Source organism: Deltaproteobacteria bacterium, from assembly GCA_029210625.1.
Lineage (GTDB): Bacteria > Myxococcota > Myxococcia > SLRQ01 > SLRQ01 > JARGFU01.
In genome coordinates, this window is the sequence record JARGFU010000021.1 from 1 (window position 1) to 99,349 (window position 99,349).

At 71.8% G+C, this 99,349-nt stretch carries 82 protein-coding genes and 1 pseudogene; 29 read left to right on the forward strand and 54 right to left on the reverse strand.

Annotated features, from left to right (window positions below):
- From P1V51_18605 to P1V51_18640, 8 genes are all read right to left on the reverse strand, one after another.
- The coding region (locus P1V51_18605) for a hypothetical protein (GenBank protein ID MDF1565055.1) at nucleotides 1–901 on the reverse strand (901 nt) is incomplete at its 3' end.
- A gap of 50 nt (nucleotides 902–951) precedes the next feature.
- Nucleotides 952–1,890: a sensor domain-containing diguanylate cyclase gene (locus tag P1V51_18610; GenBank protein MDF1565056.1), complete on the reverse strand. Its 939-nt coding sequence runs from the start codon at nucleotides 1,888–1,890 to the stop codon at nucleotides 952–954.
- 52 nt (nucleotides 1,891–1,942) lie between these two features.
- The gene (hpt, locus tag P1V51_18615) at nucleotides 1,943–2,494 is read right to left on the reverse strand and encodes a hypoxanthine phosphoribosyltransferase (GenBank protein ID MDF1565057.1); all 552 of its coding nucleotides are present in this window, start codon (nucleotides 2,492–2,494) and stop codon (nucleotides 1,943–1,945) included.
- 17 nt (nucleotides 2,495–2,511) lie between these two features.
- Complete coding sequence (locus P1V51_18620) at nucleotides 2,512–3,309, reverse strand: uracil phosphoribosyltransferase (protein ID MDF1565058.1); 798 nt, start codon at nucleotides 3,307–3,309, stop codon at nucleotides 2,512–2,514.
- A complete protein-coding gene (locus tag P1V51_18625; GenBank protein ID MDF1565059.1) occupies nucleotides 3,306–3,926 on the reverse strand; it encodes a thymidine kinase in 621 nt (206 codons plus the stop codon). Before P1V51_18625 ends, P1V51_18620 begins: the two co-directional genes overlap by 4 nt.
- Nucleotides 3,927–4,015: 89 nt before the next feature.
- Nucleotides 4,016–5,221 (reverse strand): serine/threonine-protein kinase, encoded by a 1,206-nt coding sequence (locus tag P1V51_18630; GenBank protein MDF1565060.1) that lies wholly within the window; start codon nucleotides 5,219–5,221, stop codon nucleotides 4,016–4,018.
- 91 nt (nucleotides 5,222–5,312) lie between these two features.
- Nucleotides 5,313–5,660 carry a hypothetical protein gene (locus tag P1V51_18635; GenBank protein ID MDF1565061.1) on the reverse strand — a complete coding sequence of 116 codons (348 nt, stop codon included), beginning with the start codon at nucleotides 5,658–5,660 and terminating at the stop codon, nucleotides 5,313–5,315.
- A 224-nt stretch (nucleotides 5,661–5,884) separates the two neighbouring features.
- Nucleotides 5,885–6,793 carry a PEGA domain-containing protein gene (locus tag P1V51_18640; GenBank protein ID MDF1565062.1) on the reverse strand — a complete coding sequence of 303 codons (909 nt, stop codon included), beginning with the start codon at nucleotides 6,791–6,793 and terminating at the stop codon, nucleotides 5,885–5,887.
- A gap of 98 nt (nucleotides 6,794–6,891) precedes the next feature.
- Between P1V51_18640 and P1V51_18645 the strand changes: the two genes are divergently transcribed.
- Entirely contained in the window at nucleotides 6,892–7,761 is an 870-nt protein-coding gene (locus P1V51_18645) for a decaprenyl-phosphate phosphoribosyltransferase (GenBank protein ID MDF1565063.1), read from the forward strand.
- Nucleotides 7,762–7,778: 17 nt separating this feature from the next.
- Nucleotides 7,779–7,988, forward strand: a complete 210-nt coding sequence (locus P1V51_18650) for a hypothetical protein (protein MDF1565064.1) — start codon at nucleotides 7,779–7,781, stop codon at nucleotides 7,986–7,988.
- Here P1V51_18650 and P1V51_18655 read toward each other — a convergent pair.
- Both P1V51_18655 and P1V51_18660 read right to left on the reverse strand, forming a co-directional pair.
- Nucleotides 7,985–8,899 (reverse strand): MoxR family ATPase, encoded by a 915-nt coding sequence (locus P1V51_18655; GenBank protein ID MDF1565065.1) that lies wholly within the window; start codon nucleotides 8,897–8,899, stop codon nucleotides 7,985–7,987. The genes P1V51_18650 and P1V51_18655 overlap by 4 nt on opposite strands.
- A 229-nt stretch (nucleotides 8,900–9,128) precedes the next feature.
- Nucleotides 9,129–10,778, reverse strand: a complete 1,650-nt coding sequence (locus P1V51_18660) for a tetratricopeptide repeat protein (protein ID MDF1565066.1) — start codon at nucleotides 10,776–10,778, stop codon at nucleotides 9,129–9,131.
- Nucleotides 10,779–10,907: 129 nt separating this feature from the next.
- Here P1V51_18660 and P1V51_18665 point away from each other — a divergent pair, with 129 nt between their 5' ends.
- Complete coding sequence (locus P1V51_18665) at nucleotides 10,908–11,873, forward strand: CPBP family intramembrane metalloprotease (GenBank protein ID MDF1565067.1); 966 nt, start codon at nucleotides 10,908–10,910, stop codon at nucleotides 11,871–11,873.
- A gap of 114 nt (nucleotides 11,874–11,987) precedes the next feature.
- On the opposite strand, the gene P1V51_18670 is transcribed toward P1V51_18665, so the two are convergent.
- The 6 genes from P1V51_18670 to P1V51_18695 form a co-directional block, all read right to left on the reverse strand.
- Nucleotides 11,988–12,206 (reverse strand): hypothetical protein, encoded by a 219-nt coding sequence (locus tag P1V51_18670; GenBank protein MDF1565068.1) that lies wholly within the window; start codon nucleotides 12,204–12,206, stop codon nucleotides 11,988–11,990.
- Complete coding sequence (locus P1V51_18675) at nucleotides 12,206–13,960, reverse strand: S8 family peptidase (GenBank protein ID MDF1565069.1); 1,755 nt, start codon at nucleotides 13,958–13,960, stop codon at nucleotides 12,206–12,208. The genes P1V51_18670 and P1V51_18675 overlap by 1 nt, the downstream gene beginning before the upstream one ends.
- Nucleotides 13,961–14,148: 188 nt before the next feature.
- Nucleotides 14,149–14,685, reverse strand: a complete 537-nt coding sequence (locus tag P1V51_18680) for a hypothetical protein (GenBank protein MDF1565070.1) — start codon at nucleotides 14,683–14,685, stop codon at nucleotides 14,149–14,151.
- A gap of 13 nt (nucleotides 14,686–14,698) precedes the next feature.
- The gene (gene yihA / locus P1V51_18685; GenBank protein MDF1565071.1) at nucleotides 14,699–15,280 is read right to left on the reverse strand and encodes a ribosome biogenesis GTP-binding protein YihA/YsxC; all 582 of its coding nucleotides are present in this window, start codon (nucleotides 15,278–15,280) and stop codon (nucleotides 14,699–14,701) included.
- The gene (locus tag P1V51_18690) at nucleotides 15,277–16,578 is read right to left on the reverse strand and encodes a hypothetical protein (GenBank protein MDF1565072.1); all 1,302 of its coding nucleotides are present in this window, start codon (nucleotides 16,576–16,578) and stop codon (nucleotides 15,277–15,279) included. The genes yihA and P1V51_18690 overlap by 4 nt, the downstream gene beginning before the upstream one ends.
- On the reverse strand, nucleotides 16,575–17,051 hold the full coding sequence (locus tag P1V51_18695) for a multiheme c-type cytochrome (GenBank protein MDF1565073.1): 477 nt from the start codon (nucleotides 17,049–17,051) through the stop codon (nucleotides 16,575–16,577). Before P1V51_18695 ends, P1V51_18690 begins: the two co-directional genes overlap by 4 nt.
- Nucleotides 17,052–17,142: 91 nt before the next feature.
- On the opposite strand from P1V51_18695, the gene coaE reads away from it, so the two are divergent.
- Complete coding sequence (gene coaE / locus P1V51_18700; protein MDF1565074.1) at nucleotides 17,143–17,763, forward strand: dephospho-CoA kinase; 621 nt, start codon at nucleotides 17,143–17,145, stop codon at nucleotides 17,761–17,763.
- The gene (locus P1V51_18705) at nucleotides 17,760–18,953 is read left to right on the forward strand and encodes an SDR family oxidoreductase (protein MDF1565075.1); all 1,194 of its coding nucleotides are present in this window, start codon (nucleotides 17,760–17,762) and stop codon (nucleotides 18,951–18,953) included. The genes coaE and P1V51_18705 overlap by 4 nt, the downstream gene beginning before the upstream one ends.
- On the opposite strand, the gene P1V51_18710 is transcribed toward P1V51_18705, so the two are convergent.
- The 9 genes from P1V51_18710 to xerC all read right to left on the reverse strand — a co-directional run bounded on the left by P1V51_18710 (nucleotide 18,950) and on the right by xerC (nucleotide 29,839).
- A complete protein-coding gene (locus P1V51_18710) occupies nucleotides 18,950–20,170 on the reverse strand; it encodes a hypothetical protein (GenBank protein ID MDF1565076.1) in 1,221 nt (406 codons plus the stop codon). The two genes, P1V51_18705 and P1V51_18710, sit on opposite strands and share 4 nt — an antisense overlap.
- Before the next feature lie 15 nt (nucleotides 20,171–20,185).
- Nucleotides 20,186–22,021: a molecular chaperone DnaK gene (gene dnaK / locus P1V51_18715; protein ID MDF1565077.1), complete on the reverse strand. Its 1,836-nt coding sequence runs from the start codon at nucleotides 22,019–22,021 to the stop codon at nucleotides 20,186–20,188.
- A gap of 10 nt (nucleotides 22,022–22,031) precedes the next feature.
- A complete protein-coding gene (locus P1V51_18720) occupies nucleotides 22,032–23,249 on the reverse strand; it encodes a DnaJ domain-containing protein (GenBank protein ID MDF1565078.1) in 1,218 nt (405 codons plus the stop codon).
- A gap of 62 nt (nucleotides 23,250–23,311) precedes the next feature.
- Nucleotides 23,312–24,499: an aspartate aminotransferase family protein gene (locus P1V51_18725; GenBank protein ID MDF1565079.1), complete on the reverse strand. Its 1,188-nt coding sequence runs from the start codon at nucleotides 24,497–24,499 to the stop codon at nucleotides 23,312–23,314.
- 10 nt (nucleotides 24,500–24,509) lie between these two features.
- The gene (gene argB / locus P1V51_18730) at nucleotides 24,510–25,388 is read right to left on the reverse strand and encodes an acetylglutamate kinase (GenBank protein ID MDF1565080.1); all 879 of its coding nucleotides are present in this window, start codon (nucleotides 25,386–25,388) and stop codon (nucleotides 24,510–24,512) included.
- A 12-nt stretch (nucleotides 25,389–25,400) separates the two neighbouring features.
- Nucleotides 25,401–26,861, reverse strand: coding sequence for an alkaline phosphatase family protein (locus P1V51_18735; protein MDF1565081.1), 1,461 nt, complete (start codon nucleotides 26,859–26,861; stop codon nucleotides 25,401–25,403).
- A 53-nt stretch (nucleotides 26,862–26,914) separates the two neighbouring features.
- Entirely contained in the window at nucleotides 26,915–28,333 is a 1,419-nt protein-coding gene (gene hslU / locus P1V51_18740) for an ATP-dependent protease ATPase subunit HslU (GenBank protein ID MDF1565082.1), read from the reverse strand.
- Nucleotides 28,330–28,869 (reverse strand): ATP-dependent protease subunit HslV, encoded by a 540-nt coding sequence (gene hslV, locus P1V51_18745; protein MDF1565083.1) that lies wholly within the window; start codon nucleotides 28,867–28,869, stop codon nucleotides 28,330–28,332. The genes hslU and hslV overlap by 4 nt, the downstream gene beginning before the upstream one ends.
- Nucleotides 28,870–28,939: 70 nt before the next feature.
- Entirely contained in the window at nucleotides 28,940–29,839 is a 900-nt protein-coding gene (gene xerC / locus P1V51_18750; protein MDF1565084.1) for a tyrosine recombinase XerC, read from the reverse strand.
- Nucleotides 29,840–29,942: 103 nt separating this feature from the next.
- Here xerC and P1V51_18755 point away from each other — a divergent pair, with 103 nt between their 5' ends.
- Together P1V51_18755 and P1V51_18760 are read left to right on the forward strand one after the other, a co-directional pair.
- Entirely contained in the window at nucleotides 29,943–30,989 is a 1,047-nt protein-coding gene (locus tag P1V51_18755; GenBank protein MDF1565085.1) for a potassium channel protein, read from the forward strand.
- An 84-nt stretch (nucleotides 30,990–31,073) separates the two neighbouring features.
- Nucleotides 31,074–32,690, forward strand: coding sequence for a sulfatase (locus P1V51_18760; GenBank protein ID MDF1565086.1), 1,617 nt, complete (start codon nucleotides 31,074–31,076; stop codon nucleotides 32,688–32,690).
- A 39-nt stretch (nucleotides 32,691–32,729) separates the two neighbouring features.
- Here the strand turns inward: P1V51_18760 and P1V51_18765 are convergent, their stop codons facing one another.
- Genes P1V51_18765 through P1V51_18780 form a run of 4 tightly spaced genes read right to left on the reverse strand, consistent with a single transcriptional unit; the run spans nucleotide 32,730 to nucleotide 38,500 of the window.
- Nucleotides 32,730–33,896 carry a glycosyltransferase family 4 protein gene (locus P1V51_18765; GenBank protein ID MDF1565087.1) on the reverse strand — a complete coding sequence of 389 codons (1,167 nt, stop codon included), beginning with the start codon at nucleotides 33,894–33,896 and terminating at the stop codon, nucleotides 32,730–32,732.
- Nucleotides 33,893–35,518 (reverse strand): alkaline phosphatase family protein, encoded by a 1,626-nt coding sequence (locus P1V51_18770; GenBank protein ID MDF1565088.1) that lies wholly within the window; start codon nucleotides 35,516–35,518, stop codon nucleotides 33,893–33,895. The genes P1V51_18765 and P1V51_18770 overlap by 4 nt, the downstream gene beginning before the upstream one ends.
- Nucleotides 35,519–35,549: 31 nt before the next feature.
- Nucleotides 35,550–37,427, reverse strand: a complete 1,878-nt coding sequence (locus tag P1V51_18775; GenBank protein MDF1565089.1) for a sulfatase — start codon at nucleotides 37,425–37,427, stop codon at nucleotides 35,550–35,552.
- Between the two features lie 11 nt (nucleotides 37,428–37,438).
- Complete coding sequence (locus P1V51_18780) at nucleotides 37,439–38,500, reverse strand: lysylphosphatidylglycerol synthase transmembrane domain-containing protein (protein MDF1565090.1); 1,062 nt, start codon at nucleotides 38,498–38,500, stop codon at nucleotides 37,439–37,441.
- A gap of 124 nt (nucleotides 38,501–38,624) precedes the next feature.
- Here P1V51_18780 and P1V51_18785 point away from each other — a divergent pair, with 124 nt between their 5' ends.
- Complete coding sequence (locus tag P1V51_18785; GenBank protein ID MDF1565091.1) at nucleotides 38,625–40,640, forward strand: alkaline phosphatase family protein; 2,016 nt, start codon at nucleotides 38,625–38,627, stop codon at nucleotides 40,638–40,640.
- Between the two features lie 102 nt (nucleotides 40,641–40,742).
- Here the strand turns inward: P1V51_18785 and P1V51_18790 are convergent, their stop codons facing one another.
- From P1V51_18790 to P1V51_18815, 6 genes and pseudogenes are all read right to left on the reverse strand, one after another.
- On the reverse strand, nucleotides 40,743–41,045 hold the full coding sequence (locus P1V51_18790) for a type I DNA topoisomerase (protein ID MDF1565092.1): 303 nt from the start codon (nucleotides 41,043–41,045) through the stop codon (nucleotides 40,743–40,745).
- Between the two features lie 174 nt (nucleotides 41,046–41,219).
- A pseudogene (gene topA / locus P1V51_18795) lies at nucleotides 41,220–43,139 on the reverse strand (type I DNA topoisomerase).
- Between the two features lie 43 nt (nucleotides 43,140–43,182).
- Entirely contained in the window at nucleotides 43,183–44,391 is a 1,209-nt protein-coding gene (dprA, locus tag P1V51_18800) for a DNA-processing protein DprA (protein MDF1565093.1), read from the reverse strand.
- Nucleotides 44,392–44,705: 314 nt separating this feature from the next.
- Entirely contained in the window at nucleotides 44,706–45,896 is a 1,191-nt protein-coding gene (locus P1V51_18805) for a LysM peptidoglycan-binding domain-containing protein (protein MDF1565094.1), read from the reverse strand.
- A 233-nt stretch (nucleotides 45,897–46,129) separates the two neighbouring features.
- A complete protein-coding gene (locus P1V51_18810; GenBank protein ID MDF1565095.1) occupies nucleotides 46,130–46,903 on the reverse strand; it encodes a polyphenol oxidase family protein in 774 nt (257 codons plus the stop codon).
- Complete coding sequence (locus P1V51_18815) at nucleotides 46,900–47,841, reverse strand: serine/threonine-protein kinase (protein MDF1565096.1); 942 nt, start codon at nucleotides 47,839–47,841, stop codon at nucleotides 46,900–46,902. Before P1V51_18815 ends, P1V51_18810 begins: the two co-directional genes overlap by 4 nt.
- Nucleotides 47,842–47,919: 78 nt before the next feature.
- Between P1V51_18815 and P1V51_18820 the strand changes: the two genes are divergently transcribed.
- The gene (locus P1V51_18820; protein ID MDF1565097.1) at nucleotides 47,920–48,846 is read left to right on the forward strand and encodes a hypothetical protein; all 927 of its coding nucleotides are present in this window, start codon (nucleotides 47,920–47,922) and stop codon (nucleotides 48,844–48,846) included.
- A gap of 2 nt (nucleotides 48,847–48,848) precedes the next feature.
- Nucleotides 48,849–49,217, forward strand: a complete 369-nt coding sequence (locus P1V51_18825) for a hypothetical protein (GenBank protein MDF1565098.1) — start codon at nucleotides 48,849–48,851, stop codon at nucleotides 49,215–49,217.
- Nucleotides 49,218–49,308: 91 nt separating this feature from the next.
- On the opposite strand, the gene P1V51_18830 is transcribed toward P1V51_18825, so the two are convergent.
- From P1V51_18830 to P1V51_18845, 4 genes are read right to left on the reverse strand one after another with little or no spacing between them, the layout of a single operon-like run.
- Complete coding sequence (locus tag P1V51_18830; GenBank protein MDF1565099.1) at nucleotides 49,309–50,436, reverse strand: KamA family radical SAM protein; 1,128 nt, start codon at nucleotides 50,434–50,436, stop codon at nucleotides 49,309–49,311.
- Entirely contained in the window at nucleotides 50,436–50,828 is a 393-nt protein-coding gene (locus tag P1V51_18835) for a RidA family protein (GenBank protein MDF1565100.1), read from the reverse strand. Before P1V51_18835 ends, P1V51_18830 begins: the two co-directional genes overlap by 1 nt.
- Nucleotides 50,829–50,855: 27 nt before the next feature.
- A complete protein-coding gene (locus P1V51_18840) occupies nucleotides 50,856–51,464 on the reverse strand; it encodes a hypothetical protein (GenBank protein MDF1565101.1) in 609 nt (202 codons plus the stop codon).
- On the reverse strand, nucleotides 51,465–53,624 hold the full coding sequence (locus P1V51_18845) for a bifunctional (p)ppGpp synthetase/guanosine-3',5'-bis(diphosphate) 3'-pyrophosphohydrolase (protein ID MDF1565102.1): 2,160 nt from the start codon (nucleotides 53,622–53,624) through the stop codon (nucleotides 51,465–51,467).
- A gap of 152 nt (nucleotides 53,625–53,776) precedes the next feature.
- Here P1V51_18845 and P1V51_18850 point away from each other — a divergent pair, with 152 nt between their 5' ends.
- From P1V51_18850 to P1V51_18865, 4 genes are read left to right on the forward strand one after another with little or no spacing between them, the layout of a single operon-like run.
- The gene (locus P1V51_18850) at nucleotides 53,777–54,316 is read left to right on the forward strand and encodes a PilZ domain-containing protein (protein MDF1565103.1); all 540 of its coding nucleotides are present in this window, start codon (nucleotides 53,777–53,779) and stop codon (nucleotides 54,314–54,316) included.
- On the forward strand, nucleotides 54,313–55,626 hold the full coding sequence (locus tag P1V51_18855) for a serine/threonine-protein kinase (GenBank protein ID MDF1565104.1): 1,314 nt from the start codon (nucleotides 54,313–54,315) through the stop codon (nucleotides 55,624–55,626). The genes P1V51_18850 and P1V51_18855 overlap by 4 nt, the downstream gene beginning before the upstream one ends.
- Nucleotides 55,623–56,699, forward strand: coding sequence for a LysM domain-containing protein (locus tag P1V51_18860; protein ID MDF1565105.1), 1,077 nt, complete (start codon nucleotides 55,623–55,625; stop codon nucleotides 56,697–56,699). Before P1V51_18855 ends, P1V51_18860 begins: the two co-directional genes overlap by 4 nt.
- 47 nt (nucleotides 56,700–56,746) lie before the next feature.
- Complete coding sequence (locus tag P1V51_18865; protein MDF1565106.1) at nucleotides 56,747–57,922, forward strand: FHA domain-containing protein; 1,176 nt, start codon at nucleotides 56,747–56,749, stop codon at nucleotides 57,920–57,922.
- A 177-nt stretch (nucleotides 57,923–58,099) separates the two neighbouring features.
- On the opposite strand, the gene P1V51_18870 is transcribed toward P1V51_18865, so the two are convergent.
- On the reverse strand, nucleotides 58,100–59,944 hold the full coding sequence (locus P1V51_18870; protein MDF1565107.1) for a protein kinase: 1,845 nt from the start codon (nucleotides 59,942–59,944) through the stop codon (nucleotides 58,100–58,102).
- A gap of 61 nt (nucleotides 59,945–60,005) precedes the next feature.
- Between P1V51_18870 and P1V51_18875 the strand changes: the two genes are divergently transcribed.
- Nucleotides 60,006–61,298: a hypothetical protein gene (locus tag P1V51_18875; GenBank protein ID MDF1565108.1), complete on the forward strand. Its 1,293-nt coding sequence runs from the start codon at nucleotides 60,006–60,008 to the stop codon at nucleotides 61,296–61,298.
- A 25-nt stretch (nucleotides 61,299–61,323) separates the two neighbouring features.
- On the opposite strand, the gene dksA is transcribed toward P1V51_18875, so the two are convergent.
- On the reverse strand, nucleotides 61,324–61,686 hold the full coding sequence (dksA, locus tag P1V51_18880) for an RNA polymerase-binding protein DksA (GenBank protein MDF1565109.1): 363 nt from the start codon (nucleotides 61,684–61,686) through the stop codon (nucleotides 61,324–61,326).
- A 181-nt stretch (nucleotides 61,687–61,867) separates the two neighbouring features.
- Between dksA and P1V51_18885 the strand changes: the two genes are divergently transcribed.
- The gene (locus P1V51_18885; GenBank protein MDF1565110.1) at nucleotides 61,868–62,752 is read left to right on the forward strand and encodes a diadenylate cyclase; all 885 of its coding nucleotides are present in this window, start codon (nucleotides 61,868–61,870) and stop codon (nucleotides 62,750–62,752) included.
- A gap of 47 nt (nucleotides 62,753–62,799) precedes the next feature.
- Here the strand turns inward: P1V51_18885 and P1V51_18890 are convergent, their stop codons facing one another.
- From P1V51_18890 to P1V51_18900, 3 genes are read right to left on the reverse strand one after another with little or no spacing between them, the layout of a single operon-like run.
- The gene (locus P1V51_18890; GenBank protein ID MDF1565111.1) at nucleotides 62,800–63,744 is read right to left on the reverse strand and encodes a TIGR02757 family protein; all 945 of its coding nucleotides are present in this window, start codon (nucleotides 63,742–63,744) and stop codon (nucleotides 62,800–62,802) included.
- The gene (locus P1V51_18895; protein ID MDF1565112.1) at nucleotides 63,741–64,364 is read right to left on the reverse strand and encodes an isochorismatase family protein; all 624 of its coding nucleotides are present in this window, start codon (nucleotides 64,362–64,364) and stop codon (nucleotides 63,741–63,743) included. Before P1V51_18895 ends, P1V51_18890 begins: the two co-directional genes overlap by 4 nt.
- Nucleotides 64,361–64,690: a Rieske 2Fe-2S domain-containing protein gene (locus tag P1V51_18900; GenBank protein ID MDF1565113.1), complete on the reverse strand. Its 330-nt coding sequence runs from the start codon at nucleotides 64,688–64,690 to the stop codon at nucleotides 64,361–64,363. Before P1V51_18900 ends, P1V51_18895 begins: the two co-directional genes overlap by 4 nt.
- Before the next feature lie 46 nt (nucleotides 64,691–64,736).
- On the opposite strand from P1V51_18900, the gene P1V51_18905 reads away from it, so the two are divergent.
- Together P1V51_18905 and P1V51_18910 are read left to right on the forward strand one after the other, a co-directional pair.
- Nucleotides 64,737–66,185, forward strand: coding sequence for a hypothetical protein (locus tag P1V51_18905; GenBank protein MDF1565114.1), 1,449 nt, complete (start codon nucleotides 64,737–64,739; stop codon nucleotides 66,183–66,185).
- Between the two features lie 5 nt (nucleotides 66,186–66,190).
- Nucleotides 66,191–67,708, forward strand: a complete 1,518-nt coding sequence (locus tag P1V51_18910) for a trypsin-like peptidase domain-containing protein (protein MDF1565115.1) — start codon at nucleotides 66,191–66,193, stop codon at nucleotides 67,706–67,708.
- Here the strand turns inward: P1V51_18910 and P1V51_18915 are convergent, their stop codons facing one another.
- A complete protein-coding gene (locus P1V51_18915) occupies nucleotides 67,709–69,856 on the reverse strand; it encodes an acetate--CoA ligase family protein (GenBank protein MDF1565116.1) in 2,148 nt (715 codons plus the stop codon).
- 77 nt (nucleotides 69,857–69,933) lie between these two features.
- Here P1V51_18915 and P1V51_18920 point away from each other — a divergent pair, with 77 nt between their 5' ends.
- Both P1V51_18920 and P1V51_18925 read left to right on the forward strand, forming a co-directional pair.
- Complete coding sequence (locus P1V51_18920; protein ID MDF1565117.1) at nucleotides 69,934–70,611, forward strand: DUF3365 domain-containing protein; 678 nt, start codon at nucleotides 69,934–69,936, stop codon at nucleotides 70,609–70,611.
- A 62-nt stretch (nucleotides 70,612–70,673) separates the two neighbouring features.
- Nucleotides 70,674–71,348 (forward strand): lysophospholipid acyltransferase family protein, encoded by a 675-nt coding sequence (locus P1V51_18925; protein ID MDF1565118.1) that lies wholly within the window; start codon nucleotides 70,674–70,676, stop codon nucleotides 71,346–71,348.
- A gap of 15 nt (nucleotides 71,349–71,363) precedes the next feature.
- On the opposite strand, the gene P1V51_18930 is transcribed toward P1V51_18925, so the two are convergent.
- The gene (locus P1V51_18930; protein ID MDF1565119.1) at nucleotides 71,364–72,392 is read right to left on the reverse strand and encodes a prolipoprotein diacylglyceryl transferase; all 1,029 of its coding nucleotides are present in this window, start codon (nucleotides 72,390–72,392) and stop codon (nucleotides 71,364–71,366) included.
- Between the two features lie 61 nt (nucleotides 72,393–72,453).
- Nucleotides 72,454–73,218 (reverse strand): VOC family protein, encoded by a 765-nt coding sequence (locus P1V51_18935; GenBank protein ID MDF1565120.1) that lies wholly within the window; start codon nucleotides 73,216–73,218, stop codon nucleotides 72,454–72,456.
- A 92-nt stretch (nucleotides 73,219–73,310) separates the two neighbouring features.
- On the opposite strand from P1V51_18935, the gene P1V51_18940 reads away from it, so the two are divergent.
- Entirely contained in the window at nucleotides 73,311–74,288 is a 978-nt protein-coding gene (locus P1V51_18940) for a hypothetical protein (protein MDF1565121.1), read from the forward strand.
- A gap of 4 nt (nucleotides 74,289–74,292) precedes the next feature.
- Here the strand turns inward: P1V51_18940 and P1V51_18945 are convergent, their stop codons facing one another.
- The 5 genes from P1V51_18945 to P1V51_18965 form a co-directional block, all read right to left on the reverse strand.
- A complete protein-coding gene (locus P1V51_18945; GenBank protein MDF1565122.1) occupies nucleotides 74,293–78,492 on the reverse strand; it encodes a DUF2339 domain-containing protein in 4,200 nt (1,399 codons plus the stop codon).
- 498 nt (nucleotides 78,493–78,990) lie between these two features.
- A complete protein-coding gene (locus P1V51_18950; protein MDF1565123.1) occupies nucleotides 78,991–81,993 on the reverse strand; it encodes a PKD domain-containing protein in 3,003 nt (1,000 codons plus the stop codon).
- Between the two features lie 69 nt (nucleotides 81,994–82,062).
- Nucleotides 82,063–82,908: a glycosyltransferase family 2 protein gene (locus tag P1V51_18955; protein ID MDF1565124.1), complete on the reverse strand. Its 846-nt coding sequence runs from the start codon at nucleotides 82,906–82,908 to the stop codon at nucleotides 82,063–82,065.
- Nucleotides 82,905–83,855, reverse strand: a complete 951-nt coding sequence (locus P1V51_18960; GenBank protein ID MDF1565125.1) for a glycosyltransferase — start codon at nucleotides 83,853–83,855, stop codon at nucleotides 82,905–82,907. The genes P1V51_18955 and P1V51_18960 overlap by 4 nt, the downstream gene beginning before the upstream one ends.
- Before the next feature lie 10 nt (nucleotides 83,856–83,865).
- On the reverse strand, nucleotides 83,866–84,870 hold the full coding sequence (locus tag P1V51_18965) for a PEGA domain-containing protein (protein ID MDF1565126.1): 1,005 nt from the start codon (nucleotides 84,868–84,870) through the stop codon (nucleotides 83,866–83,868).
- A 61-nt stretch (nucleotides 84,871–84,931) separates the two neighbouring features.
- Between P1V51_18965 and P1V51_18970 the strand changes: the two genes are divergently transcribed.
- Nucleotides 84,932–85,780, forward strand: a complete 849-nt coding sequence (locus P1V51_18970; GenBank protein ID MDF1565127.1) for a prolipoprotein diacylglyceryl transferase — start codon at nucleotides 84,932–84,934, stop codon at nucleotides 85,778–85,780.
- Here the strand turns inward: P1V51_18970 and P1V51_18975 are convergent.
- Nucleotides 85,777–86,130 (reverse strand): hypothetical protein, encoded by a 354-nt coding sequence (locus P1V51_18975; GenBank protein MDF1565128.1) that lies wholly within the window; start codon nucleotides 86,128–86,130, stop codon nucleotides 85,777–85,779. The genes P1V51_18970 and P1V51_18975 overlap by 4 nt on opposite strands.
- 105 nt (nucleotides 86,131–86,235) lie before the next feature.
- On the opposite strand from P1V51_18975, the gene P1V51_18980 reads away from it, so the two are divergent.
- The 3 genes from P1V51_18980 to P1V51_18990 are packed head-to-tail and all read left to right on the forward strand — an operon-like array spanning nucleotide 86,236 to nucleotide 88,751.
- On the forward strand, nucleotides 86,236–87,114 hold the full coding sequence (locus P1V51_18980; GenBank protein ID MDF1565129.1) for a hypothetical protein: 879 nt from the start codon (nucleotides 86,236–86,238) through the stop codon (nucleotides 87,112–87,114).
- 15 nt (nucleotides 87,115–87,129) lie between these two features.
- Nucleotides 87,130–87,609 (forward strand): hypothetical protein, encoded by a 480-nt coding sequence (locus P1V51_18985; protein MDF1565130.1) that lies wholly within the window; start codon nucleotides 87,130–87,132, stop codon nucleotides 87,607–87,609.
- Nucleotides 87,606–88,751: a hypothetical protein gene (locus P1V51_18990; GenBank protein MDF1565131.1), complete on the forward strand. Its 1,146-nt coding sequence runs from the start codon at nucleotides 87,606–87,608 to the stop codon at nucleotides 88,749–88,751. Before P1V51_18985 ends, P1V51_18990 begins: the two co-directional genes overlap by 4 nt.
- Nucleotides 88,752–88,761: 10 nt before the next feature.
- Here the strand turns inward: P1V51_18990 and P1V51_18995 are convergent, their stop codons facing one another.
- Entirely contained in the window at nucleotides 88,762–90,939 is a 2,178-nt protein-coding gene (locus P1V51_18995; GenBank protein ID MDF1565132.1) for a neutral/alkaline non-lysosomal ceramidase N-terminal domain-containing protein, read from the reverse strand.
- Nucleotides 90,940–91,003: 64 nt separating this feature from the next.
- Between P1V51_18995 and P1V51_19000 the strand changes: the two genes are divergently transcribed.
- From P1V51_19000 to P1V51_19015, 4 genes are all read left to right on the forward strand, one after another.
- Nucleotides 91,004–91,873, forward strand: coding sequence for a hypothetical protein (locus P1V51_19000; protein ID MDF1565133.1), 870 nt, complete (start codon nucleotides 91,004–91,006; stop codon nucleotides 91,871–91,873).
- Entirely contained in the window at nucleotides 91,870–93,147 is a 1,278-nt protein-coding gene (locus P1V51_19005; GenBank protein MDF1565134.1) for a DUF1566 domain-containing protein, read from the forward strand. Before P1V51_19000 ends, P1V51_19005 begins: the two co-directional genes overlap by 4 nt.
- A 267-nt stretch (nucleotides 93,148–93,414) precedes the next feature.
- Nucleotides 93,415–98,235 (forward strand): hypothetical protein, encoded by a 4,821-nt coding sequence (locus P1V51_19010; protein MDF1565135.1) that lies wholly within the window; start codon nucleotides 93,415–93,417, stop codon nucleotides 98,233–98,235.
- A complete protein-coding gene (locus tag P1V51_19015; protein ID MDF1565136.1) occupies nucleotides 98,232–99,050 on the forward strand; it encodes a hypothetical protein in 819 nt (272 codons plus the stop codon). The genes P1V51_19010 and P1V51_19015 overlap by 4 nt, the downstream gene beginning before the upstream one ends.
- Nucleotides 99,051–99,349 lie beyond the last annotated feature (299 nt).

Sequence of the window (99,349 nt, forward strand, 5' to 3'; positions counted from 1 at the left end):
TCGCCGGCGCGGCGGCGGGCGCGGCCCGGGGGGCCGGGGGCCGGGCCGCCTCGGGGGCGGCGGGGAGCTCCTCGGCCGCGGGAGCCTCGGGCTCGGCGTCGGCCTCGGGGGCCTCCACCTCGGCCCCTGCCCCGGACGCCTCCGGGCGGACGGCCGGCGGGGCGTTGCCCTCGAGCTCGACCGCCTCGGGCTCGTCGTTGCGGGCCGGCGGCGGCGCGGTCATGCCGGCCGACGCCCGGACCTTCGCGATGAAGGTGTCCAGGGACTTCACCTGCTCCCGGGCCTGGTTCACCAGGCGCTCGCCGGTCTGGTCGTCGATGACGCCGGCGGCCCGGGCGCGGTCGAGGCGGCGGACCGCCTCGGCGATCCGGCCGGAGCCCTCCCGCAGGAGGTGCTCGGCCTCGTAGAAGGCCACCTGGCCCTCGAGGGTCGCCAGGGCCTGCTCCTGGGCGATCGTGTAGGCCGGCAGGGTCTCCGCCCGGCGCAGGTAGGCGATGCCGCGCTCGAGGCGGGAGGGGTCACCGCTCTGGATGCGGTCCCGGGCCCACTCGATGAGCAGGTCGAAGAGCGCCTGGTCGAGATCCGCCCGCTCGTTGAACGAGGCCTTGCCCGCCTCGAAGCCCTCGGGGGGCAGCGGGATCGAGGCGTAGGCCTGGGCCAGCCGCGGCTCGTCCGGGGTGTAGGGCTTCTCCCCGACCGGGAAGAAGATGCCCCGCTTCACCACCAGGTTGCCCTCCTCGGCCACCAGGAAGTAGCGGCGCGAGTTCTGCTGCGCCACGAAGTAGAGCAGCGCGAAGGTGAGAGCGAGGAAGGCCAGGAGGATCGCCAGGCTCTTGAGGCGCTGCCCCCAGCCGCTGCTCCCACCCCCGGACTCCGAAACGCCAGTCTCCTCGTCGTACATACCTCTGGATTACTCCCGGCCCTTTCCCAAGTAAAGGACCGGGCCTCTTCCTAGCGAGCCACGACGACCTGGTTGCGCCCTCCCTCCTTGGCCTCGTAGAGCGCCTTATCGGCGCGGCGGATGAGGGCCGCGGCGTCGTCGCCCGCCCCCGAGGCCTGGGCCACGCCCGCGCTCACCGTCAGGCGCAGCGCCCCCCGCTCCGTCTCGATGGGGGTCTCCGCGACCCGCTGCCGGATCCGATCCGCGACCCGCCAGCCGCCCTCCCGGTCGGTGTTGGGGAGGAGGAGGATGAACTCCTCTCCGCCGTAGCGCACGACCACGTCGATCTCCCGGACGAGGTCGCTGGTGATCCGCACGACGGCGCGCAGCACCTCGTCCCCCACGGGGTGCCCGTGGGTGTCGTTGACCTGCTTGAAGTGGTCGATGTCGAGCATGATCAGCGAGAGGGGCTGATCGTAGCGCAGCGCCCGATCCATCTCGGCGGGGAAGCGCTCGGAGAGGTACTGGCGATTGTAGGCGAGGGTCAGGGCGTCGGTGACGGCGAGCCGGTAGAGGCGCGCATTCTCCAGGTCGCGCACCACCGAGGAGGCGAGGAACTCCATCATCGACTCGTGCTCGGCCGTGAAGGCCTCCGCGTCCTGGCTGGAGGCGGTGATGACACCGATGACCCTCCCCGCCGCCTCGAGGGGCACGCAGACCATGCCCCGCTGGGCCCGGCCGAGGCCGAGATCCTTGAAGCGCGGATCGACCGGGGCGTCCCCCACCCGCGCCGACTCCCCCTTCTCGGCCACCCAGCCGGCGATGCCCTCGCCGCGCCGGAAGCCGATCTTCTGGACCTCGTCGTCGGTGAAGCCGTGGGCGGCCCGACAGAGGAGCGCCTCGCCGGACTGATCGAAGAGCAGCACCGAGGCGGTCTCGACCTGCGCGACCTTCGCGGCAGCCTCCGCGATGTCCTCGAGCGCGGACTCGAGGGACTCACCCTGGTTCAGCCGCCGGGAGACCTCGTAGAGGATCCGGAAGACCTCGCGCCGTGAGGAGCGATCAGTCGTGGCGAGCCTCCTTCTTCAGGACCCCGATGAAGGGGAGGTTGCGATAGCGCTCGGCGAAGTCCAGCCCGTACCCGACCACGAAGGCGTCGGGGATGGTGAAGCCGAGGAAGTCGATCTCGATCTTGTGGATCGCGCGGGAGGGCTTCTCGAGGAGGCTGCAGACCTTCAGGCTGGTGGGGTGCCGCGACTTCAGGTTGTCCAGCAGGTACTCCATCGTCAGCCCGGTATCGACGATGTCCTCGACCACCAGCACGTGGCGACCCTCGATGGGCTTGGAGAGGTCCTGGGTGATCCGCACCACGCCGGAGGACTTCGTCGAGTCGCCGTAGGAGGAGACGCCGATGAAGTCGATCGCCAGCGGGAGATCGATGTGGCGGGCGATGTCCGCCGCGAAGACGAACGAGCCCTTCAAGATCACGATCAGGGTGAGGGGTTGGCCCTGGTAGGTCTCGGTGATCTCCTTGCCCAGCTCCGCGAGGCGCTCCCGGATCTGCTCCTCGGTGATCATGGACTCGACGTCCTGGCTCAGTCGCTCGAGGGTCATGGCTGCTCCTTCTCTCTTCAGAACTCTGCGTTGTTCATCAGCTCGCCGAAGCCACCGCCGCCCGGCACGATGTACTGGCGATCGTCGAGGCCCCGCTCCTCGTCCCAGCGCTCGCCGGGCCGGCAGGCCAGCACGTCCTCCGGCGAGAGCCCGCGGTCGAGGCGCAGGGCGTAGATCGGCACCTCCGGGTGGAGGCCGGTGATCTTCTTCAGGTACTCCGGCGTGACGATGAGGTGCAGGGCGACCAGCCCTCTGGGCGTGCCCTCGACCTCGTTCTGGTAGATGTCGATCGCCCGCGCCATCGAGCCGCCGGTGGCGGCCATGGGATCCGGGAAAAGCACCATCGCCCCCTCGACCCCGCCGCCGATCTTCGAGCCGTGGACGCTGGTGCCGGTCACCTGCCCCTTCTCGTCGGTGACGCGGTTCATCACCACGTGGTCCTGCCGGATCAGCTCCGGGTCGATCACGGTGTGCAGCACGTCGAAGGCGACCTGCGAGGGAAGGGTCCCGGCTCGGGCGACGTTCACGGTGATCGTGCGGGTGCGCCGGTCGATGATCTCGTGGCGCAGCACCGCCCGCGGCTCCGAGGCCGCCATCCGGGTGGGCCAGTCGATCCGGGTGCGGGGGAACTCCTTCACCAGCGCCGCGCGCACCAGGCCCTCGTAGCAGGCGGAGATCAGCCGGTTCATCTCGGGCTGCACCGTCTCGGGCACGCAGGCCCGGGCCAGGAGGGAGCGCAGGTAGGGGTCGGCCAGGATGTGCACCTGGCTTCCGTAGGCGTGATCTTCCTCGGCGAGGATGCAGGGCGGGTTCAAGAGTCCTCCTTCAGGCCCAGGGTACCCTGGGCGTCGTCGTGGCGTGGGGTCGCGGTGGCCCCGGCGGGGTCGAAGCAGGCCCGGCAGCGGGCCTCGTAGGCATCGGAGGCGCCGACCACCACCCGGTGCTTGTCGGCCACCAGGCGCTGGGAGCGGCCGGCCGGCTTGCCGCAGACCACGCAGATGGCGAGCTGCTTGGTGACGTACTCGGCCACCGCCAGGATGGCGGGCATCGGGTCGAAGGGCACGCCCCGGTAGTCCTGGTCGAGGCCGGCGACGATCACCCGGATGCCCCGGCCGGCGATCTGCTCGCAGACCTCGAGGAGCTCGGGCCCGAAGAACTGGGCCTCGTCGATGGCCACCACCTGCACGCCCTCCTCGAGCTTGCTCAGGATGGCCTCGGCGTCCTCGACGGGGGTCGACTCGATGGAGAGCTGGTTGTGGGAGACCACCTTCCGCTCGTGGTAGCGGACGTCGATGGCCGGCTTGAAGATCTGGAGCTTCAGTCGAGCGATCTGCGCGCGGGTGACCCGCCGGATGAGCTCCTCGGTCTTCCCCGAGAACATCGGTCCACAGATCACCTCGATCCAGCCCGTGTCGCCTCGCTCGGGGTGCATGGCGCCGCTTGATTCCAGGGCTCCGGACCGGTGTCAACCCGGCCGTTCGGACGCGGGGGCCGCGGGGAGCGGCCTTGGGCCTCCCGAAGTCAGCGGAAACGCAGGTAGGAGGCCAATAGCTCCCGAACGAGGGCGGTCAGGGAGAGGCCGTGCTTCTCTGCCATCTCCTTGAGGATCTCGTAGTCCGAGGTCTTCAGGCGCAGCGGCACGACCATGGTCGATCCGCTGGTGGCCTCCCGCTCGCCGTCCGGATCCACCTCCAGTCCGTCGGCGTCGGGGACCTCGCTGGCGTCCTCGTCCTCGTCCGCCTCCTCCACCGGCAGGGGCGCCCCCTCGGTGAGCAGCCGGCGCCGCTCGGCCTCCAGCTCGTCGGAGAAGAGCTGCTTGAGGAAGTTCGCCAGGTGGATGTTCGAGGGGGTGAACTCGTACTCGGCGAGGAACTGGTCGATGTCGTACTGCATCTCCCAGGCGGTCTGGTAGCGCTTCTCCCGGTCCTTCTCGAGGGCCTTCATCAGGATGCGCTCGACCCCCTCGGGGACGTCGGCCTTGAAGTAGCTCGGCGCGTAGATCTTCCCCTCGGAGATCGACTTGAGGATCGCCACCTCGTTGTCGCCGGTGAAGAGCTTCAGATCGGTGATCCACTCGTAGAGGACCACGCCGAGGGAGAAGATGTCCGAGCGGGCGTCGAGGGACTTCCCCACCACCTGCTCGGGCGACATGTAGGAGAGCTTGCCCTTGATCTCGCCGGCCCGGGTCTGCTCGACCTGGGTGGCCGCCTTGGCGATGCCGAAGTCGAGGATCTTCACCGTGCCATCGAAGGAGACGAAGATGTTCTCGGGCGTCACGTCGCGGTGGACGATGTTCAGGGGGTTCCCGTAGACGTCGGTCTTCTGGTGCGCGTAGTAGAGCCCCTCGCAGACGCTCGAGGCGATCTTCAGCGCGTAGACCATCGGGAAGGGGATCCCCATGGAGTCGGCCTTCGGGATCACGCGCCGCATGTCGCGCCCGAAGATGTACTCCATGGCGATGAAGAAGGTGTCGCCGATCTTGCCGAGGTCGTAGATCTGCGCGATCGACGGATGCGAGAGCTGCGCGGCCAGCTTCGCCTCGTGCAGGAACATGTTCACGAAGCTCTGCTGCTTCGAGAGGTGCGGCCGGATCCTCTTGATGACGATCGTCTTCTCGAAGCCCTCGAGGCCGGCCTGCCGGGCGAGAAAGATCTCGGCCATGCCGCCGACCGCGATCCGGTCGATCAGCGTGTACTTTCCGTACCTTACGCCCTTCTTACGCGCCACGGAGGCAGCATACCGGCCACCTTCGGCCCCGGGCAACAAAGCGGCCCGGCGCCGCCGGGTGAGACGGCCTCTCTCGACCCCGGCTGCCCGATCAGAAGTGCATGCGGTGTTCGACCAGCGGACCGCGCGCCAGGGCGGCCTCCCGCAGGAGGGCGCCGAGGTCGCCGGCCTTGAGCGGATGCTCGAGCGCGGTGACGGGATGCATGGCCAGGGTCGCCCGCAGCAGGGGCGTCAGCTCGTCACAGACCACTGCGACGGTCGGCGCGTGCTTCCAGCTGCGGATCATCCTCGAGAGGTCCTCGTGGATCGCCCGGCCATCTGCCCCGCTCGAGAGCAGGACGAGATCGATCTCCGGCTCGTTGTCGAGGGCCTCCCGGGCCTCTTCTGCATCCCGCACCCAGCGCGTCTCCACCCACTCGTCGAGGCGGCGCAGTGCCATCTTTATCAGTACCAGGTACACCTTCCGGTGTTCCACGACCATCACGCGACGTCGAACGATCAACTTCGTATCCCCCGAAAGCGATCGGTTCATTCGATTCAACAGACGCCCCGAGGGTAGCAAGGCGGTCGGGGCCCCGAACAGCGGGGCCGGATCCCCAGGGGAGGATCCCCGCGTGCAAAGATCCGCCGTTCGCGGCGGATCCGAACACGATCGTCAGCCGTTCAGAAGCGCAGGGCCGAGAGCGCATCGTAGGTCTCCCGGTCGCGGGTCTGGTTGTAGAGGTCGCGCTGCTCCTTGAAGTCGGCCGCGGTCGCGTCCGCCTTGAGGTGGAAGTACCCGCCGGCCCCGAGGGCGACCACCGTCGCGCCCGCCGAGATCCAGGCGCCGAGCCGCATCCGCTTCGCCGACTTGGCGTAGGACTCGAGGAAGTCGGGCGAGGGCACCATCTGCACGCCACGGGCGACGGTCTCGTCCACCTTCACGACCACCTGCTCCTTGGCGGTGATGAAGCCGGTCTTCTCCACCTCGACGAGGTGCACGCCGGCCGGGACCTTCTGCTCGCCCAGGGGGCTGACCCCGACGATCCGGCCGTCGATCTTCACCGACGAGCCGGGCTCGCTCACCGAGATGATCAGGGAGCCCAGGCGCCCCTCGAGGGCCTTGGAGAGGAGCTGCACCGTGGCGTTCGGGACCTCGTCGATGAGGCCGCCCGCGTCGCCCTTGACCGTGCGGCTGACGCGGTTGAGCACCTTGGCCTTGGCGACCTCCATCAGGACGAGATCGAGGATGGTCTGCTCGCCGACCTTCTTGAGGCCGCCCTGGATCATGTAGTCGGCGCCCAGCGCGCCGCCGATCTCGGCCAGGCAGCTCTCCGAGTCGACGCCGCAGAGCTGCTTCTGGGCCTCGAGGGAGAGGAGCGCCCGGATGTCGGCGCCGCTGATGACCGAGAAGGCCTCGGTGTCCCTCGCGGCGCGCGCGACCGAGGCGCTGACCACGCTCACGAGATCCTCGGAGACGCCGCCGCCCTTGAGATCCATCACCGCGAGCTGCGGCAGCTCCTCGGCGGAGGCCGGCCGCACCGGCGTCACCAGACCGACCAGCGCGAGGCCGGCCACGACGAGACGTCCCATCCTGATCTGCATGATCTTCCTCCCCCGAAAGAGGCGAATTCGAACGCGAATCCTAGCATGACTCTTCCAAGCGGGGGCCCAGCGAATAGGATGCCGACGTGCTGATCGCGCTGCTGCGGGCCCTCCGGCCGACCCACTGGTCCAAGAACGCCTTCGTGCTGGCGCCCCTGCTCTTCGCGCGGCGCTGGGAGGACGGCCCCTCGGTCCAGCTGGCGCTGCTCGCCCTGGGGCTCTGGTGTGCCGCGGCCAGCGCCGTCTACCTCTTCAACGACGTCCGGGACCGCGAGGAGGATCGGCTCCACCCGCTGAAGAAGCTGCGCCCGGTGGCCGCTGGCGCCCTGCCGGTCCCCGTGGCCCTCGGCGCGGCCGCCCTGCTGGCCGCGGGCGCCCTGCTCCTGGGCTGGCTCTTCCTGGCGCCCACGGTGGGGGTCGGGCTCGGGGCCTACCTCCTCTTGAACCTGGCCTACAGCCTCCACCTCAAGAAGATCCCCTACCTCGACGTCTCGATGGTGGCCGCCGGCTTCGTCCTGCGGGTCTTCACCGGCGCCGTCGCCATCGCGGTGCCGGCCTCGCCCTGGCTCCTCACCTGCGCCGCGGGCCTGGCGCTCTTCCTCGCCCTGGCCAAGCGCCGGGCCGAGCTGGCCCGGACCCGGGAGACCGACGCCTCGGCCCGCAAGGCCGTGCAGTCCTACGATCTGGGCCGCCTCGACCTGCTCTGCCGGGTGATGGCCCTGGTGAACACCGTGGCCTATGGGGCCTACGGCATCTCCCCCACCACCGTCTCCCACATCGGTGACGCGCGGATGGCCCTCACCCTCCCCTTCGTGGCCCTGGGGCACTGGCGCTACCTCCACCTCCTGAAGAAGGGCGAGGGCGAGGATCCCACCCGCCTGGCCCGCAAGGATCCCTTCCTCCTCTGCATCACCCTGGGCTGGGTGATCGCCTGCGCTCTTCTCCTCGCGCTCTGAACGAGGCAGACTTCCGCGTGACCATGAAGAACTACCAGGATCTGCACGAGGGCAACCGCTTCCCCATCCACCACCCGGACGGTCGGGTGGAGTACCTGACCGCCAAGGAGTACCTGGCGGTGCGGGGACGCTTCAACGCCGAGCACGAGCTGGCCACGGTCCCCTCCCCCGGCGCCGGCTCCCGGCGGGTCAGCAATCCCGCCGGCGCCCCGCGCCCTCGCGACTAGCCGATCTTCAGGCTGACGACCTGGTCGCGATCCTCCTCGTGCTTCAGCAGCACGTCGAGGGTGTCACGAACCAGCTGAGGCTCGAGGGCGTCGCCGCCGAGGAGGAGCAGCGCGCGGGCCCACTCGATGGTCTCGGCCACCGAGGGGAGCTTGCGCAGATCGAGGGTCCGGATGCGGGCGACGTGGGCCGCGATGCTCGCCGCGAGGCCCGCCTCGAGCCCGGGGATCCGCGAGCGAAGGATCTCCTCCTCGCGCTCGGGCGTGGGGAAGTCGAGGAAGAGGTGCAGGCAGCGCCGGCGTAGGGCGTCGGAGAGCTCCCGGCTGTCGTTGGAGGTGAGCACGACCCTGGGCCGCCGGGTCGCCTTCACCGTCCCCACCTCCGGGATCGAGAGGGCGAAGTCGGCCAGGACCTCGAGGAGCAGCGCCTCGAACTCGGGCTCGGCCTTGTCCACCTCGTCGATGAGGAGCAGCGCCGGACCCTCGCAGCGGATCGCCCGGAGCAGGGGCCGCGGCAACAGGAAGCGCTCGGAGAAGAAGACGTCGTCGAGCTCACCCACGCGGCGGGCGGCCTCCGCGAGGCTGGTGGCCCCCTCGGTGACCTCCTCGAGCCGGTCCTTGAGGAGCTCGACGTAGAGGAGCTGCTTCCCGTAGGCCCACTCGTAGACGGCCTTGGACTCGTCGAGGCCCTCGTAGCACTGCAGGCGGATCAGCTCGCGCCCCTCGGCGGCGGCCAGGGCCACCCCCAGCTCGGTCTTCCCGACCCCCGCCGGTCCCTCGATCAGGAGCGGCCGGTCCAGGGCCCCGGCGAGGTAGGCCACGGTCGCGGTCCGGGTGTCGGCGACGTAGCCCTGCCCCTCCAGGATCCGGCGCACCGCCTCTGGGGCGTGCTTCGCCTCGGTCTCGGTGCTCACGGCTGCTCGCTCCCTACCTGTTCAATTCCGGGCTGCCCCCTGACAGAGCTGTCGTGGATCCTCCCCGGGGGTAGACCCCCTAGTGGCCCCTGGCCCAGTGATCCCGGCAGCTTGGAGCGATGGCGCGCCCCTTGCTCTCCTGCAGCTCCGTCCCACGGGCAACACCGTGGGGCAGGGAGAGGGCGAAGGCCGAGACCGCGAGGTTTCGGCCTTCGATTTTCCGTCCCCCTCAACGGAGCTTGGAGGCCCAGTCCCGGGCTTCCTGCTGGAGCCGGGGGTCGGCGTCACGCGCGCCGCTGTCGGCGTAGCGCTGGTAGTAGGTCGCGGCGCGGCGGTTCTTGCCGAGGGCGCGGTGCGCCTCGCCCAGCCCGAAGAGGGGGGAGGCCATCTGCTGGTCCAGGGCCAGGGCCCGCTCGTACTCCGCGACGGCCCGGTCGTAGCGACGCAGCCCCACCAGGGCCGAGCCGAGGGCCACGTGGGCCACGGCGAGGGAGGGATCCGCCGAGATGCTCTGCTCCAGGGCCTGCACGGCTCCCTCGTACTGCCGCTGCCCGATGAGGGCCACGCCCCGCTCGTACTCCTGGCGCGAGCGGCGGACGTCCACCGCCGTGGGCTGCCGGGCGGGCGCGGGCGCGGGCTGCGTCGCCGGCTGGGGCTGCGGCTGGGGCGTCGGCGTCCCGGCGTAGGGCTGATGGGTGGGGGCCGGCGCCGGTGCCGGTGCCGGTGCCGGCGCGGGAGCCGGCGCGGGCTGCGAAGCGGCGAGCTTCTTGCGGGCGACCTCGATGTTCTTCCGGGCCCCCTCGTTGGTCGGATCGAGCTCGATCACGTGCTCCCAGGCGGGGATGGCGCGGTCGAGGCGCCCCTGCAGCGCGAAGGCGTACCCGAGCTTGTAGTGCGCCTCGCTGGCGCGAGGGTTCTGCTGCACCCCGTTCTGGTAGGCCTTCACGGCGCCCTCGTAGTCCTTGGCCTTCATCCGGGCGTCGCCCAGCTCGACCTGCTTGCGCGCGGCCCGCGCCTCGGCGTTCCCGGCGGGTTGGGCCGGCTGCACCGCGGGCTGCACCGGCGGCGGCTGCGGCTGCGCCACGGGCGGCGGCTGCGGCTGAGGATAAGGCTGCGGCGTGGGCTGCGGCTGAGGATAAGGCTGCGGCGTGGGCTGCGGCTGAGGATAAGGCTGCGGCGCGGGCTGCGGCTGAGGATGAGGCTGGGGCGCGGGCTGCGGCTGCGCGACCGGCTGCGCGACCGGCTGCGGCTGGGGCTGGGGCTGGGGCGTGGGCTGCGCCACGGGCGCCGGCGGCGGCGGCGGCGGACGCGCGGCCTCCTCGAGCTCTTTCTTCAGGGTCGCGGCCTTCTCCTGGGCCTTGATGACCCACTTGCGCTCGCTGGCCCGGGTCTCCTTCTTCACGTACTGCTCGTAGGCGGCGATGGCCTCCTTCTTGCGGTCGGCCTGGCGGAAGGACTCGGCCAGGCCGTAGTAGGCGTCCGGCTCGTCGGGCTTGAGCTGGGTGTGCTTGGTGTAGCCCTCGATGGCCTGGTCCCACTTCTCCGCCTTGCGGGAGGCGTAGGCCCAGTTGAACCAGGCGGTCGCGTACTCCTCGTCCGCCATCGCGGCGGCGTGGAAGGCCTCGATGGCCTCGTCCTTCTTGCCCTGCTTGTAGAGCAGGGTCCCCATCTCGTTGTGGGCCAGGGCGTAGTCCGGCGCGATCTCGACCGCCTTCTGGTAGGCCGCCAGGGCGGCGTCGGCGTTGCCGGCCTTGGCCAGCTGATCCGCCTCGCGCTTCTTCTCCTTGGCCTCGTCCGGGATACCGGCAAAGGCGGGGAACGTGAGGCCCAGCCCGAGGACGAGGGCGACGGCAGTGATCAGTCGGCGATTTTCGTACATGGGACGGCTTCCTTCTCGATCCGGATGAGGCGCCACTTCAACCCTTCATGCTAGCTCGCCTCCGGCCACGCGAAAAGGATCCGGCTTGTCCTTCCCTGCCGCGTGGCCGATGCTCGCGCGACGCCCTTGATGGACTCCCCCACCCCCTCGCCCATTCAATCCGGCCCGGTCCCCGCCGGCGCGGGAGATCTCTCTCTGCCGGCCGGCCTGCTCCTCCTGGCGGCGGCGCTGGTCTTCTTCACCCTGGGCACCGTGGCTCAGCTCTCCGACCTCGCCTCCGGGCTCTTCGTGACCCAGCTGGTCTGCTTCCTCCTGCCGGCCGTGCTCTTCGCCCGCGCGAGCAACACCCGGGCCCGCAGCTACCTGCGCTGGGATCGGGGCCTCGGCTGGGGGGAGCTCGCGCTCGTCCTCCTGGTCTCCCTGGCCAACTACTTCGTGGCCGCCGCCTTGATGGGCGTGTGCACCCAGCTGCTCCCCGAGTCCTGGCGCTTCGCCGACGCCGCCCGGGTGCTGGCCGCGACCGAGGGGCCGCAGCTCTCGGCCATCGTCATCGCGGTGGTGGTGCTGGCCCCCTTCTGCGAGGAGGCCCTCTTCCGGGGCGCGCTCCAGCGCGGCTTCACCGCCCGCCTCGGCCCCCGGCGGGCCATCCTCCTCACCGCCCTGGCGTTCAGCGCCCTCCACGCCGACCCCATCGGCTTCCTGCCCCGGGTGGAGCTGGGTCTCCTCTTCGGCTGGCTGGCCTGGCGGACGCGCTCGCTGGCGGCCCCGATCCTCGCGCACGCGGTGAACAACGGCGCGGCCACCCTCCTCTTCTTCGCCGCCGGCGTCGAGACCGAGCCCGAGCGCGAGGCCCCCCTCGGTCTGCTCCTCGGGGTGATGGCGGTGGGCCTGGTGGTGCTGCTACCGGCCCTCAAGGGGCTCCACCACGTGGCCCCTCCCCTGCCCGAGCAGGCGGAGCCCCCGGCCCGCCTCGACGAGGGGCGGCCCATCGCCCTTCGGCCGGACAGCCTCGAGCTCTCGATCCTGGGCGTCCTGGTCTTCCTCGCCCTGGGGATCTTCGTCCTCTTCGTGGCCGCCCGGGCCGGCGCCCTCTAGCCGCTCTCGCGCCACCGCGCGCAGGCCGCGCCGGGAGGTGAGCGTCCCCCGGCCGGGCAGCTCCCCCTCGACCCGCGAAGGCCGCGACGTACGCACCGCGCTGAAGGTCGAGCGCTACTTCGACTTCCAGGACTCGACCTCGAGGATCGGGCCGGTCATGCCGATGGACATCATGTCCTCGGCCAGCCGGCCTTTCACGGTCACGTGCAGACCGTCCTTCCGCAGGCCGGCGTCGCCGCCCGAGAGCTGGAGACGCTGGCCATCGGAGGTGAGGAGCAGCCAGAGCCCCCCCTCGAGATCCTCGAACTTCACCTTGCCGTCGAAGGACGCCATCACTCGGCCGCCTTTCTCATCATCGACCACCCGAGGAGGAAGGCCACCGCGGCGTTGGCGGCGAGCCACCCGATGTCCAGCAGGCGCCCGGGGAGGAAGACCACGTCCGCCTGACCGGCGAAGAGGCCGTGCAGGAGGAAGCCCGCCGTGCCGGCCGCCACGCCCGCCAGCAGGGGGCGCAGCGCGCGGCGCTGATAGAGCAGGAGGGTCAGCACCACCGGGAAGGCCGCCGACCAGGTCAGGGGGTTGGCGTGGGCCGAGGCGCCGAAGGCGTGAACCCCCCAGTCCATCAGGGGCGAGGCCACCGCCGCGGCGGCGCCGAGCCCGAAGATGTCGGGGAGGAAGAAGAGGCCCGCCCCGGTGACGAGGGCCGCCCCGAAGAAGGCCCCGCTCCCGCCCGGCGCGGGCAGGCGCCGGCGGCGCAGGAAGATCAGGATGGCGACCACGATGGTCCAGATCATCCGCCAGAAGCCCTTGTCCTGCCGGTCGTCGTCGAGGGCGGCGGCGGCGTCGAGGACCCCGTGGCCGTACTTCGAGTCCTTCGCGGTGCGGCCGTGGACCTTGCGCGCCGACTCGAAGAGGGCCTCCTCGACCGCGGACGGCGTGGTCGTGCCCTGCGCCATCACCAGGGCGGCCGCCGCGGCGACGTGGGGCGTCGCCATGGAGGTGCCCTGGAAGAACTCGTAGCGCCCGCGGCTCGGATCGTTCTGCTCGATGGTGTTCTGCAGGACTCCGTCGGGCTTGCCGTCCTTGTTCTGGTCGACGTTCTTGTCCCCGCCCGGCGCCGCGAGGTCGACCTCCTTGCCCCAGGAGGAGTAGGGCGCGAGCTGGTCGTCGAAGCGGGTCGCGCTCACGCCGATGACCCCGGGATAGGCGGCCGGGTAGGAGACCCGCCCGGTGCCGGCGTTCCCGGCGGCGGCCACCACCACCACGCCCTTCTTGCGGGCGTAGGCGACGGCGTTGGCCATCATCTGGGAGTAGCCCCCGCCGCCCAGGCTCATGTTGATGACCTGCGCGCCGTTGTCGGCCGACCAGCGGATGGCGTCCGCGATGTCGGCGGTGGTGCCTCCGCCGCTGGCCGAGAGCACCTTCACCGGCATCAGGGTGGCCTCGAAGGCCAGGCCGGTGACGCCGGTGGCGTTCCCGGTCACCTGGGCGATCGTGCCGGCGACGTGGGTGCCGTGACCGTGATCGTCCAGGGCCTCCTCGCGATCGTTCACGAAGTCGTAGCCCTTCACGAACTTCGCGCCCTTCAGGTCCTCGACCTGCTTGAAGCGATCCCCGAAGTCCCGGTAGGCGATGCCGGTGTCGATCACCGCGACGGTGACGCCCTTGCCCCGGCTCTGGTCCCAGGCCTCCCTGGCCCGGACCTTGTCCATGTGCCACTGGTACTTGAAGTCCGGGTCGTCCGGCTCGTAGAGCGCCCGGTAGACGTAGAGGGGCTCGGCGGTCTCGACCTCGGGGTGCTGGCGGATCTGCGCCAGCGCCGCGCCGAGATCGCCGGCCACGGCGCCGATGGTGATCGCGCTGTCCTCACCCTCGACCGAGTTGAGGGAGAGATCGACGCCCCAGGCCTTCTCCCAGGTTTCCACCTCCTCGGCGGTGGTGCCGTCCACGAAGTCGACGGCGATCCAGCCCTCCTGCGTCAGGGCCCCCGGCAGGCTCTCGCTCTGGCGCACCTCGTCCTCGGCGCCGGCGCAGCCCCCCAGGGCGAGGGCGCAGGCGGCGACTCCGGCCAAGATCTTCGAGTTCATGCGGACCTCCTCGGCAGGGCACACCGGGATTGTGTTCGGCCACTGGCACTGGATACGTCGGGATCCCCCGCAGGATCTGACGTCCCGCGGGTCCCCTGGAGGCTCGGACACCGGCGCCACGGCTCTCGTTTCACAACCATCGTGGCATACCGGCGATTCCCTCGCCAAGCGGCGGCTTCCCCGGGGGCCTAGAAGAGGTCGATATCCACCCTCAGGACCGCATCCAGGGTCATCTCCACGGTCTGGAGGGGAGTGGTCGCCGGCACGAGGGTGGCCGTGAAGGCCAGGTCACCGCCCCCGAGGTAGGCCTTCAGCTCCACCTCGGCCGGCTGGAGATCGGCCCGCTTCACCGCCCCGGGCCGGGTGAGGCGGCCGAGCTCGACCGTGGGCTGCCCGCTGGCCGAGGCCGAGAGGACCAGGCTCTCGATGAAGGAGAGATCGCAGCCGGCCAGCAGCTCGCAGCTCGGCGAGTCGTGGGTCAGGGTGAGCTCGCTGACCGTCACGGAGTCGACGTCGCTCTCGTCCACCCCCTGGTCGCCGATCTCCCGGGAGAGCTCGCTGCCGGCGCCCGGAAGGCTGCCGCCCCCTCCCCCGCTCAGGCCCCCGGCGACCTGCACCGGGATGCTGAAGGGCACGTGGATGACGTCGGGCGGGTTGGCGCAGGCCACCCCGAGGAGTGCGGGTGCGGCGAGCAGCAGGCAGAGGGCGAGGTGGGTGCGGGCCATGCCCGGAAGGGTATCAGGCCGTGGCCTCGGCCAGCACCCTCCAGAGCTCGTCCTTGCCGGTGCCCTTCTCGCTCGAGACGCCCACCACCGGCAGCCCCAGCTCCTGCTTGAGCTTCTTCACTGCCGTCGCCTGCTTGTTCCGCGGCAGCTTGTCGAGCTTCGTCGCCACGACCTGCATCGGCCGCCCGAGGGCCGTCAGCCACTCGATCATCTGGCGGTCGAGGGCGCTGGGGGGGTGGCGCGCGTCCACGAGGCAGACCACGAGCCGCAGGTCGTCGCGCTCGGTGACGTAGCGCTCGATCATCTTCCCCCAGGCCGCCCGCTCGGACTTCGAGACCTTGGCGAAGCCGTAGCCGGGGAGATCACAGAAGCGCAGCCGGCTGCTGCCCGCCTGGATCTCGATGAAGCCCAGCGCCCGGGTCTTGCCCGGCTTGCTGCTCGTCTTGGCCAGCGCCTTGCGCCCGAGGAGGGCGTTGATCAGGGACGACTTGCCGACGTTCGAGCGCCCGGCGAAGGCGATCTCCGGCAGGGGCTCCTTCGGCCACGACTTGGAGTCGGTGGCCGCGAGGAGGAAGCGGGCGTCGTGGACCTTCATCGGCCCTTGCCGGCCCCGGCCAGGGCTTCGAGCGCCTGGCCGATCTCGGCATCCTTCGCCGGGTGACCCCAGGCCTCCTCGCCCTCGAGGCCGATCACCTTCGAGCCGCGGACCGCCACCTGCAGGAGCAGGACGCCGAGCACGAAGAGGGCGAGGCCGAGGGTCAGCGGCACGAGGCCCGCGAGGTGGACCACGCCCACCACGAGCTCGTGCTGACGCTCGATGCCGAGGAGCTCGATCGCGATGGGATCGTCCCGGTTCGGCCCGTCGAACTCGGGGTTCTGCTCGAAGACCCAGAAGGCCTCGACGGGCTTCTCGTCCACCAGGCGCTCGATCCACACCGCGGGGCCGGCGCCCTCGAAGTCCTCGGTGTGGGTGCGGACCCGGTAGATCGACCCGGTCTCCGGGTGGCTCAGCGACTCGCGAGGGACCAGCGAGGCCTCCTCGACCTTGCCCGCCGGGCCGGTCAGCCGCAGGCGGTAGCGGTCGCCGCCGTCGGCCTGCCGGGTGGTGCGCGGCTCGAACCAGGTGGTGCCGACGCGCAGGGGCTGGGTCGGGCTGAGCTCCACCGTCTGGCCGGTGCCGGCGACGGTGACCTCGGCCCGATCACCCGCCGCGGCGACCGAGTTCACCTCGAGGTGGACCGGCGAGGCCCGGCGCGTGGGCTGGCCCTCCTTCCCCGGGACCAGCACCTGCAGGGCGGCCTGCTCGGGGACGAGGATCATCTCGCCGAGGATCGTGCCGCCCACCGCCTGGACGACGCCGACGGAGAAGACGACGCCGCCGAGGAGCAGCACCAGCACCGCCGCCCGGTAGAGCGCCGAGGGCACCAGGAGGGCGAGCCGCCCTCCCCCCTCGGCGAGGCGGGCGTCGCCACCGAGGCGCGCGACGGCCGCCATCACCCGCTCCCGGTCGAGGGCGCCGAGCTTCTTGCGGGCGAGCTCACTGCGGCCCCCCGGCCGCAGGCCCCACCAGGGGCTGCGCTCGATGAGGAGGGCGGCGGCGGAGGCCACGGTGGCCACCGGCAGGAAGACCATCCACCAGGCCGTCCAGGGAGCGTGCAGCCCGAGGAGGGCGTCGATCCGGGCCATGAGCGGATCGCTCTCTCCGGAGACCATCCGCCACACCTCGCCCCCGCCTCCGGAGACCCAGAGGGAGAGGCCGAGGCCAGCGAGGGTGGCCGCCGCCAGCCCCAGGAGGGTCGCGGGCGTGGTGAGGAGCGCCCAGCCCTCGCTGGCGAGACCGAGGACCTGCTCGGTGGGGGTCGCGGTTGCAGCTTCGGGTGCAGGCTTCTTCATTGCTCTTCGGGCCAGTGGCGGATGCGCTGGCGGGCCTCCTCGAAGTCGAAGGCGCGCAGGGAGGGACCGTCGACGTGGCAGCGCTGGCAGTCCTCGGCCTTGGGCTGGCGCAGGCCGGTCAGCCGGGCCAGCTCCGGATCGCGCATCACGTAGCTCCGGGCGTAGTAGGTCCCCTCCCCGTGGCAGCTCTCGCACTGCACGCCCGTGAGCCCCTCGACGTCGTGGGGGGTGTGGCAGGTCTGGCAGCGGGGGTCGGCCTTCTGCGCCAGCGTGAGCCGGTCGGCGGCCCGCGCGTGCGGCCCCTTCTTCCAGGTGGAGAAGGCCGTGTCATGACAGGTCGCGCAGCCCTCCGCCCCCATGGGCTCGTCGGCCCGGGCGCCGCTCTGGCCCAGGAGCGCCACGATCAGCGCGAGGAGGGCCAGCCCGGTCAGCGGGAGGGTGGTGCCAGGGGTTCTGGGGCGATTCGAGGCCACGCGCCGCATAAAGCATGGCGCCATTTGGCCGGTCAAGGCGCGGCCCTTTGACAGGGCGGGGCCTTTTGACGCCTACTCGCTCCTCAGGAGGATGGGAGCGGCCCAAAAGAGCGGGAGCGTCCGGATCGGGCTCACCGGTGGCATCGGCTCGGGCAAGAGCACGGTGGCCCGCCTCCTCGCGGAGCGCGGAGCGGCACACATCGACGCCGATCAGCTCGCCCGGGAGGTCGTCGAGCCGGGGCAGCCGGCCCTGGCCGAGATCGTCGAGGCCTTCGGCCCGGTGGTGGTGGACGCCGGCGGCCGGCTGCGCCGGGACGTCCTCGGGGCCCGGGTCTTCGCCGATCCGCAGGCCCGCGCCCGCCTCGAGGCCATCACCCACCCGCGGATCCGCGAGCTGGCGGCGGCGCGCATGCGCGAGGCGGAGGCCGCCGGCCACCGCCACATCGTCTACGAGGCGGCGCTCCTGGTGGAGGTCGGGCTGGCGGCGACCTTCGACCACCTGGTGGTGGTGAGCGCCGACGAGGCCACCCAGATCGAGAGGGTCATGGCCCGGGACGGCTGCAGCGAGGCCGAGGCTCGCGCCCGAATCGCGGCGCAGCTGCCCCTGGCCCAAAAGGTCGCGGTGGCCGATACCGTGGTGGACAACACCGGAACCCCCGAGGAGACTGCGCGCCAGGTCGACGCCCTCCTCGCCCGTCTGGAGACCCCATGAGCCCGACGACCAAGCCGAGCGCCAAGAAGACCACGAAAAGGACCACCAAGAGGGCGCCGAAGAAGCACGGCTCGACCCGCAAGCCGCGACGCGTCTACTTCGTCACCGGCTACCCCGGCTTCATCGGCAAGCGGCTGGTGACCGCGCTGGCCGAGCGGGAGGCCTCCGCCAAGATCTACGTCCTGGTCCAGGAGAAGTTCGAGAAGGACGCCAAGGCCTACGTCGCCCCCCTGGCACGCAAGCCGGGCGCCGCGGAGGTGGAGATCCTCGTCGGAGACATCGTCGACATGGATCTGGGGCTCTCGGGGGAGGAGTACAAGCGCCTGGTCGAGGAGGTCACCGACATCTTCCACCTGGCGGCGATCTACTACCTGGGCGTCCACAAGGAGCAGGCCCGCCGGGTGAACGTCGGCGGCACCCGGCGGATGCTCGAGGTCGCCCGCGAGATGAAGCGCCTTCGTCGCTTCAACCACATGTCGACGGCCTGGGTCTGCGGTGACCGCGAGGGCGTGATCCTCGAGGACGAGCTGCAGATGGGTCAGCGCCACCGCAACGCCTACGAGGAGACGAAGTACGAGGCCGAGGTGATCGTGCGGGACGCGATGAGCGAGCTGCCGATCACGATCTACCGGCCCAGCATCGTGGTGGGCGACTCGAAGACCGGCGAGATCGATCGCTTCGACGGCCCCTACTACCTGGGCATCCTCCTGGTGACCTCGCCGCTGGCGGTCCCCCTCCCCCTGCCCGGGAACGGCAACGCGCCGCTGAACCTGGTGCCGGTGGACTACGTCGTCGGCGCCATGCTCGTGGTCGGCGACGACCCCCGGGGGGAGGGCCAGACGCTGCACCTGGTCGACCCCAACCCCCTCTCCGGCCGCCGGATCTACGAGATGATCGCCGAGCTGGCGGGCAAGCGGCTGCCGAGGGTCACCCTCTCCTTCCGCCTCACCGACACCCTGATGCGCATCCCGGGCCTCGAGCGGCTGATCCGCCAGCAGCGGCAGGCCGTGCAGTACGTGAACCACCTGGTGATCTTCAACAACCACCAGGCCCTCGAGCTCCTGGACGGCACCGGCGTGCGCTGCCCGCCGATCTCCGCCTACCTGCCCCGCCTCGTGGACTACGTCCGCCAGTACTACCGGAGCCGCCCCTCCGGCGAGGCCGACGAGGTGGAGGATCCCCTCGACTAGGCGGAGGCGATGACCCGCTGCTCGAGGAGCTGGACCAGGATCCGGCAGGTGTCCATCCGGCTCATCCCCGAGAGGGCGAAGAGCTCCTCGTAGGTCACCTGCCCGTCGATCTGGGCGAGGACGAAGCCCGCCCGGTGGTCGAGGTTGAGCCACACCACCTCGTCGGGATCGATGAGCACCCGGGGGCAGCGCTCGATCGGGCCGAGCTTCGATTCCCACATCTGCAGGAGGGTCGACTCGCAGCGTTCCCGCAGCTCGATCGCCGTGACGTTCTCCGGGTTGATCAGGAGGACGCGCCCCACGATCTCGAGCGCTCCCGAGAAGTCGGCCAGGGCGATGAGCTCCTGGGCTCCCTCCATCAGGTGGGCCAGATCCTCCTCGGAGATCCCGCCCTCGTCGTCATCGTCGTCGTCCTCGACCGACGGATCCGGCGCCGCGGCGGCAGCCTCGTCGCTCTGGATCATCTTCAGGCCCGGGGCCGAGGGGTCCCCGGACTCGTTGATCAGCACCTCCCCCTCCCCCGCCGGGGAGTCCCACGAGCTGCCGTGCCAGGAGGCCGGCTCCTGCAGCCTCCACTCCGGCTCCTCGCCCTCCACCGGCGGCGCCGCCGGTGGGGGTGGGCCGGCCTGGAGTGACGGGTCCTCCCAGGGATCCCAGTCCTCCCCCCCGGAGGCCTGCCGGAGCGCGTCGTCGGAGAGCGGCTCCGAGGAGAAGACGTGGTCCCGCGGAGGCGCCGCCTCGACGGGAGGCGGCAGCGGTGCGGGCGGCGGGGGCGCGATCTCGACGGGGGGCGGCACCGGCTCGGGGACGGACTCGGGGACGCACTGGGCCCAGGCAGAGGCCAGCGCCGCCGGCGGATCGAGGGGTGCCGACGGCCCGGGGCCCGCGGGGGGGGACCCGGGCGCCGCGCCGACGGGTTGTCCCCAGGCATCGTCGATCGCCGCGGACCAGTCCCCCTCCAGCGCCGGACCGGAGTCCGGCGGCGGCACCGGGGTCGCCGGCTCTCCGAAGCCCCAGGGGCGGGCGCCGGCCGCCGCCAGCGGCGGCAGCTCGTCGGCCTCTCCCGGGAAGAGGCGGGTCAGGAGGGCCCGGGCCGGGATCGAGCCCGGATCGGCGTCGAGGATCGCTCGCAGCGCCTCCCGGGCGGAGGAGGCATCGCCGGCTGCGTGAGCGTCGTTGGCCTGGGAGAGGAGGCGCTGAAGCTCGGTGGGGTCCACGATCGTAGTTGCGAGCTAGCCGCCTCTCATCCGGCTCAGGACACCCTTGAAGAGGGTGACCGTGCGCTCCAGCGACTCCTTCGACTTCTCGATGGCAGGAAGGTCCCGCGCCTCCACCGCAGCCCGGGCCCGCTCGAGGGCGGCCCGCGCCTTCTTCACCGCGTCGGTACCGAAGTCGGTACCCCTCACCGCGTCCTCGACCTGCGGGAAGAGCCGCTCGATCTCACGAGCCAGGCGCTCCATGTCGGTCTTGCTCGCCTCGAAGCGCTCGTCCTCGCGCGCCTCGAGCATGAAGTCCGCGTTGCGATCGACGATGTCCCGCAGCTCGTCCTCACTGAGGCCGTGGGTCGCGGTCACGGTGATGGCCTGCTGCAGCCCCGTCTCCGAGTCCCGGGCCTTCACACTGACGATGCCGTCGGCCGAGATCTCGAAGGTGACGTCGATCTCCACCTCGCCGCGCGGCGCCGCGCGCAGGCCGGTGAGCATGAACTCGCCGAGGAGCTCGTTCTCCGCGGCCAGCTCGCTCTCGCCCTGCAGGACGAGGATCTTCACGTTGGTCTGTCCGTCGCTGACGGTGGTGAAGGTGTGGGTGGCGCTGGTGGGGACCGTGGTGTTCTTCGAGATGAGCACCTGGAAGTAGCCGCCGACGATCATGATGCCGAGGCTCATCGGCGTGACGTCGAGGAGGAGCATCTCGCTGGCGCCGGTGTCCTCGACCAGCAGGCTGCCCTGGATGGCCGCGCCGAGGGCCACCACCTCGTCGGGGTGGACGCCCTTGGAGGGATCCTTGCCGAAGATCTCCTTCACCCGCTTCTGGATGCGCGGCATCCGGGTCTGACCCCCGACGAGCAGCACCTCGTCGAGGTCCTCCTTGGAGAGGCCGGCCTCCTTGAGGGTGCGCTCACAGAGGACGAGGCTGCGCTCGATCAGGTCGTCGACCAGATCCTCGAGCTTCTCCCGGCTCAGCGAGCGCTGGAGGTGGAGGGCGTCGTCCTGGCCAGTGGAGTAGATGAAGGGGAGGTTGATCTCGGCGCTCGTGGCCGACGAGAGCTCGCACTTGGCCTTCTCGGCCACGTCCTTGAGCCGCTGCAGGGCCATCTTGTCCTTGCGCAGGTCGACCCGGTGCTCCTTGGCGAAGTTGAAGACCAGCCACTCGATGATCCGCTCGTCGAAGTCCTCGCCGCCCAGGAAGGAGTCTCCCGCGGTCGCCACGACGTCGAAGACCCCACCGGAGATCTGCAGGATCGAGATGTCGAAGGTGCCGCCCCCCATGTCGAAGACGGCGATCTTCCGCTCGAGCTCCTTGCCGAAGCCGTAGGCGAGCGCCGCGGCGGTGGGCTCGTTGATGATCCGGATGACCTCCAGGCCGGCGATCTTCCCCGCGTCCTTCGTCGCCTGACGCTGGGCGTCGTTGAAGTAGGCGGGGACCGTGACCACCGCCTTGTGCACCGAGTCCTCCATGGCGGCCTCGGCCACCCGGCGCATCTCGGTGAGGATCTGGGAGGAGATCTCGGGGATGGCGAGGATCTCGTCGCCGATCCGCACCCGGATGTCTCCGGTGGGCCCCTCCACCAGCACGTAGGGGACGGACTCGGCCGCCCGCACCCGCGCCTCGCTGTCCCACTTGCGGCCGATGAGGCGCTTGATGGCGTGGACCGTCCCCTCGGCGTTGGTCACGGCCTGCCGCTTGGCGATGTGCCCCACCACCCGCTTGCCGTTCTTGGCGACCGCGAACATCGAGGGGGTGGTCTTGTAGCCTCCCCGGTTGGCGAAGACCGTCGGCACACCGTCGACCACGGCTGCCACGCAGCTGTTGGTCGTCCCCAGATCGATGCCGATGATTCTCTCCATGCCTTCGGTCCTAGAAGAGGGTCCAGCGTAGCTTCTTCAGCGCTTCCTTGGCTTCGTCGGCGGTCTCGTCCAGATCCACCGCCTGCTCGAAGGCCTTCTTGGCCTTCGACTTCTCCCCGAGCTGGACCAGGACCCTCCCGTAGAGGGTCCAGCCCTCCACGGAGTGGCGGTCCAGATACGTCACCTTCTGGGCCATCCCCAGCACAGTATCCGGTTTGGCTCCTCTCGCCAGAAGAAAGCGGACGAGGGTGAGGAGGGTGTTCGAGCCTGCGGGGTCGGCCTTCACCGCCTCCCGCAGCAGCTCCTCGGCCTCCTGCAGGTTGCCCAGCGCCTCGGCCGAGCGCGCCCGGTCGAGGAGATCCTCCGCGCGGGTGGAGGCGGAGAGGGCGTCGGCCTCCTCCAGGAGAGCCTCCATGGCCTCGTTGCCGGGATCGTAGGTCAGGGCCAGGCGGTAGAGGTTGGCCGCCTGGCGCCAGTCCTCCTTGCTCGCGGCCTTCCGGGCCTCGTTGGCGAACTGCGTCGCCTTGCGCTTGCGCTCACCGAGCGGCGCCCGCTTGCGCAGGCGCTCGCGGCGCTCGACCTTGCGGCGCTCGTCGCGCAGCTTCTTCTCCTGCGCCTCCTCGAGCGCCTCGAGCTCCTCGAACGTGAGGGGGAACTCGGTCTTGCGGTCGTACTCGGCGCGGCGCTGAGCGTTCGAGAGGGTCTCGTAGGCGTCCCGGATGCGCTGCACCACCCGGTCGAGGCGCTCGGCGAAGGAGCCCATCTCCTTGCCGTAGAAGCGGTCGGGGTGGAGGCGCCGGACGAGGGCGAAGTAGGCCTTCTGGATCTCGTCCTTGGTCGCCGTGGGCCGGAGGCCCAGCACCTCGTAGTGGTGCCACTTCCCGGCCATGTCCTCCCGGTAGAGCAGCTCCTTCTTGATCTCCTCCGGGAGGTCGGTCGCCTCGGCCAGGGCGGCCCGGTCGAAGTCGTGGGCCTCCATCCCGCCGGCGCCGGCGACCTCGGAGGGACCGACGACGACGCCCCGCTCGATCAACCCTCGCAGGAGGACGACGGCCTTGGGCTCGGGGATCCCGCACACCGCGAGGAGGCTCTCCAGGGTGTCCCCCGGGCTGATCCGGGAGACGAGGAAGCCCTCCTCGGGAGAGAGCTTGAGCGTGGTGATGTCCACGCCCGGCTTGAGCTTCACCGGGTCCTTCTTGCGGCCCAGGCCCTCGATGGTTTCGCTCATGCGCTTGGACGACTCCCCCCACGAAACGACGTGTCGGGGAGACGATAGCAAAAGACCGGGGCTCAGAGTCGATCTGCGACGCGGGTCAGCCCCTCGAGGGCGGCTGCCTCTCCTTCGGCGCCGAGGGTCAGGGCGGGGGCCAGGCGGACGACGTCGGCCCCCAACGCGTTCACCAGGATCCCCTCCTCCAGGGCGGCGTCCCGGAAGGCCGTCGCCTTGCCCGGCACCTCCAGGCCCAGCCAGAGGCCAACGCCCCGGACGCCCTCGATCTTGCCGGTCGCGACCAGCCGGTCCTCGAGGCCGGCCCGCAGGCGCCGGGCCGTCTCCCGGCTCGCCTCCAGGACGCCCTCGTCCAGCAGGACCTCCAGGACCGTGAGGGCCGCCCGGGTGGCCAGGGCGTTGCCGCCGAAGGTGGAGGCGTGGGTGCCCGGCACGAAGGAGGCGGCCACCTCGGCCCGGGCCAGGAGCGCGCCGATGGGGAAGCCGCCGCCGAGGCTCTTGGCCGAGGTCAGGATGTCGGGGGTGATGCCCTCGTGCTCGTGAGCCCAGAGGGTGCCCGTCCGCCCGATCCCCGACTGCACCTCGTCCAGGATGAGCAGGGCGCCGACCGCCTCGGTGCGCTCCCGCAGGCGGCGCAGCCAGCCCGGGGGAGGGACGATCAACCCGCCCTCGCCCTGGATCGGCTCGACGATCACCGCCGCCGTCTGCTCGCCGATGCGCTCGAAGATCGCCTCCTCCCCGAAGGGGAGGTGCTCGAAGCCGCCCGGCAGGGGCTCGAAGCCCTCGTGGTACTTCGGCTGCCCGGTGGCCTTGAGCGCCCCCATGGTCCGGCCGTGGAAGCTCTTCTCGAAGGCGAGGATCTCCTGGCGCGGCGCGCCGCGATCGTGGTGGAAGCGGCGCGCGAGCTTCAGCGCCCCCTCGTTGGCCTCCGCCCCCGAGTTGCAGAAGAAGACCCGCTCGGCGAAGGAGGTCTCGCAGAGGCGCTTCGCCAGGAGGATGGCCGGCTCGTTCCAGTAGAGGTTCGACACGTGCCAGAGGGCCTCGGCCTGCGTCTTCAGGGCCGCGACCAGGCGCGGGTGGGCGTGCCCGATCACGTTGGTGGCGATGCCCTGGATCAGATCCAGGTAGCGTCGCCCCTCGTGATCGACGACCCAGTCGCCCTCCCCCTTCACCAGGACCAGGTCCGGCTGGCGGTAGTTGGGGAAGAAGGACGCCTGGCCGGCCTCGAGGAGCTCTCGCTGGGTGGTCATGCGGCAGGTTCTAGCCGCTTCGCACCACCGTGCCCACTCCCTGATCGGTGAGCAGCTCCAGGAGGACCGCGTGGGGTACCCGGCCGTCGATCATCGTGGCGGCGCCCACCCCGCTCTCCACCGCGTCCACGCAGCAGCGCAGCTTGGGGATCATGCCCCCGCTGACGAACTCGCTCTCCAGCAGCGCCCGGGCCCCGGCCAGGTCGAGGCGCCCCACCAGCAGCCCATCGCCGTCGAGGAGCCCGGCGACGTCGGTCAGCAAGAGGAGGCGCTCGGCCTTCAGCGCGACCGCCAGCGCCCCCGCGACCAGGTCGGCGTTGATGTTCAGCGCCCGGCCGTCCTCGCCCAGACCCACCGGCGCCACCACCGGGACGAAGCCCGACTGGTCGAGGGTCTCGAGGATCTCGCAGTCCACCGACTCGATCTCCCCCACCCGGCCCGGGTCGATGATCTCGGGCGGGCCCTCCTTCATCGGCACCTCGAGGGTGATCCGGGCTGCCTTGAGCAGGCCGCCGTCCTTCCCCGAGAGCCCCACCGCCCGCGCCCCCTGCTGCTGCAGGAGCGCGACGATCTCCTTGTTCACCAGCCCCGCGAGGACCATCTCGACCACGTCCATCGTCTCGTCGTCGGTGACCCGCATCCCCCCCACGAAGTGGGAGGCGATCCCCAGGCGATCGAGGAGGCTGCCGATCTGCGGTCCACCGCCGTGCACCACCACCACCTTCAGCCCGACGAGCTGCAGCAGGGTGAGGTCCTTGGCGAAGGAGGCCTTCAGCTCGTCGTCGATCATGGCGTTGCCGCCGTACTTCACGACGATGGTCTTGCCCCGATAGCGCTGCAGGTAGGGCAGCGCCTCGATGAGGACGGTGGCCTTCTCGTTACGCTCCATGGTCCCGCTACCTCACTGTACGTAGCCCAGCGAGCGGAGGCGCTCGACCTCCTCCGCGTCGAAGGAGGAGTCGAGGGGCTCGAGCTCGGCGGGTCCGGCGGCGGCGCGCGGCTCGCTCTCCTCGGCAACCTCGAGGGAGGGCAGGACGCTGACCCCCTCCCCGTCCTCGAGATCCTCCATGCCGAGGGCGTCGATGATGGTGGGCACGATGTCGTAGAGCGTGGCGCCGTGGATCTTGGCCCCCGCCTTCACGCCCGGCCCCCGCAGGGCGATGAAGCCCTCGATCCGGTGCTCCCCCTCGAAGGGGACCTGCGTGTTGAGCTCCCACTGGCCGGTGCGGGAGCCGAAGCCATGATCGCTGATCACCATGATCAGGGTGTCGTCGTCGACCTGATCGAGGAGCTCGCGGAGCATGTCGTCGACGATGGTGTAGTAGCGATCGATGACCTCGCCGTAGAGCTCCGAGAGGCGCCCCGCGTGGCCGGTGGGCAGGCCGGCGTCGGCGAGCTGCGCCTCGATCTGTTCGTTCGGCTGGGAGAAGAGCCAGAAGCGGTGCCCGAGGGAGTCGGCGCCCTCGACGAAGACCATCGTCAGGTCCGGCTGCTCGGTCTCCAGGAGCCCGAGCACCGTGTTGCGCATGGTGCGGGTGTGGGCGATGGACCAGCGAGCGGCCTCCCGGTAGCGGCGCAGCCGGGGATAGAGGGCCGCGAGGTCGTCGGGGGCGCGGGGCACCACCTTCTCGACCTCCGAGTCCTTCAGCGAGAAGGGCGAGACGATGTACTGCTTGATCTCGTCCCAGCGGGCCTCGGGGTAGACCTGCCGGTCCTCATCGGCGTAGAGGCCGCCCTTGATGGTGTGCTGCTTCTTCTGACCGAGGGCGACGTAGGGCGAGACCATCACCCCGTGCACCTCCTCGGCCGGCCAGGTCGAGAGCCACCCCACGACGCCGACCGTGAGCCCCGCGTCGGAGGCCAGGTTCCAGATCGCCGGCACCGCCCGCATGTTGCTGGTCACCAGGCGCCGCGGCTCGTCGCACCGGTCGGCGGGCCAGAGGCGGGAGCCGGTGACGAAGTCGTAGATGCCGTGCACCTCCCGGGGCCGCCCGGTGGCCAGGGTGGTCCAGAGGGCCGGTGAGCGGATCTCCCGCTCCGAGAAGAGGGTGCCGCTGGACCCCTCCTGCATGAGCTTCTGGAGGTTGGGCATCGCGCCGCGGGCGACGAGGCGCCTCACCTGCACGGGATCGAAGCCGTCGGTGCCCACGACGAGCACCTTGGTGGGGGGCGAGGCCGCCTTCGCGGGCCGCTCGGCGGGCGCCTCCGCCCTCGAGGCCGGGGCGGGAGCGGCGCCGGGGGTGGGCGCCGGGGCCGCCGCCGGGGCGGGCCGGTCGGCCTCGCAGCCCGCCGCGAGGAGGAGGAGAGCCAGGGCGAAGAGGGGCCCCCGGCGTGGTCCGGTCGTGCGCGCAACAACATCCATCGGCGGACCTTGATGGCACATCTGGACTGGCCTGTGAAGGCAAGTCCGCGAATTCATAGGATGTACTGGGAGAGATCCTGCTTCTCGACCACCGACTCCAGCTGCCGCTGGACGTAGGCGCGGTCGATGACGATCTTCTCTCCCGAGCGCTCGCTGGCCGAGAAGCTGGCCTCGTCCAGCAGGCGCTCCATGACCGTGTGCAGGCGCCGGGCGCCGATGTTCTCGCTCTGCGCGTTCACCTCGTCGGCCATCCGGGCGATCTCCCGGATCCCGTCCTCGGTGTACTCGACCTCGAGCCCCTCCGTCTCCAGGAGGGCCGAGTACTGCTTCACCAGGCTGCTCCGGGGCTCGGTGAGGATGCGGACGAAGTCCTCCTCGGTCAGGGAGTCGAGCTTCACCCGGATGGGGAAGCGGCCCTGCAGCTCGGGGATCAGGTCGCTGACCTTCGAGACGTGGAAGGCGCCGGCGGCGATGAAGAGGACGTGGTCGGTCTGCACCGGCCCGTACTTGGTGGTCACCGTGGAGCCCTCGATCACCGGCAGCAGATCGCGCTGCACGCCCTCGCGGCTCACGTCGGGACCGTGGCTGCCCTCGCGGCCGGCGACCTTGTCGATCTCGTCGAGGAAGATGATCCCGTCGTTCTCGGCCCGGCGCAGGGCCTCGCGCTTGACCTTCTCCTGGTCGACCATCCGGGAGGCGGCCTGCTTCTTCAGGAGCCCGCGGGCCTCGGCCACCGTGACCTTCCGCTTCTCCTTCCTGGCGCCGCCCCGGGCGCCCGGGAGGTTCGAGAAGAGGTCCTGGAGGTTCATCATCATCTCCTCCATGCCCTGCGCGCCGAAGACCTGCATGGTGGGCAGGGTGCCGCCGCCGTCGACCTCGATCTCGATCTCGCGATCGTCGAAGGCGCCGGCCCGCAGCTGCATGCGGAGCTTCTCCCGGGTCGTGTCCTCGGCCGGCGGCGCCTGCAGGTGGCTGATGTCCTGGCCGGAGGCGCCCAGGGGGATGGGCGCGTGGGCGTCCGGCCGCTCCTCGAAGCCGTGAGCTGGTTCCTCGCGCGGGCGATAGAGGGCGTCGAGGAGCAGCTCCTCGGCCTCCTCCTCGGCGCGCTGCCGGACCCGCTCCTCCTCCTCCTGGCGGACGAGGTTCACCGCCGCCTCGACCAGGTCGCGGACCATCGACTCGACGTCCCGCCCCACGTAGCCGACCTCGGTGAACTTGGAGGCCTCGATCTTGATGAAGGGCGCCCCCGCCAGCCGGGCCAGCCGCCGGGCGATCTCGGTCTTGCCGACCCCGGTGGGCCCCATGAGGATGATGTTCTTGGGCGTGACCTCCTCCCGCAGCTCCTCGCGGATGCGGGCCCGGCGCCAGCGGTTGCGCAGGGCGATGGCGACCGCGCGCTTGGCGGCCTTCTGGCCGACGACGTGCCGATCGAGCTCGGAGACGATCTCCCGGGGGGTGAAGGAGAGGCTCATGGCAGGATCTCCAGGGAGAGGGAGGTGTTGGTGTAGATGCAGATCTCGGCGGCGATCTCCATGGCCCGGCGGGCGATGGTCTCGGCGTCCCGATCGGTGTCGAGCAGGGCGCGGGCCGCCGCCAGGGCGTAGGGACCACCGGAGCCCACCGCGGTGACGTCGCCGTCGGGCTCGATCACGTCGCCGTTGCCCGAGATGAGCAGGATCCGCTCCTCGTCGGCGACCAGGAGCATGGCCTCGAGGCGCCGCAGCATCCGGTCGGTACGCCAGTCCTTGGCCAGCTCGACCGCCGCCCGGGTGAGGTTGCCCGAGTAGGCCTCCAGCTTCCCCTCGAACTTCTCGAAGAGGGTGAAGGCGTCCGCGGTGGCCCCGGCGAAGCCGGCCAGCACCCGCTCCCCGTGGAGCCGCCGCACCTTGCGGGCGCTCGCCTTCACCACCGTGTTGCCCAGGGTGACCTGGCCGTCCCCGGCCAGCACCGTCTTTCCGTCCTTGCGCAGGGCGAGGATGGTCGTGCCGTGCATCGTCTGCTCGCTCATGCGCCCCAAGGTGCACACGAAGCCGGCAGACGCAAGCGCGTGCCCCGGATCCCGCCCGGGGGCGGCCGGATCAGGCCTTGGGGTGGGCCTTGTCGTAGACCGCCGCGAGCTGCTCCACCGAGACGTGGGTGTAGCGCTGGGTGGTCGAGAGCGAGCTGTGGCCCAGGAGCTCCTGGATGGCCCGCAGGTCCGCCCCGCCGCCCAGCAGGTGGGTGGCGAAGCTGTGGCGCAGGGCGTGGGGGGAGAGGTTGTGGCGCAGCGCCACGATCCGCACCTGCCGGTCCAGCCGGCGGGCCACCGAGCGGGGCGTGAGGCGCTCCCCGTAGCGGTTGAGGAAGACGGCCCGCTGGGTCCGCGGGGGCTTCAGCTCGCGGCGCCGGTCCAGCCAGCGATCGAGGGCGAGGACGGCCTTGCTGCCCAGGGGCACCATCCGCTCCTTGCCGCCCTTCCCCAGCACCCGGACGGTGCGGCTGTCGAGGTCGAGGTCCAGCAGGTCGAGGGAGGTCAGCTCCGAGACCCGCAGCCCGGCCCCGTAGAGGGTCTCCAGGATCGCCTTGTCCCGCACCCCCAGGAGGGCGTCGTCGTCCGGGCTCTCCACCAGGGCGATGACGTCGTCCACCGGGAGGGCGCGGGGCAGGCGGCGGCGCTGCTTGGGGGTGGCCAGGAGCACCGCCGGGTTCTGTTCGACCACGCCGACCTCGGCGAGCCAGCGGAAGAAGGAGCGCATGGACGCCAGCTTGCGCATCAGGGTCGCCGCCGAGGCCCGGGCGTGGCGCTGGGCGAGGAAGCCGCGCAGCACCTCGAGATCGATCGCGCGCCAGGTCTCGCCGTCGTCGCCCGGGAGGGCCTTGCCCCGGGACTCCAGCCACTCGTGGAGCTGGACCAGATCGGAGCGGTAGGCCCGGGCGGTCTGGACGGACTGCCCGCGGATGGCGATCAGCTCGTCGATGAAGGCTTCCACCCAGCGCACGGGACCCATGATAGCGGCCCCCGATCCTGGCGCCAGAAAATGTCCTACCCCGTCGCCTGCTGGCGACCTGGACCTACATCCTGGCCTATGCTCGGGCGCGGCCATGCCCCGCCGACCGACGACCTCTCCCTTCGCCCTGCACCAGACCTTCGTGGATCTGCTGCGGGCGGCCTCCCACATCGCGGTACCGGTGGTGGCCCTGGTGGTCCTCACCGTCGGCGGCGCCCTGGGCTACCACCTCCTGCTGGACCTGGGCCCCCTCGACGCCCTCTACCAGTCGGTGACCACCCTCTCGACCGTCGGCTTCAGCGAGCTGGTCCCCTTCACCGACGACGCCAAGATCTTCACCATCGCGCTGGTGATCCTGGGGGTGGGCACCGTCTTCTATACCCTCACCCTGGTGGTCGCGACGGTGATCGAGGGTGAGCTTCGAACCCGCTTCCGGAGTCGGATCATGCAGCGAAAGATCGAGAGCCTCGACCGGCACTACGTCCTCTGCGGCTACGGCCGGGTGGGGGTCGAGGTCGCCCGCGGCCTCGCCGAGCGCGGAGAGGCCTTCGTGGTCGTCGATCAGGATCCCGGTGCCGTGCAGCGCTCCCGGGAGCAGGGCTACCTCACGGTCGAGGGCTCGATCACCGAGGAGGAGATCCTGCGGGAGGCCGGCACCCACCGGGCCAAGAGCCTGATCGCCACCGCCAACTCCGATGCGGTGAACACCTACGTGGCGCTGACGGCCAAGCACCTGCAGCCCGAGATCTTCGTGGTCGCCCGCTCGGAGATCCCCGGCAGCGACCAGAAGCTGCGGCTGGCCGGCGCCGATCAGGTGATCTCGCCCCACGCCCTCTCCGGGCGCCGGATGATGCTCTCGGCGGTCCAGCCCCTGATGACCGACTTCATGGACACCCTCTCCGCCGGCCGCTTCGGCGAGCTGGTCCTGGCCGAGTTCAACGTGACGGCCGGGTCGCCCCTCAACGGCAGCGCCCTCTCGCAGGCCTTCACCCACGCCCCCTCCGTGCGGGTGCTGGGCATCCGGCGCACCGACGGGGAGATCATCGTGGGCCCCAAGGGCAGCCACGTCCTGGGTGAGGGGGACATGGTCATCCTCCTGGCCGACGAGGACCAGATCGCCCGCCTCCACGCGATCGACTGACGCCGGCCTCTCGAGGCGCGCCAAGTCCGCGAAAAATTTGAATCCGGGGTGTGATCCGGGCGTCCCCGGGTTAGGTTCCCCGCCATGCGCACGACCGATCGACTCGCCTCCTACACCCTCACCTCCTCCCTCGTCCTCCTCGGCCTGCTGGTGCTCCTGGCCCCGCCGGCCCGGGCCGCCGACGCGAAGGAGACCGAGGCGGTCGCCGGGGCTGCCGCCGAGGCCGCGCCGGAGAAGCCGGCCATCGTGCTCAACCCGACCCCCCCGCCCCCGGATCTCGACTGGAAGAAGGGCAAGGGCACGTACCTGGCCGACAGCCTCCCCCTCCTCGAGGCCTTCGAGCCGGCGGAGATCGGCCCCCACCCGGTCATCCTCATCCTGGTCGACGCGCTTCGCCCCGACCACCTGAGCTTCCACGGCTACCCGCGGGAGACCAGCCCCAACCTCGACGCCTTCGCGCGGGACGGCCTCTCCTTCGACCGCTTCTACGTGGCGGCCCCCTGGACCCGGCCCTCGACCACCTCGATCCTCACCGGGCTGACCCCGACCCGCCACCGCACCCAGTGCGAGGGGATCCGGCTCTCGCCGGCCTTCGAGACCCTCCCCGAGGCGCTGAACAAGCTGGGCTACAAGACCGCCGGCGTGGTGGGCAACGGCAACGGCGCGGGCATCGCCGGCCTCGACCAGGGCTTCAAGCACTACCAGGACACCAAGTTCTTCAAGGGCCTGCCCACCGCCGATATGGTCTTCGACGAGGTCGGCGCCTGGCTCGACGCGAACAAGAAGCTGAAGAAGAGCTTCATGTTCACCTTCGTGGTCGATCCCCACGACCCCTACCACGGCCCCTCCCCCGAGGCGGAGGCGCGCTGGCTCTGGGAGGGTCACCCCGAGATCCTCCGCGTGCCGCGCTGGGAGTACCCGAAGGGCAAGGACCCCACCCCCGACCAGCGGCGGGCGATGATCGCCGTCTACGACTCGGCGGTGCGCTACACCGACGAGGCCCTCGGCCGCCTCTTCGCCCGCCTGAAGAAGAACGGGCTCTGGGACCGGGCCACGATCATCGTCACCGCCGACCACGGCGACGGCTTCGGCGAGCACCGCTTCTACAAGCACGCCCACCACTTCTGGGAGGAGGTCGTCCGGGTGCCGATGATCATCCGCTCCCCCAAGATCCCCGCCGCCTCCCGGGGCCGGCGGGTGGACACCCTCGCCTCCTCGGTCGACATCTGGCCGACCATCGTCCAGATCGCCGGCGGCAAGCCCGACGCCTACGCCCGGCCCGGGGCGAGCCTCTTCGACGTCGCCGCCGGCAAGATCGATCCGGCGAGCCGCCGCATCTTCAGCGAGTACAACTGCTTCGGCATCTCGCGGCAGATGATGGTGGCCGGCAAGTACAAGGTGGTGCTCCAGCAGCCCGCCGACGAGGAGGAGTTCATGCGGACCGTGACCCGCAAGGACCTCCTGCCCTCCGTCATCTTCGATCGCGAGGAGCTGCAGGCCTGGGACCTCGAGGCCGATCCCCTCGAGGAGAAGAACCTGGTGCCCGGCACCGATCCCGCGAAGGCCCCGCCCGAGATCAAGGCCCTGCTCCAGGAGATGCGGAAGTACATCGAGACCCAGCCGGGAGGCCCGGCGATGCAGGCCGGGGAGATGGACGAGGCGACCGAGGCGAACCTCCGGGCGCTGGGCTACATCCAGTAGGGGTCGCGTTTCGTGCTCGCGGCTGCGAGCTGCGAGCTATCATCTATCAGCTGTCAGCTTCTGGTAGACGGTCTCGCAGGCCCGAGCCACGTTCTCCCAGGTGTTCGCCCGGGTGAAGCGTTCGGCGGCTTCCTGGAGCGCCTGGCGCCGCCCGGGGTCCTCGATCACTCCGAGCACCGCCTCTGCGAGCGCCTCCGGCGACGCACCACCGGCGACGACCCCCGCCTCCTCTCCGAGGCCCGCGGCGGCCGCGAGGGTCGTGACGACGGGGACGCCGAGGCCGATGGCGTTGAGGATCTTCAGGGGCAGCCCGCCGGGCTCCGTACGGGGGACGAGGAGCAGGCCCGCGGCGACGATCCAGCGGGCGGCGGCGGCGGCGTCGGGGGCCTCGACCACCCGCACCGCTCCCTCCTTCAGCCCACCCTCCTGCACGACCCGCTCCCGCGCCTCCGGGGGATCGTGGGAGACGATGAGCAGCCGCAACCCCGGGCGCTCCTCTCCGAGCCAGCGGACCGTCGCGAAGAGGCGGGGGAGGTCCTGGTAGGGATCGAGGTTGCCGGCGTAGGCCACCCAGGGTCCCGCCCCCAAGCTTCGGGCCAGCGCTGCCCGGTCCAGCCCCGGCGCCTGCTCGGCGGCCGGGCTGATCCCCGGAGGCAGCACCTCCCCCACGAAGTCCGCGCGATCCTCGGGTGCCCGCAGGCGCAGGCAGGCGTCGGAGGCGGCCGGCAGGCGCCGGTCGAAGAGCAGACCGGCCAGGGGCGCGAGCGGCCCGAGCAGGCGGGCGCGGCCGGCGCCGGCCCAGCTCTCCAGCTCGGCCTCGAGGTTCCCGTGCACCTGGTGCACCACCGGGATGCCGAGGGCCCGCCCCGCGAGCAGCGCCGCCAGCCCGCCCTCGTGGTTGTGGCCGTGGAGCACCTCCATCCGGCGGGTCGCGGGGTCCGAGAGCAGCCTGCCGAGCAGGGCGAGGTCGTTCACCGGCCGGGCCAGGCCCGGGCTGGAGCGCAGCGCGGAGGGCACCCCCGGCAGGGGCGGGCTCCGGTGGAGGGTGACCCGCGGGGGGACCTCACCGTCGAGGCGGCCGGCATAGCAGAAGAGGTGCACCTCGTGGCCGAGGGCGGCCTGCGCCCGCATCAGCTCGAAGAGGTAGCCCTGGGTGCCCCGCAGCGCCGGGAAGGGCGAGGCCAGGACGTGGCCGACGCGCGTCACTCGAAGTACCCCATCGCCGCGAGCCGCTCGCGGACCCGCGCCGCCTGCTCCGGCGTGTAGGGGGTCTCGCTCACCGGCCGGGGCGGGGCGGCCACGAGGCCGAGGGCCTCGCGCAGCAGTCCGGCGCCGTCGGCGATGGGCAGGGCGGCGGGGAGGGAGGCGAGGCGGGCCTCGAAGGCCGGGCCGGCGAGGGCGAGGATCCCCTCCCGGCGGTGGACCCCCAGGGGCGCCCTCCCCTTCCCGCCCAGGCGCGCCGCCCCGGAGAGGCGGCTGACCACGGGCCCGGGGCCGGCGGCGCCCAGCGCGGTGAGGCGGTAGCCCCGGTGCCGGCCCAGCTCCAGGGTCAGATCCGGCGCCTCCTCGGCGGCCCGCCCCCGGTGCAGCTCCCGGCGCGGCAGCACCGCCTCCACCAGGGGCTCCCCGGTCTCGGGGTGCCGCAGCCCGAGCAGGTGCGCGCTGATGGCCCGCTCGAGCACCTCGGCGTCCTCGGGCCGGACGGTGCCCAGGGGCTCGCGGCCCCGGAGGTTGAAGCGCACCGAGGGGGCGTAGGTGAGGGACTCGGAGAAGGCCGCCGAGCGGGAGATCTCCACCGCTCCCAGGCGCCGCCCGGTCTCCAGGCGCGAGGGCCAGTCCGTGTGCCGGCCCAGGCTCCGGAAGAGCTGCTCCTTGAGGCGGCCCGGCAGGTGGCGCAGGGCCGCGGCCTGCAGCGCCTCCCGGCCCCGTCGCCCGAGGCCGGCGGCGCCGCGAGGGGGCGAGCGCAGCGCGGTGAAGCCACCGGCGGCCAGCGCCCGGTTGGGGTGGAAGACCTCGTCGGAGGAGGACTCCATGCCGTGATCGCTGACCAGGATCACCGAGGTCCCCTCCCCCGAGAGCGCCAGCATCCGGGCCAGCCCCGCGTCCGCCTGCCGGTGGATCCGCTCCACCGCCTCGGCCTCTCGCGGCGTGACCCGCGCGGGCCGGCGCGGGGCGTGGGGATCGGCGAAGGCCAGGAAGTGGTGGCCCACCGTGTCGGTCTCGCCGAGGTGGATGGCGAAGAGGTCCCAGGGCTCCTCGGCGAGGAGGACCTCGGCGTAGCGCAGCTTGGTCCGGAGGCCCCGCTCCAGGGCGAGGAGCGCCCGCTCGTGCCAGCCCGGCCCGACGGAGAGCTCGTCGATCTCGGCGAAGGGCCAGGGCCCGAGCGCGCGGCGCAGGGCGGCGTGCCGTGCGGCGGGCCAGGCGGCGTCGGCCGGCGCCCGCAGCGCGACCGGCGCGTCGAAGCCCGCCAGGAGGAAGCCGCCCGGCAGGCGGGGCGGAGGGTAGGTGCCGGGGAAGCCCAGCGCGCAGACCCGCGCGCCGGCCTCGGCGGCCTCCTCCAGGACCGTCCGCACCCGCGGGCGGCCGCTGTGGAAGCGCGGCGCGTAGCCGCCCGGCTGCCAGCGCATGAAGTCGAGGACGCCGTGCTCCGAAGGGGGCAGCCCGGTGAAGAAGGAGGCCCAGGCGGGGAAGGTCACCGGCGGCCGGGTGCTCTCGAGCACGGCGCGCCCGCCCCGCGCGAGGAGCCCGGCCAGCGCCGGCAGCTTCCCGGCCTCGAGGAGGGGATCGATGATCGCCCAGTCGGCGCCATCGAGCCCCACGAGGAGCACGCGCGCCCCCATCTCCGATGCCCGCGCGGCCCTACTGCACGTAGCCGAGGGCCCGCAGGTCCTCCTCGAGGGCGGCGTCGACCTCCACGGCCTCGCCGCTCTTCTTCTTCGGCGGCGGGCGGCCGGCGAGGTGCCCCTCGAGCACCGACTGCAGCTCGGCGACGCGGGGATCGTCTGCGGCCAGCGGGCGCGCCTCGCCCGGATCGGCGGCGAGATCGTAGACGGCCAGCGCGGGGAGCCCGTTGGGGTTGCCCTCGTTCGCCTTCACCAGCTTCAGGCCGTCCCAGTAGAGGCCGGTGAGGACCGCGCCGTCGTGATCCTCCTCCATGAGCACCGGCCGCGGCTCCGGCGGGGTCTCGGCCAGGAGCGGCACGCCGTCCATCTCGGGCGGCAGCGCCACGCCGGCCAGCGCGAGCAGGGTCGGCGTCACGTCGATCTGCGCGGCGGGATCGCGGCGGGTCGTGCCCCCCTGCTCTCCCCCGGCCAGGCGCACGAGGAGGGGCACCCGCACCTGCTCCTCGAAGAGGGTGCGCCCGTGCCAGAAGCCTCCGTGGTCGGCGAACTCCTCCCCGTGATCGGCGGTCATCGCCACGACGGTGGTCTCGAGGAGGCCGCGCTCCTCCAGGCCCTTCATCAGGTCCCCGAAGGCGGCGTCCCAGTAGGTGACCTCGCCCTGGTAGAGCCCCCGCAGGTAGGGCGCCTGGGAGATCTCGGGCTCCGGAGTCCGCACCCGGGCCACGCCCTTCCCGTTCCAGGGCCGCTCCACGTAGGGGTCGTGGGGATCCATGTAGTGGACCCAGAGGAAGAAGGGGCCGTCGCCCAGCTCGTCGACCAGCGCCAGCGCGTCCCGGGTGATCGTCGGGCCCTCACCGTAGAAGCGCTCGACGACCAGCGCGTCGGAGAGCCTCTCCTGGATCAGGCGGGCGACGTTGATGACCGAGAGGCGCTGGGCGGCGCCCTCTGCGCCCAGGGGTCGCGAGGGGGCGTGGTAACGGTAGGCCGAGAAGCCCCGCTCGAAGCCGAAGTCCGGGGCGAGGTTCACGTTGGTGACCGAGGCCGCGGTGGCGTAGCCAGCCTTCCGGAAGGCCTCGGCCAGGTTGGGCCCCTCGCTCGGCAGCGGATCGACCTTGTGCTGGACGCCGTGGCGCCCGGGCTGCTGGCCGGTGAGCAGGGTCGAGACGGCGGGCCGGGTCCAGGCGGCGTTGGCGTAGAAGTTCTCGAAGCGGACGGCCTCGGCGGCGAAGGCATCGAGGTGGGGCGTCGCCCCCTCGGGGCCGCCCCAGGGGCCGGTGCTGTCCGCCCGCAGGGTGTCGGTCACGACCAGCACGACGTTCGGCCGCACCTTGCTCGCCTGGCCCTCGGCGTCGCTGGCCGCGGCGGGGCTGCCGGCGAGGAGGGCACGCCCGAGGAGGAAGAGGCCCACGAAGAAGACCAGGGAGGCCAGGCCCAGGGGCAGCCGGCGGGTCAGGGAGCGCACGGCGAGGGCCACCCCGAGGGCCAGGAGGGTGCCGCCGAGCAGGGCGAGCAGGGCCGCCACCGGCAGGGAGAGCCCGCCATCCCGGCTGATCCGGAAGGTGCCCAGGACCGTGAAGCCCAGGTCCGCGGCCAGGAAGGCAGAGAGGGCCCCCACCCCGCCGCGCGCGGCGAGGAAGGCGAGCAGGCGCCGCTGGGTGAGGACGCCCAGGAGGGGCAGGAGCACCATCCCCAGGCCCACGCCGGCGACCGCACCGAGGATGCCGTGCAGCCCCGCCGCGAAGACCGAGAGGCCCGCGCCCTCGGCGGCGGAGAGCCCGCCGCTCGCGATCATGGCCAGGGCCTCACCGGTGCCCGCCAGGGCGAGCCCGATGGCGCCGCCCGCGAGGGCCTCTCCGAGCGGCCGCAGCCGCTCCCGAACGCTCTTCTTCTCCACGGCTCCCTCGCTCAACTCTCGCCCCCGGCCGCCAGCGCCGGCTCGGGTTCGGAGAGGACCTCGTCGGTGGTCGTCGCGCCCTCGGCCTCCTCGGGGAAGATGTCGATGGCCCGCACGCCGGCCGAGAGCTCCTCGATCTGCGGGGCGTAGTCCCGGCCCCGGGTGACGAAGACCAGCCCGCCCAGCAGCGAGAAGGCCTCTCCCCCGATGAAGCCGAGGGTGCCCAGGAGGGCGGCCTGCTCCACCGGCACGCCGATCCGGGAGAGGAGGAAGACGAAGGCGCCCTCCCGCACCCCGAAGCCCGAGAAGGAGACCGGCACCAGGGTGGCGACGATCATCAGGGGCGCCACGAAGAGGATCTCCGAGGCCTTGATGTCGGCCCCCACCGCCTCGGCGGTGAAGAGGTACATGCTGGCGGTGCAGAGGTGCACCAGCACCCCGTAGAAGGTGGCGATGCCCAGCACCTTGCGCTGGTGCGCGAAGCGGCCGGCCGCCTCGGCGGCCTTGCCGATCTTGTCGCGCAGCCCGAAGAACCTCGGGACGAACCAGCGGTTGAGGGCCTCCACCGCGCCCGGCTTCACCAGGAGGAAGAAGGCCAGCCCCACCGGCACGAAGAAGACGCCGAAGAGGGAGACGAGGCCCTCGGTGGGCACGAAGCGCTGGCCGCCCGGGAGGGTGACGAGCACCAGCAGGCCCAGGGCGAAGAGGCCGATGACCTTCTCGACCAGGATGACCGCGATGCTGCGGGCGGGGGCCTTGGCGTGGCGGGCGATGTCGTAGGCGCGGTAGCCGTCGAGGCCGATGGTGCTGGGCACGACGATGCCGATGAAGCGCCCGACCAGGAAGGAGCCGATGAGGTGCCGCAGGGGCACCTCGAGATCCTGCCCCCGCAGGAGCCAGCGCCAACGAAGGATGGCCGAGAAGATCCCGGTCCCCTTCACCAGCATGACCGGAACGAGCCAGAGCAGGTTGGCCGCCGCCCAGGTGGCCTCGAGCTTGTCGAGGTCCAGCTTGCGGGCGAGCAGCACCAGGATGCCGATGGAGAGCGCGAGCTTGAGCCCGCTGAACGCCACCTTACGCAGCCTGCTTCCCTTTGTTGCTTTCATGGCAGCCATGCTAAGAGCGTATCGCTAAATGTTCGGTGATCCCCTGTCAAGCAATCACCGGATCCGACCCACCATTCCCGGAGTGCTGAAAATGCGCCTTTGCGGGCTTCTCTGCGCCCTGATCCTCACCGCGACCCTCTCCGGTTGCCCGGACGATGCACCTGCGCCCTCCCCTGCGCCAGCGCCCACCCCGGCGAAGGAGGCCCCCGAGGCCGCCCCGGCCGCCGGCGGCCCCTCACGAGTGATCGTGCTGGGCTTCGACGGCGTGGATCCCGATCTGGTCCAGAAGTGGATGGACGCCGGCCGCCTGCCGCACCTGAAGGCCCTCTCCGAGCGCGGCACCTTCGCCCGGCTGCAGTCCACCACCCCGCCCCAGTCCCCGGTGGCCTGGGCGACCTTCGCGTCGGGCCTCGAGCCGGGCGGGCACGGCATCTTCGACTTCATCGCCCGGAACCCCAAGACCTATCTGCCCTCGGTGGCCACGGTGAAGGTGAGCCGCCCCGAGGTGAAGAAGGGTCACCTCGAGCACGCCCTCGAGGGCGAGAACCTGCGCAGCGGCCCCTCCTTCTGGCAGACCGCCGGCAAGGCGGGGGTCCCCGGCTCGATCCTCTTCGTGCCCTACAGCTTCCCCCCCGACGGCGTCGAGGAGATGCGGGTCATCTCCGGCCTGGGCACCCCGGATCTGCGGGGCACCAACTCCTCCTTCCAGTACCTGGCCTCCGAGACCTTCCCGGGGGGCAAGAAGGCCGGCCTGACCAGCGGCGGCGTCTTCGAGAAGGTCCTCAGCGAGGGCAAGGGCACCTTCCGCGGCAACCTGCGGGGCGCCTCCCTCACGGTCGACGGCCGCAGCCAGAGCCTGGACTTCCCCCTCACCGTCGCGCAGGGCGCGGACGGGCTGGAGCTCGCCTTCCCCGAGGGCCACGCCGAGGCGGTCAAGGTGAAGCGGGGGGAGTGGAGCGAGACCATCACCCTGAAGCTCTCCCCGGTGCCCGGGACCACCTGGTCGGCCACCACCCGCGCCTACCCCGTGCCCGACGCCAGCGATCCCCTGGCCCTCTACTTCCTGCCCGTCTCGGCCGATCCCCGGACGCCCCCCTTCGCCGTCTCGACGCCCATGGGCTTCGCCGGCGAGCTGGCCGCGGCCGCGGGCGCCCCCTTCAAGACCGTGGGCTGGGTCCACGAGACCTCGGGCCTCTCCACCGAGGCCCTCGACGGCCAGGGCTTCCTCCTCGACCTCCACGCCACCATGGAGGCCCGCCGGAAGATCCTCCACGCGGTCCTCGACCAGCCCCACGATCGGCTCACCGTCGCCGCCTTCACCGCCACCGACCGCGTGGCGCACATGTTCTACCGGCTCTTCGACGAGAAGCACCCGCGCTTCGAGAAGGCGCTGGCGGACCGCCACGGCAAGGCCATCCAGGAGACCTACGAGAAGATGGACGCCATCGTGGGTGAGGTCGTCGCCCGCCTGCCGGCGGACGCGACCCTGCTCATCGTCAGCGACCACGGCTTCCACTCCTTCCGCCGGGGCGTGAACCTCAACCGCTGGCTGGTGGAGAAGGGCTACCAGACCCTGAAGAAGGGCGCCCCGGAGGGCCGCGACTTCTTCCGGGACGTCGACTGGTCGAAGACGCGGGCCTACGCCGTGGGCACCGGCCAGATCTGGCTGAACCTCGCGGGCCGGGAGAAGAAGGGCATCGTAGCCGCCGACGAGGCCGCCGCGCTGGCCCGGGAGATCGCCGAGGCCCTCGCCACCCTGCGCGACGGGGACGATCCCCTCCATGTCGTCCAGGCCGTGCACCTGGCCGAGAACACCTACAGCGGCGAGCACCGCGCCGACGCCCCGGACCTCACCGTCTCCTTCGCGGAGGGGTATCGCACCGGCTGGGGCTCGATCCTCGGCGGCGCCCCGAAGGCGCTCATCGAGGACAACCTGCGCAAGTGGTCGGGCGACCACGCCGCCTCCGACCCGAAGGACACCGAGGGCTTCCTCGTCTCGAACCGGAAGATCACCGCCGAGAAGCCGGCGATCCTCGACGTGGCCCCGACCGTCCTGCACCTGCTGGGCGTGGACAATCAGCTCCCCGGGAAGGTCTGGCTGCCCTAGAGGCGCGACAGGAACACCCGCTGAGGCTGACGCGGATGCCGACGGCGGACAACTGAGGCCATCTCAGCCTCAGCATCCGCCTCAGCGGCTTTTCCTTTCGGCCTACGACTCCTCGTCGTCGAGGGTGCGCTTGTACCCGCACTCCTTGTCGGAGCAGGCCACGTAGCGCCCGTCCTTCTTGCTGTACTTCTGCAGGAGGAAGGGCTTCTGGCACTGGGGGCAGGCCTCGGGCAGGGGCCGATCCCAGAGGGCGTTGGTGCAGTCGGGGTAGGCGCTGCAGCCGAAGAAGGTCCGCCCGCGCTTGCTGCGCCGCTCGGTGAAGTAGCCCTTGCCGCACTCGGGGCAGTCCACGCCCACCGAGAGGGGCTTGCTCGACTTGCACTCGGGGTAGCCGGTGCAGGCCATGAAGCGGCCGAAGCGGCCCCGCTTGATGACCATCGGCCGCCCGCACTTGTCGCAGCTCTCTTCGGTCTCCTCATCGCCGAGGAGCTCGATCTTGCCGTCCACCTCGCGGAAGTCGCCGGTGTTGCGGCAGTCGGGGTAGCCGCTGCAGGCGAGGAAGCGGCCGTTGCGCCCCCACTTGATGACCATCGCGGACTGGCACTTCTCGCAGACGAGGTCGGTCGGCGTCTCCTCCGCCTTGACGTCCCGCATCTCCTTCTCGGCCTTCTCGAGGGTGACCTTGAAGTTGCCGTAGAAGTCACCGAGGACCTTCTGCCAGTCGGCCTTCCCCTCCTCGACGCCGTCGAGGTCGTCCTCGAGCTTGGCGGTGAAGGTCGCGTCCATCACCCGCGGGAAGCTCTCGACGAGCAGCTCGGTGACGAGGTTCCCCAGCTCGGTGGGGTGGAAGCGGCTCTCGACCTTCTTGACGTACTCCTTGCTCTGGATCGTCGAGAGGATCGCGGCGTAGGTCGAGGGGCGGCCGATGCCCTTCTCCTCCAGCTCCTTGACCAGGGAGGCCTCGGAGAAGCGCGGCGGCGGCTGGGTGAAGTGCTGGTCCGGGGTCACGCCCTGGGCGGCCACGCTGCTCCCCACCTGCAGGGCGGGGATCTCGCCGGTGACCTCGGAGGCGTCGGCCTCCTCCCGCTCCTCGCGGGCGGTGTCCTCCTCGGTGCGCTCGCCGTAGGCGGCCAGCCAGCCCGGGAAGCGCAGCTGCGAGCCGGCCGCGGTGAGCAGCAGGCGGCCGGCGGCGATCTCGAGGCGGCGCTGGTCGTAGACCGCCGGGTTCATCTGGCAGGCGACGAAGCGCTTCCAGATGAGCTCGTAGAGGCGGAAGAGGTCGCGATCGAGGAAGCGCTTCACCTTCTCCGGCGGGTACTCGAGGGAGGTCGGGCGGATCGCCTCGTGCGCGTCCTGGGCCTTCTTGCCCCGCTTGTAGACGTTCGGCTTCTCGGGCACCGAGTCGTCCCCGTAGGTCTTCTCGATGTAGGTGCGCACGTCGCCCACCGCGTCATCGGAGAGGCGGGTGGAGTCGGTACGCATGTAGGTGATGAGGCCGACCGCGCCCTCTTCGCCCAGCTCGATGCCCTCGTAGAGGCGCTGGGCCAGGGTCATGGTCTTCTTCGCGGTGAAGCGCAGGCGGTTGCTCGCCTCCTGCTGGAGGGTCGAGGTGATGAAGGGGGCCGGCGCCTTGCGGCGGCGCTCGGTCTCCTTGAGGCCCTCGACCTTCAGCTTGGCCTTCTCGATCTCCGCGACCAGGGCCCGGGCGGTCTGCTCGTCGTGGATCTCGGCCTTGTTGCCGTCGATCTTGGCCAGCCGGGCGGTGAAGGCCGGCGGCACCTCGCCCATGAGGCGAGCGTCGATGGTCCAGTACTCCTGCGACTTGAAGGCCTGGATCTCCTGCTCGCGCTCGACCACCAGCCGCACGGCCACGGACTGCACCCGGCCGGCGGAGAGGCCCCGGCGCACCTTGCGCCAGAGCAGCGGAGAGATCTGGTAGCCCACCAGCCGGTCGAGGATGCGGCGGGCCTGCTGGGAGTTGTACTTGTCGGCGTCGAGCTCGAGGGGCTCGTCGATGGCGGCCTGCACGGCCCGCTTGGTGATCTCGTTGAAGAGCACCCGCACCACCCGCGGCCCATCGACGGCCGGCGCCTCGTCCTTCACCGTCTTGGCGGGGTCCGACTTCTTGGCCGTCTTCTTCTTGGCCGCATTCTTGGTGGTCTTCTTGGTGGCCTTCTTCTTGACCTTCTTCTTGCCGAGCGACTTGCCGACGATGCCCTCGAGCTCCTCGGCGATGTGCCAGGCGATGGCCTCTCCCTCCCGATCGGGGTCGGGGGCCAGGAAGACGCGCTCGGCCTCGCGGGCGGCCTTCTTGATCTCCTGCAGCACCTTCCCCTTGCCGCGGATGACCGTATAAGCGGGGACGAAGGCCCCCTCTTCGATCTCGACCCCGAAGCTGGACTTGGGCAGGTCCTTCACGTGGCCCACCGAGGCCTTCACGGTGAAGTCCTTGCCCAGATACTTCTTGATGGTTCGAGCCTTGGCGGGTGACTCGACCACGACGAGATAGCGACTCACTTGAACGATACTCCCCTGGTGCTTGCTAGATCGATGGATGGGAGGTGGGACGGAGGACGTAGGCCCCGCTCACCCGCTGCGCCAGTCCTCCCACCTCCAGCTCGGTGAGGGCGCCGGCCACCACCGAGGGAGAGAGGGAGAGGGCCGCGGCGAGCTCGTCGAGGCTGCGGCCCTCCGGGCCGAGCACGGCGAGGACCCGGCTCGCGAGGGGCGAGATGGGAAGCTGCGCCCCCATGGCGAGGGCCCCCTGGGCGCCCTGACTGGCGCGGGCCTGGAGGTACTCGGCGAGGTGCCCGCCGTCGACGATGTCGCCGCCCCAGGCGACGAGGTTCTCGAGGAGGTGCCAGGGCTCGAGCACCGCCAGGGCGCCCTCCACCAGCAGCTGGTTCGGGCCGGAGGAGAGCCGCCGCCGGGGATCGCCGGGGACGGCGCAGACGCCCCGCTCCTGAGCCTCGGCCAGGCGCGCGGTGATCAGGGCGCCCGAGCCGGGCGCCGCGGCCACCACCGTCACCAGGTCGGAGAGGCCCGAGATGATGCGGTTGCGCCGGGGGAAGTGCCCCCGCTTCGGGCCCGTGCCGGGGGCGTGCTCGCTCACCAGCGCGCCCCGCGCCTCGAGGATCTCCTCGAAGAGCGCGCGGTGCTGGCGCGGGTAGGCCTGGTCCACGCCGGTGCCGAGGACCGCCACCGTGTGGCCGCCGGCCTCGAGGGCGCCGCGGTGGGCCTGGCCGTCGACGCCGGCGGCGCCGCCCGAGATCACCGAGACCCCGGCCTCGGCCAGCCCGGCGGCGAGCTGGTGGGCCTGCTCGCGGGCCAGTCCGTCGGCGCGCCGAGCGCCCACGAGCGACGCGGAGAAGGAGAGCTCGAGGGTCGTCAGCTCGCCCCGCACCCAGAGGAGGGAGGGCGGCCGGGCAGTCTGGCCCACCGAGGCGGCGTCGCGGAGCGAGGAGAGCCGGGTGGGCCAGCCGGGATCGGTCGCGCAGAGCAGCCGCGCCCCGCAGGCCTCGGCGGCCCGGCGCACGGCCTGGAGGTGGTCCCCCAGGTCGCTCACCTGCCGCAGGGGCGAGCCCGCCCCGGCCGAGAGCCCGTCCAGGGCGTCGGCGACCTCGACGAGCCGCAGGTCCGCCGCCAGGGCGTAGCTGCGGAAGACGGCCTTGAGGCCATCGAGGGTGCGATCGCCGACCCCGGGGAGGGAGGCGAAGGCGATGTGGGCATCGATCTCGGTCCAGCGGCTCATGTTCGATTTCTCTCGCCTCGCGGCGCTCACGCCTCGGGCGAAGGCGCGAGTCTATAGCGACCGACTCCGACGGCCGTCAAGCGGCCTCTGGTGGTCGGCGTCGGCCTGGCACCCTAGCAAGGGCCCCTGACATGCCGGATTCCGGGGCCTTGCGGGCTACGAGCTGCGAGCTACGAGCTACGAGCTACGAGCTACGAGCTACGAGCGATCGACGGGATGCGACGGAAGCAGAACGGCCGCCGCGGTTCGAACCTGCGGCGGCCGAGCTCGCAGCTCGGAGCTCGAAGCCCGGAGCTGCGGACGCGAAGCGAGCGTCAGCGCATCGCGGTGGCGCCCACCCGCATGATGGCCCGGTCGCCCACGCCGATCTCCTTGAGCGAGCGCACGACCACGCAGGTCGAGACCTCGTCCCGGGCCTCGATGACCATCACCCGGCCGATGGCCTCCCAGGGCAGGCGCTCCTGCTCCTTCATCCGCAGGTCGAGGTCGAGGGGATCGCCCCGCTGATAGAGGGTGAAGGAGTTGCCCACCTCGACGCCGTGGCGGCGGCCCTTGTCGACGAAGATGAAGTGCGACTCGCCGATGGTGACCTGCGCGGGCATGAAGGTGGCGAGCACGATGCCCTCGAGCTCGACCTGGTTGGGCCGCTCGAGCACGGTGCGGCCGAGCGCCTCGTTCCAGGGCATCAGGCGATCACCCCGGCTGATGGTGTCCTGCACGCCCTCGATGGCGATGGTCGGGAAGGTGCCCTGGTCGGCCGCGACGATCCGGGCCACGCCCAGGATGCGGGTCAGGTAGCCGGCCGAGTTGCCGGTCTTGGGGTGGATGATCTCGCGGTCGGTGCGGAAGACGACGTAGCGCGACCCGATGGTGACCTCGGTCGGGAACTTCACGTAGGCCTGGTCGTAGGTCGTCAGCAGGGTCTTCTCCTCGAAGGAGGAGATCAGCGTCCCGGCGGACTCGAGCTCGGCCCGGGTCACGAAGCCCTCGTCGAGGAGGCGCATGCTCGCCGGGGCCTGGTAGCGCTTGCCGACCACGGCGACCTCGGTCTCGTCGCCGATGTCCTCCGCCTCGGGCTCGGTCTCCTCGGGCTCGACCTCGGTGGGCAGCTGCTCACCGCCGAAGAAGGAGATGGTGGTGCCCGGCTCGATCCAGTTGGGGTTCTCGATCTGACCGTTCAGCGACCACACCTTCGGCCAGTACCAGGGGTTGCCCAGGAAGGTGGAGGTGATGTCCCAGAGGGTGTCGCCCTGGCGCACGGTGTAGGTCTGCGGCGCGCGGGAGAAGTCGGGCTCGGGGCCGGGGAAGACGGGCTCACCGGAGCTGGAGGCGCCGGGCTCGTCCATGGGTGCAGGGACCCCCTCGTCACCCTCGCCCTCCCCCTCGTCGGCGGCGTAGTCGTCGCCGCCGTCGTCGTACTGCCCGTAGGCCACGGGGGTGAGGGCCACGAGGGCCGTCAGGGCGATGGCCGAGACCAGCAGTCTCGGTTGGGTGGACCAGCGCATGGGCTTTCCTCCGAAAATGGGGGCCGGGCGGACCCGGCCATAGCTCGACTTCTCGTCGATTCTGCCCCAAGCCCATCCCAAGTCAAACAAACGACATGGGCCGGCCCCCGAGTTTGTGCATGGGAACCCGGGGCAGTAGCGCGCGCAGGCGGCGCCCAGCCGGCGCAGCGCGGCGGACCACTGGCGCCGCGAGCGCAAGATGGGGGGTACGGGGGGAGTAGAGCTCCCCCCGGTCAGACCGGTGCCTCTATGAAGGATAGGTGCCGGCCGGTGAGGCCCCGGTCCCGGCGGTGGGAGAAGAAGCGCTCGGCGTCGCAGGCGGTACAGGCGTTCAGCACCTCCACCCGCTCCCGGGGCACCCCCGCCCCTGCCAGGACCCGGAGGTTGGCCTCCACCAGGTCCAGGTGCGGCTTCGGCCCCCGCGTCCGGTCGACGACCTCCTCCCCGAGGGCGTCCACGAAGCGCCGGGCGAGGGCCTCGTCCACCTCGTAGCAGCAGCGCCGGATCGAGGGGCCGATGGCCACCTCCACGCTCTCGAGCGGACCGAGGACGAGGGCCCCGGCGGCGGCGATTCCCTCCAGGGTCCCCCGCCAGCCGGCGTGGATGGCGGCCACCGCGGTCCGGCCGCCCTCGCCCGCCCCGCAGGCCAGGAGGGGGACGCAGTCGGCGGTCCGGACCCCGACCGAGACCCCCGGCGCCGCGGTGTAGAGGCCGTCGGCCTCCACCCGCGAGAGCTCGGCCCACCCGGCGGCGTCGAGGCGGGCCGGCACCTCGACCATCCGGCGGCCGTGCACCTGGGAGACCTGGGCCACCGGCTCGACGCCGGCGGCGGCCTCCAGGCGGCGGCAGTTCAGGGCGACCGTCTCCGGGTCGTCGCCGACCGCCCGCCCCAGGTTCAGGCCGGCGTAGGCGCCCTCGCTCGCCCCCCCGCCCCGCAGGGAGAAGCCGTGGCGCAGGCCCCGGGCCGAGAGCCGCGTGGCGGTGAGGAAGAGTCGCGCCTCGCTCATCCCATCCACTCCTCGAAGAGCTCCCCGGCCTCGTCCTGCATCAGATCCCAGTCCTCGGCGTAGCAGACCGCGGCCAGGGCGTCGCGGAAGGCCGCCGCGGTGGCGTAGCGCTTGCGGGCGTTGCGGTGGAGGGCGCGGTGCACGACCTCGGCGATGCTCCCCGGGAGGTCCGGGGCGACCCGCGTCAGCTTGGGCACCTTGCCGTCGCGGATGGCGAGCATGACCTCCTGATCGCCCACCTGATCGAAGGCGTGCCGCCCGGCGAGCAGCTCGTAGAGCACCGCGCCGGCGGCGAAGACGTCGGTGGTGGGCCCGAGCTCGCCGGCCACCACCTGCTCGGGGGAGAGGTAGCGCAGCTTCCCCTTCACCCGCCCGTCGGGGACGCCCTCGCCGAGGCCCGAGACCAGCGCGATGCCGAGATCGGCGAGCTTCACCCTCCCCTCGCGATCGACGAAGACGTTCGAGGGGGTGACGTCCCGGTGGATCAGCCCCAGGGGGGTGCCGCTGTGGCCGGTGGCGCCGTGGAGGTACTCGAGGCCCTCGAGCACCTGCAGCAGGACGTAGGTCGCCAGCCGCGGGGGCCAGGGGTAGCCGGGCCGCTCCTCGAGGAGGGCCTCGAGATCCCAGCCCTCCACCAGCTCCATGAGCAGCCAGCCGCAGCGCTCGTGCACCCCCGAGGCGTAGACCCGCACCAGGTTCGGGTGCCGGAGCATGGGGGCCACGTCGGCCTCGGTGAGGAAGGCGGCCCGGGCCTCGGGATCCCCCTGGAGCTCGGGGAGCATCCGCTTGAGGGCGAAGCGCTCCGGCACGCCCGGGAGCGAGGGGCCGGCGTCGGGAGCGCGGACGGCCTCGAAGACCTCGGCCATCCCGCCCCGGCCGAGGCCCCGCAGGAGGAGGAAGTCTGCGAATCGCTCGCCTTCGGCTCGTCGCGCGCTCACCGCCGGGCATGATCGCACAGCTCCGTGATCGCTGCCGGTGCTTTGCACAACTCGCTCCCGTCCCTCTATGCTCTGTCGGTGCAGACCCGCTCCAGAGATCTCCTCCTCGCACCGCTCCTCCTGATCCTCCTCCTCGGCCCCGGCTGCCCGGGACCCGACGAGCCGGGCGGCGACGGCGGCGGCGGCAGCGACGCGGGCCTCGACGGCGGCGGCCCCGACGGGGGGGAACCGGACGGTGGCGCCGACGCCGGCTGCGAGGATCCCGCCTGCGTCCCCTGCGCGCAGGGCGGCGCCTACTGTCCGGCCGGAGAGATCTGCCTCGACGAGCGCTGCCAGGAGAGCTGCGAGGCGGGCACCCAGCGCTGCCAGGGGCCTCGCCTCGAGGTCTGCAACGCCAGCGGCACCTACGATCCCATCGCGAGCTGCGGGCTCGGCGGCCTCTGTCAGGGGGACGCCTGCGTGGCCGTGACCGACTGCGCCGGCGACTCCCCCCCCTGCTGCTCCCAGCCCTCGGAGTGCGAGGGCCTCGCCGAGCTCTACACCTGCTCCGAGTGCCGGCCCACGGTGCGGACGATCGCCTGCGCGAGCGGGGCCTGCCTCCAGCTGCCGACGGGCCTGGACTTCACCCTCCTCGGGGACGCCAGCGGCCTGCCGGATCCGACCCGCGTCGCCTCGGGGGTCATCACGATCTACCGCGGCGAGACCGCCGACGGGCGCGTCGCCGACTGCGCGACCCTCCTCGATCAGAGCCTGGGCAGCTCGCCCCACGACGCCGAGGACCCCCAGCTCAACCCCACCATCTCCCGGCCCTACGAGTTCACCGGCGGCACGGGCTCGGATCTCTTCACGGCGCTCGTCCTCGGCTCCCCGGGGGGCGGCGACCAGACCATCGTCTTCTCGGTCTACGACGACACCCGGGGCCGCGGCCTGCGCCTGGGCCGCGGCTGCGTCGACCACGCCGAGCCCCTGATGGGCGAGACCCTCACCCTCTCCCTGCTCCCCTGAAGATGACCGCCTCGCTCCTCCTCGTCCTGCAGAGCGACGATCCGCGCCGGCTGCGCTCGGGCCTCGCGCTGGCGGCCGCCGCCGCCGCCCGGGACGAGACGGTGACGATCCTCTGGGAGGGGCCGGCGCTGCAGGCCCTCTGCGCCGGAGAGCTGGCCCGCTCGGCCGGTGACTGGCCCGCCGGGGTGGATCAACCCTCCGAGCTGCACGACGCCCTCTGCTCCCTCTCGACGGTTCAGCAGGTGGCCTGCCCCACCTCGGTGCGGGAGGCTCGCCTCGAGGTCGAGGTGGTCGAGCGCTTCGTGGATGGGATCCGCGGGCTGCCCACGATCCTCGGGGAGTGCGCCGGGGCGCGGATCGTCTACGTCTGACCGAGGAGACGACAGGAAGAGCCGCCGAGGCTGATGCTGAGGCGGATGCCGAGGGTCTCACCAGGCATCAGCTTCAGCCTCAGCATCAGCCTCAGCGGGTTCTCCCTTCGGCATCGGGCCCCGGGTCCGGATACACGAAGGCCCCCCCCCGGAAGTCGCGCAGGGTGATCGTCCCCTCGCCGCGCTCGACGATCGGATCCGGCGCCAGCACGACCTTCCCCCCGCCCCCGGGCAGGTCGATCGCGTAGTGCGGGATCGCCAGGCCGCTCACCCTCCCCCGCAGCTCCCGCAGGATCGCGAGGCCCTCCTGGAGGGTGGTGCGCAGGTGGGCCGTGCCCGCGGCGAGATCGCCCTGGTGCAGGTAGTAGGGCCGGACCCGGTGGCGCAGGAGGGTGAGGTTCAGCTCCCGCAGGATCTCGGCCGAGTCGTTCACGCCGCGCAGGAGCACCGTCTGGTTCTCGACGGGCACGCCGGCATCCACCAGCCGCTCGGCCGCCGCCATGGCCTCGGGGGTGCACTCCCGGGGGTGGTTGAAGTGGGTCATCAGGTAGAGGGGCGCATGGCGGCGCAGCAGGGCCGCCAGCGCCTCGGTGATCCGCATCGGCAGCGCCGCCGGCAGGCGGCTGGCGACCCGCAGGACCTCGAGCGAGGGCAGGGAGCGCAGCTGACCGAGGAGCGCGTCGAGGCGCTCGTCGGAGAGCAGGAGCGGATCCCCGCCGCTGACGATCACCTCCCGGATCCCGGGGTGCTCCCGGAGGTAGGCGAGCGCCTCGTCCATCGCCGCCGCGTCGAAGCTGGCCTCCCCCCCGGCGGTGATCCGCCGCCGGGTGCAGTGGCGGCAGTAGATGGCGCAGTGATCCACCGCGATCAGCAGGGCGCGGTCCGGGTACTTGTGCACCAGGGCCCGGGTGGGCCGGTACAGATCCTCGCCCAGGGGATCCCGGTGCTCGGTCGGCAGCACCACCGCCTCCTGCGCCAGCGGCACCACCTGCCGCCGGATGGGGCAGTCGGGATCGGCGCGGTCGATGAGCGAGGCGTAGTAGGGCGTGATGCCGATCCGGAAGACCCCGGCGCCCAGCTCGAGGCCCCGCCGCTCCGCCTCGGTGAGGGGGAGGAAGGCGGCGAGGTCCCCGGCGTCGCGCAGGGCGTTCTGCAGCTGCCAGCGCCAGTCTCCCCAGCGCTCGTCCTCGGGGCCGAGGGAGGCGACGCGGAGGGCCACTAGCGCGGACCGGCGGCGATGCAGGAGATCTCGACCCGAGCCCCCTTGGGCAGCGCGGCCACCTGCACGGTCGCCCGGGCCGGCGGCTCACTCTCGAAGCGCGCGCCGTAGATCTCGTTGACCACCGTGAAGTCGCCGAGGTCGGCCAGGAAGATCGTCGACTGCACGACGTCGGCGAAGCCGAGGCCCGCGGCCGCCAGGACCGCCTCGAGGTTCTTCATCACCTGCTCGGTCTCGGCGGCGATCTCGCCGCCCCCCACCATCTCGCCGGTGGCGGGATCGAGGGGGATCTGGCCGGAGGTGAAGAGCAGTCCGCCCGGGGCGAGCACGGCCTGCGAGTAGGGGCCGATGGCGGCCGGGGCGGCTTCCGTGGAGATGATCTTCTTCTGCATGGCGCCCTCTTTAGCGCCTTCGGGTCGCTAGACCCAGAGCAGTGCGAGGACCAGGGCCGCGCCCACGAGCTCTCGCTGGGCGGGCTCGAGATCCCGCTTCACCCAGATCGTCCGCCAGCGCTCTCCCGGCGTGCTGCCCCGGGTCAGATCGAGCAGCGCCTCGCCCTCCGGCCGCTCGAAGGTCAGGCGGGAGCGCAGGGAGGAGGGCCGCACGTGCACCCGCGCCACGCCGGCGGCGTCCCTCACCACCAGGACCGTGCGCAGGAAGCGTCCGATCTGGTCGGTGTGGGCGAAGACCAGCCCCGCGTCGTCCCGGAGCTCGAAGCCGCGCCCCGAGGGCGCCCCCTCGGCGAAGGGGGTGTTGTAGGGGAAGCGGTGCACCGCCTCGCCGTGGCTGTGCCCGCCGCCGTCCTCCACCCTCCAGACGGTGTCCAGCTCGCGGGTGTCGACGTCCAGGCGCAGGGCCCGCCGCGCGAAGCGCTTGTCCAGCAGCTGCCCGAGGGCGGACTGCTTCACCTTCAGCCGCACCATCCCTCCGCTGGAGCGCAGGTCGAGGGTGCGGATCATCCCGAAGACGGTCAGGTCTCCCCGGACCAGCTCGGCCAGGGGCGCCAGGGAGCTCGGGGTCGGGGCCATCTAGAAGCGGTCCACGCTGTAGACGCCCTTGATCCGCTCGAGGCGGGTGATGACGTTCTGCAGCTGTTTCAGGTCGGTGATCAGCACCTCGAAGGTGTTCACCGCGCGATCGTCGCCGGTGGAGCGGCAGTTGGCCTGGGCGATGTTCACCCCGGCCTCGGAGAAGCACTGGGAGAGCTCGGCCAGCAGCCCGCGCCGGTCGGAGGTCACGACCCGCAGGGAGACCGGCCGGCTGGTGCCCTTGGCCATGTCCCAGCTGACGTCGACCCGCCGATCGGGATCGGTGGCCAGGACCTTGTCGCAGTAGGCGGTGTGGACGGTCACGCCCCTGCCGCGGGTGATGAAGCCCACGATCTCGTCCCCCGGCACCGGGTTGCAGCAGCGGCCGAAGCGCACCAGCACGTCGTCGATGCCCTGGATCGAGATGCCGGCCTTCCCGCCGCCCCCGACATTGGAGAGGATCTTCGAGATCCGCCCCTCCTCCTTGGGCTTGCGGTCCCGGCCGGTGAGCTCCTCGGCCGGCAGCGCCCTGGAGATGGCCTGCGCGGCGGTGAGCTTGCCGTAGCCGATGGCCGAGAGGAGATCGTCGATGGTCTTGTAGTTGAAGCCCTCGGCGGCCTTCTGGAGCTGGCCGCCCTTGGTCAGGGACTTCAACGAGCGGCCGTGCTTGCGGGCCTCCTTCTCGAAGAGCTCGCGGCCGATCGAGAGGGAGCGGTCGCGCTGCTGCTTGCGGATGTAGGCGCGGATCCGGTTCTGCGCCCGGCCGGTCTTCACGAAGGTGAGCCAGTCCTTCGAGGGGTGGGCGTGCGGCGAGGTGAGGATCTCGACGGTGTCGCCGTTCTTCAGCCGCTGACGCAGCGGCACGATGCGGCCGCCCACCTTGGCGCCCACGCAGTGGTTGCCGACCTCGGAGTGCACGGAGAAGGCGAAGTCCACCGGGGTGGCGCCCCGGGGGAAGCTCTTCACCTCCCCCGCGGGGGTGAAGACGAAGACCTCGTCCGAGAAGAGGTCGACCTTGACCGTCTCGAGGAACTCCTTGGGATCCGAGACGTCCTGCTGCCACTCGAGGAGCTGCCGCAGCCAGGCGAAGCGATCCGCGTCGTCCTTGCCGGGCTTCTTGCCCTCCTTGTAGGACCAGTGGGCCGCGATGCCCTCCTCGGCGACGCGGTGCATCTCCTGGGTGCGGATCTGGATCTCCACCCGCTCGCCGTAGGGCCCGATCACCGTCGTGTGCAGCGACTGGTACATGTTGGGCTTGGGCATCGCGATGTAGTCCTTGAAGCGCCCCGGCACGGGCTTCCACTGGGCGTGGACCAGGCCGAGGGCCTCGTAGCATCGCGAGATGCTGTCGGTGATGATCCGGAAGGCGATGAGGTCGTGGACCTGATCCAACTCCAGGCTGTTGGCCCGCATCTTCCGGTAGATCGAGTAGAGGTGCTTGCGCCGCCCGGTGACCTCGGCGGGGATCTCCTGCTCGGCGAGCTTCTCCTTCAGGATGGCGCCCACCTCTTCGATGTACTTCTGGTGCTCGCGCTGCTTCTTGGCGAGCTGCGAGGTGATCTCGTTGTAGTCGTGGGGCCGCAGGTAGCGGAAGGAGAGGTCCTCGAGCTCGATCTTCACCCACTGGATGCCGAGGCGGTTGGCGAGCGGCGCGTAGATCTCCAGGGTCTCCCGGGCGATCCGCTCCTGCTTCTCGGGCTTCATGTGAGTGAGCGTCCGCATGTTGTGGGTGCGGTCCGCCAGCTTCACCAGGATGACCCGCAGATCCTTGGCCATCGCCACGATCATCTTGCGGAAGTTCTCGGCCTGCTTCTCCTCGGCCGTGGGCTGCCGGGTCTCCGAGAACTGCGAGAGCTTGGTCACCCCGTCGACCAGATCGGCCACCTCGGTGCCGAAGAGATCCACGAGCTCCTCGTAGGTCGCGAGGGTGTCCTCGATGGTGTCGTGCAGCAGGCCGGTCACCACCGACTGCTCGTCCAGGCGCAGCTCGGTGAGCAGGCCGGCCACCTCGAGGGGGTGGATCAGGTAGGGGTCGCCCGACTTGCGGACCTGCCCCTGGTGAACCTTCGCAGCGTAGACGTAGGCCTTCTTGACCAGGTCCAGATCGGCGCCCGGCCGGTACTCGGAGAGGTTCTTGAGGATGTCGCCCAGTCGGAGCATGCGCGCTGTGTCGAAAAAAATCCCCGCGGCCGAAAAAGGGGCAGGTTCGAGTCCCCTACCTCCCAGCCGGGGGTGTTCTGCCGGGAGATTGTAGCACCGGCCGGTATCGGCGCAATTGCGCCCACCCCCGCAAAATGCGAATTTCGAGGTCAATGAGCGCCGACCGGCGATCCGACAGAATCCGGGTCTCGATTCCCGCCACGGTCCGAGCCGGGTCCCGCGCCTACCGGGACGTGGTCACGGATCTCTCCCTGACCGGCCTCTTCCTCCAGGCCGCCACCGAGCGTCCGCGCATCGGCGAGCGGATCCGCGTGTCCTTCAGCCTCCCGGTCGGCGACGAGCGGGCCATCCCCCTCGATGTCGACGGGGAAATCGCCCGGGTGGTGAAGAACATGGCCAACCGGACCAAGGGCCTGGGGGTGCGCTTCATCCGCCCCAAGCCCGCGGTCACCGAGGCCATCCAGGCCTACCTCGGCAGCGACGACGGCACCCTCGCCCGCCCCTCGGGCCTCGGCCGGTGGACCGGCAGCGGCCCCGCCGCCGACGAGCGCGAGGTGACCGATCCCGCCGAGCCCCGCTCGGCCCCGCCCGCCCGCACCTACGACTTCTCGGCCGAGGCGCCCGACCTGGACGACGACGCCGAGATGGACACCGACCCGCGCTACCCGCTGCCCTCGGACGGGGACGCGTGAAGGTCGGCCAGACCATCGGCGGCTGCGAGATCGTCGAGGAGATCGGGGCCGGCGGCATGGCCGTCGTCTTCCGGGCCGTGCAGACCGGCCTGGGCCGCTCGGTCGCCATCAAGTTCCTCAAGCGCGAGCACCTCGAGTCCCGCGAGATGGTGCAGCGCTTCCGGCGCGAGGCGAAGAGCGTCGCCAGCCTCCAGCACGAGAACATCGTCAGCATCTACGACTTCCAGGAGGCCCCCGAGGGCCTCGGGATGATCCTGGAGTACGTCTCGGGCACCGACCTCCACGACCTGCTGGCCCGCTGCTATCGCCTGCCCCCGGACGTCGCCGCCATCATCGGCCTGAAGGTCTGCTGCGCCCTGGAGTACGCCCACTACCGCAAGGTGGTGCACCGGGACATCAAGCCCTCGAACATCATGATCTCCTGGTCCGGCGAGGTGAAGCTCACCGACTTCGGCATCGCCAAGGACATGCTCTTCGACGACCTCACCCGGACGGGGATGGCCATCGGGACGCCCTCCTACATGTCGCCGGAGCAGGTGGTCGGCGCGAAGCTCGACTCGAAGAGCGACCTCTTCTCCTTCGGCATCCTCCTCTACCAGATGCTCACCGGCGAGCGCCCCTTCACCGACGACGACGAGGGCACGGTGCTCGCCAAGATCCGGGACGAGGACTACCTGAGCCCGCGGCGGATCAACGCCGACATCCCGCTCTCCCTCGAGCGCATCGTCAAGCGCTGCCTGCAGAAGAAGCCCGAGGAGCGCTACGCCTCGACTGCCCTCCTGCGCCAGGACCTCGAGCGGGAGGTCGCCGACCGGGTGACCACCAACTACTCGGCCCGGCTGGTGACCTACCTCGCCAACCGCGGCTTCATCGAGCTGGGCGAAGCCCGGGCCCTGGTCGATCCGGAGGTTCTGGCGAGCCGCGAGATCCGACGCGTCGATCTGGGGGGACCTCCGAGCCCCTCGGTCTGGGAGGTGCCCCTCCTCTCCGCCGGAGCCCTCCTCCTCCTCTCCCTCTGGGTCGCCCTCCTCCACGGGGGCGTCGTCGGTCCGGGCGGCGCCGCTGCCCTCCCCTCCGCCCCCCCCGGTGAGGGCCGGGCCTACCTCAAGGTGGTCGCCGACCCCTGGGCCCACGTCTACGTCGATGGCGCCTTCTTCGACACGACCCCCTTCGCCCGGGAGATCGCCCTGCCCTCCGGACCGCACGAGGTGACCCTGAAGAACGACTTCCTGGGGGAGAAGTCGGTGACGGTGGACCTGAAGGCGGGAGCGCACCAGGTCCTGCGGGAGAAGCTGGAGGCCGAGAAGTGAGGCCAGCCCGGCGCCTGCTCCTCCTGGCCTCCCTGGCCCTGCTGCTCTCGCTGGGCCTGGCCGGCGAGGCCGCCGCGCAGATCACCCACGTGGTCGAGCGGGGGGACACCCTCTCGAGGGTCGCCCAGCGCTACTACGGCTCCGCCCGGAAGGCCTCCTACGTGGCCGGAGTGAACCGGATCCCCATGGACGGAGAGCTCAAGGTCGGTCAGCGCCTGAAGATCGCCGTGGTCTGGACCTACCGGGTGCGCCGGGGCGATCGGCTCTCGGCCATCGCCCGCAAGGTCCTGGGCGACGAGCGGCGCTACACCTACCTCGCCCGCATCAACGACATCGAGGAGGTCGGCCGCCTCTCGCCGGGCACCCGGCTCCTCATCCCGATCGAGGTCCGCCACAAGGCGGTGAGGGGCGAGAACCTCGGCATCATCGCGAAGCACTATTACAACAACACCCGCCAGGCGAAGCTGCTGCGCGACTACAACTTCATCGGTAAGAAGGGCTTCTCCACCGGTGACGTGATCGTCGTCCCGATCTTCGATCGGAGCGCCGAGCTCTCCGAGGTGCAGCGCCGCATCAAGGACCACCGGGAGGCCGCCGCCCGGGCCACGGCTGCCCGCGAGGCGGCGAAGCCGGCCTCGAAGGCGGGCAAGCGAGCGGCCACCGCCGAGCCCGACCCCGCGCCCGAGCCCGAGGCGGAGGAGGCGCCGGCCCCCGTCGTCGACCTCGAGAAGCTCGACGCCGGCCTCCGCCGGAGCCTCGAGTCCCTGGATCAGGGGGCCTACGAGGAGGTGGTCGAGCTCCTCGAGCCCCTCCTCGACGAGGTCCCCGAGAGCGATCTCACCCGCCAGCGCGACCTGCGCCTGGCGCTGGCCACGGCCCTGGTGGCCCTCGGCCGCCGGGGCGAGGCGAGCAGCCACCTCCAGCGCCTGATCGAGCTCGACCCGGACACCTCCCTCGACCCCGTGGCCACCTCCCCCAAGATCCTCCAGGCCTTCGGGCGCGCCCAGGAGGCCTGGGCCGAGAGCTCCATGGAGAGCGCCGCCGAGGAGGAGCTGGGCGAGGGCGAGGAGTAGCGCGAGCGGCGTTTCCAAGCCTCCCCCGGGCGTGCTAGGCCTTCCCCATGCCGGTATGCAACGCCTGCCAGGGACAGATTCAGGAGGGGATCGCGGCCTGCCCGGCCTGCGGTCAGGCGGTCGAGGCCGAGCCCATCCAGTTCGGCATCGTCTGTCCCGCCTGTGACACCTACAACGGCCCGGGCCTGAACGCCTGCCAGAGCTGCCAGGCGCCCCTGGTGCCGGCCGGCTTCACCGGCTTCTTCGAGGCCGCGAACCTCGAGCTGCCCTCGGCCCCCGCGCCCGCGCCGGCCGAGGCCCCGCCCTCGGTGGAGGTGGCCGCCGGCGCGGACGAGTTCGAGGTCCCCGCCCCCGCTCCGGCCGGCCCCACCGTCGCCGGGCGGGCGCGCAGCGACACCGGCGCCCTGCTCTGCTCTCTCTGCAAGACCCCCAACACCCCGGGCTCGAAGTTCTGCGGCGGCTGCGGCACGCCCCTGGGCGGCGGCGCCGGGGGTGGCGGCGGCACGATGATGATGCCCTCCTTCGCCAACGCGCCGAAGACCGGCGAAGCCCCCCAGGGCGGCACCCAGTTCTTCGGAGCGATGGAGCCTGGCAAGGCCAAGCTGATCCTCATCCGGGGCGAGGGCTTCGAGGGCGCCGAGTTCCGCCTGGGCTCGGAGCAGGTGATGGCCGGCCGGAGCAAGGGCCTGATCCTCTTCCCCTCCGACCCCTACCTCGGCGCGCACCACGCCACCTTCGTCTACCGCGACGGCCGCCTGCACGTCCGCGACGAGGGCACCCCCTCGGGCACCTACGTGCGGCTCAAGGGCGAGCAGGAGATGACCGTCGGCACCGAGCTGGTCATCGGCGAGCACCGCCTCCGCTACACCGGCGCCCTGCCGAAGGCGAGCAGCGAGGCCCAGGGGGCCACCCGCCCGGAGGGCGCGGTGCGCTTCGAGGAGGTGCTGGCCGGCGGGCGTCCGGGCCGCGCGTGGCTGCTGCCTGGCAACTCCGGGCGACCCGCGGTGATCGGCCGCGAGGGCTGCGAGATCGACCTGGTCAACGACCGCTTCGTCTCCACCCGCCACTGCGAGCTTCGCATCGAGGGGGGGCGCTGCTGGCTGAAGGACTACGGCTCGGTCAACGGCACCTTCATCCGGCTCCCCGCCTCGTCCGAGCGGGGCCTGGTGCACGGCGACTACCTCATGCTCGGCCAGCAGGTGCTGCGGGTCGAAGTGGCCTGAGAGCGGGGGGGAGCCTCCGCTCCCCCCCGATCCCCCCCAGCTCGAGCCAGAGGTGCACGGCTCCGCTGGCCTGCGCCGGCGCCCGGCCGGCAGGCCGGGTTCGCGCCGCCTCCGGCCGCTCCGAAGACCGGTCAGCAATGGTCTCGGTCCATAGGGGAGCCTCCGCTCCCCGATCCATCAGCCGCTGCGGATCATCTCCTCGACCATCGCGCGATCCTTGGCGCGAGGCTCGAGCTGCAGGTAGCGGCGCAGCGCCTGCTTGGCCCGCCGCGAGTCGCCCTTGGCGAGGTAGGCGTTGCCGAGGCGGCGGTAGACCATGGCGTCGTTGGGGTTGGCCTTGGCGGCCTTCTCCCAGAGGTTGATCGCCCGCTCGAAGTCTCCCTTGGCCCAGAAGCGCTGGGCGTCCGCGGAGAACTTCCGCGCCATCTTGGGGTCGGTCTTCTGCCCCCCGGTCTCCTTCGGGTTCCGGGGGTTCCGGGGGTTCTTCGGCTCCTTGGGATCGCCCGGCGGATCGTTCACCGCGACCTCCGTGCCGGTGCCGGTGTCTGTGCCGGTCTCGGTGCCACCGGTGTTCCCGGCCTCGGTGCCCGTACCACCGGCCTCGGTGCCACCTGCCGTCCCCGTCCCCGTCTGCTCCCCGGTCCCCGCCGTGTTCCCCGTGTTCGCCGCGACCTCGGTACCCCCGGCGGCGGCCGTCCCGGTGCCGGTGGCCGCGCTGCCACCGGTCGCGGCCCCGCCGGTCTCGTCCTTCACGATGATCGTGTTCGGCTTCTTCTCGCCGCCCTTGCCCCGGCTCGCGACGGCGAAGTAGCCGCCCACGGCGGCCAGCAGCACCGCGCCGATCCCGACGAAGATGAAGACCTTCGAGCCCTTCTGACCCGGCACCATCGTGTTGCCGGCCGTCTGGACCGCGGGGTTGCTCGGCGCCATGCCCGGCAGCCCGCTCAAGGATCCCGCGGGCCCCTCGGGCTGCGGCGCCACCGGCGCGTGGGCCGAGGGCTCGGGCTGGGTCCCGCCCGCGATCGGCGCCGGCGCGGTGCCCGGCGAGGTGGCGGCGGTGTACTGCGCGCCCTGCCCCAGGGCGTTGAGCAGATCCCGCAGCTCGACCGCGGTCCGCGGGCGCACCTCGGGGTCCTTGGCCATGCAGCGCAGGATCAGGGCCTCGAGCTCGGTGGTGACCGTCGGGTTGATCGTGCGGGCCGGAGGCGGCTCCTCGATCAGGTGCTTGGTGACCATGCCCACCGAGGTGTCCGACTGGAAGGGCAACCGGCCGGTGGAGAGCTGGAAGAGGATCACGCCGATGGCGTAGAGGTCCGAGCGCGCGTCGAGGGGCTCGCCCTTGGCCTGCTCGGGGGACATGTACTCGGGGGTCCCGCAGACCAGGCCCTGCTGGGTGAGGGCCACGGCGTCGGGGGAGTCGGAGGGGTCCTGGATCTTGGCGATGCCGAAGTCGAGGACCTTCACGGTGTCGGGATCGTCCCGGCGGGCGACCACCATCACGTTCTCGGGCTTCAGGTCCCGGTGGATGATGTTCGCGGCGTGCGCGTCGGCCAGGGCCGAGAGGACCTGATCCATGATGTGGACCAGCCGCCCCTGCGGCAGCGGGCCGTCGCGCTGGAGCAGCTGCCCCAGGTCGAGGCCCTCGAGGTACTCCATGGCGATGTAGAGGGCGCCGTCCTCCATCTGCCCGAAGTCCGTGACCTGGATGCTGTTGGGGTGGGTCAGGCGGCTGGCCGCCCGCGCCTCGCGCTGGAAGCGGGCCACCAGGGAGGCGTCGCCGTGGAGGGCCTGCCGCAGGACCTTCAGCACCACCTTCTTGTCGAGGGGCTGCTGCACGGCGAGGTACACCTTGCCCATGCCGCCCTCGCCGAGGACCTTCTCCACCAGATACTTCCCGGCGACGAGCTTGCCGATGTAGGGGTCGTCCCCCGCCCTGGCCACGACGGCCAGGTTGGAACCGCAAGCCGGACAGAACTTCGGAGAACCCTCTACCTGGGCTTCACAGGCTGGACAGGTGAGCATCGAGAGGGTTGTACCTCAGATCCGGCCTGGCTTGTGCTAGGACGGGAGCCAGGAGGCGCGAATGATCCGTTGCACGATCTGCGGACGAGAGAACGAGGACACCTTCCGCTACTGCCTCGACTGTGGCTCGGAGATCGGCGGCGCCGCGGCCCCCACCCAGGCGCAGCCCCAGAAGCCGCCCGAGCCCGCGGAGGACGACCTGGGTGAGGTGATCGCCCTGACCGAGGAGGCGCCCCCCACCGGCATGATCGAGGTCCAGTCCGCGGTGGTCGCCCCGCTGCCGACCCCGCCGAGCGTCTCCCTGGCCACCCCCGCGGGGGGCACCCCCCGCCACACGCCGATCCCCCCCGGGCCCCTCGAGGCCACCGCCCCCTCGGTCCGCTCCGATCCGGCGGTCCGGGCCGCCGAGGCCGCCACCTCCGTCTCCTCCCCCCTGGAGGAGGACCGGCCCGAACTCGGGCCCAAGCCGGTGGTCCCTCCGATCTCGGCGCCGGCGCCGGCGCCCGCCAGCCGGGCGATCCCCGACTACCTCCGCCCTTGCCCCACCTGCGGCAAGGAGGTCGCGGCCGGCCACGCCTTCTGCGGCTCCTGCGGCGCCCGGGCCGACACCTCCGCCGCCCCCCCGCCGGCCACCGCGGCCTCCACCGCCGCCGCGGCCTCCGTCGGCGGCACCATGGTGATGGGCGCCGTGGACGCCCCCGAGCTCGCCGCCCCCCGCTTCAAGGTCACCCTGATCAAGCCCGACGGCTCCGAGGCCGGGGCCACCTCGCTGAAGACCCCCGAGACCGTCGCGGGCAGCGCCGGCGCGGCCATCTCCATCCCGGAGGATCCCTTCGTCACCAGCGCGCACCTCACCCTGGCCGAGCGGGCGGGGGTGCTGCGGGTGCGCGACGGGGGCTCCGCCACCGGCACCTTCCTCAAGCTCACCGCTCGCCAGCCGGTGCCCCTGCCCTCGGGCTCGGCGCTGCGCTTCGGCCGGCAGCGGCTGCGCCTGGAGAAGATCGGGCCGATCCCCGAGCCGGCCCCGGGCGAGGCCGCCGAGTGGGGCTCACCGGACCACGGCGCCCGCTTCCGCCTCGTGCAGGAGCTCGAGGGCGGCGGCGACGGCACCGCCTGGATGCTCTCCGAGGGGGAGTACCGGGTCGGGCGCGAGGTCGGCGAGCTCACCTTCCCCAAGGACGGCTACGTCTCGGGCACCCACGGGCGCCTGCAGATCGGCGCCGACGGGAAGGCCAGCTTCGAGGATCTGGGATCCTCGAACGGCAGCTTCCTGCGGCTCACCCAGGAGACGGTCGTCACCGAGGGCGACTTCCTCCTGGTGGGGATGCACCTGCTGCGGATCGACCTGCAGTAGGCGCGATCCGCGAGCGTTCGGGCGCCTACCCGAAGGAGCGCTCGACGATCTCCTGCTCCTCCTTGCACCGGATGCACATCGTGGTCACCGGGCGGGCCTCGAGGCGGCGCAGGCTGATCTCCTCGTCGCAGGACTCGCAGATCCCGAAGGTGCCGTCGTCGATCCGCGAGAGCGCGGACTCGATCTTGCGCAGGAGGAACTTCTCCCGGTCACGGAGCCGGAACACCATGGACTGAGCGTACTCGGAGGAAGCCAGGTCGAGCTCGTCGGGGAGATCGTCGGTGTCGACCACCGTCTCCTCTCGCAGCGTCCGCTTCGCCGAGGCGAGGAGCTGCGAGCGCGAGCTGTCGAGGATCTTGCGAAACTTCTCCAGGTCCTTCTTCTTCACGCTTCCCCCAGGAAACTAGCGGGTTTGGGTCTTCTCACGCCCTGCAAGAAGGTGGGCGAGATAACAGGCGCTCACGCGGCCTGTCAAAGCAAAAACCGACCACCCATGGCGCGCTGCGTCACCCGCGCCCCCTCGATGCACCGAAGTGGAGCCCGGCCCGAGGCGCGGTTAGGATGCCTGCATGTCTGCCGACCCCGCAAGCACCATCGAGAAGGAGTTCATCCGCAGCGCCCTGGCCCTGGCGTCCAAGAAGGAGGTCGATCGCCTCCTCTGGGTCCACGACGACGAGCTCACCAAGGAGGAGCTCAAGGGCCGCCCGGTGAAGAAGAAGATCGTCTACGCCGTGAGCGAGGAGACGATCGCCGAGGACCTCCGCGAGAGCGGCCAGGCGGTGGTGACGATCCCCCCCTACGACTACGCCCGCGTCGAGCGGATCAAGGTCGCGATCGTCAGCGCGCTGGCCGCCGGGCTGGTGAAGGAGGGCGAGGTCGTCCTAGCGGTCACCGGCGCCGGCAAGCACCCCGACATGCTGCTCAACCTGCGCATCGGGCTGGGCCTCGAGGACAAGCCCGCCCTCGAGGGCCTCGAGCTCTCGGAGGAGTTCTCCAGCCAGGTGGTCGAGGCCTTCATCGACATCGCCCTGCGCGTCGGCCACGACGGCTTCGAGGGCCACCCCATCGGCTCGCTGATCACCATCGGCGACGCCACCACCGTGATGGAGAAGTCCCAGCAGCTCACCCTCAACCCCTTCCAGGGGGTCTCGGAGTCGGAGCGCTCGGTCCTCGATCCCCGGATCCGCGAGGCCATCCGGAACTTCTCGGTCCTCGACGGCGCCTTCGTCGCCCGGGAGGACGGCGTCATCCTCGCCGCCGGCCGCTACCTCCAGGCCGACATCGGCGACGTGAAGGTGCCCCTGGGCCTGGGCGCCCGCCACATGGCGGCCGCGGCCATCACCCGCGAGACCCACGCGATCGCGGTGACGGTCTCCCAGACCAGCGGCGCGGTGCGCGTCTTCCGCAACGGCGAGATCGTGCTCGAGCTGAACCAGCCGGCGCGGCGCGCGTAGCGCACGGCTGCGAGCTACGAGCTACGAGCTCGAAGCTCGAAGCCATCTCAACGAGAGGCGGCGCGGAGCGCTGGACGACATACCGTGGCCAGCGGACACTCCCGGCAGATCGACGCCACGTGCCGGTGCCGGCACCCCCCGCTGATCCCCAGGTGCGCCAGCGGGAAGTCGAAGCGCAGGGGATCCTCCGGATCGATCCCCCGGAGCATCCAGGTGATCTCCTCGGCGCTCTTCCAGCCGGCGTCCCTTCGCTCCAGGAGCCCGATCGCGCGGGCGAGCCAGTGGACGTGGGTGTCGAGGGGGACGATCAGCTCCGAGGGGCGCGGCGCGCCCTCCCCTCTCCAGAGGCCGAGATCCACGCCGTCGGGCCCCCGGACCATCCAGCGCAGGAAGAGGTGGAGGCGCTTGCTCGCCCCGGCGCCGCGGGGATCCGAGAGGAGGTAGCGCAGGCCCCGGTCCTCCTCCTCGCCCCGGGGCCGCGCGGCGAGGAGCAGCCCCGCCCGCCAGGTGGCGAGGGCCTCGCGCAGATCGCGGCCGTCCCGCCGGGCGCGGCCGAGCGCCGCCCCGAGGGAGCCCGCCTCCTCCTGCACCCGCAGCACGCCCCGGTGCAGCGCCCGCAGCGCCTTCCCGCTCACCCAGCGATGACGCAGCCCCTCGAGGCGCGAGAGGCGCCCGGCCTCCACCTCCCGGGGGCGCGGCCCCAGGATCGCCACCACCCGCTCCAGGGTGCCCGCGATGGCCACCGCGTTCCCGAAGGCCAGGGTCGCGGCGACGAGGGCGACGAGCTCACGATCCAGCGGCGCCTGGTAGCGGTGGGCGAAGGCGATCGGATCCCGCTCGCGGAGGCCGCGGCCCGCCGCCTCCGCCCGCCGGGCGGTCTCGAGCAGCGCCGGGGCCAGCCGCTCCAGCCTCCGCTGGCGCGCCGCCCGGGCCCGGGCCTCGCTGCTGTAGCGTCGCAGCAGCAGGTGGGCGGGCGTCGGATCGCCGCTCAACGCACCAGCTTGGACAGGGCCTTGAAGTGGGGATCCTCGGCGGTCTGCAGGAGGTCGAAGAGCACCGTCTCGGTGCCGGAGATCGTCGCCCCCAGCCCGTGCATCAGCTCCAGGCCGACCTTCCAGTTCTCCTTCGTGCGGGAGGTGCATCCGTCCCGCGCCACGTGGACGAACCAGCCCAGCTCCACCAGATCGCGCACGGTCTGGAAGACGCAGACGTGGGTCTCCTGCCCGACCACGATCACCTGGCGGCGGTGGCGGGCCTCCAGGGCGCCCTGGATGTCCTCGACCTCGGCGCAGGAGAAGCCCATCTTCTCGACCACCGGGGTCCCCTCGGGCAGCGCCTCCAGGATGGCCGGCACGGTCGGCCCCAGCCCCTTGGCGTACTGCTCGGTCACGAGGATCGGCAGCTCGAAGGCCCGGGCGGTCTCGATCAGCCGCACGGTGTTCTTCACCGCCCGCGCGAAGGGCTCCTCGGGCATCGCCGCCCCGAGCTTCTCCTGCATGTCGACGATCAGCAGGGCCGTCGACTCGCGGTAGAGGCTGTAGGCGGGATGGGGCTCGACGTCCTCCCGGGCGAGCTCGGCGTGCCACTTCAGGATGTCACGGGCGCGGGTCATTCGATCTCCTCCTCGATCAGGAACACCTCCCCGTCGCGCTCTTCCACGACGAGGGTCGGCTGGTCCTCGCAGATCCTCGGCTCGGTGAGAACCCTCCCGTCGCGCAGCCGGAAGGCCACGGCGTGGCAGGGGCACATCACGGCGTCCTCGGTGAGGAGGCCCTCGGAGAGGAGGCAGCCGGCGTGGTTGCACCAGGCATCGAGGGCGAGGACCTCGCCCTGCAGGCGGGCGAGGGCGACGTGCTTCTCCCCGATCGTCGCCCCGATCAGCTCGCCCTCCTGCGGCGCCGCGCCGAGGCTACGCCCCCTGGATCCCTTCTCACTCATGCCTGGGCTATCTTGGTCCCCGACTCGGTGGGAGGAAAAGATCCTGATGATTTGCCCGCGCCTGCGCTCCCTCGTGGCTCTGCTGGCCACCCTCGCTCTCTCGATGGCCCTGCCCTCCCGGGCTGGCGCCCAGGCCGAGGAGGCCCCGGCGGCGAAGCCCCGGGTCGCGGTCATGGGGGTCCAGCTGGTCGGCTTCCCGGAGGGGGTGCGGGAGCTCTTCACCGAGGCCCTCGCCCAGGGGGCCGCGCGCCAGGAGGACTACGATGTCCTCTCCCAGGCCGAGATCACCTCCATCCTCGGCCTCGAGGCCCAGAAGCAGCTGCTGGGCTGCAACGACGACTCCTGCCTGGTCGAGCTGGCCGGCGCCCTCGACGCCGCCTTCCTGGTGACCGGCAAGGTGGTGAAGCTCGGCTCGGTGACGAACCTCTCGGTCAGCATGATCGACCTGGCCCAGACCAGCGTCGTGAGCCGCGAGCACATGGAGGTCGATGACGACGGACAGGTGGTGCGCTGGCTGCGCTACCTCGGCGCCAAGATCGTCGGGGTCGATCCGGGCGAGGACCTGGCCAAGGACGTGGGCATCGTCACCGGACCCCGCTGGCGGGCGTCGGCCGGGCTGGGGCTGGCAGGCCTGGGGACCCACGGAATGGTCGTCCTCCCCTCGATCCCCTTCGTCACCAACGATCCCAACCGGGACCCCCGCAGCGAGCCGGTGGTCCCCACCCTCCACGAGGGTCAGTGGAACTCGAACCTCGGCTTCACGATCGACTTCGGCTTCCAGGTGAAGCGCTGGCTGCGGATCGAGCTGGGCTACGAGCACCGCAACATGGAGTCCCAGCTCGAGGTCGACCCCACCCGGCTCCACGGTGCCTACTGGGACGGCTCGGACGACGTGGGAGCGTCGAACGGGATCAGCGCCGGCTGCATCGCCGTCTTCGCCGAGCAGACCACCGCCGAGGCCTACAACGCCGCCCTGGGGGATCTGGCGGGCACCGGCGGCGACACGATCAACACCGCCCTGCAGGAGGGCGGCGCAGGCCTCCTGCGCGAGCGCTCGGCCGCCACCTGGGGGAAGTGCTACTCGAACACCAAGGTGCAGACCCTGATGGTGGGCTTGCCCTTCGTGCTCTTCCCCACCCGCTTCGTCGCCTTCGAGATCGGCCCCCGGGTCGGCTTCGGCGCGCTGACCCTCGTCGGCTGGCAGGCCGGCGAGAGCGGCGGCTCGCCGGGCAGCGCGGCCCTCTTCCTGGGCGGCCGGCTCGGCCTCGCCTTCCTCTTCAAGGAGGCCTTCGCCGCCTTCCCCCTCGATCTGACCCTCGATCTGAAGGGGGACGTCTACTACCTGCGCGGGATAACGACCGACGAGCAGGTCCACGCCCGGACCGTGACCGAGGACGCCTCCGGCGAGATCCAGGCGTCGGACCTCGAGGCGAAGCGGGTCAGGGTGGAGATGCCTTACCCCACCATCACCCTCGCGCTCGGGATGCGCTTCTAGCGGCCATGAACCCCCGGAGGACGAGAGGGGCGGCGACCCTCATCACCCTCCTGGTGGCCGGCTGCGCCACCACGGGCGGGGGCGTGGGCACCCGCAGCGGAGACTCCGAGACCCTGCCCGAGGTCGTCCGCCGCGCGCTCCCGGCGGTGGTACTGATCGTCACCGAGCGCCCGGACGGCCAGCGAGGCTACGGCGCGGGGGTCTGGGTCGACACCGGGAGCAACCGGATCCTCACCGCGCGCCACGTGGTCCACGACGTCCTGCGGGTGCTGGTGATGCCTCACGGCGAGGGCCGGCAGAGCTACACCCCCATGGACGGCGGCCTGGATCGCTTCCTCTTCGAGAACGAGGGCGCGCTGCGCCCCGCCACGGTCCTGACCAGCGACGCCGTCACCGATCTCGCCCTGATCGAGGTCCGCGGGCCGGTCCTCTCCCACTGCACCCTGCAGCGGGCGGCGGCCTCCCCCCACGCCGGCGAGAAGGTGCTGGCCCTCGGCCACGCCCAGGAGACGGTCTGGTCCTTCACCTCCGGCGTGATCTCGGCCCTCCACGCCGAGGCCATCCAGCACGACGCGGCCCTCAACCCCGGCAGCTCCGGGGGGCCGCTGGTGAACGAGCGCGGCGAGTTCCTCGGGATCAACACCCTGCGGGTCGTGGGGAGCGCCGACGGGGTTGGCTTCGCCCGCCCCCTCGCCCTGGCCGAGGCCCTGCGCGACCACCCGGAGGACCCCGAGGACGCAGCGTCGGCGATCCCCTTCGTCGTCGACCTCGGCTCGGTCGAGTCGGCGGCCCGCACCTGCTTCCGCGCCCAGGAGCTGGGCTCGCCCGAGGTGAGCCACTGCTTCGACTGGGACCGCAAGCTGGAGGTCCTCCAGCGGGCGGTGGAGGGCATCGTGGTGCGCCTCGATCTCTCCCTGACCGCCGAGGCGGCGTTCCGGGCCGAGCTGGCCCGCATGGGCGACGCGGGCTGGTGGAAGACCCAGATCCAGGAGAACACCGTGCGCTGGATGCGGGGCGAGGCGGCCCCCAAGCCCCTCCACCACGCCGAACCTCCCGGGGTGCCCGAGGCCCGGAGGGCCGCCGAGGCGAGCTGGGCGTCGCTGGTGCGGGAGTACCGCATGGCGACCGAGCGGGAGACCGAGCGGCGCACCCGGGAGGCGGGGCTGAAGCTCTCCCTGCGCGAGAACGCCCAGATGCAGGAGATCCTCAAGAAGGGCCTGCGGGTCGAGGCGGTCGAGCACGACGGCGAGGACCACGCCTGGGTGCTCCTGCAGGGCCGCAACCTCGACGGCTCGTCCTACCGGCTGACCGAGTACTGGGGCCGGGAGCAGGGCCTCTGGAAGCAGCACCACCCCATCGCGAGCGAGCTGGTCCCGCGGCGGCCGGCGGGCTGGCCGCCGCCCTCCGACAGCGAGGAGGTCGCGATCCTCCAGCAGCAGATCCGCCTGCTGGTGATCATCGCGCCGGGCCTGATCAAGCCCATCAACCAGGCCCTGAAGGAGGCCACCCGGAGCGAGGGCTGATCAGCTCGGCGGGCAGAGCAGGACCCGGGCGTCCACCGCCACGGTGGGCGAGCCCTGCGGCGCGGTGAAGATCGGGTTGAGATCGACCTCCTGCACCTGACCGGCGAAGTCGGCGGCGAAGCGCCCGAAGCGCTCGATGATCTCGAGCAGCCGGGCCTCGTCCACCGGGGTCCGCCCGCGCGCGCCCCGCAGGATCTCGACGCCGGGGAGGTTGTCGACCAGCTCCCGCGCGTCCTGGTCGGTGAGCGGCGGCAGCTTGAAGCCCACCTGCCGCAGGATCTCGACGTAGATCCCGCCGAGCCCGAAGAGGATGACCGGGCCGAGGTTCGCGTCCTGCGCCATGCCCAGGATCACCTCGGTGCCGGTGCGCGCCATCGCCTGCACCCTCACGCTGCCCTCGGGGGCGCCCGCCTTCTCCAGCGCCCGGCGGATGCGGCGGAAGGCCTCCACCAGCTCGCCGGGGTCCCGCAGGTCCACCTCGACCCCGCCGATGTCGCTCTTGTGCACGACCCGGGGATCGTCGGCCTTGAGCACGACCGGGTAGGCGAGGCGGTCCGCCGCGGCCAGCGCCGCGTCCAGATCGGTGACGACCTCCGAGGCCGCGAAGGGGATGCCGTAGGCCTCGAGCAGCGCCTGCGACTCACCGAAGGTGAGCATGGTCCGGCCGTCGGCCCGGACCTTCGCGATCACCGCCTCCGCCGCGTCCTTCTTCACGCGGTAGCGCGGCAGCTTGCCCTCGGGGCGATCGAGCCAGCGGCGGTAGCGCACCATGGCGTCGAGGGCGCCGACGCAGGACTCGGGGAAGCGGTAGACGGGGATGCCGCCCTCCCGCAGGCGCTCCACCGCCGCCGCGGGATCGACGTCCTCCGACATGAAGCAGGCGAGGACCGGCTTCTCGGGGTGCTTCGCCCGCGCCGTGAGGATGCCCTCGGCCACGGCCATCGGCGCGGTGATCACCGGGGGCACGAAGAGCACGATGGCCGCGTCGACCTCGTCGTCGGCCAGGCAGGCGTCCACCGCCCGGCGGTAGTCCTCGGGAGTGGCGCTGGCGATCAGGTCCACCGGGTTCTGGAGGGCGGCGTAGGGGTTCACCTTTCCCGCGAGCTTCGCCTGGGTCTTCTCCGAGAGGGGGATCACCGTGAGGCCGGTGGTGTCGCAGGCGTCCGCCGCCATGATCCCGGGGCCGCCGGCGTTGGTGATGATCGCCACCCGCCCGCCGCGGGGCAGGGGCTGGCGGGAGAGGGCCTGGGCGACCTGGAAGAGGGACTCGACGCTGTGGCAGCGGATCACGCCGCACTCCGCGAAGAGCGCGTCCACCGCGCCGCCGCCCCCGGTGAGGCTGCCGGTGTGGCTGGCCGCGGCGCGCGCGCCGGCCACCGTGCTGCCCCCCTTCACCGCCAGGATCGGCTTCTTGCGCGCGACCCGCCGGGCGATCTGGGTGAAGCGCTCGGGGTTCCCGAAGCTCTCCAGGTACATGAGGATCACGTCGGTGTGCGGGTCCTCCGCCCAGTACTCGAGCAGGTCGTTGCCCGAGACGTCCATCTTGTTGCCCATCGAGGCGAACATCGAGATGCCGACGCCCATCTCGGGGGCGTAGGAGAGGATGGCGTCACCCAGGGCGCCGGACTGGCTCATGAAGGCGACGTTGCCAGAGCTCGGTCGGGCCCGGGCGAAGGAGGCGTTGAGGCGCACCTCGGGGTCGGTGTTGAGGATGCCCATGCAGTTGGGGCCGATGGCTCGCATCCCGTGCTTGCGCACGACCTCGCGGATCTGTGCCTCGAGGGCCAGGCCCTTCCCGCCGACCTCCTTGAAGCCGGCGGTGATGATCACGATGCCCTTCACGCCCTTCTTGCCGCACTCCTTCACGACCTCCAGGACCTGGGCGGCGGGCACGGCGATGATCACCAGGTCGACCGCCTCGGGCAGCTGCTTCACGCTGCGGAAGGCCGGCTGGCAGAGGACCACCCCGCCGCGGGGGTTCACCGCGTAGACCGGGCCGGCGAACTCCTCGCCCAGGAGGTTCTCCATCACCTTGCGGCCGATGGCGCCCTGCCGGGCGGTCGCGCCGACGAGAGCGACCGAGCGGGGGGCGAAGAGGGGCTGGAGGGTGCTGGCGGTCTTCGAGGTGCGGGATCGTGGGGTGGCCATGGTGCCCACAGCCTATTCAGAATCCCGCGGGAAGCCACTGGCCGGGGGCCCTCCACCTGCCCTAAGTTCACCTCACCATGAAGACGATCCTGCCCGCGCTCCTCCTTTCCTGCGTTTTCCTCACCGCCGGCTGCCCGGAGAAGGCCGCGCCGAAGGAGGCCTCGACCCCGCCCCCGGCCCCGATGGGCGAGGCGAAGCCCGCCGCCGAGCCCGCCGCCCCCGCCCCGGCGGCCGCGCGGGCAGCCCCGACCACGCCCGAGGAGGCCCTCCTCGCCGCCCGCGAGGCGACCAAGACCTTCGGCGGCGAGCTGAAGAAGGCCCTCTTCAAGGCGCTCGGGGAGGGGGGCCCCACCGCGGCCATCCCCGTCTGCAACGAGCAGGCGCCGGCCCTCGCCGAGAAGCTCTCCGCGGAGCAGAAGGTCCTCATCCGGCGGGTCACCGAGCGGCGCCGGAACGCGGCCAACGCCCCGGACGCCTGGGAGCAGAAGGTGCTCGAGGCCTTCGCCCGTCCCATCCCCCAGAGCGGGAAGGTCGAGGTGCAGGAGCACTGGGAGGTCGTCGAGGAGGGCGGGAAGAAGCAGCTGCGCTACGCCCGCTCGATCCTCGTGGGTGAGGGCTGCCTGAAGTGCCACGGCAAGGAGATCGCGCCGGAGGTGAAGACCGAGCTGGCGAAGCTCTACCCGGCCGACGCCGCCATCGGCTACGCCGCGGGCGAGCTGCGCGGGATCTTCAGCGCGACCGTCGACCTGCCCTGACGGTGGGGGCCGCGCTCTACTCGCTGGCCTTCTGGTCGGCCCTGGCCACCATCTGCCTCGTGATGTTCCCCGGGGCGGTGATCGTCTTCCTGCTGACCTACCCCTTCGACCGGCGGCGGAAGCTCCTCCACCTCTACTCCAGCTTCTGGGCGCAGCTCTTCTTCTACCTGCAGCCCCTCTGGAGGCTGCGGATCGCGGGCCGGGAGCACCTCCCCTGGGAGGGGCCGGCGGTGCTGGTGGCCAACCACCAGAGCCTGGGCGACATCGTGGTGCTCTTCGGCCTCTACCGGCCCTTCAAGTGGGTCTCGAAGGCGAGCGTCTTCAAGGTGCCGCTCATCGGCTGGAACATGGTCCTCAACGGCTACGTCCCCCTCGAGCGAGGCCGGGGCGAGAGCGTCCGCAAGATGATGGACGCCTGCCGGGCCTGGCTGGCCCGGGGCTTCCCGGTCTTCTTCTTCCCGGAGGGCACCCGCAGCCGCGACGGCCAGGTGCAGGAGTTCAAGGATGGGGCCTTCGCCCTCGCGGTGGAGACCGGCTGCCCGGTGATCCCCATCGCGGTCTCGGGCACCGCCGACATCCTCCCCAAGCACGGCTTCAAGCTGCAGATGCGCGCCGACTGCCGGGTGCGGGTGCTGCCGCCCCTCTCCCCCGCCGATCACGGGGGAGACCTCGAGGCCCTGAAGGCCGCCGCCCGCGAGGCCATCGTGGCGGCCAAGGCGGAGCTCGATCGGCGCTGAAGGAAGCGCGCGCGGCTACTTCTTGCGCTTCTTGTTCTTCCCCTTCTTGCCCCCGGCCCGCTGGCCGGACCCCTTCGTCCCGCCGGCCTCGGCCTTCTGCGCGCCGCCGCCCCTGGGCGGGGGCTCGACCGGCTCGGGGATGGGCTTCGGGGTCCCGCGCTGGGTGACCACCAGGATCGCCAGGCAGGCGAGGAAGAGGAGGATCGAGGAGTACTGACCGGCGGTGAGGCTGAAGTAGCGGGGATCGCCGCCCTCGGTCGCCGGGATCCGGTAGTAGTCCATCATGAAGCGGGCCGGCGCGTAGGCCATGGTGACCACCGAGGTCACCAGGCCCGGCTTCTTCTCCAGGGCCCGGAGCAGATAGACCAGCGGCAGCAGCACCAGGGCGGTGAGCATCAGCTCGTAGAGCCCGAGGTTGTGGCGGGCGATCCCGGAGTGGTCGACCATGGCCAGGGCCCAGTCGGAGACATGGCCGGGGTGGTCGTAGACCAGGGTGCAGCCGGCGCGGCCGAAGACCCAGCCCGGGATCAGGCCCTCGACCAGGGCGTCGGCGAAGACGATCCGCCGGCCGTCCGAGCGGCGCAGGAGGAAGATCCCCGCGAGGACCGCGACCGGGAAGAGCAGCTGGGCCAGGGTCAGGCTCAGGTAGGCCGTGAGGGCCGCCACCGTGGGCAGGGCCAGGGAGAGGTTGCGCTCCTGCTTGCTGGCCTCGGACCAGCCGGTGAAGAGCATCAGCCCGTAGAGCGCGCCGATGAAGCCGCCGAAGGAGCTCATCCCGGCCCAGAAGGCCAGCAGCTCGAGGGGTCCCCAGCTCTCGAAGAGGGGGCCGGGCACGTAGTATAGGCGCTCGACCCAGTGCGAGAAGAGGAAGGCCCCCACCAGCACGGCGAGCACGCCGCGCCGCGGCCAGTCCTCGCCCAGGCCCTTCTTCGCGCTACGCCAGAAGACGATCCGGGAACCCAGCAGCACCCCCGTGGCCACGAGCAGGCCGAAGGGCTGGATGGGCCCCAGGTCGGGGACAGGAATCGGTCCGATGACACCCATGGCGGCGCAAACTAGCCGATAGCGGAGTCCACTGCATCCCCGCGATCGGCCGAGGCTGCTCCTACTTCCCGGTGAGCGCGAAGGCGGCGCCCTGCGGATCCCGGCAGAGGCCGATCCGGCTCCCGCCCGGCACCGGCATCGGGCCGGCGACCTTCGTGCCGCCGTGCTTCTCCACCCGGGCGAGGGCCGCGTCGAGATCCCCGACCTTGATGTAGTAGAGGAAGCCGTGGCCCATGTCGGGCATCCCGGGGCCCCGCTGGTAGAAGCCGCCGAGCTGGTGCTCGCCGACCTGGTAGAGCCGGTAGATGCCCCCCGGGCCCATGTCCATGTCCTCGGCGACGGACCAGCCGAAGAGGCCCGCGTAGAAGTCGAAGGCGGAGGCGAGCTCGTCGGTGCCGTGCTCGTGCCAGCTGAAGTCCCCGTCGCGCGCCGGATCGGGGACGCTCATCTCGTCCTTCGCCGGCTTGAAGATCGAGAGCGTCCCGCCCCGGGGATCGGCCAGGGTGGCGAAGCGCCCCACCTCGGGGATGTCGGCGGCCGGCACCAGGCAGCGCCCGCCCAGGGACTCGGCCTTCGCCACCGAGGCGTCGATGTCATCGACCTGCACGAAGCCGATCCAGTGCGGTCCGGCCTCCTGCGCCTCGGGGGGCAGCTGCATGCAGCCCCCGACCGAGGTCCCGTCGACCTTCCACAGGGCGTAGGGCATCGGCGCGCCCTGGAAGGGCTCGACCTGCCAGCCGATCACCTCGCCGTAGAAGGCCTCGGCCGCCCCGGGATCGGTGGTCATCAGCTCGTACCAGACGAAGTAACCATCCAGCTTGGCCATCTTCTCGTCTCCCCTCGTGAAGGTGGAGCCCTGAGCCTAGCCCTCCGCGTCGTGCTCTGCCACCGACCGGGAGAGGATAGACTCGGCCCTCCATGATCCCCCGCCCTCCCCTCGCCCTCCTCGCCTGCGCTTCGCTGCTCCTCGCCGGCGCCGCCGGCTGCAAGGCGCGGGCGGGCGGGAGGCCGGACGGCGGCGCCCCCGGCGACGGGGGTAACGACGGTGGCTCACCCCCCGCGCGCTGCGAGCAGTGGGGGGCCCCCGCGCTGCTGGGCACCCTCGACGTCTCGGCCGGGCTGGCCGAGCTCTCGGGCCTGGCGGTCAGCGCCACCGACCCCGACCTGCTCTGGGTCCACAACGACTCGGGCGACGCGGCGCAGCTCTACGCCCTCTCCCGCTCCGGCGCCCTGCGGGCGACCTTCCTCCTCGAGGGCGTCGTCGCCACCGACTGGGAGGATCTCGCCCGCGGCCCCTGCCCCCCGGGGCTCCCCGCGGGGGACTGCCTCTTCGTCGGCGACATCGGCGACAACCTCGCCGCCCGCGCCTCGCTAGAGCTCCACGTCCTGCCCGAGCCGGTCGTCACCGCGGGAGGCGATCCGCGCAGCCCCCGCCCGCTCACCGCCACCAGCCTGACCCTGAGCTACGGGGACGGCGCCCGGGACGCCGAGGCCCTCTTCGTCGAGGGGGGCCGCCCCTTCCTCGTGACCAAGGGCCGGGAGGGACCTCCGGCCGTCTACGCGGTGGAGGGCGAGCTCCTGGACGGCGCCTCCCGCACCCTGCGCCGCCTCTTCACCTTCGCCGACGACGATCTCGAGCCCGCCAGCCCCTGGGTGACCGCGGCGGATCTCCACGCCGCGAGCAGCCGCCTCCTCCTGCGCGGCTACGACTCGCTCCACGAGCTGGACCTGGGCGGGGCGCTCTCGGCCGCGACCCTGGGGAGCGCCGCCATCCGCCCGGTGCCCGCGGCCACCGAGCCCCAGGGGGAGGCCGTCGCCTGGGAGCCCGGCGGGGAGGGCTACCTCACCCTGAGCGAGCAGGTGGGCGAGCTCCACCGCGTCGCCTGCGCCGACTGATCCTTCAGGGATCGCGGAGCATCCGCACCGCCCAGGCGCCGAGGCCGAGGAGCAGCAGGCCGATGCCGATCCCCAGGGGGACGCGCCAGCGCTCACTCCAGGGGCCCGGGGCGGCCTCGTCCGGCCGGTGCTCGGGGTTCGCGAGGAGGGGGCCGGCCTCGAGCTCGGGCAGCGCCTGGAGGCCCTGGCGGGCGAGGACCGCCGAGAGATCGTAGCTGGGCGCCCGCGCCTCGACGTGGCCGAGGTAGAGGTGGACCGGGCCCGCCTCCCGGGCGCGGAAGACGATCTCCCGCACCCGCGCCTCACCCTCGACGCCGGTGACCGTGAGGGGCGGATCGTCACCGTCGGTGAAGATCAGGCGCAGGTGCCGGGCGTGGGTGCGCACCCGCAGGGTGAGGTGCTCGTCGCGCCCGTCCCTCCCCCCGGCGCGATAGACCAGGCCGCTGCCCAGCGGATACCAGCGCTGTCCGGTGTCGCTGGCCTCCACCCGCACCCGGCGCTCGAAGGCGGGGTCGGTGATCTCCAGGTGGAGGGCCTGGATCGGCCAGCCAGCCTCGCCCAGGTCCAGGCGCACCCAGCTCTCGTCGTGACCGTTCGCGGCCCGGCCGGTCTCCGCGATGGGCAGGGGCAGGCGCCGGGTCGGCGGCAGGGCCTCCTGCGGGCGGAAGCGGACCGTGCCCCCCTGGATGGGCAGGTAGGGCTGGCCGAAGGGGGCGAAGACCGTCACCCGCAGGTAGCGGGAGGCGGAGCGCGGATAGCCGAGCTCGGTGCGGTCCACCCGGTGCGTGCCGTGAGCGCTGCGCACGACGACCCCGCCGCCGAGGGTCGCCCAGGCCTCCCGGTCGTCGGAGACCTCGATGCGGGCGCGGCGCAGGAAGTCGTCGCCGGCGATCTCGAGGTGCAGCTCGTTGTGGCGCAGCTCGCCCTCGCCGAGATCGAAGGTGACGCGGCTGCTGCCGTCGGGGAGCTGCACCGGATCGAGGACCTCGAGCTGCAGCTCGTTCGAGGGGCGGCCCTGCGGCCGATCCCGCAGCACCCAGGGCAGCTCCCGGCCCGCCGCGTCGGCGAGGCGCAGGTCGGGCAGCTCCGGCCCCCGCTCGCTGGCCCGGTAGAGCTCGGGGGTGGCGGCCAGGGCCTGCAGCCCCGGCGCGGCGACCTCGACCGTGGCCCGGTGGAGGTAGGGCCGCGGGTCGAGGCGCTCGCCCTGGGCCTGGGCCCGGGCGGCGCCGGGCAGCAGCAGACCGAGGAGGAGGGCCGCGGCGCCCACCTTGAAGTAGCCCACCAGCCGCTTGCCGAAGCGCGCGTAGAGGAAGCCGGCCCCCAGGAGGAGGAAGCCCACGGAGACCAGGATCACCACCTGGTAGAGGCGCGGCAGGGACCAGATGTCCCAGAGCCCGAGCTTCGCGAGGGTCACGCCGAGGGTGACCAGGCCCAGCCAGCGCGCGAGCACGCTGCGCAGGCTGAAGCCCAGGGTGAGCACCGCCGCGCCGAAGACGCCGAAGGTCAGGGTGACGGCCATCGCGCGCAGGTTCTCCTGGCTGGCGAGGGCCTGATGGTACTCGCCCCAGAAGTCCTGGAACTCGGTCGCCGAGCCCACCGAGAGCCCCAGCTCCGGGTAGGTCGTGACCAGCTCCCGCACGTCGATCACGAAGAGGGTGAGCAGGAGCAGGTAGGCCAGCGTGCCGAAGACCGCGGCGACGATCTGCGCGCCCTTCAGGTCCGCGGCCCGATCGAGGAAGCGCCCCGAGACGAGGAAGGCCGCCGCGACCCCGAAGAGGGCCAGCGCCCGCGCGTTCCAGAAGGGCGTGGCGTGGAGCGCGCCCTCCGCGCCCTTCGACCAGAGGTAGGCGTCGCGGGCCTGCTCGATCACCCAGAGGTCGATCGTGAGCACCCGCATCAGGACCAGGGCGAAGAGGCCCACCGCCGCCCACATCCAGGCCGCCCTCCCCTCCCGGGCCGCGATCACCGCGGTGGCCGCGGCCATGATCGTCCAGGAGAGGGTGAGGGTGACGCCGGCGAAGGCGAGCCCCACGGCGAGGGTGAGCAGGGAGAGGCCGCCGCCGAGGAGCACCGTCACCGGCGTGCGCGCCGAGGGGTGGCGCTGCAGGGCCAGCACCCCCACCGCGAAGAGGGCGAGGCCCGCCCCGGCCGAGCAGAGCGCCGAGAAGCCGCTCGCCTCGAAGCCCACGTGGATCAGCACGACGCCGACGAAGCCGACCGGGCCGCCGAGCCCGGCCAGGGTCAGGGCGATGGGCGTCTCGCTCCCCTCGCGCAGGAGCCGCCGCGCGGCGACGCCCAGGTAGGTCAGGCCCCAGAGCCCGGCGAGGAGGAGGAAGACCAGGTTGCGATCGAGGAGCTCGCCGGCCTCGTCGTAGCGACCCTGGGGCGCCACCACGGCCAGCGCGAGGATGGTCAACACCACGCCGAGGGCGGCGATCCAGGGCTTGTCGGTGAGCATGCCCAGCGCCGCGAAGCCCGCCGAGAGCAGGAGCATGGTCAGCGCCAGGAGCTCGACGTGGTCGGGGATCAACCAGACCGAGGCCAGGATCACGCCCAGCACCAGGGTCGTGGCCAGCAGGCCCGCCGAGAGGAGCGAGGACTGCTCCTTGCCCCGCGGGAGGCCGTTGCGCAGGAACAGGGCCGCGTAGATCGAGAGCCAGGCGGCCACCGCGATCAGCGAGGGCACCGGCGCCTCCCGGGCCGGCTCGCTGCCCACCAGCAGCACCAGGAAGGAGAGGAGGAGCGGCAGGGCGAGCAGGGGCGTCTGCTGCTCGTCGCGCAGGAGCAGGCCCGCCGCCACCGCGCAGGTGATCATCGCCAGGGCCAGCACCACCGGCGAGTCGTGCAGCAGCGCGCCGAAGGCCACCGGCGCGAAGGCGAGCACGAAGGCCAGCACCCCGTTGGGGGAGACCTTGCTCCACTCGCTCGCCCGCGCCCGCAGCCCCGAGTAGACCCACAGCGCCGAGAAGAGCACCACCGCCGTCAGCGGCACCGCCCGGGCGGAGAGGGCGAAGTAGGCCCCGGCGCTGTCGTCGATCAGGTTGCCGGAGAGGGCGTCGGCCCAGGGCGCGGTGACGTCGAAGAACTTCGCGTACCAGCCGATGCCGATGACCACCACGCCGGCCTTCGGCAGCCAGACGCCCACGATCGAGCGCAGCCGGTGCGCCACCCAGAGCACCCCGGCGGTCACCAGCAGCAGGTAGGCGAAGAGCTCCAGCGGCCGGTCCTTCCCGGTGGAGAGGAGGATCGGGTTGGCCAGCGCGGCCAGGAGCCCCATCACCAGGATCAGCTGCGAGCGGTGCCGCAGGGCCAGCGCCCCGGCCAGGAGCGCCACCACCACCAGCGCCAGGAAGGTCAGGGGCATCGGCAGCAGGCCGTAGAAGCCGTAGGCCGCGAAGGTCGCCACGTAGAGCAGGGAGAGCCCCACCCCCAGCAGGCCGGTGAAGTAGGCCAGGTGCAGGCGCGGCTTCATCCACTCGGCGAAGGCCAGCAGGCCCGCGCCGATGCCCATGCCGATGGCCACCCGGCCCCAGGGACCGATCCACTCGTTCTCGACCGCCAGCTTGAAGCCCCAGGCCGCGCCGAGCACCAGCAGCCCCGCGCCGATCCGCGTCAACCAGACCAGCGCGATCTTCTCCTCGAGGGAGGTCTTCGGAGCCTCGGGCGCCTCGTCGGCGACCGCCTCACTCGCCGCCAGTGGAGGCACGCTCTCCTCCTCGACATCCTCGCGCACGCGCACGCGCTCGCGCACGCGCTCGGCCTCTCCCTCGTCACCACCGGAGACCTCAGGCACCGCGCCCTCAGCCTCCGCCTCAGCCTCAGCGGCCTCTCCTTCGTCCTCCCCGGAGAACCCGTGCGCGTGCGCGTGCTCGTGCGCGTGCGCGGCCTCTTCCCCATCGGCTGGCAGGTCGGCGCCCGCTTCCTCCTCTCGGGCCGGCTCCTTCTCCTCCTGCTGCAGCCGATACTCCGCCGCCTGCTCCCGCGCCCGACGCTCCGCCCTCACCGGCACCGCCGCCACCGGAACGCCGCCGGCCGCCGACGGCGCGAGGCCGCCGCGGAGGGCGAGGGCCAGCTCCTTCTCCATCTTCTCGAGCCGCCGACGCAGCCCTCCCATCTTGATGATGGCGATCAGCCCGAGGATGTTGCCTGCCAGCCAGATGGCCAGGAAGAGCAGGACGGCCAGGACGATGAGGGTCTCTTCCATCGGATGGATCTCTCCCGTCGAAGGGGGGGGAAGGAGGCACCCTCTCCCGGAGCAAGGCGGGTGCCAAGGGGGACGGATCGACGAATCTCGCCCGAATTCGCCGGTTCCGAGGGGAGACGGGCGGGCAGGCCTTTACGCACTGCGTCGTGAGAGCGCGTACCGGGGTTCGCAGGGACGACGTCCCCGTCTCGACTTCAACCCCCGCGCACGGGCACGCGCTCGCGCAACGGTTCTCCCGGGTGCCCGGCGCACTTTCGAGGAGTACGGGTCACCGGCACGGCTCACGGCTCACGGCTCACGGCTCATTGAGGTCTCGGTCGGGCCGGGGGTCTGAAGAGGGAGCCCGGTTCACATCAAGGGCTCGCCGGAAACCTCGATGAGCCGTGAGCCGTTTGCCGTGTCGGATCAACGTTGGTCTTGAAGGTGGGCTCGGGGTTCCCGGGCTCGCTCGACTCGAGCCCAGGGAGAAGCCGAGAGCGTGCGCGTGCGCGTCGGCGGCTAACGCCGCCGCACCACCAGGGCGAGCCCCAGCACCATCAGAGCGAGAGCCATTCCGCTCTCACCCTTCCCCGGCGCCGAGCACCCACACCCATCGGCCGCCGGACCATTGTCCTCCGGCGCCACGACCTCGATCAGGGCGAAGTCCTCGTCGGTCGCGCCCTGATCGTCGGTGACGGTCAGCTTCACGAGGTAGCTGCCCGCGGTGGCGTAGGTCTTGGTCACGGCCGCCCCGCTCTCGGTGGTGCCGTCGCCCAGCTCCCAGGCGTAGGAGACGATCGTCCCGTCGGGGTCGCTCGAGTCGGAGCCGTCGAGCAGGACGGGGCTGCCCAGATCCACCCGCTGGGTCCCGCCCGCGTCGGCGACCGGCGGCTGGTTGCTGCTGCCGCCCACGGTGATCACGTGGACGTCCTGGCCGATGGCGCCACCGTCGTCGGTGACCGTGAGGCGCACGAGGTAGGCGCCCGCGGCGGTGAAGGCATGGGAGGCCTGGGCGCCGGTGCCGGTCGCGCCGTCGCCGAAGTCCCAGGCGTAGGCCACGATGGTGCCGTCGCTGTCGGCCGAGGCGCTGCCGTCGAAGACGACGCTCTCGCCGATGCCGGCGGTGCCCGGCGCGGTGATGCCGGCGGTCGGCGGGGTGTTCCCCGGAGCGCTCACGGTGGCCAGGGTGGTGTCGGTGGCGGTCGCGCCGTCGTCGTCGGTGACGGTGAGCGTGACCAGGTAGCTGCCGGCGGCCGAGTAGGTGTGGGTGGGGCCGACGCCCGTCGCCGTGTTGCCGTCGCCGAGATCCCAGCTGTAGCTGGCGATGCTGCCGTCCGCGTCCGAGGAGCCGCTGCCATCGAAGGTGATGGCCGAGCCGAGCTCGGCGGCGTAGGAGGCCCCCGCGTCGGCGGTGGGCGGGAGGTTGCTGGCGCCCCCGCCGATGACCACCGCGGTGGTGTCGGTGCCGGTCAGGCCGCGGTCGTCGGTGACGGTGAGGGTGACCGTGTAGACGCCGTTGCTGCCGTAGGTGTGGCTCACGGTCGGGCCGCTGCCCGCCGGGGCGCCGTCGCCGAAGTCCCAGGCGTAGCCGACGATCGTGCCGTCGGGGTCGCTCGAGCCGGTGCCGTCGAAGTTCACCACCTCGCCCACGGCGGCGAAGAGGTCGACGCCGGCGTCGGCCACCGGGGCCAGGTTGTCGGCCACGGTGATGGTGGCGGTGTCGGTGCCGGTGGCGGCCTGATCGTCGGTCACGGTGAGGGTCACGGTGTAGGTGCCGAGGGAGGCGAAGGTGTGGGTCGCCTGCTCGGTGCTGGCGCTGCCGCCGTCCCCGAAGTCCCACGCCCAGGAGACGATGGAGCCGTCGGGATCGTTCGAGGCCCGGCCGTCGAAGCTGACGGCGGTGCCGGGGAGGATCGTCAGGTCGGGCCCCGCCACCGCCATCGGGGCGATGTTCTGGTGCCACTCGTAGGCGCCGATGTCGGTGGTCGGCGTGCCGTTCACGTCACCGTCGTAGGGGCGGACCGTCCCGTCGGCGTCCTCGAGGGGCGCGTCGAGGTCGTTGCCCACGTCGATGGCCGGGGAGGAGCCGTTGAGGCGGTAGTTGAAGGTGACCCCCATCGGGAGCCACTCGTAGCCGGAGATGTCGAAGCCGGCGCCCGAGGCCGCGCCCGAGCCATCCGTCGTGTAGCGGGCCTGGATCAGGGTGCCCGGGACGGCCGTGGTCGTGGCCGGCATCGAGGGGCTGCCGGTGAAGGACTGCACCTGCCCCCCCTGGCCGTTGAGGATCCGCAGGAAGTCGTAGTTCGTCTCGGAGCGGAAGTAGGTGACGATGAGCCGCATCTGCGAGGCGCCGAACTTCTGGAAGGTCCAGGTGTTGCTGTAGTTGTTCGCCGAGGTCCGCAGGGAGACCGGATCGGCCACGAAGAGCCAGGTGCTCCCCGGGTCCGGGGCCACCGGGGCCACGTAGAGGGGGTTCACCGAGATCGAGTTCGTCCCGGCGCTGGCGTTCACGTAGTTGGCGCCGTTGTTCCAGACGTCGTTGGTGTCGAGGGCCGGGGCGGTGGCGCCGGTCACGTAGATCCCCGCCTCACCATGGTTGGTGATCAGGTTGTTGCGCACGATCGCCTGGGAGGTCTGGGTGACGCTCGACGCGAGGATGCCGATGCCGCTGGTCGTGCCCAGCGGGTTCTGGAAGTCGGGCACGTTGCGGTCGATGGTGTTGTTGATGATCCGGATGACGGCGGCGCCGGTCTGGTCGAACCAGAACCCCCGGGAGAGGTTGGCCACCACCACGTTGTTGAAGGCGTCGAGGCCGCCACCCGAGAGCACCCGCACGCCCACGTCGTTGAGGTAGATCCGGCTGCGCCGCAGGGTGACGTTCACGCGGTCGTGGATCTCGACCCCCGCGTCGCCCGAGCCCCAGAGCACCAGGTCGGTGAGGACCGCCGTGGCGCCGGTGGAGCCGTCGTCCTCCAGCCGCAGGGCGCTCAGGGTGGCGTGCTTCACGGTCACCCGATCCAGGACCGGACCGGGGGAGGCCTGCCAGAGCAGGCCGATCCCGCAGAACTCGAAGAAGAGATCCGAGAGCACCGGCCGGTTGCTGGTGCGCATCCAGAGGCCCAGCTCGGCGTCGCTGATCTCGGCGTTCGTGATCGAGGAGGCCCCGGCGCCGGTGTCGAGGGTGATGCCGTACCAGCTGCCGGCCCCCTGGCTCGCGCCCTGGAAGCGGATCGGGCTGGCCGCGCTGCCGTCGGCCACCAGGGTGCCGCGGACGATCAGCTCGACCCGGGCGGCGTCGGTGCCGCCGCCGAGGGCGTCGGAGGCCGCGCCCTGCACGACCACGCCCGGCTCGATGGTGAGGGTCGCCTGGGGCGCCACCGTCACGTCACCGGTGAGGACGTAGGGCGAGCCCGCCAGGTCCCAGCGGGTGTTCACGTTGAGGTTGCCGATGACATCCGTCGCCGAGGCCGAGGCCGGCAGGAGGATGGCGGCGAGCAGGGCGAGCGCGATCTTGCGGGCCATGGGAGTTCCCTCCGGAGAAGTGGAGGCGGGACTCTGCCACAGCGGCTGAGGGCCATCCAGTGACCCGGATCACCGATCGTTCAGCTCGGTCGACACCAGCGGAGACTGCGCGGGGTAGCTCCCCGGCCCCCCGTCCTGCAGCGCCTGATCGTCCGCCGGCGGCGGCGCGAGGAGGAAGGCGTACTTGGTGAAGGTCTCGAAGGCGGGCAGGCAGGAGACCAGCACCCCGGCCCGGCCGTGGCGCCAGGCGCCGGTGGTCAGCCAGGTCTTGAGGAAGCGGTAGAGCGAGGCGGCGAAGAGGCGCAGCACCCCCGGCTGCTTGCCGCGCGCCCGCCCCTGCGCCGCCAGGATGATGCTGCGGTTGATCGACTTGCGCAGGGCCTCGGGCAGGGAGGGCAGCGGGATGTGCTCCATCCACCCCTCCCCGCGGCCGCCGAGGCGCCGCAGGTCGAGGCCCGCCTCGTCGAGGGGCGAGTGCGGGCTGTCGGTGTCGATCCAGCGGCACTTCTCCCGGCGCACGAGGCGAGGCCGCCAGGACCAGACGTGCCCCTCCATCCCTCGCGGGTAGGGCATCCGGTGGCAGAGCTCGAAGCCGTCCGGCGCGTCGGGCCGGGCGATGGCCTCGCGGATCCGCGTCGCCAGCTCGGGGGTGATGGTCTCGTCGGCGTCGATGGTCAGCACCCAGCGGCCGCAGGAGAGGTCGCGGGCCAGGGCTCGCTGGGCGGCGAAGGTGGTGTGGGCGTGCTGCCGGGCCTTCACCGGCAGGCGCTGGAGCAGCTCCCAGGTGCCGTCGGTGGACATGTCGTCCACCACCACGATCTCGTCGCAGAAGGCGAGGCTCTCGACGCAGCGCTCGATGAGCTCCACGCCGTTGAAGACCATGATGGCCGCCGAGAGCTCGACCGGCTCGCTCATCCCAGGAGCGCCTCCACCCAGCTCTCCACGGCCCGCTCGGGGGCGAAGGGAGAGGCCATCAGCGAGGGGCGGGCGTTCTTGGCGAGGGTGGCGAGCATCTCGGGGTCCGCGGCGAGCTGCCTCACCTTCTCGCCCATCGCCTCCAGGCTGGCAACGAGGAAGCCGTTGACGCCCTCCTCGATCACCTCGGGCATCACGCCGACGGGGGTGGTGATCACCGGCACCCCGCAGGCCAGCGCCTCGAGGGGCGGCATGGGGTTGCCCTCGTTCTCGGAGGTGCACAGGAGCAGATCGAGGCCGGCGTAGTAGCGGGGCATGGCCTCGTTGGGCACGAAGCGCCCGAGCTGCCGCCGCTTGGTGGCGAGGCGCCAGCGCAGCTGCCCCAGGGTGGGATCGGCTCGCAGCGCGCGCACCCACTCCACCCGCTTGGCCGCCTTCTTCGCGTCCCCGCACCAGCCGACCCGCAGCCCGCCGCGGCCGCGGTCACCCCAGCGCTCCTTCAGGGTCGGCGCGAGGGGAGGCGCCCCCGGGGCGAAGCGCTCGGTGTCGACGAACTGGTGGAGGCGCCGCACGGAGGTCCCCTCCCCCACCAGCGCCTCGACCCGGCGCAGGTAGGGCTCGTTGATCACCGCCAGGCGCTCCAGGCGCTCGAGCACCGCCGCGACGAAGGCGGGATCCGACCCACCACCCTCACCCCAGTAGGCCTCGGAGACGACCGCCGAACGGCGCACCGGCAGGCCGGCCTCGAGGAGGTGCCGGGCGATACCGACGCACAAGGGGACGAGCTCCGTCTGCTCGCAGGGGGGCCGCCTCACGACCTCCTTCCAGGGGGCCGAGGAGACGATCCAGCCCCGCGCCCGCAGGGCGCCCTCGAGGAAGGCCGCGTGCTGGCCCAGCACCCAGTAGGCGCGGTCGTAGACCAGGAGGATGTCGCGCGGCCCGGACAAGGGTCTGCTTTTAGAAGGGGATGACGAGGGCGCCGCCGCCCCCGGAGACCGAGAGCCGCGCCGAGTAGGGATCGTGGAGGAGGAGGTAGAGGCCGGCGCCCAGGAGGGCCCCGCCCACCCCGAGGGCCGCGTTGCCGCCCCAGATCCGCTGGCGGGCCGCCGCGCCCATCGAGTCGAGGGTGGCCTGGTCGACCGAGCGCGGATCGACGGCGTCGTAGTCGGCCTTCCGCTTCCAGCCGTCGAGGGAGAGGATCGCGCCGCCGGCCAGCGCCGCCGCGCCGGCCAGACCCACCGAGAGGCCGGTCCAGCGCCGCCGCGAGGAGAGGCGGGAGAGCTCGTCGTAGGAGAGCATCGAGAGCTGCACCCGAGTCGTCTCGCCCGAGGTCAGGGTCACCGGCTGCTCGTGGGGCGGGTAGTCCACGTGCTCGACGCGCAGGGTGGCCTGCCCCGCGCCCCGGTGCGGCAGGGACTGCACCGGCATCTCGCCGACCATCACCTCGTCGAGGAAGATCCGCGCGCCGTTGATCTGGCCGGTGAGGTGGAGGCGCGCCGGAAGGGAGAGCAGGTCGGCCACAGCGGTCTTCACCGAGGCCAGCAGCTCGCCCTTCCCTCCGGCGACCCGGTAGCTCGAGCGGCTGATCACCTCGGCCTTGCGGGCGTCGAGGAGCGAGAGGCTGACGTAGAAGCCGTCACCGATGGCGGCCAGCGAGCCCGAGACGATGCGGTCGACGTCGAGGAGGTGACCGAGCTGGCTGATGCAGGCGTCGCCCTCGCAGCCCAGCATCTGCTTGCTGGCCTCGTAGCTCATCACCGAGCGCATCTCGTTGCCCGAGATGACCTGGTACTCGTCCTTCGCCCCCAGCTCCGAGGCCAGGGCGTCGGTGAAGGTGCGCACCGTCTGCTCCTCGACCCCCCGCGACTCGAAGTCGAGGATGGCCAGCCTCACCTTGCCCGCGGCCAGGGAGGGCAGAGGCAGGAGACACACCAGCACCAGCACGATCGAGAGCTTCCCCATGGCCCGCGATAGTAACCCAGCCCCGCCCTCGTGGTAGCCTCTCGCGACGCGAGCACAGCCCATGGTCCCCTACTACCCCACCCCCATCTTCGAGCTCGGCGGCCTGACGCTGGACGCCTGGCAGATCCTGGTGGGCCTGGGGATCCTCGCCGGCTTCTTCCACTGCCGGCAGCGGGCCATCGACCGGCGCCTCTCGGTGAAGGTCACCGTCGACCTCAACCTCACGGCGGTGATCTCGGGCTTCCTGATGGCCCACGTGGTGCATCTGCTGGTCTACAACTGGGACAAGTTCGTCGCCGAGCCGCACCTGCTCCTGCCCTGGTACGGCGGCTACTCCTCCACCGGCGGCTTCCTGGGCGCGGCGATCGGCGTGCCGCTCCTGCTCAAGCTGCGCAAGGCGCCCCCCTGGGCCTACGCCGACAACCTCGCCCACGGCTTCGTGCTGGCCTGGTTCCTCGGCCGCACCGGCTGCTTCTTCGCCCACGATCACATCGGCCGCCTCTCCGACTTCCCCCTGGCGGTGGCCTTCCCGGAGGGCGCCCGCCACGACCTCGGGCTCTACGAGGCCCTCTTCGTCCTCACCCTCTTCGTGGCGATGAAGCTCCTCGACCGGCGCGAGCGCTTCCACGGCTTCTACGCCGGGCTCGCCATCGCCGCCTACGCCCCGGTGCGCTTCGGCCTCGACTTCCTGCGGGCCGAGGACCTCGAGTCCCTCGGCAAGCGCTCGGACATCCGCTTCCTGGGGCTGACCCCGGCGCAGTACGGCGCCATCGCCCTGCTTGGCCTCGGCGTCTGGATCCTCGTCCACCGCCGCGGCAAGGGCCGCGAGGACATCAGCGCCGAGATCCACCGCGACTTCCCCGAGGGCCTGCCGCCCGGGCTGCAGCAGGACCCGCCGGCGGAGGACTAGTCCTCCGGGACGATCAGGTCGCCGATCCCGAGGCCCTCGCCGAGGGTCTCGTGGATCTCCTCGATCACCTCGCCCGCCGCCGAGATCAGCAGGCTGGTCCGCTGCCGGAAGAGGAGGGACTCGTCGCCCTCCTCCGTGTAGACGGTGAACTCCGACTCGCGGTGCCGGGACCAGACGAAGATCAGGCGCGTCGCCTCTCCCTCGTCGAGGGGCTCCGCCTCGACGGACTGCAGCTCGTCGAGCTGCGACCAGAGCCGGGCGTGGTGGCCCGAGCCCCCCACCCCCTCCTCGGCCGGAGCCTCGCCCCCGATCCACTCTCGCACCCGACGCTCGGCGGTCTCACGGTCCATGAGACATTCCTACCTCAGATGGGGATCCCTCCCCGTGGTCAGCCGGGGGGTGGTCCCTAGGTTGAGGACAAGGCCGGGGGCCTCCGATTCCAAGGAGGTGACGTGATGATCGTCAGGGCTCTTCTGCTGGCGGCTGGACTCTCACTCTTCCTGCCGCCCCTCGCGGCGCACGCCCGCGACGGGACCTGCAAGTGCACGGCGCGCTGCGAGGCCGATCGGTGCCTGGGGGCGTGCAGCACCCTGGCCACCGAGGGCGCCTGCGCCTGCCAGCCGGGGTCGGCCGGGGGCGCCGCCGCCTGCGAGACCTCCACCCGCGACGGGCCCACCCTCCACCTGCGCCGCACGCGGGTGATCAAGGCGATGCCCGAGGCCCGGCAGGCCGAGCTCTGGGGCTGCCACCCCATCTCCCTCTCTCCCCAGCCCACCTGGGCCGTGGCGCGCTTCGCCCCCCACCTCGTGAACGACACCGGCCGCTTCGCCTCCGAGAGCGTGCAGGTGCTCGGCGCCTCCAGCCGTGAGCTGCTGGACCTCGGCGCCCTCTCCGGCAACTGCCGCTTCGAGGTCGTGGGCTGGCCCGAGTGGGAGGCCGGCACCTCACCGGCCCTCGCGGTGGTCGAGGCCGTCTTCTTCCCGGGCCGGGCCACCCGCTCCGTGGAGGCCTGGCCGGTGGTGGACCCCGGCTACCTGGGCAAGAAGGTCCTCCCCGGCGCCTTCACCGGCCCGGCGGTGCTGCGCTTCAAGACCGACGGCACCGTGCTGCGGGAGGTGCGCCTCGAGCTGGTGCCCGGCGAGAAGAAGAAGACCCACCTCTTCGTGCAGCGCCTCACCGAGGCGGTGACCCTGCGCCGGCCCTCGCCGAGGCCCGAGCCCGCCGAGGGCTTCCTGGTCGCCTGGCTCGAGCAGGGACGGCTGGTGCAGCTCGACGTGGGGGCGGTCTTCGTCCCCGATCCCTCGCCCACCGCCGCGGTGGGCCCCCTCCCCTAGAAGGAGGCGCCGACCATGCCTCGCTACGATGTCCTGAACGAGGCGATCATCCCGGCCGAACCTGCCGCCGTCTATCAGGCCATCCTGGCCGAGCTCCGCGGAGACACCCACTGGTGGATGCCCGACTGGGAGGCCCACCTCCTGCCCGACAGCCGCCCCATCGAGGAGCGCGGCGCCGTCATCGACATCACGGTCCACCACCTGGGCAACCCGCACTTCAAGGCCCGGGTGATGGAGGTGCGGGAGAACCAGCAGATCGACCTGACCTTCCCCGAGGGTGACTTCATCGGCTACGGCGAGTGGATCCTCCAGCCCGTCCCCGGCGGGACCCGCCTCAAGGTCCACTTCGTGGGCACCCCCCACCGCCGCCTCTCGGTCGCCTCCCTCTTCCTCGATCTGGGCCGCCACGAGTACCGGATGATGCAAGATGGCCTGGAGAACCTGGCCTCCTACCTCGGGCCCCGGCCCGTGAACGACGACGAGGCATCCTCATGAAGCGACAGACCCTCACGCGGATCGCCCTGGCGCTCGCGGCCGGCGCGGCCGTGGGCGTCTTCTTCGTGCTCACCGCCCCCGAGCCCTGCGAGCGGGCGGAGGGGCGCCTGCTCCTGGCCCTGCGCGCCGAGGCCTGGCCCCGGGTGGTGAAGCGGGCCGACCGGCTGGCGGCCTGCCGCCCCGCCGATCCCTTCGCCCCCTACGCCCGCGCCAATGCCCTCGCGCGCCTCGGCGAGGCGGAGGACGCCCTGACCTCCCTGCGCCTGGCCCTGGCCCTGGGCCACGACGACCCCGCCTGGCTGCAGACCGAGGAGGCCTTCGCGCCCTACCGCGAGGACCTGCGCTTCCTGGGTCTGGCCGAGGAGATGCAGCAGGCCCGGCGCAAGCGCCTCGAGACCCTCTACCGGCCGGGGCCCGCCCTCTCCGGGGTGCGGGTCCTCGAGGGCCGCCCCGAGGAGGGCCTCTGGTGGCGCCTCTACCTGCCCCCCCAGCCCGGCGACGAGCGCCTGCCCCTGCTGATCTGGATGCACCCCGCCGGCGGCTCGGAGAACCTCCGGATCGAGCCGATGGCCCCGCGCCTCCTCGAGGCTGGCTGGGCCCTCCTGGTGCCCACCGCCAAGGACTTCGGGGGCTGGACCGGCCACGACACCCGCCGGCTCTTCGCCCACAGCCTGGCCGCGGCCGGCGCCCACCCCGAGGTCGACACCCGCCGGCCGATCGTCTTCGGCTACAGCGCCGGCGGGCAGAAGGCCCTCGACCTCTGGCTGGAGGGCACCTACCCCCTGGGCGGCCTGGTGCTGATGGCCGCCTACCCCGTCGACTCCCTCGCCCTCCTCGAGGGGCGCTGGGAGGTCCCCGCGCCGCCCCCGGGCGAGGCCGGCCGCCTCCCCCTCTTCGCCCTGGTGGGGGGCGACGACCCCGGCGCCGCCTGGTGGTCGAAGGTCGCCGCGGCCTGGCAGTCCCGGCCGGGCAGCCTGGAGATCCACCGGGTGCCCGGGCAGGGCCACACCTGGGTGCTGGACGAGGAGCGGGAGGCGGCCCTCCTGCGCTGGCTCGAGCACCGGGCGGGCGAGCGCCGGGCGCAGCAGCCGGGCCAGCGCCCCGTCCCCGATCCCTTCGCCCCCAAGACCGCCGGGCTCTAGGGCGCGGCCCCTACTCGGGGACCACGACCTCCTGTCCCAGGAGCACCCCGCCCTCGCGGTCGACGACCGTCATCCGGTAGGTGCCGGGGGCGGTCCCCTCGGCGAACCAGCGGGCCTGCCAGTGGTGGAAGTCCTTCTTCCGCTTCCGCTTCGGATCGTGGAGCTCGTGGCCCTTCAGCTCCCGGGCCCCGGGCAGGGTCTGCTCCGGGGAGCGGCGCCCGAGGTAGGTCAGCTCCAGGCGCGACGAGCGGTCGTCGACCGGCCGACCCAGGGCGTCGGTGAGGGGCTGGCAGTTCCCGGCGTCGTCACACTGATCGACCCGCAGCAGCACCGGCAGGGGGTCGGCCACTCCGTCGCCGTCGGCGTCGGGGTGCAGGGTCGAGGGCGAGCGCCCCCGCCAGACCAGCTCGAAGCCGCCGCCCCCGGGGAGGGGCCGGGACCAGAGGACCTTGGCGTCGCGGGCGGGCAGGTCCAGGGGGTCGGGGAGCCGGCGCCGCTCACCCGGCAGGCGGAAGGCGGTCTCGGGCTCGGCCAGGTCGACGGCCCTGTCGTCCGACCAGGGCGCCCGGGCCGCGAGCTTCGAGAGCCGCGCCCAGAGGAAGGCCAGGGTCTCGGGTCCCCAGAGGTTCGAGGCGCCCTGATAGTACTGCCAGCGGTACTCCCTCCAGGTGGTGATGTATTGCATGTAACCGTTGGCGTAACCTACTACCCGCACACGCTTTTCCAGCTGCGCTTCCAGCTCTGCCTGAAGGGTCAAACCGGCGGTCGTGGAGAGCTCGGCGGGCACCGCCACCAGGGCCCGGTCGCCGATGCGCACCACCTGGAGGGGCGCGCTCTCGGGGAAGCCGTGGTGGGCGAAGGTGACCTTCTGGAAGGTCGTCTGGAAGGAGAGGCGGGGGCGGTGGCAGCGGTCGCGGCGCTTCGGCTTGCGCACCCCGTCCCGGAAGAGGGGGCTGGCGTAGTAGAAGGCCGTCCGCCCGTCCTCGGCTCCGCCGGCGGTGGCGTTGCCCAGCTCGGCGTCCTTGCAGAGGGCCGCCCCGGGGCGCGCCCCCTGCTGGGCGATGCGCGGCGGCACCGCGCCCGGGGTCTCGGGGTCGAGCACCGGCGCCCGCGAGAGCCGGTAGATGCCGAAGGCCCGGGCGAGCTCGAAGCCCTCCTGGGGCGTCACCTCCCGGGTCGCGGCCTGGACCAGGGTCTGGCCGATCAGGCCGCCGATGCGCCGGGCCTCGTCCCAGGTCTGGCGGTGGTAGTTGCCGATGACGTCGGCCCCGGCCCCGTTCGCCAGGGCCACCACCACCGTCGGGTCCGGGTAGACCTTCTTCGACTGGTTGAGCACCCCCTCGGCGTGCTCGGTGGCCACCCCGTAGGCGTCGGCGTGGAAGAGGGTGTTGAGGTTCTCCACCACCGTCGGGTGCATGGCGATGGTGGCGTGGAGGGCGATCAGCTTCCAGGCCGCCCCCTCCTTGCGCTCGACCTTCAGCACCGTCATCGAGCGGTCGACCTCGGCCTCGGGGTCCGGGCGCACCTGCGGCTTGCCGCAGGTCGTGGCCCCGCCCGCCATCGGATCGCCGTTGTCGCAGTGGGGCTCGAGGCTGGAGTTGCGCACCGTGCCCGGGGGCAGCTCGGCGTCCACCCAGCTCAAGCGCGCCTCGCCGCCGGTCCGCGCCCGGTCCCGGGCGAGCACCACCACGTCGGCGATGCGGTCGGTGAGCAGGCGCACCATGCGGGGGTCGCGGCCGGGCCGCGCGCTGGAGAGGGGCCCCGAGTAGCTCTCCGAGCCGAAGTAGTGGGCCGGCCCGGCGTGGGTGTGGGTGGCCGAGAGCAGGATCCGGTCCATGCCCAGGCCGATCCGCCGCTGGAGCTCGGCGGCGACCTCGTGGTGCAGGAGCAGGGAGATGGACTGGAGGTCACAGACCACCAGGGCCAGGGCCTCGCCCCGGAGGTCCTCGAGGTAGACGGCCCGGCAGTGGAGGCGGCCGCGGTGCCCGCGGGCCCGGGGGCTGTTGGGCCCGTGGCCGAAGAGCGAGCCCCCCAGGGGCGGCGTGATGTCGATCTTGGCGGCGCCGGCCAGGGTGTGGGTGCCGCTGCCGGAGGGCGGGATCGAGAGGGCGACCGGGATGCGCTTCGGACCACAGCCCCCCACGAGGAGGAGCGCCCCGAGCAGGACGATGAGCTGGACCTTCCCCATGGGGGGAGAGGTTACCCGAAAGCGCGGCCCTGCACCGACTTCTGGCCGGAGGTATGCTGTCGCGATGAGCTGGCTCCGGGGTGGATTCGTCGCTGTCGTGCTGGGCCTCGCGCTGGGGGCGCCCTCCCCCTCGCGGGCGGAGGAGGACGTCCGCTACGCCGTCCTCGACGTGCAGGGGCTCGGCAGCGTCGAGACCAGCCAGGTCGAGGGCCTCTCGGGCCTCCTGGCCTCGGAGATCGACCGGCGCCCGGGCTGCGCCGTGATCCGCAGCGCCGAGATCCGCACCATGCTGGGCTTCGAGGCCCAGAAGCAGCTGCTGGGCTGCGACGACGGCTCCTGCCTGGCCGAGCTGGGCGGCGCCCTCGGGGTGCCCTACCTCGTGCAGAGCGAGGTCACCGAGGTGGGCGGCACCTACCTCATCACCCTCGTGCTCCTGGACGTCGAGGCCTCCGAGGCCGCGCGCCGGGTCACCCGCGAGGCCGGCGGCGAGAGGGAGCTGGTCTCCGCCCTGCGCAGCGCGGTGGCCGAGCTGATGGACGGCCCGGCCGGCGCCGCGGCCTCGAACGGCTCGGGCAGCGAGGGCTTCGCCGAGCCGCGCCGGGGCGGCGGCGGCCGCACCCTCAAGTGGATCGGCCTGGGCCTGGGCGGCGCCACCGCCATCGCCGGGGGCGTGATCTACGGCGGCGCCCTGGGCACCTACTACAAGGCCAAGAGCGACCCCCTCGCGGTGACCCGCGCCCAGCGCGACGCCGCCGAGTCGCGCTACCCCCTGGGCCTGGGCCTGCTGGGCGGCGGGGCGGCGCTGGCGATCGGGGCGCTGCTCCTCCCCTCGGGTGGCCCCGCCCACGCGCCGGCGCTGACCCTGGCGCCCTTCGGGGACGGGGTCTACGTGAGCCTGACCCTGCCGCTCGGCGGCGCGGAGGACGCACGATGAAGCGGCTCGCCCTCCCCCTCTTCGCGATCCTCGGCCTCGGCCTGCTGCTGGTGGCCGGCGCCTGCCCCGAGTTCGGCGACGACTACCCCTGCGCCGAGAGCAGCGAGTGCATCAACGGCAAGGTCTGCGGCAGCGGCGGCCTCTGCGTCGATCCCGGCGGGGACGACGGCGGCCTCCCCGACGCGGGCGACGACGGCGGGGTGCCCGACGGCAACCTCCCGGACGGCGGCGACGACGGCGGGACGCCCGACGCCGCCAGCGACGGCGGCGATGACGGCGGGACCCCCGACGCCGCCAGCGACGGCGGCGACGACGGCGGCACCCCTGACGGCAGCAGCGACGGCGGCACCGGCCCCACCGACTGCACCGCGACCTACTGCCCGATGCCCGACTCGCCCACCGAGTGGTGCTCGAACGGCTCGGCCGCCGTGGCCTGCGCCGACGCCCTGACCGGGACCTTCGCCCCGCAGGACGGGCACCACCGGAGTCTCATGCCCTCCTACACCGTGAGCGGTCAGATCGTCCTCGACGAAGTCACGGACCTCTGGTGGCAGCAGATCCCCGGCTCCCCCGCGATCTACACCGAGGCCGAGAGCTTCTGCCGCAACCTCACCCTGCAGGACGGCGGCGGCAACCCCTTCCAGGGCTGGCGCCTGCCCACCCTGGCCGAGCTGATGTCCCTGGCCGACTGGGGCATCACGGCCTCGACCGACCGCTACGACGGGGTCTTCGGCCGCACGAGCAGCCCGGTCTACTGGAGCTCGGAGGAGTTCAGCAACGGCAGCGGCTATCGCTACGTGCTCGACTACGACCAGGCCGAGAAGGACAACATCCTGCCCAGCGCCCTGGCCGCGATCCGCTGCGTGCGGGGCACCCCCCGCTGGCAGGGCCCCCTCGAGTGGGCCAACGGCTCCTGGCGCGACCCCACCACGAACCTCCTCTGGTCGGACACGGTGGATCAGGTCACGACCCGCAACCTGGAGGAGGCCTTCGGCGACTGCGCGGCCCTCACCGAGGGGGGCCACGCCTGGCGGCTGCCCTCGCTCAAGGAGTGGGCCACGGTCTTCGACGTCACGAAGACGAACCTGGCCCCGCGCGTGCGGGACCTGCACCCGGCGGATCAGGGCGAGAACTACTGGAGCTCGACCCCGGACAGCGAGAGCCCCGGCTCGGGCTTCTTCAACGCCTACCTCGGCTCGAACTCGATGATCTTCGTCTACTCCACCACCTCGACCAGCCGGCGGCGGGTGATGTGTGTGGCGGATGGGCCCTAGGGGCTAGTCCGAGAATCGGCCTGTAGTCCGGCGGTCGGACCCCGCTGAGCCGCGAAATCGGCTGGATTCGTTACCTCCGGGCGCCTCGTGCGGTGGCACGTCTGGCATCCGGCCTGCAGTACTGGCCGGCTTGGAATCCGGATGGTAGGAAAGCGGCGTACCGGCCGGGGGAAAGCTCCCACCCCCGCGGTCTTTTGGGTCGGCGGGAGCACGCCGGGGGATACCCGGGGTGGGTCGTTGGAGGACGGGATGAGGGTTTCTCGTTGGTTGTCGGTCGCGTCGCTGGTCGGGGTACTGCTCGTGGCTGCCTGCACGAGCGGTCGCCCCGAGGTCGATGGAACGGTCGAGGGTGAGCTCTCCGGTTCGGTCCACATCGGGGCGGTGAGCGGCGCTCAGGTCAGCCTCCTCGCCGAGCGAGAGGGTGACTGGATCGTCCTCGACCGGACGGTGACCGACGCCGAGGGCCGCTTCACCCTGGCCACCGGGAGCGCGGCCGGCCTCCTTCGGCTCGAGGCGACGGGGGGCGACTATATCGAGGAGGCGAGCGGGGTGGAGGCCAGCCTGGCCGACCACCGCCTGGAGGTGATGATCTCCGACTTCGAGGCCGGGGAGCACCAAGACGGGCTCGTCATCACGCCGATCTCGACCCTCGTCGCGGCCTTCGCCCGCTGGCGCCAGGCCGAGCACGGTGAGAGCCCCCAGCTGGCCCTCCGCGAGGCCGCCCGGCACATCGAGGAGCACTTCGGGCAGCTCGCCTGGACCCGGATCCTCCCGGCCTATCCCACCGGGGTCGACGCGCAGGTCGTCACCGAGGAGCTGCGGGCCGGGCTGCTGCTGGCCGGGCTCTCCCGCCTCGCCCTGAACCTCACCGAGCGGCACGGCTACACCCCCGCCGACCTGACCGCAGCCGAGCTCACCGCGCTCCTCGCCGAGGACATCGAGGCCGACGGGAAGTTCGACGGCAAGGGGCACGCCGGGCAGCTCATGGCCCTCGAGGAGCCGCTGAACGGCTACACCCTCCGGCACCGCCTGGCCGTCTCGACCGTCCACTTCCTGCAGTCCGAACGCAACCGGACCCGGATCGGCCGCGCCGATGTCGACGCGATGGTCACCTTCATCAACGGCAACGACAACCCCGAGCTCTTCCGGAGGGAGGATCCCCCCCTCCCTCTCGACCTCGACGATCCGGTGATCGAGTTCGACGAGCCCGCGGAAGGCACGGGGGTTCGCGGGGAGATCGTCATCCGGGCGCGGGCCATCGACCGTGACTCGGGGATCGCGGCCCTCGGCTTCTTCGAGCCCCTCGAGCTCGTCTCCTTCGCGCCGGTGGGACTGACCGGGGAGGAGGCGACCATCGAGGCCACCCTCGACGTGAGCCCGCTGCCGGAAGGCGAGCTCTTCATGCGGCTGCGCGCCACCGATGGGGTCGGCCTGCAGACCGTCGCGACCCGCAGGCTGGTCGTCTCCAACCACAGCCCCGGCCTGAGCGTCGCCACGCCGCTGCGTGACGCCGACGTCCTGGGGGCGACCGAGATCCTCGCCAGCGCCACCCCCAACCCGGGCACCGGCAGCCCCGTGGTGCGCCTGGAGCTGCTCGCTCCGGCCGGGCTCGTCGACCTCGACGCCACCGCCGCGGGCCTGCGGGTGCAGTGGGACACTACCCGGGAGCTCGAGGGCCCCTTCCTGCTCGTCCTCGAGGCCGAGGACGCCCTGGGCTCCATCGTGACCGTGACCCACCCGGTGGTCGTCGACAACCGCGAGCCCCCCGTGGTCGGCGGGGTCGCCCTCATCGCCGGGCGCCCCGTCCGGGGCGCCATCGCCGAGGCCCACGTCATCACCGAGACCGGCTCCTGGCCCATCGGCTCCTCAACCACCGACGGCCTGGGCCACTTCTCGATCACCCTCGAGGACGAGAACGTGACCTCGCCCGTCGCCCTCGTCGTCCGCGGCGCGCCGGGCGCGGCCTACCACCACCTGATCGCCCAGCACGACGTGCCCTTCCCCGACCCCGACGCCCTCTCGGCCTTTGCGCCCGAGGTGAGCGCCGCGGGCGACCTGCTCGTCAGCCCCTGGACCACCCTCGCCGACACCCTGGCCCGCAGCTACCACCTTCGCTCGGGGATGGAGCCGCCGGCGGCCTACGCGCTGGCCGAGGAGATGATCTCGGGCCACTTCAAGTCCTCCGCCTGGCCGGAGCTCGCCAGCAACCGGCCCCCGGACCTCACCGTCGACAACGACGAGACCGTGGACAGCGCCCGCCTCTCCCTGGCGGACGCGGGCCTGCTCCACTTCACCTACACCGTCTCGGAGGACGTCGCCGGGGATCCCCTGGCCCACTCCTTCACCGGCCTCGTCTCGCTGCTCTCGGACGATCTGAATGATCAGGTCTTCGACGGCTGGCAGGACGCCAAGCGTCTGCTGGTCTTCGGCGACTATCCGGCCGACGAGGAGCTGACCCGGGCCTACCTGGCGACCGGGATCCACGGCTTCGTCCTCTCGCCGGTCAACGGCTCTGGCCTGCAGGCCGACGCCGTCCTCTCGACCCTGCTCAATGAGATCGCCACCGACAGCCGGGCGATCTACCCGACCCCGGGAACCGCCTACGACTCGGTTGGCCCGGTCATCCACTGGGTGACACCCTCCGAGGGCGCCGACGCCGGCGAGAACGAGATCATCGCCCGCGCCTGGGCCGAGGATCCCGCGGGAGGTGTCGAGCTCATCCTGATGTCCACCCTCGGCCCCGACGAGGATCCGGCACCCGAGATCGCCCAGCATCGCGTGCCCAATACCTTCGCGACCGGAGAGGTGGGGGTCGTCAGGCTGGAGGCCAGGGCCTCGGACCGCTTCGGCAACGAGAGCACCAGCACCCTGAGCTTCACCCGTCCGCGGGCCGGGGTCACCGTCCGTGCGCTCGATCCGCTGAGTGGGGCGGACCTGGGCGGCTTCGTCTCCGGCCCCTTCGACCTCGACGCCACCGCGACTGGGGGCTTCGCCACCGACCTCCTCGAGTTCCGGACGCAGGGCTGGCCGGCGGGGCTCTTCGGCACCGTCATCGGCGGCGGCCGGAACATCCAGAGCCTGATCGACGTGTCCGTGCTCTCGCTGGACGGCCCGATCTCCCTGGAGGTCGCCCACCGGACCGTCGACGGGGACCTCGCCACGGCCACCCTCGACGTCGTCGTCGATCGCAGCCTGCCCAGTGTCTCGTCGGTGCCCCTGAACGGAAACCTCCTCGACGGCCGCACCTGGTACGGCCCGGCCTCCCCCGGTGACAGCTTCGCGACGGTGCCCGTGCGCTACGTGGTGGGCGACCCCACTTCCGAGGTGACGACGCTCGAGCTCTTCGGCAGCGGCGTCACCGACGACGGCACCTCGATCCCCGTCCCCCCCGTCGCCCGCTCCACGAGCTGCACCACCAGCTGCATGGGCGAGCTCAGCGTCTTCCTCGTCGAGGGCGTCTACGAGCTCTACGTCCGGGCCGTGGACCAGGCTGGCAACGAGACGATCGACGGCCCCCACCAGGTCTGGGTCGACACGACCGCCCCCACCCTGCAGGACCTCTCCGGCACCTTCGACGACGAGGGGATGCTCGACTTCGTCTGGCAGGGCGGCGCCGGCGCCTACGTGCCCCGCGCCGGTCACGTCCCGAACGATGTCTCCCTCGCCACTCTGGCGATGCAGCAGTGGAAGAAGATGGAGCAGCGCCTCCACGGCACCACCGAGCTCGACGCCCAGCTCGAGAACCTCCCCACCTTCCACGTCGCCGCCGCCGACCCCGGCCAGAGCATCTTCACCCCGACCAGCGCGCTGCGGGTCGAGTCCGAGTATAGCTTCCAGGACACGGACGGCACCTGGAAGCAGCCCGCGGGCCGGGGCTGGAAGCCCTTGATTTCGGTCACCGATCCCGCCGCCGCGCCGGCGACCCACACCGAGCTCGCCAGCCTGGAGCGTCTCGGCCCGAACCTGATGTACGACGTCCGCCGGCACCAGGTCTCCATCCGGGCCATCGACGCCTCCGGCAACGCCTCCGCCACGGTCGTCTACGACTTCGAGCTCGAGTTGCTCCCCGCGCCGGTGGCGGTGGAGGTGGACGCCGACTACTCGACGACGAGCACCGCCGATCCCCAGTCGCTCTACCACTACACCTTCGGAGCCCGGACCATCCACCAGCTCTTCGCCGAGAGCCACCAGGCGACCTTCACCCTCGGCGGGCCGCGGATCGCCCGGGCCGTCATCCACCAGCCCTGGGGCTTTCCGGTGAAGGTGTGGTTGGACACTGGCAGTCTGTCCGACTTGAAGATCGAAAAATCTTCGGGGACCCAACTCATCGCTGGTCCGCTCAACCAGCACGACTGCGGCACTCCCACGGCGATGCCGGACTGTGCCACGGCGGTCCCCGCTGGGGAACCGAACACTCCCTGCCTCACCGCCTGGAACGATCCTGCGCGGGAGAACGTCTACCGCCGCAATGCCGATGGCGACCCGAACGGAGCGCTGAGTGAGTGCTTCTGTGACGCTTCGCCCTGCTCGGGGGTGCAAGTGCTGGCGCGTTCCGTGGGCTCATTTATTTCTGTACCGAGAGAGAAGACTCCCATGGCCCACATCCTCGATTCGACCGGCCTGCCGGTCTCTCCCAGTCAGCCCGGGGTCTTCGAACTCCCGCAGGGCGAGTATGTGCTCTTCCTCGTCTTCGCGATGCCCACGGACCTTCCCTTCCTACGGGCCACGGTCACCCCGACCTTCCCCGGCCGCTACGCCTACGGCACCGTCCTCGAGTCCCGGGAGTCCTATCTCCCTGGCTCCGACCAGACCATCACCGTGGGCACGCCCGTCTACAAGTTTGGCCAATGCATCACCCCCTCCACCTGCACCAGCTACGCAACACAAGAGGAGAAGCTGCTCGAGGGCGACTTCTCGGCCGCCGTCGCGCCGGCCGACCTGAGCAGCCACCTCCTCCTGAACCTCCGCACCCTCTCGACCCGACTCACGAGCCTGCCGGCCCGTGACCCCGATCTCGGGACCGACCCCACCATCTCCCCCTTCTTTGCCCTGGACGCCACCCACTCCACCGACGAGAGCGAGCTATGAAGACCCCGACCCTCCTCCTCCTCACCTTCCTCGGTACGACCGCCTGCCTCGAGGGACCTCCCGGCCCCGAAGGCCCCCGCGGCGAGAACGGCAACTCCCCCTCCCCCGAGACCGTGGCGACCGCCCTGGTCCGGGATCACCTCGACACCATCCGGGGTCCCCAGGGAGAGCCGGGCACCCCCGCCACCGGCCCCACCGCCGAGGAGGTCGCCGCGGTGCTGGTGCGGGATCACCTGGCCGTCATCACCGGTCCCGAGGGTCCCCAGGGCAACGGCCCCACCGCCGAGGAGGTGGCCCAGGCCCTCGTCGACGGCTTCCTCCCGCAGGTCCGTGGCCCCGCCGGCGCCTACGACGCCGTCGACGCCCAGGGCCGGGTCATCGGCCGGGTCACCGGCCTCGGCCGCTATCTCTGGATGGAGGCCGCGCAGGGCTTCGTCTGGATGCCCAGGACCCAATACCAGCCCTCACCCTGGCTGATCTTCACGCCCCCCCCTGAAATCCGGATCCTCTTCAGCAACAGCACCTGCGATGTCGTCACGGGCGAGGTCTTCGTGGACATGAGCTCGGGAGTGAAGCGGGAGCACTGGGTCGATCCGCTGATCATCGGCGGCTGGGCCGGGGACTACGGCGTACGCGGCACCCTGACCGCCCCGCGCGTCGATGGCGTGACCCTCCTCTCCTACAACGAGGGTGTCGAACGCAACTGCCAACCCCTCAACGAGGTCCGGAACGACCTCGTCGTCTTCGACACCGCCGTCACCCTCGCCCCCGGCTCCTGGACCGCGCCCATGACCCTCGTCCCCGCCATCCAGTAGCCCCTCCGGGGGTCCGAGAGCTCCTTCGGCCGAGGATAGGTCCCAGAACTTCAGCCGCTCTCGAACGCACTCGAGCGCATCCCGGTCGATCGCAAACACCCGGTCGTGGGGCGACCAGTTGTCGTTGCCCTCGAAGCGCTGCACCTCGAGGGTGACCTTGTACTGAAGGGGTGACTGGTTCGCGAGCGACAGGATCATGCGGCTCCGGATCTTGTCCTGCGCGGGAGAACGTCTACCGGCGCAACGCGAGATATAAGCAGAAGTCGTGGATCGAGGAGTTGAAGAAGGCGGCGTATCCT

What these genes read in the sequence shown, in the direction of transcription:
- hpt (MDF1565057.1), bottom strand. Translation starts at nt 2,494, where the DNA reads ATGACCCTCGAGCGACTGAGCCAGGACGTCGAGTCCATGATCACCGAG.
- P1V51_18625 (MDF1565059.1), bottom strand. Translation starts at nt 3,926, where the DNA reads ATGCACCCCGAGCGAGGCGACACGGGCTGGATCGAGGTGATCTGTGGA.
- P1V51_18635 (MDF1565061.1), bottom strand. Translation starts at nt 5,660, where the DNA reads ATGGCACTGCGCCGCCTCGACGAGTGGGTGGAGACGCGCTGGGTGCGG.
- P1V51_18640 (MDF1565062.1), bottom strand. Translation starts at nt 6,793, where the DNA reads ATGGGACGTCTCGTCGTGGCCGGCCTCGCGCTGGTCGGTCTGGTGACG.
- P1V51_18660 (MDF1565066.1), bottom strand. Translation starts at nt 10,778, where the DNA reads ATGTACGAAAATCGCCGACTGATCACTGCCGTCGCCCTCGTCCTCGGG.
- P1V51_18665 (MDF1565067.1), top strand. Translation starts at nt 10,908, where the DNA reads ATGGACTCCCCCACCCCCTCGCCCATTCAATCCGGCCCGGTCCCCGCC.
- P1V51_18670 (MDF1565068.1), bottom strand. Translation starts at nt 12,206, where the DNA reads ATGGCGTCCTTCGACGGCAAGGTGAAGTTCGAGGATCTCGAGGGGGGG.
- P1V51_18675 (MDF1565069.1), bottom strand. Translation starts at nt 13,960, where the DNA reads ATGAACTCGAAGATCTTGGCCGGAGTCGCCGCCTGCGCCCTCGCCCTG.
- P1V51_18680 (MDF1565070.1), bottom strand. Translation starts at nt 14,685, where the DNA reads ATGGCCCGCACCCACCTCGCCCTCTGCCTGCTGCTCGCCGCACCCGCA.
- yihA (MDF1565071.1), bottom strand. Translation starts at nt 15,280, where the DNA reads ATGAAGGTCCACGACGCCCGCTTCCTCCTCGCGGCCACCGACTCCAAG.
- P1V51_18690 (MDF1565072.1), bottom strand. Translation starts at nt 16,578, where the DNA reads ATGAAGAAGCCTGCACCCGAAGCTGCAACCGCGACCCCCACCGAGCAG.
- coaE (MDF1565074.1), top strand. Translation starts at nt 17,143, where the DNA reads ATGGGAGCGGCCCAAAAGAGCGGGAGCGTCCGGATCGGGCTCACCGGT.
- P1V51_18705 (MDF1565075.1), top strand. Translation starts at nt 17,760, where the DNA reads ATGAGCCCGACGACCAAGCCGAGCGCCAAGAAGACCACGAAAAGGACC.
- dnaK (MDF1565077.1), bottom strand. Translation starts at nt 22,021, where the DNA reads ATGGAGAGAATCATCGGCATCGATCTGGGGACGACCAACAGCTGCGTG.
- P1V51_18720 (MDF1565078.1), bottom strand. Translation starts at nt 23,249, where the DNA reads ATGAGCGAAACCATCGAGGGCCTGGGCCGCAAGAAGGACCCGGTGAAG.
- P1V51_18725 (MDF1565079.1), bottom strand. Translation starts at nt 24,499, where the DNA reads ATGACCACCCAGCGAGAGCTCCTCGAGGCCGGCCAGGCGTCCTTCTTC.
- argB (MDF1565080.1), bottom strand. Translation starts at nt 25,388, where the DNA reads ATGGAGCGTAACGAGAAGGCCACCGTCCTCATCGAGGCGCTGCCCTAC.
- P1V51_18735 (MDF1565081.1), bottom strand. Translation starts at nt 26,861, where the DNA reads ATGGATGTTGTTGCGCGCACGACCGGACCACGCCGGGGGCCCCTCTTC.
- hslU (MDF1565082.1), bottom strand. Translation starts at nt 28,333, where the DNA reads ATGAGCCTCTCCTTCACCCCCCGGGAGATCGTCTCCGAGCTCGATCGG.
- hslV (MDF1565083.1), bottom strand. Translation starts at nt 28,869, where the DNA reads ATGAGCGAGCAGACGATGCACGGCACGACCATCCTCGCCCTGCGCAAG.
- P1V51_18755 (MDF1565085.1), top strand. Translation starts at nt 29,943, where the DNA reads ATGCCCCGCCGACCGACGACCTCTCCCTTCGCCCTGCACCAGACCTTC.
- P1V51_18760 (MDF1565086.1), top strand. Translation starts at nt 31,074, where the DNA reads ATGCGCACGACCGATCGACTCGCCTCCTACACCCTCACCTCCTCCCTC.
- P1V51_18785 (MDF1565091.1), top strand. Translation starts at nt 38,625, where the DNA reads ATGCGCCTTTGCGGGCTTCTCTGCGCCCTGATCCTCACCGCGACCCTC.
- P1V51_18790 (MDF1565092.1), bottom strand. Translation starts at nt 41,045, where the DNA reads ATGGCCTGCACCGGCTACCCCGAGTGCAAGTCGAGCAAGCCCCTCTCG.
- dprA (MDF1565093.1), bottom strand. Translation starts at nt 44,391, where the DNA reads ATGAGCCGCTGGACCGAGATCGATGCCCACATCGCCTTCGCCTCCCTC.
- P1V51_18805 (MDF1565094.1), bottom strand. Translation starts at nt 45,896, where the DNA reads ATGCGCTGGTCCACCCAACCGAGACTGCTGGTCTCGGCCATCGCCCTG.
- P1V51_18810 (MDF1565095.1), bottom strand. Translation starts at nt 46,903, where the DNA reads ATGAGCGAGGCGCGACTCTTCCTCACCGCCACGCGGCTCTCGGCCCGG.
- P1V51_18825 (MDF1565098.1), top strand. Translation starts at nt 48,849, where the DNA reads ATGACCGCCTCGCTCCTCCTCGTCCTGCAGAGCGACGATCCGCGCCGG.
- P1V51_18835 (MDF1565100.1), bottom strand. Translation starts at nt 50,828, where the DNA reads ATGCAGAAGAAGATCATCTCCACGGAAGCCGCCCCGGCCGCCATCGGC.
- P1V51_18840 (MDF1565101.1), bottom strand. Translation starts at nt 51,464, where the DNA reads ATGGCCCCGACCCCGAGCTCCCTGGCGCCCCTGGCCGAGCTGGTCCGG.
- P1V51_18845 (MDF1565102.1), bottom strand. Translation starts at nt 53,624, where the DNA reads ATGCTCCGACTGGGCGACATCCTCAAGAACCTCTCCGAGTACCGGCCG.
- P1V51_18850 (MDF1565103.1), top strand. Translation starts at nt 53,777, where the DNA reads ATGAGCGCCGACCGGCGATCCGACAGAATCCGGGTCTCGATTCCCGCC.
- P1V51_18865 (MDF1565106.1), top strand. Translation starts at nt 56,747, where the DNA reads ATGCCGGTATGCAACGCCTGCCAGGGACAGATTCAGGAGGGGATCGCG.
- P1V51_18870 (MDF1565107.1), bottom strand. Translation starts at nt 59,944, where the DNA reads ATGCTCACCTGTCCAGCCTGTGAAGCCCAGGTAGAGGGTTCTCCGAAG.
- P1V51_18875 (MDF1565108.1), top strand. Translation starts at nt 60,006, where the DNA reads ATGATCCGTTGCACGATCTGCGGACGAGAGAACGAGGACACCTTCCGC.
- P1V51_18885 (MDF1565110.1), top strand. Translation starts at nt 61,868, where the DNA reads ATGTCTGCCGACCCCGCAAGCACCATCGAGAAGGAGTTCATCCGCAGC.
- P1V51_18895 (MDF1565112.1), bottom strand. Translation starts at nt 64,364, where the DNA reads ATGACCCGCGCCCGTGACATCCTGAAGTGGCACGCCGAGCTCGCCCGG.
- P1V51_18900 (MDF1565113.1), bottom strand. Translation starts at nt 64,690, where the DNA reads ATGAGTGAGAAGGGATCCAGGGGGCGTAGCCTCGGCGCGGCGCCGCAG.
- P1V51_18905 (MDF1565114.1), top strand. Translation starts at nt 64,737, where the DNA reads ATGATTTGCCCGCGCCTGCGCTCCCTCGTGGCTCTGCTGGCCACCCTC.
- P1V51_18910 (MDF1565115.1), top strand. Translation starts at nt 66,191, where the DNA reads ATGAACCCCCGGAGGACGAGAGGGGCGGCGACCCTCATCACCCTCCTG.
- P1V51_18915 (MDF1565116.1), bottom strand. Translation starts at nt 69,856, where the DNA reads ATGGCCACCCCACGATCCCGCACCTCGAAGACCGCCAGCACCCTCCAG.
- P1V51_18920 (MDF1565117.1), top strand. Translation starts at nt 69,934, where the DNA reads ATGAAGACGATCCTGCCCGCGCTCCTCCTTTCCTGCGTTTTCCTCACC.
- P1V51_18925 (MDF1565118.1), top strand. Translation starts at nt 70,674, where the DNA reads ATGTTCCCCGGGGCGGTGATCGTCTTCCTGCTGACCTACCCCTTCGAC.
- P1V51_18930 (MDF1565119.1), bottom strand. Translation starts at nt 72,392, where the DNA reads ATGGGTGTCATCGGACCGATTCCTGTCCCCGACCTGGGGCCCATCCAG.
- P1V51_18935 (MDF1565120.1), bottom strand. Translation starts at nt 73,218, where the DNA reads ATGGCCAAGCTGGATGGTTACTTCGTCTGGTACGAGCTGATGACCACC.
- P1V51_18940 (MDF1565121.1), top strand. Translation starts at nt 73,311, where the DNA reads ATGATCCCCCGCCCTCCCCTCGCCCTCCTCGCCTGCGCTTCGCTGCTC.
- P1V51_18945 (MDF1565122.1), bottom strand. Translation starts at nt 78,492, where the DNA reads ATGGAAGAGACCCTCATCGTCCTGGCCGTCCTGCTCTTCCTGGCCATC.
- P1V51_18950 (MDF1565123.1), bottom strand. Translation starts at nt 81,993, where the DNA reads ATGGCCCGCAAGATCGCGCTCGCCCTGCTCGCCGCCATCCTCCTGCCG.
- P1V51_18955 (MDF1565124.1), bottom strand. Translation starts at nt 82,908, where the DNA reads ATGAGCGAGCCGGTCGAGCTCTCGGCGGCCATCATGGTCTTCAACGGC.
- P1V51_18965 (MDF1565126.1), bottom strand. Translation starts at nt 84,870, where the DNA reads ATGGGGAAGCTCTCGATCGTGCTGGTGCTGGTGTGTCTCCTGCCTCTG.
- P1V51_18970 (MDF1565127.1), top strand. Translation starts at nt 84,932, where the DNA reads ATGGTCCCCTACTACCCCACCCCCATCTTCGAGCTCGGCGGCCTGACG.
- P1V51_18975 (MDF1565128.1), bottom strand. Translation starts at nt 86,130, where the DNA reads ATGGACCGTGAGACCGCCGAGCGTCGGGTGCGAGAGTGGATCGGGGGC.
- P1V51_18980 (MDF1565129.1), top strand. Translation starts at nt 86,236, where the DNA reads ATGATCGTCAGGGCTCTTCTGCTGGCGGCTGGACTCTCACTCTTCCTG.
- P1V51_18985 (MDF1565130.1), top strand. Translation starts at nt 87,130, where the DNA reads ATGCCTCGCTACGATGTCCTGAACGAGGCGATCATCCCGGCCGAACCT.
- P1V51_18990 (MDF1565131.1), top strand. Translation starts at nt 87,606, where the DNA reads ATGAAGCGACAGACCCTCACGCGGATCGCCCTGGCGCTCGCGGCCGGC.
- P1V51_18995 (MDF1565132.1), bottom strand. Translation starts at nt 90,939, where the DNA reads ATGGGGAAGGTCCAGCTCATCGTCCTGCTCGGGGCGCTCCTCCTCGTG.
- P1V51_19000 (MDF1565133.1), top strand. Translation starts at nt 91,004, where the DNA reads ATGAGCTGGCTCCGGGGTGGATTCGTCGCTGTCGTGCTGGGCCTCGCG.
- P1V51_19005 (MDF1565134.1), top strand. Translation starts at nt 91,870, where the DNA reads ATGAAGCGGCTCGCCCTCCCCCTCTTCGCGATCCTCGGCCTCGGCCTG.
- P1V51_19015 (MDF1565136.1), top strand. Translation starts at nt 98,232, where the DNA reads ATGAAGACCCCGACCCTCCTCCTCCTCACCTTCCTCGGTACGACCGCC.